Here is a 115343-nt window from a genome sequence, read left to right as displayed (position 1 = left end):
GCCATTGTCGCATTGTTTCATGATCGTTTTCCTCCTAAAATCAAATTATTAAGGGCTGTCCAAATCCATTCCTGGACTTTTTACGTTTTTACTGTATCGTTTTTTGAGGGATTTGTGCAGGCCGCTTTAGCGCCAATTTACAAAGAATCATGTGGCGCACCTGCGCCAATCTACATTTTTCGCGGCAATCTCGGGAAAATACAGCTATCTTATCAGATCCTGATATTCCGGATCCGACTCCCTGATCTCCCATACCAGTTTCCAAAGCTCATCATCACCGGAAAGAACATAGCACTCCTCATCGGCTCCTCTGAACTTTCGTTCATCAAACCCGAAATTGCAGGTATCCCCTTCCGCCGTAACAAACTCCAGGATCCGGTTGTCTGTAGAACGGACGGAAGACTTGGATACGACTGTTGCTTCCCTTAACGCCTGCAGGATCCCGGAGATAATCTCATCATTCGTCGTTCGGTAGCTTGCCGCCGTCTCCGTCCAATAATGAAAGACCAACTCTGCCGGCAGTTCTTCCTGCGTTTGATTCAGAAATTCCTTTTGGTTTTCCGTACAATAGACTCGAAGCGATCTGTCTGAGGGTGCGCATCCGGCCAGAACACACATTACAGCCAGAAGCACCGCCGCCATTCTTCTTTTCATCCGCTCATTCCTCCTGTTGTGATCTGAGTTGTTTTTCGGATAGTACTCTGGTGCTTAGTTCTTGACACAAAAAGTCAAATCTCTGTTTTTTAACGGTTCTATCGTATCGTTTTTTTAAGGATTTGTGCAGGCCGCTTTCGCGCCAATTTACAAAGAATCATGGGGCGCATCTGCGCCAATCCGTTTTTTACGCAAAAATCCAAGGGAAAGACAGTCTTGAGTGTATAAAAAGGATCGGTCGGTTATGGCAGATGGGCTGATTCCATCGTTTTGCCTGAAGTTCACAAACTTTTTTGCAGGGGAAGTACAGAACGTGGGTTTTCATCTTACCGCCCGGCAAGATTTCATGATCAGCGGGGTTTTGTTATCCGGTTTTTGCAATTCAAAGCTTGTTTTTTCCGAAATGGCACAGGTGCGCCACGGTTTTTTTCAGTTTGGCGCTGAAGCGGCCTATCAATAACACAGGCTTCCTGTTATGATAAAAAACGAAAAGTTCACAGATAGAAGGCTGGCTAGGACACAGAATGTCATAAAAAGCTCTGGCCAGCTTATCACAGACGCAGTATCAGAAAGGGGATATGGCATGTATTCAAGGTTAAGGCAGTACCACCTTATTGGTGCAATAGGAGGGTTTCTTACGGTTCTCACCGCAATCATCAGCCTGGTAGTTTCCACGTCATACTACATAAGCACGGAATCGGTCATTATGGTGAACATACTGAACATTGCCTCCAACGGCTTGCTCGCAGCCTGTTTTTTTGGAGCATTCAGCATATCACGGGACAGCCTCATTAAAATAGGCAGCCTGATTGCAGGAATAGGTCTTGGATGGAATATCCTGATCGCAATTCTCCAGATGGCGGGAGTATATGTTTTCGTTCTCGCCCTTCTGGGATCTCTCGTCATGATAGCGGGTATTGTGATCGCCTGTATCAAATACATCATGCTCTTCCAGAAAGATGCTTTTATTGTGGTGTTTTGCGTATTTATTTTCCTGGGACTTCTGCTGTATTTATTCTGGACGTGGGCATGCATGATAACCGGCGCTGGATTGGGTGGCCTGCTGATCTATTTTTACGCCCATAACATCACCTACTAAGTGATTGCTTTTCCCCAGAACATTTCCTTCTTGTATTACCGTAGTGCTTTTGGCAGCTGTGGTAAGGTACATTTAGGCACAAAAAACAAGGGGTTCTGGTCGCAGAAAATCACCCCATGAAATGTAGTATTATCCAGAAGGAATGCCCGGTTAAGGTCAAATCGAAAGGAATGTGTGTTCTGCAAAAATGTTAACCGAAAAATCTTTTACCGTCTAAAATTGTTGAAAATTCGAGCCGTTTCGTCTATAGTATAATTATCCGTAATTATACTATTGCAGAAAGGAGGTAAAATGGACATATGATAAAAGAAGTCTTTACAAAACCAAAATCCATTTACGCTATTCTGCTGCTTGGTATTTTTACCTTTTTATTCCTTGGAATCGAGTACCTGTATGTGAATAGGATCTCGCTTACGGCTGGGGAAGAAAAAACGGTGCTCGCACAAAACTACGCATTAGGAGTAAGCGCCATTGGCTTTTTACTGTATCCGTTGTTTCATCGTTTTTTGAAAAAGCGGGCACAAATCGTTGGGCTTTTTATCCTTGCATTGACGGCGGTTGTATGCATTTGGGGAGTTCAGAAGCATGTTTCGTATTTGTCCACTCTGCTCTCCGGAATGGCTTTATTCCTGTCTCTGGGGCTATTGGGGAGTGCGGCTCACTACCTGTTTTTCAAACTGGCAGAGGATCGTGACCACCTGGCATGCGTAGTTGGTATCTCCTATGCACTGGGAATATTCCTGCAATTTCTTAATAACAATCTTATCAATCTGGAAACTGCAGAAGCCATTATACTTTCGGTCTTTGCTATTGTAACGTTGGCGCTATTACTGAAAGCGGAGAAGCTTTTCGGTCCGGAGACCACAGAAGCTGAAAAGCGCCCGCTTCCTGTAAAAGAGGACGTAAGGGCAAACCGGAAAAAGATAGCCGCTGGAGGTTTTCTGGCACTGCTTGTGCTCCTGATGGCGTGTATTTTCAGCACGCTGGATAACGCGGTCACTATGCATCATGCGGCAGGTGCCGACATCGGGCAATGGCCGCGGCTTCTGCTGGCGGTAAGCGGCCTGGCTGCCGGTTTCCTTTTCGATATCCGGAAACGGAAATATATGGCGATGATGATGTACTGCGTCATGCTGATGTCTGTCATCTGTGTGGTGGTACTCAAACTGGGCGGCCCGTTTTTGATCGGGTTAGTTGTATTCTATCTCTCAGCCGGATTTTTTGCGGTATTCTTCACTACTAGCTTTCTGGATTTTGCCTGTCATATGCAGACACCGGCGCTATGGGCGGGTATGGGCCGCGCCATGAATAACGTGAGCGCCGCTTTGTTTGCCAACGTCTCTGTAGCGCTGCTTGTCTCTGACAGCAATGGTATGGCGTCTATCATTCTGGCACTGGTACTGTTTGTAGCTGTCAGCATAGTAATCTCTCTATACTCAGCCTGGCTGCCGGCAGCATCCGGCGCACCCAAGGATATCCCGGCAGATTTGGATCCCCAGGAAGCATTCCGTATTCTATCGAACCTGTTTGCCCTTACTCCCAGAGAAATCGATGTATTCGATAAGCTGGTCAATTCGGAGGAAAGCATTCAGGAGATCGCAGATGGCTTATATCTGTCCCGGCGAACCTGTCAGCGATATATCTCATCTATCTATGAGAAAGCGGGGGTAAAATCCCGCATGGGGTTGTACCAACTCTACATAGAAAAACAGCGCAGGCTGTAAAATAAAGTTCCGTAACGCTTATATACGTGAAAAGCAGAGTCAATGATAAAAAATCCGTTGCCATCCGAAAAACAAGACAGAAAAAGCCTTACATGGTCAAGAATTTATTGCAAAAAACGTTACAAGTATATACACAAAGCGAATGGAGGTCGATACCTCTGATGGTTTCGACTCCATAATTTTATGCTATACGAGCTTTCTCTTTCTTCGCCGTTGATAATTTGATAAAGGGTAATTCCGGCTTCCTTTATATCGGCAAATTGTGCAGTTATCCCGCCAGTATCAAGCGGATAAAATCGTATTGTTCGGCTCCCGCACAAGAGGCGATCACCGAGAAAACAGCGATATTGACATCGCAGTTTTCGGAATGCCAACTGAAAATCAGGTGTTGTTTTGGGATTCTGTCAGTGAACTACCTACCCTGCTTGAATTTGATATTGTATTCCTTTCTTCACAAACAAATGAAAAACTGGTTCTGTAACAAGGCATAAAAGAAAATAGCCCTCCGTAAACTAAGACAAAGGTTTACGGAGGGTTTTGTTATGAATCGGGTGATACTGCACAGTGATATGAATAACTTTTATGCTTCCGTAGAAAGCCTTTACCACCCGGAATACAGAGGAAAGCCTATGGCAGCCGCAGGCGATCCGGAGCAGCGGCATGGAATCGTCCTTGCCAAGAACTATGAAGCCAAAGCCTTCGGCGTACAGACCGGCGATCCCTTGTGGTTCGCCAAGCAGAAATACCCGGACATCATCTTTGCCCCCGCCCCACTAGGACAAGTATCTCCAGTTCTCTCAAATGGCAAAGGAGATCTATTCCGACTATACCGACCAGGTAGAACCCTTACGGGAACGGTACGGATATTTCTCTATTCAGCGGGAGATCATGCTGACAGACCGGGAATTGTTCAACCTTGATCCGAAACGAGACCATATTATTCACTCGGTGGGATTTTTTCAGAAATAAATGATTACTACTGTAACATGAAACACTTCAATTGATAAGCTATATTTGGTTGAAAATTTAGAAGATTCTATGGTTATGCAGGTCAAAGAAGTCAGAAATACAGTAGGTAGAAAAGGCTTGAATGTATCCAGAGTTGCTGAACTGCTGGGAGAACAGGCAACGGCACTTGGCTTTGTAGGGGGATATAACGGCAGCTATGTTTTGGATTTACTGGAAAAGCAGGGAATGAAACATCAATTCACCCGTATTGCCGCCGAAACTCGTTCCTGTATTAATATTCAAACGGCATACTGAATTTCTGGAGTCGGGAGCCGCCATTACGGCGGAAGAACTGTAGGGCTTTTTCAACCAATTTAGCAGTATCCTGCCGTGGACTGATGCAGTGACAATCTCAGGCAGCGTGCCGCCAGGATTATGGCTGGCTCATTAAATAGACATGGCACGCAAAAGGCACAGAAAAGAGAAAAAATAAACGGAAATGCTATTGAGACGTATATCTCAATATGTTACAATAGGTATGCTGAAACAAATATCGAAAAAGAGGAAGACGCCCAAACGGGTGTCTTCTTTTTGTTTTGGTAAAATTAAAAAGGAGGAGCATACAACAATGAAGGACAAGCTAATACCACTGTTCTGCTGATGAACTTTTTCAAAAGCAGGAGAACGGCGGATGAATCTTGGTTCATCGGTGAGACGATTTGCAATATAGAAGCCGCCGAGGATATTGTGATCGGGAATGCGGTACGGCATAGGCGTTTTCTGCTGAAATATTCAACGAAAGGCCCCATAGGCATAAAGATGGGTACACCCGTTATGATTAAAAGTTTACCAAGGTTTTAAATATCTAAGAGCTGTTATTTACATAAGAACACAGGTTAACGCAGGTTTTACCCGTTTGTGATAGAATCCTTTGAAATAGAAACGGTAAAATATTAACTGTAATAAGGAGGAGAAAAGAATGAATTTTGCACATTTATCAGACACACATGTACTTTGTAGACGATCACAGACCAACCAATTACTGGAATTGGTAGATGATGGGAAGAAATTGGCCCAGGCTATTACGGCGGCATTAAACCACCCGCAGAAACCGGAACTGATGATTATTACCGGCGACCTTGTACATGAGGGGACAGCAGAAGATTATGCGTATTTTAAGTCAATATTAGAAGATAACTGTAAGGGGATTCCGTATGTTGTTTGTCTGGGAAACCATGATAGAAGGCAGGCATTTTGGGAAGGTTTTTTGGAAAAAACCGGAGTTGCCAAACCCTATGTTGAAACAACCATGATAAACGGCCTGCGTATTATCGCTTTGGATACCAGTCCCGTCGATGGCAATGAGATAGGTGAAATGCCTCAGGAACAGTTAGACTACCTGGCCAAAGAATTAAAGACCGTCGCCCCAAAGGGGACGATCGTGATTTTACACCACCCGCCGCAGGGATTTGTGCTGAAAGGATTTGAGGGGCTGTGCCCGGTGCGTGATGCGTTTGCCAACATTGTTGAAGGTACCGATGTAAAAGCAGTCCTTTCCGGACACACGCACTACTTAAGCTGTCACAGCAAAAATGGTGTTACATATGCCACTGCAGCAAGTACGGCCTTTAGCATGGACAACGCGAAAAAAGGAGACCTTGATTTTATTGACGCCTGCTCTTATAATCTTGGAAGAATTACAGAGGACAGCGTATATGTAGGGACAGAAACGGTGAACTATCAGTATAAGACCCTGCTTACTATGAAAGCGGCTGATATGGAGAAGATGCTCAAAAACCAGAAATAGCTTTCTACGCTCGGCTGCTGAAAAATTTGATGAAAAACGACGAGGAGAAAAGAATGAAAAGATTACTGACATTACTGCTGGCTGCTGCGATAGCAGCGTCTTTTGCTGGCTGTGCAACTACTAACACCAATACCCAAGCTTCCTCCAACGGAGAAACGACTTCCGGCGAAAAGACAGAAATCACCTTTTTGACTTACAATCTGTCAATTGCCTCCCAAAAGGACGCGGTACAGGAATTGATCGACACCTTCAACGCCCAAAGCGATACTGTACAGGTTACCGGAGTACAGACAGATGTCGCCTCTCTGCAAACAAAGGTGCAGTCTGATTATGTGGCGGGTAATACCTTCGATGTGGTGCAGGTCGGGCTGAACAGCGTGGATTATTATGTGGAAAACTACGCCCTGTCTGCTTTTGAGGATATAGCAGGGCAGGAGGCTTATGACCAGCACATGGAGGGCTTTGCGGAAAAGGCGCAGACATTGGGTACTTATACCGATGGAAAGACTTATGTTTTGCCGTATACCTTCTCTACCCCTATGCTTTATTACAATAAAGACCTATTTGAAAAAGCCGGACTTGATCCTGAACAGCCGCCTAAAACCTGGGAGGAGGTAAAGACATACGGAGTAGCGCTAAAAGACAGCGGTACAGAAGGAATTCAGATTACTGCAACAGGTGACGGGACTGACTGGCTGATTCAGGCGATGATCTACTCAAACGGCGGGGAAGTGTTATCAGAGGATAAAAAGACCATTCTGTTTGGGGAACAACCGGCAGTTGACGCGATCTCTGTATGGCAGGATCTTGTTCTGAGTGGTGCGCACTCCAACTATACAGATACCGAAGCAATGGAAGCGTTCATGGCCGGAAACCAGGGGATGCTGGTCGTTTCTGCTGCGATGGAAAGTGCGCTGATCTCCTCGTCGGAAGCCGGCGGCTGGGAATTGGGTGCTGCTGGATTGCCCTCTTTTGGCGATAAAGAAGCTGTGCCGACCAATTCTGGCTCGGGCTTGTGCATCATGTCCCAGGATGAGGAAAAGGCAAAAGCCGCGTGGGAATTTATTCAGTTTGTGACCAGTGAAGAAGGGTATACCATTATCACCAGCAAAATGGGTTATCTGCCATTGCGACCTGCTATTATCGACGATGAGAAATACTTAAAATCATGGGCGGAAGAACATCCTTTTGTACGCACCAATTTGGAACAGCTGGAACGCTTACATAAGTGGGTAGGCTTTCCGGGTTTAAACAGCGGCCAAATTGCTACGACATTAAACCAGGCAGTTACAGAATGTATTTTCTCCGATAAAGATGTAGAAACTGTCATGAAGCAGGCGCAAAGCGAAGCACAGGATCTGCTGCCGAGTTAAGGAAGGGGAAACAGTATGAGCGAAATAGCACTTCCTTTAGAACAGATTTCGGTGCGCCGCCCTTCCATTGCGAAAACGATCATGAAACGCGCGACCCCTTTTCTGTTTCTGGCGCCGGCTTTGCTGCTGGTACTGTTCTGGGTTTACCGTCCGTTGGTGGAAACATTTGGGCTTTCCACCAAACAGTGGAACATGAACCCAAATGTGGAACCGATCAATGTGGGGTTGGAAAATTTCCGGTATATTTTCACTCATCCGGATTTTTTGCAGGCAGTTTTGAACACTGCGATCTATATTTTAGCGATGTTGCCGTTTTCCGTGGTTATCCCGATGATCCTGGCGATCGTCACCAACAATTTGAGTAATCGGGTCAAAAATATTTACCGTGCTTTATTTTTCCTGCCTATGATCATGCCGCCGGTCGCGATTTCTGCGGTATGGCGCTGGCTGATGCATCCGGTGAATGGGCTGATTAACAGCATATTAATAAAAATGGGGTTTATTGAAGAAGGGATACGCTTTTTGTCAGACGAAAACATGGTGCTGTTTTCTATTGTCATCATAGCAGGCTGGAAAATGATTGGATTTTCCACGCTGATGTTTTCCGCTGGATTAACCGGGATTGACAAAAGCTATTATGAAGCTGCAAGCGTAGATGGCCACAGAAGATGGAAACAGACCCTGTCTATTACAATTCCGCTGCTTTCCCCCACGATCATGTTGATGATTATGATGAGTGTGCTGATGACTGCGCAATGGACCTTTGCTTACATTGACGTGCTTACCCAGGGCGGGCCCGCGGGAGCCAGCACCAACGTGTACTACCTGCTTTGGACCTACGGCTTCAAAAACTTTAACTCTGGGCTTTCGGCTGCGGCCGCCGTGGTTTTCTTTATTGGTTTTGGCCTTTTGGCGCTGTTGTTTACCAGATTGACACGGAAAATTGCCTTTTACGATAATTAAGGAGTATCTGCCTATGGAATTACAGATGGAACCAGCTGCGCCGGCTACGAAAAAAAGGCGTATTCGATGGGGTACCGGCGGCAAACATCTGCTTTTGATCCTGTTGTGTTTGTTTGCGATTTTTCCCATCTACTGGATGGTGATCAGTTCTTTTAAGGGTGCGGGAGAAATTTTTAACAACTCCCTGCTCCCGTCCAGCTGGTCGCTTGAAAACTATACTTATGCAATGGAAGCAATCGACATGGTAGGGATGACGGCTAACACCTTGGTGATGGCGCTTTCTCAAACAATTTTGCAGCTTTGCACCGCAGTGATGGCAGCCTATGCGTTAACCCGGTGGGATTTTGCGGGGTCTAAGCTGATATATGCCCTTTTTTCACTGACTTGGCTGGTACCGTTTCAGGCGATTATGATCCCAAACTATACCACGATTGTTGGAATGGGCTTCCGGGATTCCCTGATGGGGGTTATTGTCCCCAACATGGCCTCCGCCTTTGCGATATTGTCCCTGTATCCGTCTTTTAAATCTTTTCCAAAGGCGTTGATTGAGGCTGGGGTAATGGATAAGATGTCTGCCTGCGGGGTATTGTTTAAGCTGATTCTGCCTAATATTAAATCCAGCATCGTGTCCTTGGGAATCCTGCTGTTTATCAATTCCTGGAACGATTATTTTTGGCCTGCCTTGATCATCTCACAGGGACAGACCACCCTTCAGCTTGGCTTGCGTTCTTTTATGTCCGCAGAGCTTACTTCGTGGGGACCGTTGATGGCGGCTTCTGTATTGGCAAGCCTGCCAATTCTGATCCTATATTTGCTGATTCAAAAACAGGTGATCCAATCCTTTGTGAAATGGGGGATTAAATAATGAAGATAACGACACATATCCCAATGGAGGGGCTGATAAACGCCCGGCATTTGGGAGGGTATCGCGCTGGGAATATGCTGACCAGCGACAAGGCGTATATCCGCTGTGAAAATCCGGATAAATTGACGCGGCGCGATATGGATGTTTTATACGATTTTGGCATCCGCACGGTAATTGACCTGAGGAGTCCGGAAGAGGTTGCTCAAAGCGAGAATCCGCTATCTCGTGACAGCCGATTTGATTATCACTCAATCCCGGTGTTTTCTGCCGATGCTTCTCCGGAAGCGCTGGCGCAGAAAAAAATTGATATGGGTCAACTTTATATCTACATGGCAGACCACTGCACTGATTCGTTCTTTCAGATTTTTGATACTATTTTACACAGCCATGGTGGAGTTTTGTTCCATTGTACTGCCGGAAAAGACCGTACCGGGGTTCTAGCCGCAATACTTTTACTGGCCTGCGGCGTAGCAAAAGACGATGTTGTGTGGGAATATACTTTTACGGAAGAATTGCTCCGTCCACTGGTTGAGCAGTTAGAAAATAATGTTCCGAAGGGCATGGAAAAAGAAAATGTGCAGGCGATGCTTGCGGCAAAACCAGAATATATTTCGGTTTTTGTTGATCATTTGAATTACACCTATCATGGCGCCAAGGGGTATCTTGCACATTTGGGCTTTTCCCAGGAAGAAATCACCGCGTTGTGCCAAAGATTGGTCAACGATAAAGAGGGAGTGGCATAGTGAGCAGGATTGTTTTACAAGATATTAAAAAAAGATTTAAGAAAACTGCGGTTCTCCATGGCATAAATCTAGAAATTCAAGATGGTTCTTTTACAGTTTTGCTGGGGCCGTCGGGCTGTGGGAAATCGACCCTGCTGCGTATTATAGCAGGATTAGAAAAACAGGATGCCGGCCGCCTGATTATTGGCAATGAGGATGTATCTGGATTGGAGCCGCAGGATCGTGATATTGCCATGGTATTCCAAAATTACGCGCTGTACCCGCATATGAATGTACGCAAAAACATTGAATATGGGCTGAAAGCTAAACGGGTACCAAAAGAAGAACGCCAAAAACGGATTGATAGTGTTGTGAAATTGGTACAGCTAGAAGATCAGTTGGATAAGCTTCCGGCGCAGATGTCGGGAGGACAGCGCCAGCGTGTGGCGCTTGCACGGGCGATTGTAAAGCGGCCAAAGGCTTTTTTGATGGACGAACCGCTTTCCAACCTAGATGCAAAGCTGCGCAGTCAAATGCGTGTAGAGATTGCGTCCTTGCATAAACACCTTGGCACGACCTTCCTTTATGTTACCCATGACCAGGTAGAGGCGATGTCTATGGGGACTCATATTGTCGTGCTTAACGGGGGTAACATTATGCAGCAGGGAACGCCGCGTGAGATTTATACCAATCCGCAGAACTTGTTTGTGGCACAGTTTATTGGGTCGCCTCCGGCCAATGTGCTAAAATTTGGAGATTATTATGCGGCTATCAGGCCGGAAGAGATCTATTTTCAGCCTGACGTGGGCCGCAGACTGACTTTGAAAGGAGAAGTACTGGCTCGGGAACATTTGGGTGGCGAAACATTGTATTATGTTATGACAGAGTTTGGGCGCATGATAGTAAAGGGCGATCATTTTTGGGATGACGATAGTCAGACTGTCCAAATGTATTTTTCGGAACAGTCTGTAATGTTTTTCGATCAGCAGGAAAATAGAACAGAAGTGCAGCCAGCCATCCTTTCCTTGTTTTCCCATAACGCGCAGGAAGCGGTATCTTAACGACAAAACGCATTCTTTCTGAAAAAAGCAAATAAATAGAAACACCGGGAACGAGATGAAATAGCGTTCCCGGTGTTTTTGTCAGAAAGGTTACATATTCCATATATGCATATATCAATTGCGGCTCAAATCGTTCGGCGGTTATCCGCGTTGCGGGAATCTGCCGCAATTTTCATAGAAATACAAAAAACAACAACGGACTTCGTATGAAGTCCGTTGTTGTGGTACGCCAGAAGGGATTCGAACCCCCGACCTTTTGGTTCGTAGAAAAGAACTCTTTGAACTTTTGATGAAAAAACTAACTTTTCTTGTATTAAATGACCATATCGGAACGGCGTTTCTTGTAAATAGCTGCAATAAATGTCGTTTGGTGCAATAGACGCCTATTTGCTCTCGTTGACACGCTGTTGACAGAAATGTTGACAAGGGTGTTTGGCTCCCGTTGACATTTTTAAGGAATGAAAAAGGAGCCGGTCATATGAACACATATCGATTACAAATAAAACAACTCGTGGATTATCCTCGTTGTAGGATCTACCGTGAGTTCATAAGAAAACTAATGAATGATAAGAATCTTCGAAAAACCGGAGGTTCTTATTTTTTTGCTCTTTTAGTCCTGTACAGCTTTGCCAACTTCCGATCCTCATACCGCAGAATGGACGGAATCTCCTATTTAATCGGGCCGGGAGAATGGATATTTTCTCTCAAGGAACTAACAAGCTGTTTCAGACTAAAGTACCAGCATCAAACGATAGATGTCCTGAAGTTATTACAGGATCATCACTTTATGGAATTCACATTGATGGAACACAAAAATCTGGTGAAAGTAGTTATCCCAGATTGGAAAAAGAATAATTCTGTTCTGGGGTATCATGCCCCTTGCCAAAAGGATACTGGATTTTTCTTTTTCCCGGTAGCGTCTGTCAGTGAACTGATCTCTATTGAAAAATGCAGCGAATTAGACATTGTACTGGATCTGTGGCTGAACACAGTCTATCATGACGAAAGAGTGCAGGGGTCTGCAAAGGGACCGGTTGTTTATTTTCGGAATAATACTGGTAATCCTGTCGTCAGCTATACTGATTTATCAGAACGCTGGGGAATCTCTAAGGCGGGAGTCAGCCGGCTGTTAAAGAAACTGCAAGAACTGGGATATATCACCCTATGTACTTTTTCCGGGAATCAAGGCAGTGCGATCTATCTTAACGGATATTTATCTACGATGTTTCAAATTTCCGATGTGCCGATCGATAAAGAAGAAATCGCTTTCACTTTAAAGGTGAAGCTCCGGAATGAGACAATACCTCACGTTTCAAAAGAATCTTCCCGCGTTTCAAAACTGTACATACAGATCATCATATCAAAACTAACACAAGTCCTGTCAGTAAAGGGATTTTCGTGCTTCCAGTGTCCGTATCTTTCCTATAAGTTATATTCTTATTTGACCTGCGTAGGAGAGATTTATTATATTTTAGAAGTTTATTGTAACCGGTCGGGAAAGCTATGGTTTTGGGAAATTTACTTGGAATAAATATTTTTTAGAACGGATAGAGGAAACAATCAATCCGGAGCTGTGCAAACGGTATCTTATCATCTTCAAGACTGAGTTAAAAAGCCTGCTGGCACCCCGAAAAAAGTATTTTACTCCATTTTTGGATATTCATACGGACTTACTGGACTTTTGAGATAATTTCCAAAACAGTTTTACTATGGAGGCCTAAGAGTAAAGCTGAATCAAAGAGAAAAAAGAGGAACTTCTATCTGATTTTTCAAGTAGTTGTATCCATTTTTTAATTGTATTCTATTTTTTCTAGGAAATTGGAGAGGACTATTTTTAACACATTCTCTTTGTTTCCGGGCAGCGAGAAAGTTTTTTAGTAACCTTGATTTCAACGAAGCAGCCACATTTGTAAATTTCATTCACCTATACACGACGAAAAAGCTACAGCTTGCTGTTGCAGTGGGGGAAAAATCGAATCTTCTGTGAAGAGTACAAATCTGTATAGCGAAGTTTAATAAGAGGTAATACTGATATGAGTCACTTGAAATAAAAATAGAAGTTTATATTTTGTATAGATCGAATAAATTCAAGAAAATACTTGACAAAAAATAGTCGGCGATATATAATAAATACGAAAATATGACAACGTTGTCACAAAGGTGAATATTAAATGATTACTTTAAAAGATGTGGCCAGAGAAGCGGGGGTTTCATTATCTACTGCTTCACGGGCGTTTCGAGAAAATGTATATATCTCTCCAGAAAAGAGGGAGCATATCCTTGAAATTGCAGCTCAAATAGGATATACGCCAAACTTGACTGCCAGAAGCTTACGTGAGGACAGATCCAAGACAATTGGTATGATGCTGCTTAGTGAGATGGATTTTTTAGAATGTTATGTAGAGCAGATTCTACATCAGTATGGCTATCGGTTGTTAATCGTATATACCAACGGAAAAAGGGAATATGAACGCGGATGTTTAGAATCTCTCATTTCGTCCCGTGTTGATGGAATGATCTGCTTTTTTTCAAATTATGCGAATCGGGATTTAATTCAGCAGTGTGAAAAAAATAATATTCCGATTTTGCAATTATTTGGTCAGCAGTATACCGGGTTGCACACCGCCATTATTGATGATAATAAATTAAGTTATGATATTACCAGAATGCTGATTGACCGAGGACATCGTTCCATTTTGTTTGTAGAACATTTTTTAGATTCAGAGCAGCAAGCAAACTTAGTCAATGAAGAATATTATGGTTATGCAAGAGCTATGAAGGAAATTGGGACTGAGGTAAAGCAGGAAGATTTTTTCTTATTACCACATGGAAATCGTGATGGGTATGAGACGCTCAGAGAAAGGGTGCTGAGAGAGAAGCCGACCGCTGTTATTGCCGGCGTTACTGATATTACCATCGCGTTCCTTAAAATATTCAGGGATTTAAATATGGAGGTGGGAAAGGATGTCAGCTTGATAGCCTACGATAACAATCCATGGTGTGATTATCTTGGATTAGCAGCACTTGATCACAATTTTGAAATGATCGGTGAATATTGTGCAGATGCAATTGTAAATTTAGTTTCTGGACAAACGGAAAAGGTACCGATGATGAAAAAGTTTATTTCCAAATTTATTGCAAGGCCATCCATGAATTTCTATGGGGCATTTGATGAATAAGATTCGAATCAATTTTGTATCGCTTTATGAAAAAGAGGTGCAAATTGTTTTCAATTGTGTGATAACGTTACCACACGATGCTTAATACAGATCAATTATGGTATGTATATAATAAAAGTATTGTTATAAATGGTATTATTGCCAAAATGTGGCAACGTTATCATATTTGAAAGGAGGCTGACAGTTCTGAAATAGAAATCTCATCAAAGGATAACGTCAATACTGAAAGGAGTATGTATATGAAAATGAAAAAGACAGTTAGCACAGTTTTATGCGCTGCACTCATGGCAGCCAGTCTGATTTCTTGCGGAACAGCGGATAACACGACATCTCAAAACAATACCAGAAAATCCGGGGATGTTACGCTTCAATTCATGGGATGGGAAGCAAGTGTTTATGAAACAGAAGCAAATAAAGCCTGCTTGCAATCCTTTATGGATCAGAACCCAGGAATAAAGGTGGAATACATTTCTGGCCCCTCAGAAGAGCATCATACAAAATTACTTACTATGATGGCAGGAGGAGCGGCGCCAGATACTTTTTATATGGATGTTCCGTTTTATCGTCAGTTTATTGAACAAGGGCAGCTATTAGACTTAACTGATATATACCATCAATATTATAAGGAAGAGGATTTTTTACCATGGTCTGCAACCAAAAGCAAAGTGGGTGACAAATTCTATGGTATTGATAGTTGTATTGTAGGAAATATTCTATTCTATAATCGTGATTTATTTGAAAAAGCAAATGTTGAGATGCCTCCAAGCAATCCGGACGAAGCATGGACATGGGAAGAATTCTTAGATGCTGCTCAAAAATTGACTATTAAAAATGGAGATACGGTAGAACAGTATGGTGCCTTTGGCTTTGAAGTTGACTTCATGCCATTGCAGCAATATCTGGTCAATATGGGGGTCACGATTTTTAATGAAGATTATACCTCATGCAAGATCAGCGATCCCGACAAAATGATAGATGTAATGCAGAAATTTAAAGATCTTCGTGTGAAATATGGTGTGGCTCCGGAGGCTAATGTTTCTAGCAAAAGCGGTATGTCCGCCAATCAAATGCTGCAGACCGGAAAAATTGCGATGGTAAACCAAGGGTCTTTCTCTATGCAGGAATTAGCCAATATGGACTTCGATTTCGGAGTCGCTCCATTGCCGACAATGGATGGTAAGACTATGAATGCCGTTCTCAGTTCTTATAATGTAGCAGGTTGGACGGGTACCAAACACAAGGAAGAAACACTGAAACTAATTTCCCATCTAGCTTCGACAGATTTCCAGCTTCCATTTGTACAGAGTGGATTATGGATGAGCAATCGTGTAGAAATGTATGAACCAGAAAACCAGGATCAATGGTTTAATCCAGACGTTCATCCTGCGGAATTCGTCAACATGACTTCTATATTTAAAAATGCGATTGTTGCCCCAACTCATATGGCGGGTGCTAATGTGCGCGACATTACTGATGAAGAGATTAAAAACTTCTATTATAATGATCAGGATGCACAGACTACAATCCTCAATATAGAGAAACGAGCAACCGAAGCATTGAGCAAATAATTGATATCCAGAACTGCCGCTGTCCTAATTGCTCAGACAGCGGCAGGATTATGGATTTGGAGATGGTAAGATGAAAAAAATGATGCAAAGGGATTCAACTTGGGCTGGAATTTTTTTACTCCCAAACTTAATATGTTTTCTTTTGTTTGTACTAATACCAATTGTAAGCGCTTTCGTATTGAGCTTTATGCAATGGGATATGTTGTCGACCCCAAAGTTTATTGGATTCGATAATTATATTCGACTTTTTACTCAGGATGAAATTTTTATACAGGTGCTAGTTAATACTTTGATTTTTACGGCGTGTTCTGTTCCTATGGTAATTATTGCTTCCCTGTTAATTGCTATGGCACTAAATCAACAGATATTAGGTAAAAAGTTTTATCGAGTTTTAATATTTTTGCCGGTAATATCTTCTAATGTAGTAGTTTCTGTGATGTGGAAATGGTTATTGGTACCAGACTATGGATTTGTCAATTATTTTTTGTCCTGGTTTGGAATTGCCGGACCAAACTGGCTTACAGATGCTAACTGGTCGATGTTTTCAATTATATTCGTATTTGTTTGGAAAAATATTGGATACTATATGTTGATATTTCTGGCCGGGTTACAAGGAATTCCAAACAGCTATTACGAGGCGGTTGAAATGGACGGAGGAAACGCCTGGCACAAATTCCGAAATATCACCATTCCCTTACTGTCCCCTACCACATTTTTTGTGACTGTTATGGTAGTAATCGGGTCTTTCCAGGTGTTTGACATTGTAATGCTAATGACTGAAGGTGGACCGGGAAGAAGTACTTCGGTAATGGTACATTATCTTTATCAACAAGCTTTTCGTTATTTTGATATGGGTTATGCAACTGCAATTTCCTATATTCTTTTTATAATTGTACTTATCCTGACATTTTTACAGTTTAGGTTTAACAAATCCGAGAATTGGTCATCGTAAACGGAAGGGAGTGTTAATAATGTCAAAGAAAAAACAAAGAGAAATTCTGTGGCATCTACCGTTGCATTTAATTCTGATTCCAGTTTCTCTATGCATTGTCCTTCCATTTATTCTAATGTGTGCAACATCATTTAAAGAAGCTGGTGAAATATTTACATATCCGCCCCAGATTTTTGGGAAAGTATTCACATTCGAAAATTATGATTGGCTTTTTAATAAGGTTACATTTCTACAGTATTTCATGAATAGTTTGAAAATTGCGGTAATTGTGACAATTGGGCAGCTTTTCACAAGTTCTTTGGCCGGATATGTTTTCGCAAAATTAAAGTTTAAAGGAAGAGATAAACTGTTCTTCTTATATTTGGCCACTCTTATGGTACCTGCACATGTGACGTTAATACCAAACTTTATCATTTTCAAAATGTTAGGGCTAGTCGATACTCATACGGCGTTAATTCTCCCCGGATTGGCTACGGCGTTTGGCACTTTTTTAATGAGACAATTTTTTATAACCATGCCAGATGAATTGTCGGAGGCAGCAAAAATTGACGGCTGTTCCCAATTTGGAATTTTTTCCAGAATTTTTTTGCCGTTAAGTAAACCTGCATTGGCTACATTAGGAATATTTGTTTTCAATGGTTCTTGGACAGATTATCTGAATCCATTAGTCTTTATTATTTCTCCGGAAAAGGTAACATTAACTGTTGGGGTAGCCTCACTGCAGGGCACTTATGCTACTAACTGGGGCGTATTAATGGCAGGACTGACAATTAGCGTACTTCCGGTTCTCATTTTATTCTTCGCTGCACAGGATTTCTTTGTAAAGGGAATCGTTATGACTGGCATGAAAGCATAATTACGTTCAGAAAGGGAATGGTTATGGAACTGAAAAATAAAGAATTAATTCTTGTACTGGATGCCTTTGGAAATATCTCAAGTATAGGCTCTGTTCGCAATGATCAAGTAGTTGCAATGACCCAGGACGTACTGGAGGTATCCTCAGATTTCGGAACGTTTCGCACTACCGATTGTATCCCGGATATTGATCAGACACATGCAACATCGATAACATATCAATATGATACACCGTCATGTATTTACCGGATTACGTATCGATTATCAAAATCTTCCTATATCGAACGCCTTCTGTCCGTATTTCCCAAACAATCCATGACCATATATAAGGTACGGACAATTGATTGGTTTGAACGTGCTCCATTGGAAATCATTGACTATCATACTTTTTGGAATTGCCCGACAACAGAATTTGTTCGTTTTGAGCATGATGGATTGTATATTGGATTTGCAAATCCATGTTTTTCGGCTCATTCCGAAGATAACCGCCTGGAAATTCAATTTGAACCATGCATGACAGTATCGCCGGATAAGCCATGGTCCGTAGAAGCTAATTTTTGGGGGATATATCGGTTCAGCGGAGAGATGATAGAACAGCAGATACCGAAAACAAGTATTCGGTATAATCATGTCAGTCATCCGCGCTACCGCAACCCAAGCGGCTATATAGCTTTGGACAGGAATGAAATTCGCTCATTTAAGCAGTTTGCTGATGATTATCTTGATTTGCGAGTAACCGATTTTAAAGTTGTTTTTTATAATTTCTTCAGCCCTCTCCCGCAGCAGCCGGAAACTGAGGAAGATGAGCAGATGTATTACCATTATATTGACAATTTTGTCAGAATGGGTGGAGATATTATCACCTTTAATCCACTAGTTCGAAACCGGCCGCCGCTTCCAAACCAAGGCAGCTTTTGGGAACTGGCGCCAGAAGGTTCCGTAGCGGAACGAATTTTAAATTACGCAAAAGATAAGGGGCTAAAAATAGGCTTTTATATGGGTTCTGCTCCGGACAACAGCAATTATTGTGACAGTCCGATGACAGAGTTTGCTTCTACCTTTGAAAAGCCAAATTGGAAAAAAATAGGGATTTGTGGAGAGAGATCACGCGAAAACTGCATAGCAGACGATGATTTTGCGGAATGGTTTTACCAGGTGCAGAAAAATACTATTGAAAAATATGGGATAACGTTATGGGACTGGGACCCCGGACCGGGTAACGGGTTTTTCTGTTACAGCGCAGAGCATGGTCATGTGCCGGGAAAAGGTGCATATAAGGGTTTCCGCAATGCCATGAATCTTGTAAAAAGACTGAAAGATACCTTCCCGGAGCTTTACATTCAGGGGTTTCATGGGACAAAAGAGTATGGCCTTTGGGGATTTCGTGGGTTTGACCAACATGAGGCATATTGGGAACAGTGTCCTTATGATGCGGGAACAATCTATCCTGATTTGTCAGAAGACAGACTAACGGCAAGCGGGATGAGGTTTCAAAGCTGGTGGAATCAGAATTTTCGTTTCATGCCTGCGGTTATCAACCATTCCCTTGCGCACCGGATGACACAATATTGTGCCGATCCCAGGGGATTGCTCTATTTATTTGACCATTTAGGATGGAAGTATGGAATTATATCTGCGTTGGCGGCTGGTGCAAGCATTACAGTACCGATGATTCCATATGATCCGGAGGACATTTATGGGGATTATATCTCATTTTTTAGGAAATGGGCACAATGGGGCAGGGATCATTTTCAGTATAATCAGAATGCGGTCGCATTTGGTAACCAAGTTGTTTGCGGTACTGTAGACGGCTACAGTAAGATTTTGGGTGATCATGGTTTTTTATTTCTTTGCAATGCTGCTCCGATCCGAAGTGAGATAGCGCTGAAACTAGATGATGAAATTGGTTTGGAAATGCCGGGAGAATATACGCTAAAACAAATCTATCCTATGGAAGAGGTCCAATTCTATGATGAAAGGCTTGGGAAGGGCACATTTTCCTATGGGGAAACAATTCATATTCAGGTACCGCAATATGAGGTACTGGTTTTTGAGTTAGAAAAGGCACAACCTGTTTCCGTTTCATTATATGGTATCAATGGTTCGACCCACCTGGAAGGTGAGACACTCCATATTATAGGGAGCAGCGCCCCGGAATCTAGCATCTTAAACGGATTTGTTCAAACTCCTCAGTTCGATGTGATACGTCGATTAATGATAAATGGCAAAGAAATTCCATTCTCCAGAAAACATGGCTCGCTTGTATTTTCGCTCCAATATGGGGAAGAGAGTGCAGCACGATATCTTTATGACTGGACCGATCAGAACGGTGAGAAGATTTCCTGCCCCAATTATGAATCCATGGAAACCGTAACACTGCACACTAGTTTTTTTGCTACGGATGCAATTAGGGAGTTACTGCAAAATGCCCGACCGAAAAATGCCGAGCAAATAGAGGCACTAATTCCTGTACTGCGAGATCAGCTTCATCGGGAGAATTTTGCATGGGCTTTGCCATATCGCCTGTTTCTGGTTGTTCCGTTTTCTGATGCGGCTGCCGTAGGCGCGGTCACTATATCAATAAATGGAAAGATATATCAACACACCCATGTAACGGTAAATCACTATGGAAAAGAAAGCAAATTGATTGATTATCTCGATATTACGGATCTTGTAGAATGGGATAAAGAAAATAAGATTACTCTATCAATCGAGCAGTTGCCTCAAAATCATTTTCTGGGCGCATATCTCTACTACCCACCATTTGCTGAAACAGATGTGGTTACTGTTCCTACTAATATATTACCTGAACCGGTGGCATCTTCACCGCTTTACCAATTGGTACAATCCAAACCCTGGTATGAAAATAATGGTCGGCAGGTTCGGGTGGAATCATCTTGGATTAATCGAAACCTGGTAGAAGAAATGCAGGATTATACGATATATGCCAGTGTGAACCTAGAGCCAGAAAAGCTGGAAGGGGTTTATTTTTCCACACAAGTCTGTATTGACCAGACAAATGATACTTTAAAAGCGGATGAGATGATGGAATACGATTCTGTCCGAAAAATCTGGAAACGGACATTACATATGGGCAATCGTCAGTTGCTAATCATTGATGGGGAATATATTTATGTATGGGCCGTTACAAAGGATCACTATGTTAGTCCGACCTACAAAGTAAAGGTAGAATGGAAACTCTTTTAAAAGAAAGGCTGTTTTTTATGACTTTGTGTATCAAAACGAGAAACGGAGACATGATTATGAATGTTATGAAATTATATGTCAATGGGAGACACAATGTTTTCTATCTTTACGCTCCCGAAAAGAACTCCAACTGACCTCGAGATAACAGACTGAAATCATGTCAAGAGCGGAGTTCTGAAAAGCTGGGAGGAATCTCTAGATGCCCTTAGGATTGAAAGACAACACCTTTCTGACGAGAATTCTGTTTTGTAGGAAGATCCATCATGAAAGATAGAATACGCCATTTGTTTTGTATGGGATATCATCCGAGGATACTCGAGCGGTTAGGAACACAGCGGCGTGTTATCCTCAACAATCTTCATTATTACGTGGATATATGATTTTCTATAATAAAATCCTTAGAGAATGTGTATTGATTGAGTTGAAAACAACAAAACTTATGCCAGAAGTAGTAGGACAAATCTTGCTAATAGCACAAGTAGAGGAAGTATTAGATTAATGGCACGATAAGAAAAAGTAAGCGTTATTGGCACAAAAAAGGCACAGAAAAGAGAAAAAAATAAACGGAAATGCTATTGAGACATATATCTCGATATGTTACAATAGGTATGCTGAAATAAATATAGCAAGAGGAAGATGCTCAAAATGGGTGTCTTCCTCTTGCTATATTTTTGGTTTTTTGTAACCAAAGCGGGCAAAAATTACGTTTTTATAAGTATAAAAAGAAAAACGAGGAGTGAAATCATGCGAAAAACAAAACAGGCAGAAGAAGCCTTTGAGGACAATCCACTGTACCACAATACATGGAAGCTTTTATCCAAGTATCGTGATGTCGTCTGGAGCCTGGAGCTGTCTGTCCAGCAGGTGAAAAAGAGCTTTGAAATGGAGTTTAAAAGCAGTATTGATGAATTCTTGGAATCTATCTATTCAGCTGGAGCAGAGATTCAGGGAACAATGATCGAGCATCATGCGAAATGTATTGAAAAGTCCAATAAAATGCTTAAGATGATCGACAGTGCGGTAGAACTGCTGCATACGAAGCACAGAATGGGAGAGGAATACTACTGGGTGCTTTATTATACATATCTTTCTCCGCATGAATGCAGGAATGTAGCTGAGATTATCGAATCGATCCGTCCTCATGTCCGTACAATATCATACCGCACTTATTACCGATACCGTCGGGAAACAGTTGAAGCATTAAGTGACGTTTTGTGGGGATACACCTCAAAAGAATGTATGAGTATTTTGGATGAATTTTTTCCGGAAGGAAATTAATGCGTAGCAGGGAATAACGAGTAGTAAAAAAATTATTTTTATGCTATACTAAAAAAAACACTTTAAAGGAGCCAATAATATGAATGATTTACTAAATAATAATTCTATGATAAAAGAAATTAAAGAATTGTTATTAACGGCACGCCAAAATGTAGCTGTACAAGTAAATTCAGAATTACTTACTACTTATTGGCAAATCGGAAGAATAATTGTTGAGCATGAGCAGGATAACAAGGTAAGAGCAAATTATGGGAAATTTACGCTAAAACAGTTATCCAATGAATTAACTAAAGAGTTTGGAAAGGGGTTCTCTCGTTCTAATTTACAAAATATGAGAGCTTTTTTTCTTGCATATCCAATTTGCCAGACAGTGTCTGGCAAATTGAGTTGGTCACATTATTGTGAACTGTTGACTATTTCTGACACTGATAAGCGTAGTTTTTATGAAAAGGAAGCTATCAATTCTGGGTGGTCAATCAGGGAATTAAAACGACAGATTTCTACCTCACTTTATGAGCGATTGCTGCTATCAGAAGGAAAAAGAAATAAAGAAACGGTGTTAGCCCTAGCAGAGAAAGGAATTGAAATGGCAACACCGCTCGACATGATAAAGGATCCGTATGTATTTGAATTTTTAGGTGTACCTGAAAACAAGGCAATGTTAGAAAGTGAGCTTGAAAAGGCTTTGGTTCTGCAAATTGAAAAGTTCTTGTTGGAATTGGGACGCGGCTTTATGTTTGTAGGAACACAGCAGCGAGTTACCCTCAATAATACTCACTATTATGTAGATATGGTTTTCTATAACAAAATTCTTAGAGCCTATGTATTGATTGAGTTGAAAACAACAAAACTTATGCCAGAAGCAATAGGACAAATCAATATGTATTTGAATTATTATGCTGCGGAAGTCAACGATGAGCATGATAATCCTCCCATTGGGATTATCTTATGCACAGATAAAGATAGTGTAGCCGCAGAATATGCATTAGGTGGCTTGTCAAATAATATTTTTACATCGAGATATATCTCATATATTCCAAACAAAGAACAGCTAATAGCACAAGTAGAGGAAGTATTAGATCAATGGCACGATAAGAAAATGTAAGCGTTATTGGCACGCAAAAGGCACAGAAAAGAGAAAAAAATAAACGAAAATGCTATTGAGACGTATATTTTAATATGTTACAATAGGTATGCTGAAACAAATATCGAAAAAGAGGAAGACGTCCAAACGGGTGTCTTCCTTTTTGTTTTGGTGAAATAAAAAAGGAGGAGCATACAACAATGAAGGACAAGTTAATAGCGCAAAGAAAAAGCCGGATAGGAAAAATCACCTATCTGGTTTTTTTGATCCCGACATTAGCCGCCGTGTTCTGTACCCCGGTCAGTGCGGCAACAGTCTGGGATAAGGCAAGTGAAATTATGAAAGATGTGTATTCCCAGATCGTGATCATCTCGACGGTGGCAGCCGTTGTCGCTGCTTCTGTTGCCCTGCTGCTGATGAACTTTTCCAAAAGCGGGAGAACGGTAGATGAATCCCGGTCTTGGTTAAAACGGATCGTCATTTCATGGGCTGTGATCAATGGCCTGGGCTTTATCATGGCTTACATTACCCCGTTCTTTGCAGGCGGAAAATGGAACGGATAAGGAGTAGGATATGGGGATCTTAGATGGGATCGTAGGCTGGATCGCGGAACAGGTCATGAATATCCTGGATCTGATCACAAGTTCAGTATTAGGAGCGTTGGGCTGTGATATGGACGTATTTGTACGGTATTTTCCGGCTGCGGAAACAATGTACAACGTCTTTGTCGCGCTGGCGCTGGGGTTGATCCTGCTGAATTGGGTATGGCAGCTCTTTCGGAATTTTGGCCTGCACGCAGGGCTGGACGCAGAAGATCCGGTAAAATTGAGTATCCGGTCTTTTCTCTTTATTTTCTTGGTTTGGTTTGCAGACGATATTGTGGATCTGGTTTTGAAAATCGGGGGAACGCCGTACCACTGGATCCTGACGTCAGAGCTTCCGCCTGTCAGCTTTGCTAAATTTAACTCCGCGATTACAACAATACTGGGAGTGTGCGCAACTGGATCAGGGCTGCTGATCGGTTTGATTCTGGTCATTATTTTGGCATGGAACTATCTAAAAATGTTGTTTGAAGCGGCGGAGCGATATATCCTGCTTGGCGTTTTGGTGTTTACCGCTCCGGTAGCTTTTGCAATGGGTTCCAGCCAATCGACATCTGGAATCTTTAAGAGCTGGGGACGAATGGTAGGCGGGCAGATATTCTTATTGCTGATGAACGCATGGTGCCTAAGACTGTTTACCAGTATGGTCGGTGCGTTCATTGCTAATCCGTTATCAATATAGGGGGTGAAATAGTGAGAAAACATAAAAGACTGATATTTGCAGTTCTGATTATCCTGATTTTTGCTGCTTTAAACTGTACGGCAGTTTTTGCAGAGGTAACAGAAAGCCAGGTGCAGCAGGCAGTAGACAGCTCCAGTAAGGAAGCGGTCACCGGAAATGTTTTTGTCTGGTTTCTCTGTGCGGTCGGTTTTTTAAAGGTAGCCCAGAAAATAGACAGCTTCATGAGCAGCCTTGGAATCAGCGTGGGACAAACCGGAGGATCTATGCTTTCGGAAGCAATGGTAGTCATGAAAAGCATTTCTTCGATCCAAAAAATGCGTGGAAAAGGCGGAGGCTCTGGGAATGCTGTTTCCGGGAATGGTTCAAGCGGCGGGATTTTTTCCGGGGGACTCGCTGGGATTGCCGGCAGGCATTTTACCCAGAATACGATCAGCGGGGTGACAAATCAGGGAGGAGACCCGATAAGCCGCCAGACCTTCCAATCTTCGCTTGCCAAAGGCGGGAATTTTGCCAATAACATAATTGGAAAAGTAGCGGCCGGGAATATTTCAACCATGGGAAGTATAACAGGCAAAACTGCTTCACAAGCCGCTTTGTCATATTTGGGATACACCGGAAAAGCAGACGCACCCAGATTTTCAGATGTTGAGATTGGGGGAGGCAGGATCATGGGGAAAGAAATTTCAGCGGCGAATCCTGAAGGTATCCCATTTGGAATGTACCGGGCAGACCAATATATGGAACCACACGCGGGAAAGTTTGATATTGTTGATTCCGCAGACGGAGCAAAGTGGTACCGGCAATATGCAGAAAATGCTGTAGAGAAGATCCCATATACCAATGTGGACGGAAAAGTGGAGTATTATGAAAACATTGTGCAGAAGCTTCCTGATATGCCCAAACGGAAAGACAGGGTGTGACCATGAGCCAGGAGCAGAAGCAGGGAGTTTTTCTGAAAAGCGCGCAGGCGGCAGGAATGATACACGGGGCAGTCAAAACTGGAAAAGCGGTCGCGGGGATCGCAAGAGGAACCGCAGCCGGCGGACCGTATGGAGCTGCCGCCGCTTTTTTATGGGAAAACCGGAGGCTTGTTAGTAAAATATTGGCTGCCATAGTTTTTTTTCTTTCTCTGCCGTTATTGATTATCATTCTGCTGCCGTCTTCAATTTTTGGGGATCTTGACGATCCGGAAAACGGAATACTGCTGAATGATAATCAGGCTATTCTGGAAAATCTGGAAGCAGTAGACACACAAATTCAGGAAATTGTGAAGCAGGCGCACGACCATATTCTTGTACAGGTCAAGTCGGAAATTGACCGTCTGGACGAAGAAACACAAACTGAGATCATAGATCCTTTTGCCGAATCAGTGGTGGATAGTTATACTCTGCTTGCACAGTATAACGCTTCTCAACCTGATTACAAGATGATCAGTAATGAGGAATTGATCGGTCTGGTACGTCTGCATAAGGATAAGCTGTTTTCCTATACCTCTGAAGAATCAACCGGTACAATAGAAAATGAAGACGGAGAACAAGAAAAAATACAGACGGTAACATATACGATTTCCTTTGTGGGAGAGGACTATTTCGCCGATACGGTATTTAAGCTCAATGATGAGCAAAAGGAGCTATCAGAGAATTATGCTGCAAACCTAAGCTTATTCTTAGGAAGCGGAACAGGAAGTTATCCGGGCGGAACACAAGGTTCGATTGAAGAACTGATGAAAGAATACCCTTATGAATGGGCTATTGAAGGATTCGCGGTTCCATTCCCAAATCCAAATTGGAAATCATTGGTCACGTCTGCTTTTGGATACCGTGTCGATCCGTTTACCCATGTGGGAGATGGTCACGGAGGGCTTGATATACGCAGTCCGGTCGGTACTGATATTCATGCTTCCAAGTCAGGAGTCGTGATAACCTCGCTTTATAGCAACACCAGCTATGGATATTATGTTGTGATCAATCATGGAAATGGTTTTGCCACGCTTTATGCCCATTGCAGCAAGCTGCTGGTACAGGTGGGGCAGGAAGTAAAGCAGGGAGATGTGATTGCGAAGGTAGGGAATACCGGACGGACAACAGGGCCGCATCTGCATTTTGAAGTGAGAAAAGACGGACAAAGACAGGACCCAATGAAATACATAGGCTAAAAAGATTTAACGGAAAGGCACTGATAATCATGGAACACAAAGACGAACGCAGCGACATCTATTATATTCCTCCTAATTTTATAGATTCAGGAACGCTGATGGGAGGAATGTTTAAAATTCGGAATGTGATCGAGGCCGGGGCTTTGGCCGGGATTCTGGCATTGCCGATCTTTAGGATACCAGTATCACTGACAGCGAGGATCATTATTCTTTGTATTGTGGTCATGCCGGTGGTGATTTTTGCTTTAGTAGGGATCAATGGAAAATGCCTGTCCTCTTATCTGTTTTCGTGGCTTCGTTTTTTGATGAACCGGAGAATTATCCATGAACTGCCAAAACCAGTAATCATAAGAGATGAAATAGAAAAGACGGAGGGAGCAGACAGAAAAACAAAAGAGGAGATCCGGGAACTGAAGCGGCAGCTAAGGAAAGTCAAGCGGGAGAATAAGCGAAATAGAAAAATGGATAAGGAGGAGTCGGAGAAAAGGAAACGGTCTGGAAAGGCACGTCATATCCCTAAAAAGGATATGACGATACCGAACTATCTTCCGATTGAAAAAATAGACCATGGGATCATCTATACAAGGGATCGCCGCTTTGTAAAGATCATTGAGGTCACGCCGGTCAATTTCTGGCTGAGAAATGAACGGGAACAGAGAAACATCATTTATTCCTTTATGTCTTACCTGAAGATCAGCCCGGTCAAGATCCAGTTTAAAGCAGTAACCAAACGGGCGGACGTTAATCAGTATTTGGCAGGATTGGAAACAGATATGCAGCAAGAAACGGATCCATACTGCAAACGGCTGCAAGAGGATTATGTGAAACTAATCAGACAGATTGGCTCCAGGGAAGCGATCACCCGGCGGTTCTTTATGATATTTGAATACGAACCGTTTATGCGTTCTAACCGGAACCGGGCAGATGAAGAAATCGAAGCGGTTTCGTTTCTTCGTTCTGCGGCGCAGACTGCCCGAACTTATCTGTTCCAGTGCGGGAATACTGTTTTGACTCCGGAAAATGAGAATGAGGTGACAACAGAGATCCTTTATCATCTGCTTAATCGGAAAACGGAAAAACCAATGTCAGACAAAATTATGGAGGTTTTAGGAAGATATGTAGCAGCGGATCAGGCGGATCAGTTAAATGATATTCCGATCAGTGAATTTATGACGCCGAACGAGATCGACTTTACCCACAGCAAATATGTCGTAATCGACGGATTATATTATACTTTCCTGATGATCCCTTCCGGGGGATACAACCCAAAGGTATATGCAGGTTGGATGTCCGTACTGGTAAATGCCGGAGAAGGAATAGACGTCGATATTTTTGTCCGGAGAGAAGAAAAAGACCGGATCATCTCAAAGCTTGGCCAGCAGTTAAGGATCAACCGTTCAAAAATTAAAGACGCGTCGGACACCAATACAGATTTTGATGATCTGGAGGGGGCGATACAAGCCGGATACCTTTTGAAAAGCGGGCTTGCCAACAATCAGGATTTCTACTATATCAATACCTTAATTACGATTACAGCGGAAAGCGCGGAAGAATTGGAGTGGCGGACTCATGAAATGAAGAAACTGATGATGTCGAGGGATCTGGAATGCCAAAACTGCCAATTTGAGGAGGAACAGGCTTTCCTGTCCGCACTTCCGCTGAATATGATTGATAAAAGATTATTTGAACACTCCAAAAGGAATGTGCTGACTACTGGAGCGGCGAGCTGCTATCCATTTACTTCCTACGAAATGTGCGATGACGACGGGATTTTGTATGGGGTAAATAAGCATAACAATTCTTTGGTCATTGTAGATAACTTTGATTCTAGGGTTTATAAGAATGCGAACATTGCGATCTTGGGAACCTCCGGCGCGGGCAAGAGCTATACGATGCAGCTTCTGGCGCTGCGTATGAGAAGAAAGCATATCCAGGTTTTTATCATAGCGCCACTAAAAGGTCATGAATTCCGCCGGGCCTGCAAAAATATTGGCGGGCAGTTTGTTTCTATCTCCCCGTCGTCTAAGTCCTGTATCAACATTATGGAGATCAGAAAAAGTGATACGGTCAACAATGACCTGATTGATGGAGTAGAAGAGGAACATTCCAAGCTGGCAACGAAGATCCAGGAGCTGCATATCTTCTTTAGCCTTCTGATTCCTGATATGACTTATGAAGAAAAACAGCTTTTGGACAGCGCGCTGGTCAAAACCTACGCAGCCAAAGGAATGAACTTTCACAACCGTTCCCTATGGTCTAAAGAAAAGCAGGGGAAATACAAGGAAATGCCGATCTTAGGCGATCTTTACGAAGTCCTGGTAAAGGATCCCGAAACAAAACGGCTTGCTAATTCTTTAAATTGGCTGGTTCATGGTTCAGCCGCTTCCTTCAACCAGCAGACAAACGTTGATTTGGATAATCAGTATGTGGTTCTGGATCTTTCTGAATTGACTGGAAGCCTCATGATCATTGGTATGTTTATCGCGATCCTGTTTGTATTTGGAAAAAGTAAAGAGGATAGGACAAAGAAAAAAGCAATTTTTATTGATGAGCTGTGGCGTATTATTGGTTCAGCGTCCAACCGGCAGACTGCCGAATATATTCTGGAGGTATTTAAAACGGTAAGAGGCTATGGCGGATCTGCTGTCTGTGCGACGCAGGATCTAAACGATTTCTTTGCATTGGAAGACGGAAAGTATGGCAAGGGTATTATCAATGCCTGTAAAACAAAGATCATTTTAAATCTGGAAGATGAGGAGACTCAGAGAGTACAGAAGATATTAAAGCTGTCCGATTCCGAAACAATGGCTATTACACACTTTGAACGCGGAAATGGATTGATTTCAACTAATAACAATAATGTTACGGTAGAATTCAAATCATCACAGCTTGAAAAAGAATTGATCACGACAGACCGGGCCGAACTGGAACAGTTGGCTTTGCGTAAGAAGGTGGAAATTGATTCTCAAAACAGTTCTGTACGTTTCAACGGGAAACAGGAAAATGACAACGCAGTTTGACAACAGTTCTATACGCCAAAAATTAAGGAGGGATAAAACAATATGCTGCACACAAGAGAAGAAATGCAGGAAGAATTACAGGAAACCGCGAAAGTCCTGTCGCAGTATGGCTGCCTTAAGACAAATCAGATATACAGAATGTTCCCGGGACATGATTTGATCGTAGCGACCATTTTGCGGAAATTAAAGTCATCAGGAAGGGCCGTGGGCGACTGGGACAGAAAATATATCGCTGCGGATTCGGACAAGCTGAAACAGGCCGATGAAAAGGTGATTCGGGCATTTTGGGTTCTATTAAGCTTCTGGGAAAGTATAGAATACCATATTCCCGGAGAGTATCCGGTATGCATCAGCTTTTTTATGAAGGGCCAGGTGTATGAAATCATTTATGCTGCCAGAGGAGAAGAAAAGCTGATCAGTTTTATGCTGGAGCCGGTACGGGAATATCCCCGAAGAATTATTATTGTAGAACAAAAGGAACAAATACCAAAACTGAATATTCAGGGTGTCGTGGGATATTGCGCCGTTGATGATGACGGGACAATATCCCATTTTTATGGTGAGGAGGCGAAAGAAGATCGACCAGAAAAAACGGTATGACCGGATCAGAAAAGTAGTAGACGACGGGGTAAAGCTGAATAATGGATTGTTCGCTTTAACGGTGACAGACGCTGCCAAGTATCCGGAGCAATATGATACACTGCTGTTAAATTCAACATATTTGTCGGAATCTATTGCTGTGCGTATGCGGAAATTGGCGATTGACCTGGGATCGGTTCAGAAGCATAAGCTGCTGGAAAATGCCGCAAAGATCCAAAGAATCAGGATCGTTTGGAAAGATGGGATATTGACTGTTGTGATCCCCAGCTTATTGCCAAAGCGCCAGCAAAGAACAATATCTGCATTTTTATTAGATCCGCTTTATTACACGCTGCATGAGTTTTGTGAAAAGGAAAAATTTCAAAAATTTCGTGAATGTGTAGTGTGCTTTATCCATGTTTATGACGAAAAGCTTTCAATTTCCCGGATACGGGACTACGACAACATGATGATGAAACCCGTACTGGATACGGTTGCGGCCTTTGTGATGACAGACGATACCGGTCAGCTCTGCCGGCAATATCAGACGTCGGTGTTAGGGAACAGCGATCGAACAGAAATTATGGTGATGGAACCAAAAAGATTCCTGTTATGGCTTAGAGAACAGGAAAAATAGGGATCATGAATATCCATTTTACCTGTATTTCTTCTGATTTTTTCTGGACATATCCGAAACTATGCAGATATGCGGAATAACAGGAAGCTTCACTGAATAGTACCAATAAAATTCACCGTAGTGTAATCCAATACGGTAAAGAAAGCGGGTTGACTGCATTGCAGAAGCATACACAGAGCTACCGGCTGTTGGAGTGGATCGCCGTCTGCGGAGAACTGCCTTTTCCGAATCTTGATCTGCTCCCGGTTAAGCCGGATTATTTATCAAAACTGTTGACAGTTTTAAAAAGAGAGGGGTGGATCCGATGCATCTATAAGGACAAGCTGCGAAGCTATCGGCTAACTAAAAAAGCGAAAATGTTGCTGCTGAAAAATGATTCAAAGCGGTTTGCATTTTATCTGACAGGAAATGTTGACACCAATCTATGCAGAAGGGAGATCAGCCGAAGGCTTCGCCTTCATCATACCGCACAAGCGAAGCTGATGCAGCTGAGAGCTGGGATATGTCTTTTTAGGGATCAGAAAGCTGGGATATTTGAACAGACCTATCAGGGGCGGAACAACCTATCTTTTCCGGTTTATTATGATTCCAGAGAGATCCGGGAAATGGAGATCGGACATATGATCGGCAATTCCAGAGCAACCGGAATTTTGATAACGTCAGATGCGGTTTATGTTGTATATAATACGGGAAGCGGAATTCTGAAATGGATGCCCGCTGCCGAAAAAAGGCTGAAGGCACAACTGGAATATTTGCTTCAATACAGCGGGCGCACTCATGAATTGAAAAACCACGAATTTCGGGGACTGATGTTCGGAGATACAATGAAAGAGGCTTACCGCTTGATGGAGAGTCAGGGCGGACGGAAAGATAATTGGTTTTGTCCTGATAATATTTTTACGGCTTTTCATTTTATCCCGCTGAATAGCTGCGGGGTAAAAATGCTGAAGAGATTGTGTGATCAGGTAAAAAGGCCGTTTCATGACACATGGAAACCTGGTTTTTATCATAACAGTTTGCAGCCATTAGATGCGCGTGATTTTGATATGGTAAAGATCAGACAGTACCGGGAATGGATAGAGGACTACGACGCATCTGGAAAGATTCTTTGCTATGATTTTCAAAAACCGGAACCAGGATCGAATTGGAATAGTGGTCTTAAATGGGTGAGCGAATATGAAAAGGAGTAAAATTGCGGCCCTTATAATCAGCGCTATGGCCGCGTTGTCCATAATATTTTTCGGCGGAGGGATCATCTCACAGATGCTGCATAGCTACCGGGATTGGGAAGCTGAAGGAGAGACTGGGGGAACTCCGAAGTTACTGGAAATTTCAGTGAAAGCTTGTTTAGCCGCACTGACAGATGTTCCATATAACATATATGGAATTGCCATCATGGTTGGTCTGCTAGGAATAATTGCCTTTTATCTATTATTCCGCGAACGATGCCATCAGAAACTATTCGACCCTGAGCGGAATCTTACTTATTCCGAAAAAGGGATCTATGGCACCAGTGGATTCATGACAGAGGAGGAATGTAAAGAGATCCTAGAGATCGTCCCGCAATCTCATATTGGGAAAGGAATCATTTTAGGAGAGCTGAACGGAAAACTGGTGTGTTTGCCTGAGAAAACACGGCTGAATAAGCATGTCGCTCTGTACGGTGCAAGCGGTTCCATGAAATCCCGGACGATCCGAAACATGATTTTTCAGTGTGTTCGCCGGGGCGACAGCATGGTGCTGACGGATCCAAAATCCGAGCTTTACTGCGATATGGCAGAATACCTCAGAAGAAACGGCTATATTGTTCGGGTATTCAATTTAGTAGATCCTGAATATTCAGATTCATGGGATTGTTTGGGTGAAGTTGGCGGAGATGAAATCATGGCTCAAGTTTTTGCTGATGTAGTAATGAAAAATACCGGAGATGGAAAAGGCGATCGGTTTTGGGACAATGGGGAAAGCAATCTTTTAAAGGCGTTGATTTTATATGTTACAAATTCCTACGCGCCGGAGCAGCAATCATTTGCTGAAGTATATCATCTGATCATTTCAAAGTCAGTCGACGAACTGAGCAGCCTATTTCGCAGGCTTCCATATGACCACCCGGCAAAAGCCCCCTTTTCTATTTTCAAGCAGGCGTCTGATACAGTCCAATCCGGGATTATTATAGGGCTTGGCTCGCGGCTTCAGGTATTTCAAAGTGCGTTGATCAAAGAAATCACCAGTCATTCGGAAATAGATTTGGAATTACTGGGGAAGAAAAAGTGCGCATATTTCTGTATCACTTCGGATCAGGATTCTACCTTTGAATTTTTATCCTCACTGTTTTTCAGCTTTCTGTTTATCAAACTGGTACGATATGCGGATAAGCATGGCAAGAACGGCAAGCTGCCTGTAGCGGTCAATATTATTGCTGATGAATGGGCGAACGTAGGAACAGTTCCGGATTTCTTTCGAAAAATTTCAACGATCCGCAGCCGGGACATCAATATGCTTGGATTAGCATTTCAAAATATTGCTCAGCTGCAAAACAGGTATCCCGATAATCAATGGCAGGAGATTTTGGGGAATTGCGATACCCACTTGTTTCTGGGGTGTACCGACGACGCGACAGCAGAATTAGTCAGCCGCCGTTCGGGTATCGCTTCTGTACAGGTCTCAAGCCAGTCTAAACGGCTTGGAACCATGCGCCTGACAGATTATGTGCCGGAATTCAGGGAAACCCAATCGGTTGGAAGACGGTTTTTGTTAAACCCGGACGAAGTGCTTAGACTGCCGATCGATGAAGCCTTTGTGATCATCAGAGGACAGAAAATCCTGAAGGTAAAGAAATTTGACTATACCAGACACCCGGAATACAGGAAATTAGTTCCTTGTAAAATTACGGATCATGTCCCTGAATGGCGTAAGAATAACGCAGTATCAGCTCAATATTCCATTGAAGAACCGACGGTTGCAGAAAAGAAGAGAAGAAAACAAGAAGACAGCATTTTAAAACTATAGAAAAAGGAAGGAAATCGTTATGGAAAAAGAATTAAACCGGAATACATCTCCGATTCTGACGATAGAAGTGAAAAATACAGTAGAAACACCGGAAATGCAGGAGGAAGCGCTATGGTACGCGATACAAAGCGAATACCATGCCAGAAGGATCGTGACAGGGATACTAAGCGGTGTGGAAAGGTTAGATAAACAGGTCGTGGCAGTCGTATATTATAAGTCGTACCGGGTGATCATACCCGCGTCAGAAATGATGCTGGGATTAAATAAAGACGCGCATTACGGAGATATGCTGCTGCGGCAGGAAAAAATCATCGGTAATATGTTGGGGGCAGAAATAGACTTTGTGATTCAGGGAATCGATCTGGATACTAAAAGCATAGTAGCCTCCCGCCGGGCAGCTATGCTGCGGAAAAGACAGACTTTTTATCTGGATCCCGATAAGAATGGAGAATATCTGATTTACGAAGGCAGGCTGGTCCAGGCCAGAGTCGTAGCGGCAGCGGAAAAAGTGATCAGGGTGGAGGTGTTTGGAGTAGAATGTTCTATTGTGGCACGGGATTTATCTTGGAGCTGGCTGGCCGACGCAAGAGAATTGTATCATATTGGCGATCAGGTTGTGGTCAAGGTAACGCAAGTTGATCGAGAATCTGTCGAAACAATCAGCATACGGGCTGATATAAAATCAGTAGAGGGAGACGTCAACAAGGAAAATTTAAAGCGGTGCCAGGTTCAGGGAAAATATATCGGACAAGTAATAGATATTTATAAGGGGATTGTTTTTGTACACCTGAGCATTGGCGTCAACGCTGTGGCACATTCCTGCTACGATTCCAGAACACCAGCCAAAAGAGACGACGTATATTTTGTTGTGACGAATATTGATGAAGAAAAAATACCGCGATCGGGATCATTACACGAATCATTCGCCAGAATATATAGTTTTCTCAGCAGAAAAAGAATTTTACGGGAAAACAGGTATATTTATTTTAGACAACATAAATCTTTGTGCTAAAATATGTCTGAAGGGACGGAAGACTATGAAGATACAAAAGATAATGGCGTTAGTTTTAAGTGCAGTTGTGATAACTGCTTTTTCGACCGGCTGTGCGGAAAAACGGAAATATCTGCCGGAGCTAATGGCGGAACACGTTGAAGTACGAATCGGGGAAAGCCAAAAGATCGTTTCTCAGATCAGCGCCTATTATGAAATCGAAGGCGATTGCTACACCATAGACGATGCTGATGAAAAAGGGAAAGAAGAACTAGCGGCCAAAGCCAAGGAATTTCAGGAAAAGGGAAAGCTTTCCTATGAGTCTGAAGAGATACAGATCGCCGTTGTAGATGAAACCGGAATAGTGACCGGAAATGCGGTGGGAACGACAACAATCAGTGTGACTCTGACAATTCCGTCAGAAGACGGTGAAGACGAAATACAACCGGTTGTTACGGCGGTAAAGGTAACAGTCAGCCCGATCATGCCGGAAAAAGTTACGGCGGATAAGGACAAGATTGAACTGACTGAAGGAGAAACTGCGGACATACAGGCAGTTGTTGTTCCGGAAGATACAACGGATCCGTCCGTGAACTGGACGTCAAGCGATGAAAAGATAGCGGTTGTTAAAGACGGAAAAATCACAGCAGTAAAGGCAGGGACGGCAACGATCACAGCTGCTTCTCATGCAGATGACTCGGTTAAGACAGAGATCACAGTGACAGTAAAGGAAAAACCAGTCCAGGTGTCCAGCAGCAATGCGGCATTTTCTAGTTCCGGCTCCAAGAATAGCGGTTCTGGAAAGTCCAGCTCCGGCGGGAAAAAGGCTACAGGTAAAAAATCATCTCAAAAATCCTCCGGAGGGAAAGGCTGGAAGGATAACGGAGATGGGTCATATACCTTTGAGGGGGAAGTAATAGATCATGGTTTTATTGGCGGTTCTATCAATGGAGTTTGGTATGATTCAGCGGAAGAATACAATCAGGCTCTGAAGGACTTGGAAAAAGAAGAAAAAGAAAATGGATTTTAATGAATAAGGATAAAAATGAAAAAGCAAGTAAGAAAATTTCTTACTTGCTTTTTGTTATTTTAGTGTTGCCGTGACTCAATATACCGGTCAATATCTTCTACGATATAATTTGGACCGGTTGTATGCAGCGCTTCAAAGCACGAATATACATAGTCCCATATCTGGTAACGAGTGAAAAGATCAGCAGCCTGTCTGCCGGTCATGCTTTTAGCGTCTTTATATTGCTCGATACAATAAATAAGAAAGTCGCCTTCCCTGCTCATATTCATGCCTCCTCCGGGATACAAAAATCTCCTGTGCTTTTTTCTTCTTGAAACATATGGAAAAGTGTCAACGGGCTAAAATGCCACAATTTAGTATCTTCTTGTTCTAATAGAGCGTACACCTTAGATACGTAGAACTGGCGGGAAGCAGTGATCTCGTCCAACGAATAATTTTCCGCAATCAGCTGCACAACTTGAGGAACAAGAAAAGTTCGGATTACATTAAACTTTTTATCTTCCATTAAAATTCCTCCTCTGGAACTATGCCGATAAACCGCAGGTGTGAAAGAGACTTTTCAGTTGTTAAAACCAGTTGATTATAAAGCTTTTTGATTTTTAATTGCTCTAAAGTTTGCTCTTTGGTAAAGATGCCGGCGGTATAAAGGGTGAATGTTCGATAAACATCATCGTTGGCTACAGGTCCATAAATGAAATCATAGACTGACCCCGTATAGTTGCCGGCACGATTATCTGACACAAAATCAAGCCAGCTTTCATTTGGAGAATCAAATCTTAATACAGAACATTCTGAAAAAGCGATTTTTTCGTCTAGTTCATATATGCTAACGGTTTTACTCCCATCTTTTCGACGCTTTGTTACTTTATCGGCAAAGCTGATTGCTTGTTCTTTATTGGTTGTCGTATAAAAGCCAAAACCAAAATCAAGATAACGATTTTGAGGAACTAATTTTGGGGTGGATACCGTTATATTGCTGCCATGATATAAAATCATATTTTATTCCTCCAGAGTCTTTTTATACTAGGATTATTTTTCACAATTCCTTATAACTGCGCCGCCTTTAAATCCTCGGTGGAGAAATCCTCTTTCACGGTTTGATTCTGCGCTAACTTTCGGTTTTCAGAAATGTCAGAGGCCGTGATCTCATTTGGAATATCCAGTTTCAGCGCGAAAGGAATTCCATTTTCCCGAATAGTCTGTCTGAGAAAAACATTAACGGCAGTGGTCATATTCATACCCAAATCCTCAAAAATTTTTTCTGCGGCAGCTTTCACATTTTTATCTGTACGAATATTTAGATTGGTCATATTTGAAGCAGACATAATAACACCTCCATTTCTATTATATGTAAATTATATCGTGATATAAATATAATGTCAATTAAATATCATTACATTGTGTGTATAATTGTTGTAATTGTAAAGGAGAAAATCATGAATACAAGAAAAAACATAACGCGCCGGGTGCTGAGCTTGCTCCTGGCGCTTTTCATTATCCTGCCCGTCTGTACGTTTCAAGGCGGGCTTCAGGTATCGGCCGCTTCAGTAAGCGGAACGATCGCCAAGTCGTGGATTTCCGGTTACTATTTTGACTTTACCGGGGTCGGCCTGCCTTGCGGGAGCCACCGGGGACAGGCATCCATGTTGAAAGTCAACGGAAAGCCCGCATACTGTATTGAACTGGGCGAACAGGTATATACCGGGGACTATACCTTTAAAGACGCATATAATAAGCTTTCAACAGCGGAAAAAAAGCTATTGCAGTACACGTTGATTTATGGATATACGGGCTCCGTGAAATACGGATACAGCAAGAACGTGGAATATTACGCAACACAGATACTTTGCTGGATCATCGAAAACGGGTATTACAATAACTCCAGCAAATCCACTGAGATCATCAATGCTGCCTGTAAAACCAACCCGGACAAGTCGGATATTAAAGCCTGTATTACCAAAATGCGAACACAGATCGATGATCACGCGGTAATCCCAAGCTTTGCAAAATCAAGTTCTTCTTCCGCGGCCACCCAAAGTCTTAAATATTCAGGCGGAAAATATACCCTGACTTTGACAGATAAAAACGGAGCTGCAAAGTATTACGACTGGTCTGATTTTAAGAGTAAGGGGATCGCTGTTTCGGTTTCAGGAAACAAGGTCACATTTACTGCCAGCAAAATATTTACCGGAACAAAGAATTGTAAGTTGACTCGCACAAAGAGCCAATATCTATCAAGCATATCAGAAGTGGCGCCAATGTATTTAGCAAGCTCAAGCAATCAAGACTTAGTTGTTCATTTGAATCAGTATGCGGATCCGGTGACAGCCTATCTAAAATTAAATGTCGCTGCCGGCGATCTGATCGTATCGAAAACAGCGGAGGACGGAGCCAAGTCCGGATTTAAGTTCCAAGTCACAGGAAACGGAATCGACGAGACGGTGACGACCGGGAGCAACGGGAAAGCGACGCTCAGCGACATTCCAGCCGGAAAATATACCGTCAAGGAAAGTTCGGTCAATGATAAGTATGTAACTCCCGCGCAGCAGACTGTCACCGTCCCGGCCGGTTCCTCAGTGACAGCCAGCTTTACAAACAAGCTGAAAAAATTTCAGGTATCACTGGTAAAAAAAGATTCTGAAAGCAGCTCGAATCCCCAGGGAAACGCTTCTCTTGACGGCGCGGTTTACGGACTGTATGAAAAAGACGGGACGTTGCTGGAAAAGCTGATCACTTCAAACGGCGGAAAGGCATCCAGCAGTTATTATCCTTGCCAGGACGGAGCATATATTCAGGAGATCACCCCGCCGAAAGGATATTTAAAGGATAGTACAAAATACACCCTGAAGGCTGGTTCAGCAAACTTTACAATCGAAAAAAACACCATTAGCCAGACAGTGGCAGACGATGTTATTACCGGCCGAATCGCGGTTGCTAAGAAAAAGGAGATCCCTGATCCGGAAAGCGGGACAGATGTAGACCTGTCATCAGAGGAAAATGCGGAATTTCAGATATATTTAAAGTCAGCCGGAAGCTATGATAAGGCTAAAGAAACGGAACGGGACATTTTGAAAACGGACAGCGCGGGATATGACCAGAGTAAAGAATTGCCTTACGGCACATATGTCCTGCACCAGACAAAGGGTGATGAAACCACAAAATTTGTAGATCGTGAAATCACCATCTCGGAAAACGGAAAAATATATTTCTATGATCTGTTGAATGAACTGAAAAAGGCCAGAATAAAGATTATCAAGATAGACTCTTCGACCGGAAATGCGATACCGATGTCCGGGATCAAAGTGAAAATCAAAAATCTTACGACTGGGAAATGGGTCATAGATCATGGAAAGGAAATATTTGAATCTACAGAAGACGGAACAATAGAATTGTCCGTCATGCTGTATGTCGGAAAATATGAAATATATGAGGTGGAAGCTCCGGAGTCTTTCGCGTTTTTAACTGAGCCGTTAGAATTTGAGATAAAAGCAGAAGACTGCGACAAAACGGTGACTGTAAATCTGGAAAACACCCCGCAGAAAGGCAGGATTGCTCTGTACAAAGAGGGAGAAGTCATTACCGGGGCGGACATGGTGCAGACGGAATTAGGGATCCTCACCCAGCCAATCTATGAAACACGAGTCATCGGCGGTGCGGTTTACAACATCGAAGCTGCGGAGGACATTGTGATCGGGAACGTGGTACGCCATAAAAAAGGCGATGTGATCGAAACGCTCACCACCAAAAAGGGAGAAGCTGTCTACAGCGGCTATCTGTATCCCGGAAATTATGTATTAGTGGAACAAACACCGCCGGACGATATGCTGTTAGATTCTACACCGATCCCCTTTACTATCACCGATGATGAAGCGGCAGAGGTGATCCAGCCGGATTTAGAGATCACGGCAAAGGACAACCGCCCGGCAGTAGAGATCTCTTTACAGAAATCCATGGAGCAGGACGAGCATTACCAGATCGGTATGTATGGGGAATACCAGAATATCCGGTTCGGGCTGTTCACCGGGGAAGATGTGTTAGACTATGACGGGAATCTTGCGATCCCGAAAGACACGCTTATGTTTGTATGCGGGATAGATGATGAATCAAAAGGTAAATTCAATATGCCGAATATCCCGCTTGCCAAGATGTATGTGAAAGAGATCGCAACGGACGAGCACTATATTCTTTCCGATCAGCAGTACCCGGTAGAACCGGCGAGGGACAACGCAGATCAAAACGGCATGATTTCTATTCTTGTCAACGACGGGGAAGAAATCGGAAACGAGATCATTCGGGGAAAGATCGAGGGAATGAAGATAGATCAGAACGGAGAGCCGCTCCCCCATACGGTGTTTGGATTGTTCCGTGCCGATGAACAGGACCTAGACAAAGACCACGCTTTGTATGTGACAGAATCAGAGAAGGATGGGTCTTTTGTGTTTGATGGTGTACCATTTGGCATTTACCAACTGTACGAGCTGGAACGGGTGTACGGATACGAAGCGTTGACGGAACCGATCATGGTTGAGATCACAGAGGACGGGCAGGTGATCGAACTGGAAGTGGAAAACACTTTGATCATAGGTTCAGCCATGTTAAGCAAGCTGGACAGTGAGTTCCCCGATACCCTGCTGACCGGAGCGGAATTTGAGATCATTGCAGACAGTAATCAGAATAAAAAGTACGATCCGGAGGATCAGGTGGTTGGAACTATGACGGAAACAGAAGAAGGAACATATCAGTATTCTGGCCTTTTAGAAGGAGGGTACTTCTGTCATGAGGCAGCTCCTCCGGAGCAATTCCTTGCAGATGAAAACTATTATTATTTTGAGATCAGGGAAAACGGGGAAGTCGCAGAGATTAAAAACGCTGATAAGGGTTTTACAAATAAGCCGGAAACCGGAGAACTGTGGATTACGAAAACAGACGTATCAAATGGGAAACCATTAGCAAATGTAGGCTTTCGGATTAGAAATATTGAAACCGGGGAAATCGCCGCTGAAGGATACACCGGGAAAGATGGTGTTGTGAAGTTCAAATTAAGGATAGGAAAATATACTTATCAGGAATTTGACCCGTTGGACGGTTACCGTATAGACAGCCGGCAGTTTCCTTTTGAAATTAGAGAAGACGGGCAAATTATCAAAGCAGAGATGACCAATGAAAAAACGGAGGTGCCAAAGACAGGAGACAGTCCTGTTTTGATGATAGCGGCTTCTATATTGATCCTCGGATCCGGATTGATCCTGCTGGTATTATGGAGTCGAAAACGAAAGGGACGGTAAGCAATGGGATTATTAGAGACTGAAGCTGCTCGCTGCGGCGTATTTATTTCTGATTTGAAATACAATCCATATTTAAACCGGCTTATTTTAATGGATCTTTTGGAAATGCCGGAGGAACGTTTTTCATTGGAGGAATGGACAGAGGGGATCACTTATCTGACGGGGACTGCCCATATTTTCAATAATATGAGTGAAATGAAAGCGTTTTTACAGAATTATCGAAAAGAACAGCTTGAATAAAGGCTGTTCTTTTTTGTTTTAGGGGATATGAACAATGCAAAATGATAATTATGGAAAACTGACGAGCGAGGTTGGTTTTTTAACAGATGGAAAGTGGAGAAATACCGTATATATCGTATGTAAGGTATGCCGGTACCATAAAGAAATAGACTGCGGGGATTTCCTTCTTTTCCCGGGCAGGGACGGTTCGCTGAGGCTGTATCCTGTTTCTGTAATAGAACGGATTATATGCTGCCGTCTTGACCAAAGCGAATGCCTGATGACTATGAGCAACTTGATTTTTCAGGAATGGTATGCTCCGTATCTGACTGCATTAAGAGTTCCGGAGCAGAAATGTCCGCTGATTTGTTGGTACCATTGTCAGAACAGTGGTTCATAAAAAATTTACAAAATAGCTGTGAAAACCTTCATTTGAGAAGGAGTAAGAGAGGTGACAAGAAAAAAGGAGGTTTTCTAATTATGAAACCAGTAAAAATCAAGTGTCCATATTGTGGACGTCCGGCTATTCTCAGGCCAGCGTCATATGTACACGGAGACAGAGCAAAGGAAAAGTACCTGTACGTCTGTGCCGGGTATCCAAAATGTGATGCCTATGTTAGTGTACACCGCGGGACATTGATTCCGAAAGGGATCCTAGCAAAAGGCGATTTGAGACACAGCCGGATCGAAGCGCATAAGACCATGGCCTTGCTTTGGAAACACCATATTATGACGCGTACACAAGCGTATCAATGGATACGGTATCGGTTTGGACTGCGTTCTAAACACGCTCATATTGGGCAGTTTTCGGAATATATGTGCAGCCAGCTCATTGCGGAATGCCATGACATTCTGAAAAACCATCATATTATAGCCAGTTAAGGAGGGAATCAGATGTTAAGCAAAGAACAACAGCAGCTTGTATGTGAGAATCTGTATATTGTAAAAGCTGTCATATCTAAAATGAATCTGATCCCCAACGCCGCTGTTTCGTGGGAGGATTATTATCAAAGCGGCTGTGCGGCATTATGCAGAGCCGCGGAAACCTACACTGGACAGGCAAGATTTTTTCACTATGCTTTCATAGTGATCCGAAATCATTTCTATCATATGCAGGCAAAACAGAAACTGGATCGGGAGCTTGAATTTCAAGATCTATTTCAGCCAGATGTGATAGAGGAAGTAGTGGGAAAAATCCAGACGGAGCGGTTCGAAGCGTTAAAACAAGGATTAGCCGATATTTATATTGAGGTTCTGGATCTGATGCAGCTGGAATTTTCCCCGAAGGAGATCGCAGAGATTCTGCATATTCCGGTCAAGACAGTCTATACCCGGATCCGGACAGCCCGGAGTAAATTAAACGTACTGCTTGAAAACAATAGGGAGGAAATATGATGGAGACCTTTTATACAGCAATAGGAAAATTTGAAATTTATACGGACAAGCATGGCAAGAGATTTCCGGTAGTCCGGAACGGCTGGGAAATGTATTGCATTACAATGGAAGAACTGTTGATTTGGTCTTCACTGCTTTATAACGTTTGTACGTTTGAAATTGCGGAAAAGCTGTTCCATGAAAAGGAACAGGAATACCGGGTATGGGGAACCGGACGGTTTGAAGACTATATGGAGCAGCTTGAACAGAAGGGATTGGTCCTTTCCGGGACAGGGTGGATCCCCGCAGACGCGATTTATGATCTGATAGGGAACCTACATATCTTTCCCAGAAAAATCAAATTGTCCGAGCAGCTGAAAAGATTCTGTGAATTGACAATAAAGAGAAAAATACCGGTGTACATAACAAAAAGGCTGTTCACCAGGATTCGATATACTGACGATCAGAAAAAGCTTTTGAAGCTGTTAAATCATTCTTCGCTGTCTGCCGATGAGTTGATTTACTGCATTGATCATCAGATTACGGAGATCCCGTCACCGGAAAAACTGTCCGATCGTATCTGGTCTGATTCAGAAGGTAATAATTGGTCCGGCAGCAGCTCTGAAAATCGAAACTGGGTAATTCAGGAGATCGTGAATCTATATCTGTGGAAACAGATTGATTTGCAGATCAAGTAACAAAGGAGGCTTTTTATGAAAGAGATCCCGTCGCCAATCCTGGAAAAGATGGCAGCAACCGGAGGAATAGGCTTATGCTGTTTCCTGTTCAGCTTTGCATACTATCTGATATGCCAGGACAAAATCTTGTGCATACTGGGAACAGCCGTTTTTGCGGCGAGTCTGTGCAGGGCCGGAGGATTTCTATGGCTTGGCAGGAAAGGAAAATACCGCGTTATCACCGGGGAATGTGTGGAGATACAGTATAGGGTGTTGGGAAAGATTAAGCTTTGCAGGGTGAGATCAAAAGACAGGGAATATGTTTTACAGCTGCCCAAAAAGCTGAAGGTCTATACTGGACAGAATTATTCTTTTTATTTCTCCGAGTCTAGTAATGCTCAGGAATATGGGATAGGCAGTTTTATAGGTGTGACACAGATAGCATAAATAAAAAAGAGGCGCTTTCTCCAATGTGAGAGGGCGCCTCTTTACTTTTCTGTTTTTATTAACGGGACAACTTAATTTGATTCAACTCCAGCAGCTTATTCATCTCATCGCTGGAGATTTCAGCAGTGAAAGGTGCCTTTTCGTCTTTGATCCCAAAAACGACAGTCCACGGATCATCTTCTCCCTGCATGAACTTGATGCTCTCAATTTCTCCGGATACTTCTGAATCTCGGTCAAACCCGTCAGTCATCTTAACAGTCAGGAAGAATACCGCTGTTCCATGCTCTGCCTTGTATTCAATCGCTCCTTTCAGATGTTCGTCCTCCACCTTCGCATCGCCGCTGCGGTATGTGACCGATTGGAACATGTTCGATGTAATTTCCCTATTACATTCTCCTTATGTTTTTTATTATAGTCATAGTCCGAAATATTTTTCAAAGAACGTCGTCAGCCTATCAATCACGCCTTGCTTTTTGACTTCCCGGCCTCCGCCGAAACGTGAGACAGGGGGCATGATCTTGTCAATATCTGTACCTGTTGTTTTTATTGTTCCATCGCGGAAAGAATTGTTGATAAACTTCCGTGTTTCCACTGGCTTCAGCCGTTCTTCCTCAATGATTTCAGACAAATCATGTTCCTTTTGCTCCAGAACGAATCTGCGCCAGTCTTCGTTTACTTCAGTAGAGGCATTTACAGTGCGGATAAAGCTTTCAATCAACTCTTTCTTGCTGCGGAGCTGGATACTGGAGTTCACTGCCTTATCAATCGTAACAAGGATTTCCTTATCCTTGCAGTTTCCGTCATGGTATTTCTGCACAAGCATAAGGATATAGTCGATGTTGATTTCCACTTGCCGGATCAGTTCGATCTCGAAAACAATATCGTCGTTGATGTTTTCCTTTTCCGATTTGTCTGGTTTCATCTGCTGATAAAGATCAAGATAAATACTCTGGTAATCCTGCATATCTCTTTCGGATAAAATCTCATTCCCGGTGAAAGCGTCAAAGGCGGTCAGAATATTTTTCAGCCGCAAAATCGCACCGAACAAGCTGATAAAATCCTTTTGGTTTTGCTCCCCGATAATCTCCTGTTCCAGTGGGAAACGCTGTGCAAGCTCGCGGGTCAATTCCGCATAGCCCGGATAGTGTTTTCCGTCCTCGTCGGAACCACTGTAGTAGGCATCATATCCCTTTAGCAGCACGACGCTTCCGGCTTCCTTATCTCCAAAGAGTGCAATCGCTTCATCTGTTTCTTTTTGCAAATCCCGGAAACACACGATATTGCCGTAGGTCTTGACAGAATTAAGAATACGGTTGGTGCGGGAAAACGCCTGTATCAAGCCATGCATTTTCAGGTTTTTATCCACCCATAGCGTGTTGAGCGTAGTCGCATCAAATCCGGTGAGGAACATATTGACAACGATCAGCAAATCGACCTCCCGGTTTTTCATGCGCTGGGATAAATCCTTATAGTAATTCTGGAACTTATCGGAGGACGTGTCAAATGCAGTATTGAAATAACCGTTGTAGTCAGAAATTGCACTTTCCAGAAAATCGCGGGAGGTCTTATCCAGTGCGGCGGTTTCAAAACCCTCGTCTGGCAGCACGTCCTCCGGGTCGTCCTCGTTTGCGCTGTAACTGAAAATCGTGGCGACCGTCAGCTTGCTCCCACTCTCGGCAAGCTGCTTTTGGAACTCGGTATAGTATTTCATTGCCATTGGAATGGAGCTGACCGCAAAAATGGAATTGAAGCCCGCCACTCGCTGTCCTTTCAGCGTGTAAAAGCTGTTCCGCTTGGTCTTTTGGTCGAAGTGTTCCAATATATATTTCACAATTTCACTGACACGCTCCGGCGCGGCTAATGCGCGCTCGGTATCAATAGCGGACACCTCTTTGTCGGAAGTGCCGTCTTTCTGCTTAACAGTATCCATATAGTCAATGCGGAACGGCAGTACATTTCCATCATTGATAGCGTTGACAATGGTGTAGGTGTGGAGTTTATCCCCAAAAGCCTGCGGAGTGGTTTTCAGCATCAGCTTGCCGCCGCTTGCCGCATTCGCCGCAGAAATCCGAGCGCTGCAACAAGCCAAAGCAGCTTATGCATTGAAGAAAAAGCCTGCTGAACCAATGGATTTTGAGGAAGTGATAAACAGGCTGGCAAACATCTTGAAGTCAAGGGCGGAATCATAAGAAACAGGAGCCCCGTCCATTCGGACAGGGCTCCTGTTTTCAACTTTATCATTTATATTATGTGATATCGTGCATTTCTTCATCTGTAAACAACTCTGGCATGTTGGTTGAAAATTTATCCACAGTAAAGTCAGAAAAATTATCGTTAAACGTGACCCGTATTTCAAATTTGCACTTTTGAACTACTTTTACCTCATTAACCGTAGATAAAGTTCCTTTCAATGTGACAATATGACCGTCTACTATTAAAGTCGGATCCCCTGTAGAGTCTCTCGTTTCCGATCCATATCCAGTTCCCATAGGATTGCCCCAAAGACGACGAGTATCGATATAATGTTCTACTGCCATCATCAGATCATGATACGAAATATCTTCATAAACCATCAACTGTTTGCGCGCATCCCGGTCGCTTCCATCCGGTGCATCGAATCTTACCATCCCATTTTCATCAATATAATCCTCGATCTTCGGGATATCCTCATCCTTTTTTCCGAGTTTGTTCAGATCGGGTTCCCTCCCGTCCTTTGTTACCGTCACGGTGACCGATCCGCTTTTCACCTGCCCATCGGCTGACTCCGCGTGGATTTCTGCTTTTCCGAGGTCAACCGCCTCAATCCTGCAAAACGATTTTCCCAGATACCGGTCTTGTTCCACCGAGGTCTGAATCTTGACCACCGTTTCATCCGAACTGACCCAGCGAACATCTCCGTCACTGGACGTGCCCGGCGTAATTTCACAGACCACGCTATCGTCATCCAGCACATCCCCTGTTTTCATTATCAGCTTTGTTTCCCCTGTCAACGTCAACGATTCAATCTCACCGCAGGAAATCAGCAGAAAACAACCTAATATAGCCACACACAGAATACTTATCCAGTGTTTCATCTTACTCTTCTCCAATCATAAAAACCTAATTCATTGAACCACACAGAAAGGAGTGTGATTTTTGATGTCAGAAGAAAACGCAATTGTTCTTTACGATCCGGAACAAGCCAAAAAATCGCAAAAAGAGTATGAGGCCAGGCAAGCAAAAAAGACATCTAAATCAAGCGGTTCAGGCTTTGGCGCAAAAGTAAAATCCGCCTTTTCCTCCGCGAAAGACATTATTTCCAGCCTCCCATTCGCCGCGGTTGATATACCCTGCAAGGCTTTCGGAGATATAGCGGTAGAACAGCATCCCCAGCACATACTGCTTAAAATCCCAGCCGTCCACACTGCCACGCAGGTCGTTGGCTATATTCCAGATAGTACGGTGAAGTTCCGCGCGTTCCTGTTCTTTTCTAGTATCCATTATTTTTTATCCTCCCGGCCGATTTCTGCAAGATATACTTAGATTATACGATAAAAAGCAGAAAAAAACAACGAGAAGGCGGGAACCTTCTCGCTGCAAGGAAAGATAAACAGCCGGGGAAGCCAAGGGGTTTCCAGCTTCCCCAGCCATATATATAAAAACAGGGTCTCGGAGGACACAGACTTTTTAAAAAACGGTTGACTGCCAGCTTATGGCCAGAACTGAATCCAGCCTCCGCGTGGCAAGATCAGAGCCTAATAGGAAGTAGGTTATTTCACTCCTCCGGACTTCCTGTTTTTAACGATGATAGATGTTGACTGTTGGGATATACTGCCTTTCCGCATAGTCAAGCGTGTAACGTGTTCCGCCTCTTGCAAACAGGGAACAGTACTCGATCGCCAAGCTGGAATGATCCACCAGCCACCGGTTCCGGTCATAATATACACCACTGTAATAGTTTTCTGACAAGCTCAGCCCATAGTCTGACCGGGCTGCCACGATCCTTGCCCTTCTGATCCAGCCGGGTTCCCATTCCTTTGATTTGAAAAAGCTGTGGTGATACGGAGCCACAGAAACGAGCTGAATCTCTGGATAGTTCTTCTTCACTTGCAAAACCGTCTCCGCCGCCAGAATATCAAAGCCTGCCATCATGCCGTGCAGGAAGAATCGCTTGCCTTCCCCATAGGCTTTGATGGTTTCCACCTCGATCCTCTCACAGAGCAGGGCGGTCTCCTTGAAATCGCTTTCCTCGGGAAGCTTGTCAGGCCGGTGCCCGGTAAAGCAGACGCAGGCCCCACGGTCTGACAAAGCCTTCAATATCTCATTCCTGCCGGTGATCATGTCCGCTTCTTCTCCCGGAATATTTTTGAGATGATCCCTATTGTATCCACATTAAACGGGCAGTCATAAAACAGCTTCATCTGTTCCTTGCAGTAGTCCTCAAACTGTTCGTCCAGTTTTTCGTCAAATTCTACCGCTTTCTTCCTGCCGCTCCGGAAACCCAGCAGAAGGTATCCGGTTTGGTCGATCTTCAGCCGCCTGTCTACCGCCTCGATCTTTTGGTACAGCGAGCTGAGAAGCTCAGAATCGCCGTCCTTCCTGACTGCCTCGGCCAGAGCCAGCAGCTTTTCCTGAAACTGTCTGTAGAAAGGGGTATGGGTGACAGAATAATGATCTACTTCTTTTTGCAGGTTATCCGTCTGGATCATGCCAAGCGCCAAGCCCCGCAGATAGGCGGTCTCATTGTTAAACCGAATAAAATCCAAGATCAGATCCAGGCACCGGTGATAGCTGTAATGTTCGGTTTGATGATCCTGGCTTAGTTCGTTTTCCACCCTGTATTCATAGATCGGGTGTTCCTTCGGATATACGCCAAGCTCCCGTTCCAGAAGCTCCAGCTTCTCAATATTCTGTGTATCCGGAGTAAGGGAATACAGAGGCTTTGGGGGAAGGAAGCCCGGATTGTGAATCATATGGTATAGGTTATATACCGGGATCATTTGGCTGTCCGCCTGGTTCCCAAGCTGGAAGGTGCTGTTTTTCTTTGATACAGCGATCAGGGCGCTCATCAGCTTGGCGGCAGCGTCGTAAAAGACAGAGGTTCGGTTGGCGCCGTTTATTTCCATCTGGTAGGCTTCATGAAACAGGCTGTCATATTCCTCCGGATAGGTATCTGATTCTTCACTGACCAGAATGCAGGCAAAGACCCGGATATCCGGATATTCTTCCATCATGCTCCTGATGATCCTCACTGCCTGGCAGGTCAGCTCCTCCTCCCGGATCATGTTGAGTCCCTCCAGAGGGAACAGGAAATCTGTGATCCCATTCTGAGCGCAGTCATGAACGGCAGTTTTCAGCGCGGGCGCAAGCTGTGCCATAGTCAGGTGAACCCCAACGGGGTTAAAATAGAAGACCGCGCATTTATCAGGTATGGCAAGGGCTTTACGGAGTTCAAGGGATTTGATCAGCGAAATCCCGTTGTCGCCTTCATTGAATTCCCATGAAAGCTCAAAAATACTCTTGATCGGTATATTCAGCTGGTAAGCCGCTTTATATGTCTTTCTGGAAACTGTTGTTTTGGGCTGGTCCAGGGAGAGGATCGCCGCTGTGCTGGGGATCACCTTTTTTATGATATATTGCTGAAAGTCCTTTTCATAGCCAGATTCCAGTATTTCGATCTGGTCATAGAGGCACAGCTCACCCTGTTCCTCCAGAGCCGGGCGAACAGATCTTACAGCATGGTTTGATACCAAAGCCGTTATCCTGATCTCAGGGCGGCTTTTTTTCATACCGGCCAGAAATCGGGCGAACTGGTGCTCCAAAGGTTCTGTGGTCCCTCTCGACCTCCGGCCGATGGGAATCAGGAAATCCCTGATTCCTTCCTCCAGGCATTCCCCGACCATGATCTCGGCTGCTTTGAGCATGGGCTTCAGATTATCCATGCGATTATTTCTGTAGTTTAAAAGCAGGGCAAACGGCTGGTACAGGTCCAGCTTTGTCCTGAAATCCTGTTGTGTGTTCATAGATATAATAGTCTCCCCGCTGAATAATAAAGCTGTCTCTGTTTAAAATATTATTGCCGACACATCGGCAATTCGGAACATGCTTTTTGCTAATATAATAGCAAAGGTATTTAAAGAATAGGAAGAGAAGTCATTGAAATACGATGAAATGCTTGTACATAGAATCACAGATTTATGTAATGAACGAAATTATAGCATAAATTATTTGGCAACAATTAGTGGCGTTAGTCACTCTACTCTAGACAGCATTATGCATGGTTCTTCTCAAAACCCTAAATTAAAAACGATTCATCGTATTGCATTAGCTTTTAATATGACTTTATCTGAATTTCTTGATTACGAAGAATTTAATGAATATTCATTTGAGGATGAAGAAGAAATTGATAGTTAGCAGAGCATATTTGCTCTGCTTTTATATTATATTCCTTTAAAAAGAATATGTCAATTTATATAAACTCTTTAGAGGAACAACAATCAAATGATGTCCCGCTAAAATAAAAGTAGGGTGATTTTTATGTTTGATGAATTTTTTCGGAATAGATTAGCACAATTACGAATTCAAAAAGGAATATCGGCTCGTGATATGAGCCTATCTATGGGACAAGGGCCGGCATATATTAACAATATTGAGAATGGCCGAAATAAACCTTCTATGGATGGATTTTATTATATCTGCGATTATTTTCATATTACCCCTAAAGAATTTTTTGATGAAGAAAATCATAACCCAGAACGTTTGCAGGAATTGATGAGTGAGGCAAAGGGATTAACTGGTCATCAGCTTGCTCATATTATTGCTGTTATAAAGGATATAAAACATAAAGACTAAAAACAAGCGGACGGTTTGCAGCTGTCTGCTTGTTTTATGTCATAAAATAATTGCCTTTTTGAATGGTTCAAGGTATAATAAGGCTATACTTAATACATGGAGGGATAATTGATGGATCAAATATATCGGCAAATCGTGCAGTTATCTCGCCAGTATCAAGCGGATAAAATCGTATTGTTCGGCTCCCGCGCAAGAGGCGATCACCGAGAAAACAGCGATATTGACATCGCAGTTTTCGGAATGCCGGCTGAAAATCAGGCGTTGTTTTGGGATTCTGTCAATGAACTTCCTACCCTGCTTGAATTTGATATTGTATTCCTTTCTCCAAAAACAGATGAAAAACTGGTTAGGAATATCGAAAAGGACGGAGTGATTTTAATGGATAAATTTGCAGAAAAATATGAGAAGCTCCAGTCTGCGATTGAACGTTTAAGAGAGTCCATTGATGATTACGAAAAAACCAATATGGACTCAGTGCGCGATGGGGTGATCCAGCGTTTTGAGTTTTGTACAGAATTAACCTGGAAAACCCTGCGTGAATATTTGCTGGAGCAGGGATATACTGAGATCAACAGCCCAAAATCAGTGATGCGCAAGGCTTATGCAGACGGACTAATGAAAGATGATACCATGTGGATTCAGTTATTAAACGACAGGAATCTGACCTCTCATCTTTATGACGAAACTACTGCGCAAGAAATCTATCAAAGGATCAAGGAACAGTATTATCCGATGTTCCAAAATATATTGGATATTTTCAAAAATTAAATTATAGCTTGGAGAGCACTTCCTTGATATTTGGGAAGAAAACAAGTGGACAGTTTACAGATGTCCGCTTGTTTTTTTATGATAAATGTATTATAATTATTATATAATAATAGTGCAAGAAGGGAGGAATGGCTATGCCGAAGATTATTCCAATTAGGGAATTGCAGAATACCTCGGAGATTTCTAAACTGTGCCATACAACTGACGAACCGATTTTTGTAACAAAAAATGGGTATGGTGATATGGTGATCATGAGTATCCAGGCTTATGAAGAAAAAATGATGATGACAGAACTGTTTGTTAAACTTGACGAAGCAGAGCAACAGATCAAAGAAGGTAAAACGACTGACGCCAGACAATCCTTAAAGCAGCTGAGGGAACGGTATGGAATATAAAATAGAGATTACCAAACGTGCAGAATGGGATCTTGACCAGATCGTTGCATATATTGCTGTAAACCTGGAAAATTTACCGGCGGCAACCCGTTTGATAGATTCGATCGAAAATTGTTATCGGATTTTAGAAACCCTGCCGAAATCGTACAGCTATTGCCACGCAGAAGCATTCCGCAGTATGGGTTACAGGAAAGCAGTTATCGACAACTACTTAATGATCTTCCGTATTGACGAAGAGGAAAAGACAGTATATATTCTCCGCTTCTTTTATGGAGCGCAGGATTATGAAAAACTTCTGTAACAAGGCATAAAAGAAAAGGGCCCTCCGTAAACTAAGAAAAAGGTTTACGGAGGGTTTTGTTATGGACCGGGTGATACTGCACAGCGATATGAATAACTTCTATGCTTCCGTGGAAAGCCTTTATCACCCGGAATATAGAGGAAGACCTATGGCAGTCGCGGGCGATCCGGAGCAGCGTCATGGGATCGTCCTTGCTAAGAACTATGAAACCAAAGCCTTCGGTGTGCAGACCGGCGATCCCTTATGGTTTGCCAAGCAGAAATGCCCGGACATCATCTTTGCCCCGCCCCACTATGACAAGTATCTCCGGTTCTCCCAAATGGAAAAGGAGATCTATTCCGACTATACCGACCAGGTAGAACCCTTCGGCTTAGATGAATGCTGGCTCGATGTGACGGGCAGCACAAACTTGTTCGGTTCCGGGAAAACGATCGCTGATACCTTAAGGGAACGAATCAAAAAGGAACTGGGGATCACCGCTTCAGTCGGCGTTTCTTTCAACAAGGTCTTTGCCAAGCTGGGTTCGGATCTAAAAAAGACGGACGCGACCATCATGATCCTGCCGGACCAGTTCCGGGAAACAGTCTGGCCGCTTCCGGTCAGCGAGCTGCTGTATGTCGGGAAAGCAACTCACCAAAAGCTAAGAAAATACGGCATCCGCACGATCGGGGATCTGGCTTTGACAGACGTGCGGTTTCTGGAACAGGTGTTGGGAAAAAACGGGGTCATGCTCTGGCAGTTTACTAATGGGCTGGACCAGTCGCCGGTATCAAATATCGGGGCAAAGTCGATGATCAAGTCAATCGGGAACAGTACGACCGCGCCGAGAGACCTTGTAAGCGATGATGACGTAAAGATCACTTTATTTGTCCTGTGTGAAAGCGTATCTGCCAGAATGAGGGAATATGACTTTGTGTGCAGGACGGTACAGATCGGGATACGGGATAATGTATTATGTTCCTATGAACGGCAGGGGACAATGACCTATCCGAACCGGACAGTCAAGGACTTGTTCGACCAGTCTTTTTCCCTGTTTCAGCTTCACCGTCCGAAAAAGCCGGTGAGGAGTTTAAGCGTTCGGGCCTGTCAGTTGTCAGTCATGGGAAATGAGCAGTTATCCTTGTTCCCGGAGGAATTCAAGCTGCAAAAGCTGGAGAGGATGGACAAAGCGGTAGATACATTACGGGAGCGGTACGGGTATTTCTCCGTTCAGCTTCTCTTTATTAGATGTTAGCTAATAGTCTATTAAACATAACTTCTTCTAAGGTTTAGGCAGTTTTACTTTCATTTTGAAAGGAAAGATATCTGAAACTACCATACAATACCATCTTACTTTTTGTTTGAATATAATAGGATTTCACCGTATTTACTCTGATGCCTAATTACTTCTGCAGTAAATTCGATCTCAATACAGAAATTTGGAATTATCGCGAGTTTTTCTTATTTAAAGTTTTTGACACGAGATTTTTGAAATACAGCAATAGAAAAAATTTCCATTATCTTATTACAATCTGTTTCACTTGACATAGCATCTAAAATCGTTATAATTAAAAAGAAAATATTTGTGAGGTATAACAAGAGGGGGATATAATGCGTTCAATTACATCTCGGCAGCAGATAGTGGTGCTTCTGGTTACATTTTTATGCCCATTAATCACATTGCTCATAACATATAACCTATACACTGTCAGCGTGGTAAATCAAAATACAGCTTCAACGAATCAAAATACACTTTCCTTATATCAACAATCAATTAATGAAGCTATTTCATTGATTGATTCTTCTATATCTGATTTGATCGCTAATAATTCACAGATTATTCTGCTTAGAAATAACCCTTCTCCTGTTAATGCTCATGTTTATGCAAAAACGATTGTAGATAATTATAAAAGAATGCTTATTTCAAATAAACTTCTAACAGGATGCTTTCTCTATTCATCAGAAAATAATATCTATCGTACGGCATTTAAGAGAAATATTCAAGAAGAAATACAAATTGCGGCAGATACCTTTTTAAGAAATCTAATAAAGGACGATGGAGATAACTACAAACAGGGTTGGTTTTTGAAAGAAATATCTCAAAAAAAATATATGTTTCGGATACTAAGGCTTGATAATGTTTATTGTGCCGTAATGGTAGATTTGACCACAATGATTAATTATCCAATTAGTGGAGAGGAACCACTTTTATTGTGTTCAACAGAAAAAGGTGAAATTATAACTAACATCCATTTTGCTGAGAAAAATCAAATAGAATTGACTATGAACTCAGAAAAAAATTATTTTTTTACAGGCCATCCACATAAGTTTATCGTGGTACAGGGTTCGCTTAAGTATGCTAATTTGTATCTGAATTATTTAATGCCATATGAAGGCGTTTGGGGTCTATTAGACGGTATACAATTGCTTTTTATAGTGCTTTCCTTTTTGTTTGTTTTTTTGATACCAATATGTTACTGCTTTTTTCAAAGGCTTTATTTGGCCCCATTAGATGATCTCATGAAAACGATGAATTATGTAAAAGCAGGAAATATTGATACCAAAATAGATAAGCGTTATCGAATTGTAGAATTCCAAGAGGTTAGTACCACATTTAATAAAATGTTGAATCAAATTAAGCAGTTAAAAATTGAATCTTATGAAAAGAAAATAGAAATCCAACAAGCCAAATTACAATATTTACAAATTCAAATCCGCCCTCATTTTTTCTTAAACTGCTTGAAGAACATTTATGGATTGGCTCAATCTAAGCAATTTATTAGAATTCAAGATATGATTATTGCGCTTTCCAGATATTGGCGCTCTGCTTTTGGTGATAGCTTTACGTTTATTTCTATTGAAGAAGAAGTAAATAATGTAAAAAATTATATAGAATTACAACAAATAAGCTTGTCAATGCCGCCGCAGTGTTTCATTTATTGTGATGAATCGCTGAAGTCGGTTTTAATACCTCCGCTGACAATACTTACCTTTGTGGAAAATTGTGTTAAGCACGCGACACAAGCAAACATAACTTTGAATATTTTTGTCAAGATACATTTTCTTGTTGGAGAGAGCCAAGATTATGTAAATATTATTATCTCAGACACGGGGAAGGGCTTTTCGGAAGAGATGCTGAAAAAACTAAATTGTACAAATAGTGATTTATACACAGGCGAGCATATAGGAATTTCGAATATACGTCATCGATTAATGTTGCTATATCATGAAAATGTTAGTATTTCTTTTTCAAATCAAGCCATTGGTTCACATGTCGAATTGTTCTTGCCAATAAAAAAAGCAGACAAGGAGGTGAAAAAGAATGACTGTACTGATAGTAGATGATCAAACTAGCGTAGTAGACGGTATTGCTTCTGGAGTAAACTGGAGAAAATTGGGGATCAATCGAATTTTTACGGCGTATAACGCGGTAGAAGCTCGGGAGATATTTTCGACTAGAATCATTGATATTTTACTTTGTGATATTGAAATGCCTGCAGAGAATGGTCTAAGTCTTTTATACTGGATTCGCGAGCAGTCGTTAGAGGTCGAATGCATTTTTTTGACAGCACATGCAGAATTTTCTTATGCCAAAGAGGCGTTGCGCCTAGGAAGCTTTGATTATATCATACAACCAGCACGATATTCTGATATCGAGGTTGCATTACACAGGGCGATAGAGAAAATCCAAAATTTGAGAGAGCAACAGAAATATATTGATTATGGACGACTTTGGTGGGATCGAAAAGACATTTTCTGGGGAGGAATATTGGAAGAATGGATATGCGGGGAAACAGAAAGTATAAATTCTGTACTACAGGATTTCCAGAAGTTATCGATTTCTATTACAGAGAAAAGTGAATTTTTTGTTGTAATCTTTAATGTAATGCGTTGGAATTTGCATAAAGAAGAATGGGATGAACACACTTTATATTATGCTTTCTCTAATATTTTATTAGAGCTATTAGAGATTTATGGACAAAGATTGTTATTAATACCTATTCCTAAGCAGACTTATGCTTTGCTCATTTATTCAGAAGAACAACTTATTGATCAAGAAGGACTGCAGCGACAATTAAATCGTTTTATAGTTTATTGCAAAGAATATCTCCAACTTGATATTGCTTGTTATACTGGTAATCCCGTTTTGATGCCTGATGTTTCCAATAAATCTAAAAAGTTGTTGGCATTACGAGATGATAATGTTGCCTATATATCACGTTTGTTTTGGGAATCGGATAAAAGTAAAATGGAACAGGAGCGGCTTTACCAGTTTAACAGCAATTATATTACAGATTTACTTTTATCTGGTTATTATGAGGCGGCCGAAACAGAGTTGACCAGGTATTTAGAAGAATTTCAAAAGAGAGGTGTATTAGATGCTGAGATTTTACAATTATTCTATCAAGATTTTATGCGAACGGTGTTTAGCATATTAGATCGGATGGATTTGCAGACACACGATATGTTTAAAGATAAAGTAATGAAATTTACTTTAACGGCATATCAATCGATTGATGACATGTTGAAGTTTATCCATAATACTTTAAATTATTTGCACGAATATGTAACTCCTGAGAACGATTCAAAAAGCCAAATCCAACGAATTGTTTATTATATTCAAAATCATTTAGAAAAGGACATTAGACGTTCTGATTTAGCCAAGGAAGTTTTTTTAAATGAGGACTATTTATCTAGATTATTTAAAAAAGAGATGGGGATTTCTTTGAAAAATTATATTTTAAATGAAAAAATGAAAGTTGCCCAAACTCTTCTTCAGACAACCGCTTTACCTATCAGCGATATTGCTACAAGAGTAGGATATACCAATTTTTCTCACTTTTCACAATCATATAAAAAGGTCATGGGAATTACTCCTATGGAAGAGAGACAACAGTTATAATCTTTGGTAAAAACGTTGGGATATGTCCCAACGTTTTTTTATTCAGATGATGTCAGAAAATTGATAATAAGTATAAGAAGTCTGACCACTCTTATTATAATATTCTGAATTTTTATATTTAAATGTCAAAATTATTATAGATCATGTCTGTTTTTGGGCAGATAATAAAAAGCAAATTTAATATAATAAAAACAGTTCATTACTTACCGGTTAGTATTGAAAGGTGAATATAATATGTTTTATAAGAAAGGGGTAACAGAATGAAATTTAGAAGGTTATTTGCACTCTTATCTGCAGTGATGATGAGTACTTTTGCATTATCATCATGTGGTAGTGAATCTTCAGAAACTTCTGGGAACACGGTTGAGAATAATGAAGATCCATATGAAGTTGTAATTCTTAACTTGGGCAATGGAACAGATGAAGCATTAAATCTGGTTTCAGATGAGATGAGCAAAATCACTCAGGAAAAATTGGGCAATACCACAGTAAAAGTGATGATTATAAGTCAGGGGACTTATACTGAGCAGTTGAATTTAATGCTTTCTTCTGGTGAACAGGTGGACATTTTTAATACTTATAATAATAATTTAGTTACCTTAAAAAGCGCTTCTCAAATTATTCCGATTGATGATCTGCTTCAAAAATATGGGCAGGATATATTAGCTAACATTCCAGAAAAATATATGGCAGCAGGTAAAGTGGGATCAGAGCAGTATGGGATTCCCGGAAACCGTGGAAAGGGCTCTGGTATTGGCTTTTTCATGGTCAAGGAAATAGCAGATTCTTTAAATGTGGATGTTTCTACCGTTAAGACTTACGATGATATTGAAGCTGTGCTGACAAAAGTAAAAGAAAACTATCCTGATATGTATCCATTAGCGCCGGATGTGGGTGGCTACAATCCAATGCCTAATCCCTATGATAAATGTTATGGCTATTTAGGCTGTTTGGTTAATGTTTATGATGGTAGTACTAAATTAGTTAATTTTTATGAAACAGATGAGTACAAAGAGTGGACTACCCATATGTACGACTGGATGCAAAAAGGTCTGGTAATGCCAGATGGTGCTAGCAGTACCGTTACAAATAAAAGTTTGATGGCAGCTGGAAAAGCTGCTTGTGCGATCAGAAACACGGATCCTCTGCCAGCCGCTGAATGGACCAATGCGGTTGGGAAAGAGGTAGTTGTAAGTGAATTATTAACGCCGTATGAAACTTATGCAGCCACTCAGCATGCTGGATGGCAATCTGCAATTTCGGTAACTAGTGAAAAACCGGAACGTGCGATGCAGGTGCTTAATCTGATGATGACAGACGCGGACTTTATGAATCTCCTAACATATGGTGTGGAAGGGGTACACTATCAGTACAAGGATAAAGAAAATGACATGATCACTTATCTTGACGGCCAGGATGCAACTTCTGTAGAATACAGCGCTGGTTGTATAGGCGGTTCTTATCCTGGAGGATTGATTATTCATGTACCAGATGGCCGTCCAGCAGGTTATTGGGATCAAGTAGCCGAATTTAATGCGAATTGTTATATTTCGCCAGCATATGGTTTTGCATGGGACAACACTGCTGTTCTGAACGAACAAGTTGCTTGTGATAATGTAATCAGTAAATATGATACGGCATTGCAATGTGGAATGCTTGATCCTGAAACGACAATACCAGAATTTCTTGCCGAATTAGAAGCCGCCGGCGTTGATAAGATCCTTGCAGAAAAGCAAGCTCAGTTTGATGCATGGTTAGCTGAAAAAGGCGAGTAAAATCCTCACTTGCGTAATAAAAGAGCAGATAGTTTGCAGTCGTTTCTACTGCTCTTTTATTACCACTTACCAAAACAATATAAGGAGGTAGTTAAAATGAAGAAAGGAGAGAGAGACAAAAAAAGGGTCATATCACAAAAACGATTTATAAAAACCATTCGGCGCTATTGGCCTCTCTATATGATGTTTATTCCGGGTGCATTATATTTGTTTATCAATAACTATATTCCGATGGCGGGTATCGTTGTGGCTTTTAAACGTTTTAATTTTAAAGATGGAATTTGGGGGAGTCCATTTATTGGATTAAGTAATTTCGAATTTTTGTTTAAAACGCAGGATGCTTGGAATATTACTCGAAATACTCTATGCTATAACGCTGTATTTATTGTATTGGGAACATTGGTTTCTGTATGTGTTGCTATTTTACTAGGAGAACTAAGAGCACAGCAAGCTCGCAAATTTTATCAAACAATCGTTTTAGTTCCATTTTTAATTTCTACAGTTATCATTAGTTATTTGGTTTATGGCTTTTTGGCAACAGATGTTGGCTTTGTAAATAATAGTATTTTAAAAGTATTAGGGCAAGAATCAATTTCTTGGTATGCTGAACCCCAATATTGGCCATATATTATTGTAATTGTATATATTTGGAAGCATTTCGGCTATAACTGTATTATTTACTATGCAACACTGGTAGGAATAGATCGAGGGTATTATGAGGCGGCTGTAATTGATGGAGCAGGACGTTGGCAGCAGATTGCACATATTACTTTACCGCATCTAAAACCAACAATTATTACCTTAACCTTGTTGGCGATTGGAAAAATGTTCTATTCGGATTTTGGGCTGTTTTATCAAGTTCCAATGAATAGTGGACCGTTATTTGATGTAACCAATACAATTGATACCTATGTTTATCGTGGTCTTTTACAAAATAGTAATCTTGGTATGTCCTCTGCTGCGGGTTTCTACCAATCTCTTTTAGGATTTTTATTAATTCTTATTGTTAATACAATCGTCAAAAAGGTGGAAAAAGAAAGTGCTTTGTTTTAAAAGGAGAATAGCGTATGGTTGGTAAAGATAGAATATTTCAGATAGTATTACATATAGTTTTCCTGTTTTTAGTACTTTGTTGTCTGATCCCTTTTTTCTTGTTGATTATTTCTTCCTTTACGGACGAAACTGCATTAATTCGACAAGGCTATTCTTTTTTTCCTCAAAAATGGAGTTTGGAGGCATATCGATTTACTTTAATAGATTCAGGTGCTATTTTGAGAGGCTATTCCATTTCATTTGTAGTCATGATTATCGGTACTGTTGTTAACCTTCTTCTCACAACGTTATATGCTTACCCGCTTTCGCGTCGAGATCTTCCCGGGAGAGGCTTTTTTTCCTTTTATCTCTTCTTTACGATGTTATTTAATGGTGGTTTGATACCAACGTATATGATGTGGGTGCAAACATTTCATATTAAGAATACAATTTTTGCATTAATTGTGCCTAATTTATTAATGACTGCATTCTATGTCATTATGATGCGTACATATCTTTCCACCAATATTCCAGATGCTGTCATTGAAGCGGCTAGAATAGATGGCGCAGGTGAAGTGAGAATTTTAGCACAAATTGTTTTGCCTATGTCCACCCCTATATTGGCGACGCTAGCTTTGTTAGTGGGTTTGGGATATTGGAATGATTGGGTGAATGGTCTTTATTATATAAACAATGAAAAATTGTATAGCACTCAGGTTTTGCTAAACCGAATGTTAATGGATATCCAATTTTTGATGAGTAATGCAAGTCAGCTTGCAGGAGCTGGCTCTACTGGAGTAACAACACTTCCTACGATGAGCATTAAGATGGCAATGGCAGTGATGGGGGTCCTGCCTATTCTGATCATCTATCCATTTTTCCAGAAATATTTTGTAAGGGGTATTGTCATTGGGGCGGTAAAAGAATAATAGTTTTATCATAAATCAGAATAATAGGAGGATACAATATGGAAAAATTAACTTTCCAAAGCACAAAACGTTTAAATAATAAGGTCAGAATCCCACTTATGGGGTTCGGTGTAGCTGAAATTGCAGAGGATTTGAAAACACAGGTACGCATTTTGAGAGAAGCCATTGAGGTGGGTTACCGTTTGTTTGACACAGCTCAGATCTATCGTTCTGAACGAGCTGTCGGAATTGCGATTAAGGAAAGTGGAATACCGCGTGAAGAATTTTTTATTTCCAGTAAAATTTTTGATGAACAAAAATATGACAGGACGACAGAGTCCTTTGAAGAAAGTTTACGAAAAATGGGAATTGATTACATAGATCGTTTTGTTCTTCACTGGCCTTTACCAGGGCATTATATTCAATCATGGAAAGAACTTGAAAAAATCCATCGTTCTGGTCGGGCACGTTGTATTTCTGTATCCAATTTTGAAATTTGGCATATGAGGAATTTGTTGCCAAACTGCGAGATTATTCCTGCTACCAACCAAATTGAATTTAATCCTACTTACATGGCAAATGAACAAAGAGAATTTTGTGAAAATTGGGGAGTGGCTATGGAAGCCTATACACCTATTGGACGGTATGGCCGTTTCGCTGATAATGAAATACTAAACCGCGTTGGTGAACGGCATGGGAAATCTGTTTATCAGGTTCTGTTGCGTTGGGATATCCAACATAATGTTATTCCGGTTCCTCGCAGTTCCAATCAAAAACATATGGCACAGAATGCAGATATTTTTGATTTTGAACTGACGTCAGAAGATATGGCAGAAATTGATTCGATGAATATTGATGATAGAAGAAATGCCAATCCATATAATCAACTCTAAATTTTGGAGGGGGAATCTACATGAATAATTTAAATTTTAATACAAAAATCAAATTGAATAATGGCGTTGAAATGCCTGTGTTAGGATATAGTACGGAACTGGTTGGTGCCATTGCTTTTGATCCAATTACGCAGTCGGAGATCATTTTAGATGCCATTGAAGCTGGATATAGGCGTTTTGAAACAGCTGAAATCCATCGAGTTCAACGTGGATTAGCACACGCAATTAAACTAAGCAAAATTCCAAGAGAAGAGTTTTTTATCTCATCTAAGCCGCAGATCGGAGATATTAGGGATTATCGTAATTATTATGCGGTGGAAGAAATTCTTGCTCAACTTGAAACAGACTATTTGGATCTATATTCAATTCATTGGCCACATCCAAAGGTATATCTCGAAAATCTACAAGATTGGCAAAGAAAAGCTTGGGTACGTTTACAAAATATCTATGAGGAAGGAAAAGCACGCGCAATTGGACTTTGTAACTTTCAGATTCATCATATACAAAAAATATTAGATGATCCTGAAACAAAAGTAATTCCAGCAGTAAATCAAGATCAATTTCATCCGTTATATAGTCGTCAGAAATTACAAGATTATTGTACAGAAAAGGGGATTGCATTTGGGGCTATTAATGAGGAAGATCTTACTGTAAAAGCGATTCCGCCGCATTACTATGCCTTTGAACATGCCGGCTATAAAAAACCCGGACTTTATGATCGCAGTACACTATTAGAGAATATTGGTAAACAATATGATAAGACGATTGAGCAAGTATTACTGCGTTGGACATTGCAACATGGAGTGTTGGCGAGCATTAAAACCATTGAACAAGATGAAATGGTTCAATTAAGCAATGTATTTGACTTTGAACTAACTAATGAAGAAATGAGTCGGATTGATGCGTTAAATTTGGATTATCGTTATGGATATGATCCTGATCATATTGATTTTTAACGGATTATAAAGGGGATGAATTTTTATCAAATTTGCAATTATTGGAGGTGGTTGGCGCGCAGAATTCTATCTGCGCGCCGCTCAGGAGTTACCGGATTATTTAGAAGTTTGTGCAGTAGTAGAGCCACAGGCGTTGCGACGGGAATATTTATCCCAAAAATGGAATGTATCGGTATTTGAAAACTTACAAGAAGCTTTAGATCAAATACCAGATTTTATAGTGTTGTGCCTTCCTATTCAGGCTACTATGGACATAATGCAAAAATCCTTACCTAATCAAATTCCGATATTAACAGAAACGTGCCCCGCAACTTCAGAAGAGATGATTCAAGAATTTTGGCGTATTACTGAAAGTAAATTCGTACAGATTGCTGAACAATATCAATTTCAGCCAATGCATGCGGCTCGACTGTCGATTATCGAATCTGGCTTGCTGGGAAATGTGCGACAGGTTCAAATATCAGTTGCACATGGATATCATGCAATTAGCCTGATACGACGATATTTACATTTAAATTTTGAAGATTGCGGTATTTGGGGAAAACGATTTATTTCTCCCTCTATTCGTGGACCAGGACGAAATGGTTATCCTCATCAAGAAGAATGGATACAGGAAACTCAAGATCACATAATATTGGATTTTGGCGAAAAATGGGCGGTTTTTGATTTTACTGATGAACAATATTTCTCCAAAATTCGCACATCGCATTTGCTAATTCGCGGCGAAAAAGGAGAAATTGCAGATGAACAGGTAAGTATTCTGCAAGATTACCATACGCCTTTACGGTTTCATTTACATAGGGTCTATGAAGGCTTAGATAATAGTTTGACTTGCCCGCATACCGAGGCAATAACTGGGGCAGGACAATGGTTTTATCGTAATCCCTTGGGAACGGTACGATTGAGTGATGAAGAGGTGGCGGTTGCAACGGTTTTAACCAGGATGTATGACTTTGTAAATATGGGAAAACCTTTTTATTCTGTAAATCAGTATTGTCAGGATCAATATTTAGCTTTATTAATGGAGCTTGCAGTCAAGAAGGAAAGTCAGGAGTTTACTTTAAAACAAAAATGGATGTCTTAGGAGATGGATATGATGAAAAGCAAGAAAACAAGGGTAGCAGTAATCGGTGCTGGTGGTTGGGGATATCAACATGCTAGGGCTTTTTCAAACAGGGAGGACACAGAACTTTGCTGCATTGTTGGGCGGACACTTGAACGTACCCGTGCCCGGGCAGAGCAATTTAAAGTCAATTATTATTTAGATATTGACACGATGTTAGAACAGGAAAAGCCAGATTTGGTTTCGATTTGTATGCCGGGACAAGGAACATTTGAACCAACTATGAAAGTAATTAAGGCGGGTTTTCCTCTTTTTGTTGAAAAACCTTTGGCATATTCGTTAGATGAAGCTCGTATTATGATTGAAGAAGCCAGAAAAAGAGATTTGTTTTTTGCAATAGATTTTAATCATAGTTGTAGCGAACCTGTACAAAGAGCCAAGCAAATAATTGATTCTGGACAGTTAGGATCTATTGTGTTTGCACAATGGAGGTTTGCACAGAGTAGTGATGGGATCCCTATTACTCATCCTTATATGGAACAAATTGAAGCACAGTGTCATGGCTTAGATTTAATAGAATATCTATGTGGACCAATTGAATCATTATCAGCAGACATGACTGATATTGCAGGAAAAAACAGCTATACGACATTTTCATTGTCTTTGCATTTTAAAAATCAGGGTGTTGGTACTTTCTTGGGTTCATTTGATTCTTCTGAATGCTATGAATTCGCACAGATGATTGATGTGAATGGTATGAAGGGACGTATATTAATTGAAGATAATTTAAAACGGTGTACTTACCAGAAAGCCGGATCTCAAGTAGCAGAGACGTGGAGACCATCGATGTTTGACGACGATGCCAATAGCTTTACTCATAATTTGGATCGGCATTTAGATCGGTTAATTCCTGCGTTTCGTTCAGGTGGAAGACCCCCTATCCCAGCAGAGCGCGGCTTGCGGGCCTTACAGCTAGCATACGCTGCCATAGAATCTTTTCAGACTGGAAAACGGATTACTATTGAGTAATGTTTGATACAAATTAATACAAAGACAGGATATTTTAAATAAGTAGGAAGCAGTTTGCTTTCTGCTTATTTATGTTTAGTTAATAATTTGCTGAAAACTATTGCTTGGCGACTGCACAGCCCGAAAACGCCCCGGCACTTAATTCCGGTTTACCCAACAATTCCTGCTGAGGCTCTAAACAAACTGGAAGATGAACCCAATGCACCAAATCTTTGCTCGTTGCATGGCCCCAGTATATATAACTCCATTCTTGACCAAAAGGATTATACTGATAATACAGATGATAATATCCCTGAAAATAACACAATCCATTTGGATCATTCAGCCAACCTTGATAGGGATTAAAATGATATTGTTCCCAATATGGCGTATTGTACCATTTTGATAATTGTTCTCCTGCCAAGCTAATGCCACCCATTCACTGTATTATTCAAATAACAGATACCACGATCCCAAATATCGTCACAGCCGCTCAAATATATCAAGGGGGCCTTGCAATTTTGCAATTTCAGTGTGTACTCCTGATATTTACTAAGAGATACTTTTATCTATCGATAATATTTTTCTCCTGCCAACGCTTCTATTGTATCGTTTTGTTCATCGGTCAAAATAGCCTTTCCCTGCTTTTGCAAATCAGACATTGCAAATATTTCTAAAGTACAATAACAATCGGATCGAACCCGCATCATTCTACCTCCTTTTTATTCTGCTATTTAGAATAACGCCTTTTTTTAAAACTGTCAACAAATAAACGCTTTGCTTCGCTGGTTGTTAAAAATCCTTTTTGCTGAACTAAAGTGAAATGGATCATGCAAAACAGATAAAACTATGTTCTTAGTTTACGTAGGGGTTCCTTTCTTTTATGCTTTGTTACAGAAGGTTATGATATGCAGATGCTGTACGGGAAAATATCAGTCATTTTTTTGTCTATCCCTCTGTAAGTGGAGCCTATATATTACAAATCCTGCTATTGGTTGGACGATACACATCTCTACAAAAAGGGGAATAGCAAAGTTGCGTGGCCACTTATAGAAAAATCTTTGAGTCGGCTCCCATGTAACCGAGCGCATGCCTATCCATGTACCTATAACCGTCAGCAGTATCGACATCAGGATATTAACAATAATATGTGCATTGAAGCTGTCCTCTTTTTCTATGATTTTTGCCGTCATTTTCTCGGCGGGTATGTACGCCAACAGAACAATAACAACGACACTTAACCAAAATAAAAGGCAAGACAGTAAGAACGTCCTGCCAGACATACAGATGGAAGACGGCTTCAAAGCAAGTGATCAGAGGAGCGATGATGTTGACTGAGATAATCGAAATAATCGCCATAAATAAGCCAAACTCCTTTTTGGTGCGTGGTAATTTCATATAGAATTCCATTTTTTAATCTCCTTTCGCACTCAAAAAAATCAGCGTGAAATCGTTAAGATTTCACGCTGATCAATTATACGCGCTTTTTTAATTATTCGTATTATATCACGTATAGCCTGAAAATTTCAAGTCTGATTTTTAGCTGATATTTCCCCCTATTTATAGGATGTAGTCTATAATGTCAGTTTTTACAGATAAAAATTTTATTTGAGGAAATCTGTTTACAGTTAAACTACCATCAACTGACGGTGGTTATATAGAAACACAAAAAACGTTATATATCTAAAAAGGGCTATGGAGGGTTTTGTTATGGACTGGGTGATACTGCACAGCGATATGAATAACTTCTATGCTTCTGTGGAAAGCCTTTATCACCTTAAATACCACGGAAGATTCATGGTGGTCTGATTTTGTCGAATTTTTGTTTAAATAGTCAGAAATAGAGCGAATTTATAAGTTTGTATATATTATTTTAAACTTTCAAATTTTTTCTATTATTTCATTTAAAAATGCAATTAAACATTTAAAAAAACTAACATAATTAAAAAATGTTACAATAGTTGCTAAACATTAAATAATATATAATTTATAATAAATAAAATAAGAATTTGAAAACCACAATTTTATAAGTGGTTATTGAAGCTCACAGGGCTTTAATAAAATCCTCCAAACGCCTTGAAAAGAAAGGATTTATCGCAATATGTTCGCCATATCCCTTTATATGATTTCATACTGTTTTACCCTTTCTCTGCTCCCTTATAAGGGAAAAAGCAAGGGTAAGAAAATCTGATAACAAGATATAACAAAATGTGGCAATCGGAGAACTGTGACGTATGTGAGAATATATTATACTGGAGGATTTTAAAATGGACAAGTATATTTACGATAAGAATAATGAGCTATGGTATGAATTGCAGGACGATTATTATATTCCCTGTCTTACCTTACCTGCCGAAAAAGAAAGATCTATCGGCATATGGGGGCAACGCCACCTGCGTTATATCAAATATCATAAGCGTGTCTTTTACGCCAATTTACTGACTTCTTGCAAGCTGAACAGTTATCTTGCCGATATTGACGAGCAGGCAGAAGATTTGTTTTCTCGGCTGGCAAGGCAGATGGCAGAATGCGAGGGCGTGACTGAACAACTTAAAGCGACCGACCAAATGGCGTGGATTGGGGCAATGAATAACATTCGGAGCAGGGCGATGGAAATCGTAAATGATGAAATTCTATATCCTGCATTTGATGATTGACTTCTTGACAAAAACGAAGGTTTAGTGTAAACTACATAAGTCGAACAGCTATAAGTGCGTAGAATTGCGACGATTCTACGCACTTATTTTTTTATGTTCTTCGCAGTTTTCAGGCAGCTTTCTCTCTGATAAAGACTCCAAAAAAATCAATATTCTTAAGGAGGTTTTTATGAATCAGTCAGAAAACAGTCAATTTTTAGGAACGGAAAAAATTGGGAGACTTATGCTTGGGTTTTCTATTCCCTGCGTACTTTCTCTGCTCGTCAGTGCACTCTATAATATTGTTGACCAAATTTTTATCGGCAACAGTGAATTGAGTGCCCTCGGCAATGCGGCAACAGGCGTTGTCTTTCCAATCTTTATCATTGCCCAAGCCTTTGCTTGGTGCTTCGGTGACGGTTGTGCCGATTACCTGAATATCTGTCAAGGGAAAAAGGATACACAATCTGCACATAAGGCAATTGGAACAGGAATTATCATTACGCTGTTTGCAAGCGTTGTGCTGATAGCGATATTTTTTCCGCTAAAGACACAACTTTTGACGCTTTTTGGTGCTTCAGAAAACAGTATCGGAATGGCAATTGAGTATTTCAACATTATTTTAGCTTTTTTCCCTGTATATATGCTTTCTAATATGATGAACGCAGTTATTCGTGCTGACGGAAGCCCTTCTTGGTCTATGGCTTCTATGCTGATTGGTGCAATCATCAACATCATTTTAGACCCCATATTTATTTTTGGTCTGCGTTGGGGTATGAAAGGTGCTGCTCTCGCTACAGTGATAGGACAGGCTGCTTCCTTTGTGATTAGTTTTCTTTATCTTTTTCGCACCAAGACTTTCAAACTCACAAAGAAAAGTTTTATCCCCGATTTTAAAGCGTTTGCAGGGGCACTGAAACTCGGTACATCTTCGTTTATCACACAGATGACAATTGTGATTATTTCGCTGGTCTGCAACATTATGCTTGCAAAGTACGGTGCAATGTCGCACTACGGCGTGGATATACCGATTGCTATTATTGGTATTGAAAGCAAGGTTTTTACTGTAGTCATTAACTTGGTTGTCGGAATTGTTCTCGGCCGCCAGCCGATTATTGGCTATAATATGGGTGCAAGAAATTACGGGAGAGTAAAGAAACTCTATAAATCTATTCTTTTCTGTACGGTCGTGATTGGTATTGCTTCAACATTGCTGTTTGAGTTAGCTCCACAGGCAGTTGTCGGTATTTTCGGAACGCCTACTAACATACCAAATTCTGAAGATTACTGGATTTTTGCCGAAAAAACCTTCCGTATATTCCTTTCGCTCATTACTTTCACTTGTATTATTAAAATGACCTCTATTTTCTTTCAGGCGGTCGGAAAACCTGCACAGGCAGTCATTTCTTCCATGATAAGAGATATTGTTTGCTTTATCCCGCTAATTCTGATTTTGCCAAAATCATTTGGTGTTGAGGGCATTTTGTTTGCCGCACCAATTGCGGATTTTATTGCTATGATTGTGGCGGCGGCGTTGACGGCTACATTTATGCGTTCTATGAAAATAGAACAAACAAAAATGCAGGATGAAGCAGTTTTGAAGCCTTCAAAACAGGATGTTATCATAACTATTGGCAGAGAACATGGTTCATCTGGCAAACAAATTGGCAAGCTGGTTGCGGAACAATTAGGTATTCCGTTCTACTATAAAGAGATGACAGCTCTTGCGGCGCAGGAAAGCGGTCTTGATAAAGAATTTATTTCGGACATCAACGCAAATTCTCCTGCTATGCTGCACAACCTTTATTTGAGTACCGAAGTGATACAACAGGCAATTATTGCCCAAGATAAGGTGATTCGTAAAATTGCCGATGCGGGAAGCTGTGTAATTGTAGGCAGAGCTGCCGACTATGTGTTACGAAATTACCAGAATGTCGTTAAAGTCTTTGTTTATGCCCCGGCAGAATACCGTGTGCAGCGTGTTATGCAAGTATATGGAGACAGTTTAGAAGAAGCAAGAAAGAACATTCGCCGTTCCGATGAAGCAAAAGCGGCATATTACAAGAACATTTCGGGACAATCTTGGGGAGAGCGGCACAATTATGATTTGCTAATAGATAGCTCTGTCGGAATAGAAAATTGTGCTTCAGCAATCTGTCAATATGTAATGAATGCTAAAAATAAAAAGTAACTGATTGAAAAGTGGTAGTCACTATAAAAAGTTACCGCCGCTTTTGCTCAATAGATGAGGTGTACGATGATAAAAACAGAATGGATACTATGTCTCGTTTGCGGCAACAAAACCCGTGACAGGCTGCGAGAAGATACTGAGATAAAAAACTATCCTCTCTACTGTCCGAAGTGCAAACAGGAAACACTCATCAATGCAAAGGATTTGCAGATAACCGTCATTCAAAAGCAGGGACGCTAACCAATCTATGTATGCCGCCGTGTATGGGTAAAACCATAGCGGCAGTTTTCTTGCCTATCGGCTGTCTCTGTCAAAGAATTTCTTTCTGCGTGGCTGTTGCCCACCCTGTTCCTGCAAATGCCTGAGTCTGTTTCTGACGCTCTCTTTTTCGGGCGGTTTCTGCGGTCTGCGCTTTTCCTTAACCTGTCGCTCCCACTCGGCAAGACTGCGGTTGTACTGTTCCACAACGGCCTCCACTTCTCGGTAGGTTGCCATAAACGCCTGCACATCGGGATAGCCGTCCTCTTTTAGAATATCGGGCAGCTTGTCAAGCCTTTCGGAGATTTCCTTTTCGGTCTGCTGTATCTGCTCGGTAAGTGCTTTTCGCTCCTTGCCCTTGAAAATCCCCGTTGTCTCTGAAAGCTGTGTTTTCAGTTTGGGCAAAACATTATCCTGCAAGTTTCTAATCCCTCTTGCTTCGTCCTGCACCCGTATCATCAGATTTCGCATAGTGCCAAACTCTGCCATATCAATATCCAGCGTGGGCTTCGACGGCATACCATGTTCACGGATAAGGCTTTGCAGGAAGTCTTTTGCCTTATTCACGATACTGCGGAACAGATTGGGCAGCCAGCCGCTTTTGTGGATAGTTTGACTTGCCTTTTCGTGTATCTCAGTCTGCTTGACCTCCAAAATCCTTGCTTCGGATATTCCCGATAATAACGCCATATCCGCCGTCCTGTTTCATTCCTGCCTTGCCGCATTGTCGGCTTTGATTTCTTCCTCTCTCGGATTGTGCTTGTCGATTTTCTTTGTCGGCAGATACACGCTGTTTTTATCAAATACCTTTAAATGCTGTTCGGGGTCGGAAATATGACGGTTGATAAGGTTGGTGTAAACAACCTTGACCTCCCGAAGAAAAGGCTCACTTTTGAATTTATCATCTTTCAAGGTAAAAAGGTGGCTCTCATAGATTTCACCTTTCTTGATGATAGTACAGCCTTTCCGTATCTGCCCATTCTCGTCGATAATCTCTTTCTTGGTGCGTACCCGCTTGCCCGTTTCATCAAAGAACACGCTTCGGGTGGCAATCTTGACTTCGGGTTCGGGCAAAAGCGTCCGTTCGCTGAAAATCAGATGAATGTGATAATTGGTCTTGCGTTTGTTGTGGTGCAGAGCCGACACACATTCCACACCGTACCGCCTGTGAAATTCCTCTGTAAAATCTTCAAGCACCTGCTGTGGCTCATACTGCGTGTAGACTTCGGGCAGGGCGATAATCAGTTCCCTTGCGTCGATACATCTTCCATCTGCGCCGCTTCGCCTAAACTCCTGCTGGCTTTCCCTTGCGAGGTTGCTCCAAAAGGCATTATCTGTGGTGCGGTAGGTGGCGTACAGATTTTCCTGCCTTGCGGGACTTGTGATATAGGAAATCCGTCCTTTGACATTCGGCAGCTTCGACATCTGTATGAAGCTGTGTCTTGCCATATTACCCTTTCTCCCTTAATGGGTGCGTTCTCTTTTTGCAACCGTCCTGACGGTTGCCGCTGTTTCGGCGGTCATTGTCGGCGGGACAGCGAAGAAAATTGCGGTGCAATTTTCTCTGTATCAATAAAGGGAATGTTTTGCCCGATATTGATACTTAGCTCCCCGCAGGGGCGAAATATATCCCTCGCACAAATCTCCGATTTGTACTCAGTCAAATCCAATTGGACAACTTGCTCTGTATCGAAGAAGAATATCAGGGTCTCATTCCATTACTTTTCAAACAATATTTTTCTGGAATTCGGATATTAGCGACACTATAAAGTTTATATCTTTCTAACATATTCTTTTTTACACACACCAAAATATAACGATAGCAATCCGCTATATTATCTGCAAAAGAGCTTGCATTACCTTTATTTAACTGCTGAAGCGCTAGAATGACCTGTTTGTTAAGATGAAAAATCGTGTGCCTCTTGGTTGGATAATAGGTAAAATGATGTCCCCATTCAAGCAGATGACTGATTTCAGATAAAATAATATACAAAGGTTCCAAAGTTGTATGTTTCATTATAAATTCCAAAATATTTCCTAAATAAATAGAGTGCGAAGAAGTAAATCTATCTGATAATTTATCCAGTTCTGCTCCAGTAAACTGCGGAGCCGCAACTAAAGCTGCCGGGCGAATAATTAATACCATTAACTGCAGAGCGTGGAGGTAACGTTGTGCTTTTTCTACATATCCGGAGTTAAGAGCCAGTTGATGAAGTTTCGTATCATCCGGTTCTATAACTATAGTGCCTTTACCATTTAACGTTTTTACGAAACCTCTCTGTTCGAGTTCCGACAAAGCTTTTCTGACCGTTGATATGGAGACATCATACTGGCTAGCCAGTTGCTTTTCATATGGAAGAAATATTCCCACGGGATATTCACCAAGACCGATTTTAAGATTTATGTCATCAACAATTTTTGAGTAATAATAATCCTGGCCTCGCATGGGATTCCACGAAAACTTCAAACCAGTTTGCACAGGACATTGAGGCATTGTTTTTGACAAGTAATTTAGCGTATCCTCAATGGAGGCCGTAAGGTTTTGATAAATATTTGATAACTGGTTGTACTTTGTAAGTGGATCATCGTCCTTTAATATATCCATCATAACGCTGGTTCCCGATGCAGAGTCCTGCAAAAAGTGTTCAGAGAAATAGGGACAATCTTCTGCAAAAAATGCAAGCTTATTATAAAGGCCAAATGTAGAATATAGTTCGCTGAACAGGGAATTACCGCCTATTTTTAATATCTCATATCCTAACTTAGAAAGAGAACGCCATGCACCAGCGATATGTCCCGAACGCAATGCTTTCATCGCCTGTTCATAGTGGGGCAGTACTTCCACATCACACCCCTGCAAAGCAAAAACCCAAAGTGAAGGAAGTATTAGAGCAAAAGTTTGATATACCTGTAAAATGCCTTTCTTTTGTTTTAAAACCTCGAAAACAGCGTTTAATGTATTAGAAGCCTCTTTTGTTGAAACAACAATCGGTGCAAGGCGGGGCTGAATATCAATCAATCCGTCCTCCCTTAAGGCGTCAAAAACGCGGTTAATCGTATATCTGCTAACATGGAATTGTTCGCAATACATCCTTGAAGATGGCAAGGCATTTCCAGGGGGTATTTGGCCCTCCAAAATGCACTGCTTAATTTCATTATATACAAATGTAAATTTTGTTTCCTGCGGTTTCATATCCCATCTCCTCTCTGCCTAAATTATACCATGACGAATCCATTTTGTCAGTATCAAAAAGGATCAACCTATTTGCACACCTTACCAATATGGATATTGCCTATACACAAGAGAATTTGTTATAATTAAGTTGTATAAGTATAAGAAAAAGGTTGAGTTTTATGGAAAAACAAAAAATCTTAATTATTGACGATTCAGAAATAAATCGTGCTCTTTTAATAGACATCCTTGGAGAACAATACGATGTGGTAGAGGCCGAAAATGGTGCGGAAGCAATTTCTATCCTTTCAAAGCAAAGACGTGATTTTTCCCTTCTGCTATTGGATATTATGATGCCCGAAATGGATGGCCTTGAAGTATTAACCTACATCAACAAATATCACTGGAATGACAATTTCGCTGTTATTATGATTTCTGCGGACGATTCCCCCGAAAACATAAAGCAGGCGTATGATTTGGGAGCTTTTGACTACATCAGCCGTCCTTTTGATTTGACGATAGTCCAGCGTCGAATTTCTAATACGATGTTTTTATACGCGCGGCAGCAGCGTCTTGAAAAATTATTGCAAGAACAATTTCATGAGCAGGAAAAGAATAATAAGCTGATGATCTCAATTTTGTCTCATATTGTAGAATTTCGTAATGGAGAGAGCGGCTTGCATATACTGCATGTTAATACGATTACAAGATATTTACTGAAGCAGTTGATTCAGCTTACAGATCAATATCCTTTGTCTAAAGCAGATATTTCTTTGATCAGTACTGCTTCTGCGCTTCATGATATTGGGAAAATCTCAATTTCTGATGCAATATTAAATAAACCCGGCCGACTTACGGCAGAGGAATTTGAAGTGATAAAAACGCACTCAGTGACTGGTGCTAACATGCTGTTAGACCTGCCCATTGAGCAGCAGGAGACTCCGCTTGTCAAAGTGGCTGCAGAGATTTGCCAGTGGCATCACGAAAGGTATGATGGCAATGGTTACCCGGATGGATTGAAGGGTGAGGAGATACCCATAGCTGCCCAGGTGGTTGCTCTGGCCGATGTTTACGATGCATTAACCAGTGAACGATGCTATAAGAAAGCTTATTCACATGAAGAAGCTTTGAAAATGATCTTAGATGGACAATGCGGTGCATTTAATCCTTCTCTTTTACTGTGTCTGCAAGAAATTGCAGACACACTTGAAAGTGAGCTGATTGACGCCTCCCCGGAACAAGAGACTAAAAATATTCAAGATATAAGAAATAAAATAGACTACGATAGAATGTTTTCCTGTGGAAAATACCCCAACCGCTTTCACAAACAGTATAATGAGTCTTTATTATATATAGATTCCTTAACCAATATCTACAATCGCCGTTATTACGACGAACATTTTCAAGGCGCAGATACTATTCAAGCGTTAGCCGTCATAGACGCAGATGATTTTAAGCATATCAATGATAGTTATGGCCACGATGTAGGCGATATCGTGCTGCAAAACATTGCGCAAACCGCTTTGTCCTGTGTGCGAAAAACAGATGACGTAATCCGTTATGGTGGCGATGAGTTTGTCATTGCTTTTTACAGCATACCCGCAGATGTATTTGAGAAAAAGCTGGATCAGATCCGAGACGCCATTGATAATCTGATAATCAATAACCATCCCGAACTACATATATCTGTAAGCGTAGGCGGCGCTTATGGAACGAGAACTGCAAAAGAACTCTTTAAAGCGGCAGACGATATGATGTATCAGTCAAAAAATACAAAGAATAAGGTAAGCACCTGTTTCCTTAATAAGGATAAAGGAAACACAGACATGATCTAAAGGGGGAAAATATGGATTATGAATCTAAGAGATTGTTATATAAAATTGGGCGGCGATTATGATGAGGTATTGGGTAGATTGCGGAGGGTGCAGACCGTCCAGAAATTTGTTTATAAATTTCTGGACGATAAAAGCTATCGCTTGTTTGAACTATCTATGGGTAGTAAAGACTATGCTGAGGCTCTCAGAGACGTTCATACCCTCAAGGGAATTTGTCAAAATCTTTCATTTACCAGATTGTTTGAAAGTAGTAGTTTGGTAACTAATGCATTAAAAGAAAACGATTGGAAGAAAGCCGCCGTTATGATGCCTCAATTATCCGAGGATTACGATCAAACAGTGAATGCTATTGAAGAGTACCGGAGATCCCAGGAGGAATAACCGTAATGGAAAACAGGAAAAAGAAGCATGCTGCCACAAAATTTCTAATATGCAGTTTCATTGGACTGTTGATCTTTAGTATTATCATTTTCAGTCTGCTTGGGATCTATATGAGCCAAAAAAGTAAAAACACCGTTTATGAAATCGGGAATATTTATATGTCTGGAATGAATGAACAGATGTCCAGACACTTTGAAACTGTAATAAAGTTGCGTTTTGATCAGGTCAGCGGCATTGTTTCCGTTGTCTCAACAGATAACAATGATAGGGCGAATCTATATGAGGAACTCATTTACAGGACACAGGTCAGAGATTTTGATTATTTGGCCCTTTGTTCTGCCGAGGGGAATTTTCAGACGCTTTATGGGCAAGCAATTCGACCACTTAATCCAGAGCCTTTTGTAGAAGCACTATCAAAGGGGGAACAAAGAGTCGCTGTAGGCATTGATTCTGCTGGAAATGAAGTGGTGTTGTTTGGCGTTGACGCTGCCTATCCGATGCATAACGATAAAACAAGCACTGGTCTGATCGCGGCCGTTCCTCTGGAGTATATTACCGAATTCCTTTCCTTAGAGGATGAAGATCAGTTGATGTATTATCATATTATCAGGCCGGACGGCAGTTTTGTAATACAAAATTCCAACAATGAATTACAGTATTTTTTCCAGAAACTGCAAAAGTTGCTTGATCCATCGGTAAATGAGCTGCCTGCAGAGGATTCCATCGAGGGATTGGGGACTGCGTTAAAGAACTGCCAAGAGTATGCAACAACATTTGAAGTGGACGGTGAAGAACGGCAAATTTATGGGATACCATTACCCTATTCTGAATGGTATTTGATATCGGTTATGCCCTATAGCTCATTGGATAGTACCATAAACAATCTGAGCAGTCAGCGCATATTTATGACAGTATTGTCCTGTATTTCTATATTAATCATTCTGACATTGATTTTTATTCGGTATTTCTTCATAACCCGTTCTCAGGTGTATGAATTGGAGAAGGCCCGGCAGACTGCTCTTGAAGCGAACAAAGCCAAAAGCGAATTTTTAGCAAATATGAGCCATGATATTCGTACACCCATGAATGCAATTGTCGGCATGACCGCGATTGCCACAGCCCACATAGATGACCAGAAACAGGTACAGAATTGCCTTAGAAAAATTACATTATCAAGTAAACATCTATTAGGGCTGATCAACGATGTTTTGGATATGTCTAAAATTGAAAGTGGGAAATTAACTTTAACAACAGAACAAATTTCATTAAAGGAAGTTGTTGAAGGAATTGTTAATATTATGCAGCCACAGGTTAAGACAAAAAAGCAAACCTTTGACATACATGTTGAAAATATCTTAACCGAAAATGTGTGGTGCGATGGAGTACGCTTGAATCAGGTTTTGTTAAACCTTTTATCGAACGCAACAAAGTATACACCGGAGGGAGGTTCGATACAATTATCCCTCTCTGAAGAAAAATCTCCGAAAGGAGAAAACTATGTCCGAACTCATATTAAGGTCAAGGATAACGGAATTGGTATGTCGCCAGATTTCCTGAAAAAAATATATGAATCCTATAGCCGTGCGGATGGAGCCAGAATACATAAAACTGAGGGTGCCGGTTTGGGAATGGCGATTACCAAGTACATTGTGGACGCGATGGAGGGAACCATTGACATAAAAAGTGAACTTGATAAAGGCACCGAGTTCTTTCTCAGGTTTGATTTTGAAAAAGCGGTTGCCGAGGAGATGGATATGGTTCTTCCCTCGTGGAATATGCTGGTGGTTGATGATGACGAATTGTTATGTGAGACAGCAACGGACGCACTAAAATCGATCGGAATAAAAGCAGAATGGACATTAAGTGGAGAAAAAGCGATAGATCTGGTAATTCAACACCATAAAAAGAGAGATGATTATCAAATCATTCTACTTGATTGGAAACTGCCAGGCATGAATGGGATTCAGGTTGCAAAGGAAATCCGACGTAATTTAGGAGATGAAGTGCCGATTTTGCTGATTTCTGCATACGACTGGAGTGAATTTGAATCGGAGGCTCGTGAAGCGGGTATTAATGGTTTTATATCTAAGCCGCTTTTTAAATCTACGTTGTATCATGCTTTGCGCCAGTATATGGGCACTGAAGCGGAACACGGCCAGACAATGAACCAAGCGAATGATCTATCCGGTTGCCGTATCCTGCTTGCCGAGGATAATGAACTAAACTGGGAGGTTGCGAAAGAATTGCTGTCCGATTTAGGCGTGGAACTGGCTTGGGCAGAGGATGGCCAGATATGTCTGGACAAGTTTCAAAATTCACCTGAGGGATATTACGATGCCATTCTTATGGATATCCGTATGCCGCATATGACAGGTTATGAGGCAACAGAGGCAATCCGAGGATTGAATCATCCTGATGCTCTATCTATTCCGATTATAGCTATGAGCGCAGACGCCTTTTCCGACGATATCCAGCGTTGCTTAGAATGCGGTATGAATGCCCATATAGCAAAGCCTATTGACATTCTGGAATTGACTCGATTGTTAAAGAGATATTTATAACATATATCCAGCCCTAAAAGCGTGTGTCTTCGGACACGCGCTTTTATATTTATTACCTATTACCACTTTTTCGTCTTTGGGGTAGACCACCACCATTCCAATTATTTTTAAAGAAATTGGAATGGTAGGACAAATGGATTACGAATATTAGATTAAGACTGTAAATGAAGAAGATCGTAAAGAATGCAAGCCGCAGTTTTCGTTATCATTGTTACTACTAATGAGTTTGAATGAAGCACTTATTTTCCAAAAACGATTTTTAGTCCCCACAACAACTTTATCACAGAATGATTCAACGAGGACTTTATGGATCCTGTCCAAGAGGACGATTATCTCTTGTATGAATCATCAAACATGCACCTTTATGGTAAGGTAAAACTTATCCCCTATTTCGAGTGCCTTGGTTTGTATTTTTCTTTTTTTACCAAGAACTAGTACCGCTGTCATGCCCAATCCCGAAAGTCCCAAAAGCACAGCCCAAAGCAGAAGACTACTGCTATCACCTGTTTGCGGTGTATCATCCTTAGGTTCATCCGGCGTGTTCGGGCTGTTTGGATCGCTCAGGTCGGTCGGGTCCGTTGGATCAGAAGTGTCGCCGCTGGCTTTGTAGTTGTTAAAGGCCTCGGTAACGGTAGTATTCGCAATAATCGTGCTGGTAGCCGTTGTTTTGCTTGCTCCGTTCACAGTAACCGTATAGCCCTCGTTGTCGCTTTCTTAGACCGTATAGCCCACACTGGCGGGAAGATTTGAAGTGGTTTTACGTTCGTCCGCTTTCAAGGTAAAAGCGGCAACACCGTTTTCAAAGGTCATATCCCCATAGGTTCCGCTGATTGTGGTATTATCGAGCGTTACGGTAAAGGTAAATGCCTTTGTGTTGCTTGCACCGTTGCCGGAAACCGTTTTTGATACGGTCAAGTTACCTATCGGAGCATAGGTATTCGTGATATTTATAGAAATAGTCCGGCTATCTTCATCTACAACAGCATCGGAATATGTCCGCGTAAAATGCTCCGACACTGGATTTTCCATCGCAGCGTAAGACACATTTCCACTCAATGTATCAACACCCGGAAGCTGCTCAAACGATCCTGTCCAATTATTATCTGCATTCAATTCAATCGGATCAAGAACCGTATCGCCGATTTTTAAATATACAGTTACAGGCTGCTTTAAGCTGTCATCTGTAAGTTCTTTCCAGTCTTTCGTCACATTTAAAGTCAAGTCATCTTGTTCTCCGATTATAACGCCGCCATATTCGGGTGCTATATTTTCGGTGATGAACAGTTTGACATTGTTTACTGCAAGTGGGATGGCTGCAGAGTCGATAGTAGCCGCCAATGCCAAACTTTGCTTTTCTTCCACGACATCGACTGGCTTCGCACTTGCATCACTAGTATACCTTAGAGCAGACTTGTCTGTCGAGCCGAGGATTAAGCCGGTAGAAGGTGCAAAAATTCTACCATCCCTGTAATACAGAACCGAACCGCCGCCCAAAATCCACTTGGCAAGGATTAGGCTGCTGTCCTTCTTGGATTTGGTAAAGGCTATATCATTTCCGGCACCATCAGCAGTATTGCCGTAAATGACTCCGCCATTGGTAACATAAATCTTACCATCGCCGATAGAACAAAACCACAAACCACCACCCTGATCACCACTTTTGTTTTCGGCAATGACAACATTCTTCATGTGCAGGGTACTATGTCTCGAGTCATTCCCCTCAACATACACGCCGTCGCCCATACTTGCGTGATTTTTACTGATATTACCGGCGTTTAATTACACATTATTGGAAAAAGAATAGATACCACCGTTGGTTCCGGTAGTATTCTCTGAAATCTCACCGCCGTTCATCAAAAATCGGCTTCAAAAGTAATACCTGTCTGCATGGACTGTGAGATTTTAGTAGTTTCAAAGACACAAGAAGAGATAAATGTAGATGTATGGGAGATTGATGGACAAAGGTTATTCACAAAATCTAAAGAATATCAGCAGTGACTGGAATGGTCTAAGGAAGTATAAGTCTCTCTTAGCACTGACCAAATTGACTGTAATATCAAGCTTCTGTCTGATACAACATATTGATTTAAACATGAAATATACTTGACAAAATCATATATTTTGTATATACTGAAACTGTGATTGATTTTTGTGCATAAGATTGGCTCTTATCACACGTTGTTTATGATTGTACGTTTACCGGAAACAGCTATGTTTGCATAGCCGTTTTCGGTATTTTTTTAGGCAAAGCAGAAAGGAGGAAAAAGGATTGGTCACGATAACCGCTTTGGGATATGTAACAGATGATCCGCAGCTGAAGCTCAGTCAAAAAGGGAGGACATACAGTTCTTTTGTTTTGGCAGTACAGCAGGGATACGGAGAAACTTCCCATACCATGTATCTGCAATGCTGGGCATTTGATACACAGGCAGAGCTGTTGTCGAGAATGAGAATTAGAAAGGGAAGCTGTCTTCAAATCAGCGGAGATCTGGACGATGTGGAATACCGGTCAGAGGAAGGGATCAGGCATATCCTGAAGGTAAAGCTTTATCAGTGGAAACAGGTATTGCCGACGACCCGAATGCAGAAAGGATCAATTACAGAACCGGCTGGAGAACATAATAAGATCCAGCTGGAGGAACTAGAAATAACAGATACGGACTTTCATGTGTGAAATAGATCAGGCACAGAGGGGCTGAACAGTTAAGAAAGAAATTTCAAAGCTGTCCGGTCCCTCTTTTTTATTTCAGTCAGGGAATGTCCGGAAAGAAAGGAATGGTATCAATGGACTCGAAGACTCATATAAAGAGTCTCCGCATATTACTGCTGGCTTTTGTGATCCTGCTGCTGTTTTTCCGACCATCAGAATACTATTGGCTTTATGCTTTGGTGTTCGTGGTCTGGAGCTTTGCGGCAGTGATCGCAAGACTGCCGGAAGCCCAGTCAAAATGGAGGCATTTTCGGACACAGTGGAAATACCGGCTGACATTAAGAACAGGAAAAACCGATTCGGTGCAAAAGGCAGTTCTGTCTCATTTGAACTATCGTGTGACTGAAATTCTGAGAAAAGAATATCCTGAAGCAATTTGGAATTGGGGCACAGCTCAGCCGGAACAGCTTGCAGAACAGGGAGGAAAAGGCAAAATTCTAACAAACCATACCGGAAAATATCATTCCGCGGAGGTGGTGATAGATCCTTTGTACCGTGTATTCGTTAATATGCAGGAAGGGGAAGAACCGAAAAAAGCGTCGTCAGACCAGATCCAAAAACCTGACGCCAATGAGGAACTGGTCAGCGTCTGGTTTGAAATGGCGGCGAAGGATAAGCTGCACGGCCTGGTTTCGGAGCTTAGCTCTCAGGGCTACAGCCGCATCGACATTCTGGAAAGCGGAGAAGTAGTTATTACAGAAGGGGAAAAAATGAGGTAAAAGACATTGTTCCGGATATGCCTGAACGATCCTGCTGGAAATACTTGGCCGGAAAGCTGGAGCAGATGGGACTGACCCCGCAGATCAGAAAAAACTGCGTGACGGTAGAGTGGTAAGGGGGGAGAAGATATGGGAAAGACCCCCATATATAGTAAATGGACATGGGAATGCGAGCTGCCGGAGCCGTTTGATGATGATTCGGTAAATAAAAGGCGGAAAGATGTATTTTCCCAATACAACTATACCAAAGCGCCGGTTGCCACGCTGCACGGGCCTACGCTCCGGGGGATTTTTGCATATATGGACATAGAGACAGGCCGAAAAAAAGGAGGGATCGGAACGCTGGGCAATCGGACGGTTGTGGAATACCATGCGAACAGCGGCGAGATCCAGATCGCTTTGTATGATCCGGACAGCGGCGGGATCAGAATAACCTGCTTTAAACCGCCGTACAATGCGGCTTCGGCCTATACCCTGTCTTCCGGATCGCGAACAGGGACTGCGGTTTTTCTGGCGATTATGGAAACCGCGCTGAAGGAATCAGAATTTCAGAAGCAATATCAGGAATTGAAGGAATGGAGAAGACAGGGAGAGTCGCTCTCCTACAGCAAAATAGAAAGCGCGTGGATCCTCTGCGATAACTTTTACCGGAGGATCATGGAGGAAAAAATTTTGTTTGACGCTCCTTATCCTGGTATTTTTGATATGATCGCTCAGTCTGAAATCAGTGATGGAACAATTATTCCGGACCAGATTTTGCATGGACGGTTTGAGATGTTGAAGCCGGTGTTCCGTCCAGTAAAGCATTCGGATTTTGTGGATCGATATTCCTTTTCCCAGCGTACTTTTTCAGGACAGGAGAAGGATTTGATTCCAAGACTGCCGGACTGGTATGTAATACCGGAACAGGCAGTAGAGATCTGCCTCCATATCAAGGAAACGACGGGGACACAGAATCCGATGAGAAATTTTCTGATGCGTGGGCCTGCCGGAACGGGAAAGACAGAAGGCGCGAAAGCGATCGCGGCAGGATTAGGGCTGCCGTATCTTTCACTGACCTGTTCTGCAAATACAGAAATATATGATCTCCTGGGACAAATCATACCTGAAGTTAATAACAATAAAGTCCCAGAGCTGCCTGATTTTCAGGATATACAGATGGATCCGGCAACAGCATATTTTAAAATGACAGGCTCCTATGACGAAAACATTACTGAGGAAGAGGTGTTCCGGGAATTAGTGAAATGTATGCAGCGAAAGAACGGGGCGCAGTCCTTCCGGTATGTTGACACGCCGTTGGTTCAGGCAATGCGGTACGGATATTTGGTGGAATTGCAGGAACCCGCGATCATATCGAATCCCGGCGTGTTAGTCGGACTGAATTCACTGCTGGACCGCTGTTCCTGTGTCACGCTTCCTACCGGGGAGGTCGTTGCGCGTCACCCGGATACCGTTGTGGTAGTAACCACTAACAGCGATTACGAGGGCTGCAAAAATCTGAACCAGTCAGTGATCAGCCGAATGGATCTGGTTTTTGATGTGGAACAGCCTAACATAGAAACCGTTGTAGAAAGGATCTGCGGGATCACCGGCTGTACGGAAAAGAAAACTGTATTCGAAATGGCGAAAACCGTGGAAATGATCCAGTCACAGTGTCATGACCTGATGATCCTGGACGGTTGCTGCGGAATGCGGGAACTGATCGCATGGGTCCAGAGCTATATGGTCGGCCATGACCTGGAGAAATCGGCAAGATTTACAGTGTTGAGCGCGGTATCATCTGATGCGGAAAACAGGAAAGCGATCTATGATACCTGTTTCGCGCCGCAGCTCGTTTCATTGTTAGCGGGGTGAGGAATCATGAGGACAACACATCTTGAGATCCGGAAGATGATCCAGGATCAGAAAAAAAGCCTGACCGACAAAGAGATTTTTTCCTCCCGTACATTTCAGGCATATCTCATGGATTTAGCTGAATCAGCAGCCAAAAGGTGCGGCGTCAGCCTGAAGATCATATGCCAGTGGCATGAACTGGAGGAAACTGCGGCGCAAACAAACGGCCAAACGATCTTTATCAATGCAGCTAATCAGATAACGGCGAGCTTCCCGACCTGGAAAACCAAATTGATAAGCATGGTCGGACTTCTTGCCCATGAGCTGGCGCATATTTTATTTACCGATTTCAGCGTTTATCATGCCTTTCTCAAAGCGTACAGCAACATGCTTTTTTATCCTTCTGAACCGAAAGACCTGTCTGTAACGATGGAACAGAATTTAAAGGAGATCAAGGAGTTTCGATCGAAAGGCAGCTTGGCGGCCTCAGCGATCCTGCTTGAAACAGCAAAGGATCTCCTGAATATTTTGGAAGACGGATTTGTTAATATGAGAATGTGCAGCGAGTACCAAGGACTTTACCGGACAGGGATCCTGCAAAATAACCTGTGGTCGATCGAGAGATTCAAAAACGATCCGGGATCCAATGCGCTGACCTGCCTGAGAAATTTCGTGCTGATATATACCATGACGATGGACAGCAGGCAGACGGCTTTCTGTCCCGAATCCCTCAGAGATACCGCGAACCAGCTGATCCCTGTCATAAAACAAGGGATAAGGACTTTTCAGCCCAGAGAGCGCTGCGGCTGCGTCAACCTTCTGCTCCTCCAGCTCTGGCCATATGTCCGGCCTATGATCGAACAGGCGGAACAGAAAATGAAGGAACAGGGTCAAAAGCCGGAAGAAATTTTAGAAAAGATCGGTCAAGGCTGTTTGCCTGTAAGCGTTGTACCAGAAGGAGTCCATGATATAGGAAAGGCAAAAGTTTGCGGGATTTCTGAGATCTCGGAAGAAACCATCGGGCAGATACAGAAGGAAAACATGGAGATCCAGAACGTAGTTGAATACGAGAAGGGCAGGATAGAGCTGGAAGAAACTGAGGACAGCTGGGAATGCGGCGGTAGGATATTGAGCTATGACAGGGATTACGGTGGTTCCGGATATGGAAAAGCAGTTTCGGATCTTCAGCGTATGCTGGAGAATATCGCGGTAAATACGGTAAACCAGAAACTGGAATCAGATTACCGTGATAAGTTAAAAGCCCAAGCGTCTGCGATTGATTACGGGAATGCCCATCAGGGAATCTCTATCACGGTCCACCGTATCCTACAGGCAGATGAGCGGCTGGTCGACAGCTACCATCAGCATATGAAGCTGCTGCGCCCTGTGTCCAAGCGTCTTCAGCAAATGATAAAGCATTTTGTAAAGGAACAGCAGGCAGGAAGCAAGCATACTGGCCTGTATTTTGGAAAAAGGCTGGAAACCAGAAACGTGGTGCATGGCGACGGAAAATATTTCTACCGGAATAATCTGCCGAAGGAAAGCCTGGATTTGGCAGCCGCGCTGCTGATAGACCAATCCGGGTCGATGAGCAGCAGGGACCGCCTGACGAACGCCAGAGCGTGCGCGGCGGTGATCTATGATTTTTGCCAGGCTATGAATATCCCTGTAATGGTGTACGGGCATAATTCGGACAGCAGTGATGTGGATCTGTATTCCTATGCGGAGTTTGATTCTATCGACGGCCAGGACAAGTACCGGATCATGGATATGGCTTCCGCGGGGTGCAACCGCGACGGCGCCGCCCTTCGGTTTGTGGCAGAACGCCTTTTAAAGCGTCCGGAACGGACCCGGCTATTGATCCTGATTTCAGATGGACAGCCCGCTGCCTTCGGATATTCAGGAACTGCCGCAGAGGCAGACTTGAGGGGGATCAAGAGAGAGTACGCCAACAAAGGGATCACATTGTTTGCAGCTGCGATTGGGGAGGATAAGGAGAATATCAGGAGGATCTACGGGGACGGTTATCTCGACATTACCGATCTTCATAAGCTCCCTGTCCGTCTGACGCAGTTGATCATACGATATATTCAAAAAAAGATGTAAGAAAAGAAAGGAAGAACAAACATGATCGCAAGCGGAACAAAAAAATTTCCATTAGTAGAAGAAGGGATCCACACTGCTGTCTGCAACTGGATCATTGGCCTGGGCATGCAGCACAATGACAAGTTTAACACCAGCCAGCTAAAGGTGCTGATCGGCTGGCAGCTTTTAGATGAGGAAGTTGAGGTGAACGGAGAAATGCTGCCTCGGCAGATAAGCCGGACATTTTCTTTATCTTTATCGGAAAAAAGCCTTCTCCGTCCGTTTTTGAAAGGCTGGAGGGGAAAGGATTTTACTCCGGAGGAGATCAATGCTTTCCCGGTAGAATCGCTGCTCGGAAAAGGCGCGCAGATCCAGGTGATTCATAATACGGGGACTAACGGGACCTATGCGTCGGTTGAAAACGTTTTACCGCTTCCAAAGGGTGTGAAGATCCCCAAAGTAGAAACCAAGTATTTTGATTTTGACGAACCGGCGACCTATGCGGTGTTTGACAGCCTGCCGAAATATCTGAGAAATCAGATCTATGAAGCGGAAAATTTCTGTGATCTTGGGATCGACTATGATCCGGATCAGGACGACCAGGAAGGAACCGCGCCGTCTGTGAATACGCCGAAACAAAACTTTAATATGGCGGATTACGAGGAAGTGTGTTAAGAGGACTGGAAGAATCAGTATAAAGACGGCAGAGGGATTTTTCCCTCTGCTTCTTTAACTTAGTATTGGAGGGAAGAAAAATGAAAAGAATGTCAGAACAGGAACAGGAATTTGCCGCCGAACATCATACGCTTGTCTATCGTTTTCTGCATTACTATCACTTGCCCGTCGAGGAATATTATGATGTGGTAATTATGCGGTACTTGAATGCAGTGCAAAGATACCTGAACAGATTGGGATTGCGGCAGTATTCTTTTACAATGAGATCCGGCGAAAAGCCAACTCTGAATTTGACGCTCTGCTGGACGAACAGGAAATAGACGGGATATTAAGACATTTGGATACCGGCTTTCCTGATAAGCTGACTGAAATGGCAGAAGGCTTTGTGAACGATCTGATCTCCAAGCTTCGCGAGCGCGGAATCGACTTGCGGTACTGCCGGAGTATTTGGACTGGCGGAGGCTCGATCCTGCTGCGGGAATATATCCGGCGCAGCGAAAAGGTTGGAAACACGGTGTTTCTGGACAACTTAAATGCAAATGCCGCAGGCTATGAACTGGCATACCGTGAGGCGCGGGAATCCAAATGAAAAAAGACGAGGGACGTTTTACACTGCAATTCAACATGCAGGATCCGAAAGAGGCTTCGGCAGCAAAGGAGTTAAATCGGTACAGACATAAGGCTCCGTTTGTTGCTCAAGCGGTATGGCATTATATGAACCGCAGCTGCCGGGAAGAAACCGGGATCAGCCGGGAAGAACTCAGGCAGACTGTTATTGATATTGTTAAGGAATATTTAAAAGAGAATACTTTGGCTGTGATACCAGAAAATATGGAACCGAAGAAGGAACTCCAAAAGCTGGACCGGGAAACTGCGACCAGTCTGAAAAGCTCCCTGTCAGCGTTCCGAAGAAAATAAAGAAAGCAGCCCGAAAAATCTTTTGGGCTGCTTTGTTCCTTTTCTTAGCAAAAGTAACAGTTTCATATTTAGGGAGATGATGATCTCCATTGGGATCTTGACAACTGAATCCTACTGTGTTTGGGAATACAGGTGCTTCAGATAGTATGCTTTTTTGCGTGCCTGAAGAAAAATGGCGCACAGCGCCGCCTGAAAACACGCCCTAATATCCGGAAAGGCAGGAAAGCTCAGGCAGACAGTAGAGAGAATAGGAATAAAAAACAAGCGGCCGGGAACTTTCCTTCCTCCCTTGAAATATGATATACTGGGGGTGGCTCTTTTATTTGAAGGGAGGGAAGAGATGATCATTCCGGGCTGCAGCGAATAGGGGGAACTATATTATGAATGAAAACCAGAACAGGCAGCCTGAAATTACGCAGGATCAGGAATCATATACCATACAGGAGATCGCGAGGATCTTACAGATGTCGGAACGCGCGGCAAACCACTTTTGCTGCCATACGGACAAGTTTATTGTCAAACGGTGCGGGCCGAAGCTTCTGCGGATCAACAAAGCGTCCTTTAATGAATGGTGGAATTCCGGGAGCAGATAGGCTGCCATAAAGTAAAGGAGCAAATGATTATGGCGTCTATACGAAAAAGGAAAACAAGATATGGAATAGTATATACAGTGCTGTATGACTATGTAGACGAAACAGGTGTCCGCAGACAGAAAAGTGCAGGAACTTTCCATGAAAAGATAAAGGCTGAACAGGAAAAAGCAACTATCGAACTAAAGATGCTGAAAAACCAGTTTGTAATACCCAATGGGAAAACAGTTAAAGAATATTTTGAGAACTGGATCCCGGTACGGGCGCGGACAAAAGGCTGGGCATACAGCCGGTTACAGTCCGCCGCGTCACTGCTAAAAGCCCACATATATCCGGAAATAGGAAATTTACCTTTGCAGAAGGTGACTCCTTTTGTGATCGAACAGCTTTTTATTAGCCTCCGGACAAAGAAAAGCGATAAGACGGGAGACTATTTATCAGGTTCTACGCTTGGGGGCATTTATGAGCTGTTAAAGCCGGGATTTCAGGACGCGGTAAGGACCCGGCAGCTCGAAGAAAATCCGGTGCAGATAGCAAAGCCCGAACGGGATACAGAGGAAACCGCTTTCTGGACGCTGGAAATGCTAACGATAGCTTTGGACAATATTCAGGACAAGCTGCTGCATCTGCTGGTACACACCGCGGCGACCAGCACCTCCAGGGAGGGGGAAACCACCGCGTTTACCTGGGATTGTATCAACTGGGAGAAAGGAACGGTCAAGGTCGACAAAACCCTCCAGAGGGTAGCGAAGGAAGCGATAGAACTGTTGAGCGACCGGGATATTATACGGGTCTTTCCAAGCAAGGTGAAGAACAGTAAATCCATATTGGTGCTGAAAAAGGTAAAAACGAAGAAAAGCAAGCGGGAGATCTACATCACGCCGAATTTGCTGAAAGAGCTTCGGTACCGCCAGCAGCAAGTGGCAAAGAACCGGGCGTATTATGGGGAAGAATATCATGACTATGATCTGGTCTTTTGTCTGGACAACGGAGATCCCATTGAACCGAAGCTGTGTGAGAAGTGGTTTGTGAAATGGCAGGCGCAGAGCGGCCTGGATCTGCCGAACATTACTTTTCACGGACTGAGGCATACCGGGACGACGATCCTTTACCGGCTGAGCAGGGGAGATGTGAAAACAGTACAGGGATTTACCGGACACGCTTCTGCTAAGGTTCTGATGGATACCTATAACCACACGCTGGCAGATTCCGAAAAGGGATTGGCGAAAAAGCTGGCGGACAGCCTGTATATGGATTCCGAACAGGAAACCAAAGAAAATCAATTTGACGATCTGGTGGAGAGCATAAAAAAAGACCCCTTGCTGAAGCAAAGGATCCTAAATGCACTAAACACACATTAAGGTCAGTTTTTCAGTCTGTTGACAAATGTTGACAAAACCATCATACAGCTCTTAATTTTTTAATACGACAAATTACATTTTAGCAAGAGACTTTAAAATTGAATTATTTTTTTGTCAACAAAACTAAATACCCGAAAAACAGTCTATGTTGACAATGTTGACAAAAATAACAGCGGGCAATGTCTCACAAAGCCCGCTGTTATGGTACGCCAGAAGGGATTCGAACCCCCGACCTTTTGGTTCGTAGCCAAACACTCTATCCAACTGAGCTACTGGCGCATACCGATTTGATATTTCCGTCAAACGAATTATCCTGTCTTTGAACGCTTAAATATAATATCATATTCTGGGAGGCTTGTCAAGTCCTTTTTCAGATGGAGTAAAGTCAAAACGATGTCTGGCCCAGAATTTATTTTACAAAGAGGTAAAACTATGCTATAATAAAAAACCGAATAGTCTATACAGTGCGCACAAAGGAGGCTGAGGCTGGATGGAGAAAATTAAAAGCTTTACTATCAATCATGATACGTTGACGGAAGGGATTTATCTTTCCAGGGTGGATGGCGATATCAATACCTATGATGTCCGGTTAGTAAAGCCCAATCAGGACGGCTTCCTCTCAACTGCCTCCATGCATACGATTGAACACCTGTTTGCCACCTATGCCCGAAACAGCGAATGGAAAGACAGCGTGATTTATGTAGGCCCTATGGGATGCCGTACCGGATTTTACCTGTTGATGCGCAATACGGCCAGCCACCAGGCGGTAATTAGACTGATACAAGAATCGTTTGCGTTTATTGCTTCCTTTAAAGGAGAAATTCCGGGAAGCAGACAGGAAGAATGCGGAAATTATCTGGATCATGATTTGGAACAGGCCAAAAAAGACGGAGCGTCTTTTTTGCAAAAGATTCAAGAATACTCGGAATCAAAGCTTGATTATCCGGATTAGCCGGCATATGTCACATATGAACTTGTTTTAATTTGTGAACATTTTCTAAAAAGTAAATTAAATAGTTACAAAACGGTTGCAAATTTGAAAAAAATGATTATAATAATATTTAGTTGTTACTGATTTGTAACAATTCAACACCTGGGAATTTTCATGACATCTGTATTCCGGCAGAGCCGGGGTACAGATGGTTTATTGTCTAGATTCATTTTGAACAAAGGAGGTCTCACGGTGGCAACAAGTAATAGTATCAGCCGTGCAGATATTGCTTATTATCCAAACCGGGCAAAAGAATATTCCGGATATCATAAAAAGGGATTCCGTAGGTCGATTCGCTCTGCTGCTGCAAGCAGAAGCGAGCTTCGAAAAGCAAAAACACAGGCTTCAGAAAATGCTGTTATTGCTTTTTTCAGCCTGATCGGCGGCGGTATTGCAGATAGCTTCTATATTATGGGCGTCATTTTAAATTATCTGCGTGTTGCGGTGTTTGTCCGCCAGGAACGTCGTCTTTACTGGCAGATGAAAAAGCTGGGAATCCGCTTGTCCTATATAATGGGACAGGTAAAAACCGGCCTGACATTGCCATTTGTTAAAACTGCGGCGGGGTTTAGGCTGATGGGACAAGCTGTCCGGGCAAAGCGGGGCCAGTCCTTTGGCGCGAAATTTATGGCGGTTGCGGACGTTTTTTATTATGGGTGCCGCAATAACATCAATATCTTTAAAACAATGGCAAATTATATTCTCCCAGTCATGGGCGTCGCATTATTCCTCTGCGTGATTACAATGGCTGGAAAGCTGTCCATGGCTGTATCTGTTACCTATAATGGGGAGCAGCTTGGTTATGTCCAGTCGGAAGCAATTGCGGAAGAGGCAAAGCAGATTGTTACTGGCAGGCTGGTATTCCTGAATGACAGCGAGCGGGATTTGGTTGAAATACAGCCATCTTATTCCCTGGATATTATTCAGAATGAAAGCATGATGAATGAATACCAATTGGCGGATAAGATTATCAGCCTTTCTGGGGACGAAATGGTAACCGCAAAGGGACTGTACGTTAACGATGTGTTCTATGGCGCCTGCGAAGGGAACGGAACTGAGCTTGAAACTGCGCTGCAGACTCTGCTTGATAGTTTTCGCAGCGGCGACAAGGATGAAACGGTTTCCTTTGTGGATGATGTCCAGGTCATTCCAGGCGTATATGTTGTGAATAATATTGTATCTGCCGACAGTCTGGTTTCCCAGATTCAGAGCAGGGATACAAGCGAGGCATACTACACAGTCTCTGCGGACGAAACAGCCGGGGAGGTTGCAGAAGTAAATAATATTTCAGTAGACGAACTGAAAGAGCTGAATCCAGATGCCGGCATTAAAACTGCCAAAACAACCCTTGAAGAAGGACAGAAGGTAGCAGTTGCCGAATATGATTCTTTCCTGCCGGTTCAGGTAATCCGTACTGAAACGTATAAAGAAGAGGTGGACTTTAAGACAACCACCACAAAATCTGCCGAATACGTGAAAGGGACTGTCAAAACATTAAAAGCCGGGAAAAAGGGCGAAAATGAAGTGACTGCAAAGGTCTCCTATGTTGACGGCGAAGAAGTTTCACGCGAGGTTGTGAGCACCAAGGTAATTACAGAGCCGGTTGACCGTGAAATTGTTCAGGGTACTGCGACACCGGTTTCCGCTTCCGGTTCTACTGGGGATGGAAAGATTAATTCCGGCTTTATCTGGCCGCTTTCTGGAAATGCTTATGTTTCTTCCGGATATGGCTCCAGGAGTATGGGGTACCATGGCGGGGTTGATATCTGCCTGCGGGGCGGAACGTACGGCGCTTCTGTCCGGGCAGTAGCTTCCGGGACCGTAATCTATTCCGGATATATGGGAAGCTATGGGAAGCTCGTCAAGATTGACCACGGCAACGGCCTGCAGACCTATTATGGCCATAACAGCCAGCTTCTGGTCTCAGTGGGAGACACTGTGGCGCAGGGTGAGACCATTGCAAAGGCTGGCGCGACCGGGCGAGTAACCGGGCCTCACGTTCATCTGGAGGTTCGTGTAAACGGTTCACGCCGCAATCCGATGAATTATCTGCCATAAAATGAATAAAAAAGAGCTGTGAGATCATTCTCACAGCTCTTTTTTACATTTTGGATAATAATGAACGAATACTACCGCGTGTAAAATATTGCGCAGCACCTTTTACAAACTCGTCAAAGGAAAAGCTGGCCTCATTATCAGCGCAGTCTGACATAACGCGGATAATGGTGAACGGAATTTGGTATTCATAACAAACCTGCGCCATCGCGGCGCCCTCCATCTCCACACACTTGATATTATCTACTTTGCTGTAAAGCCATGCGTTCTTTTGGGGATCGCAGATAAACTGGTCACCGGAAGCGATGGTGCCGGTAACCACTCGGGGCTCTTGAATCCCGAATTTTGTAAGATGCTCCTGCGGAATATCCCCATGCATTTCGTTTTGGATATATTCTCTGGCCGCCTGGTCTGCCTGCAGGGTCAGGAGAGGATCAGACTGAAAATAGCTGATATCGATTAATGGAATGCGGAAGGTATCAGTTTCATCTACTGAAAAATCATGCTGAACACTCCGGTCTGCGATGACAACGTCTCCTACCTTCAACGACGGGTCAACAGCTCCTGCCGTTCCTCCGAAAATAATCTGGTTCACGCCAAAATGTTCAATCAGCAGGGTGGTGGTTACTGCGACTGCAACCTTTCCGATCCGCGACATGACCAGAACAACCTCTTTCCCGTAAAGAATGCCCTGAATAAACCGGCGTCCGGCGATCACAGTATCCTGCTCTGAACGGATATCCTGTTCCAAGAGCGCGATCTCTTCCGGGATCGCGCAGATAATTCCAACTGCCATCTTGTTTTCTCCTTCCCTTTTCTATAATGTGGTTGGTTGTTGCTTATTATAGCATAACGGGCGAAAAAATGCTATAATAGTCGGGAAAGTTATTTCATCCGAAGGAAGGGGAAATGCCTTATGGCAAAGAAAACGGCAAAAACAAATGCAATGCGGATTTTAGACCGTGCGGGAATTTCCTACCAAACCTACACCTATGAATCGGAGGATGGTGTGATTGATGGAATCTCTGTAGCTGAGAAGCTGAACCAGCCGCTGTCTCAGGTGTTTAAAACCCTGGTTACCGTAGGGCACAGCGGGGAGTACCATGTGTTTGTAATCCCGGTCGCCGCTGAACTGGACTTGAAGGCCGCCGCCAAAGCGGTTGGGGAAAAATCGGTGGAGATGATCCCTGTGAAGGAGATTAACAGGGTGACTGGATATATCCGTGGGGGATGCTCGCCAATTGGAATGAAAAAGCAGTATGCCACCTGCGTGGACAAAAGCTGTCTGAATCAGGATACCATCATTTTCAGCGGCGGGAAGATCGGCTTTCAGATTGAGATGAAGCCGCAGGAGCTGTTGGAATTGGTTGCCGGAACAACATCGGATATTACGGTCAGATAATCGGGAAAATAAAAAGCAGCAGAGCATACGCTCTGCTGCTTTAATGATTTTAGAACTTTTCAGCGGCATATTTTGCAATATACTGCATCCGTTCCGGAATAGTAATCAGCTGAGGACAGTGCTGCGCGCATTTTCCGCAGGCAACGCAGCGGTCGGCACGTTCGCTTTCCGCAGTTTTCTCATATGCCACTTTATAGCCGTCGATATCATTGACAGCCGCGTACTGGTTGTAGAGGGAGAACATTTTCGGGATATCTACTCCTGCCGGACAGTCCATACAATACCGGCAGCCGGTACATGGAATAGTGTAGAATTCCTTGTAGGCGGAAACGGCCTCCTCAATGACCTCCCGTTCAGAATCCTCCAGAGGCTTAAACTGCTCGATAGTCGCAATATTGTCCTTAAGCTGATCCATATTGGACATACCGCTCAGAACGGTGAGGACGTTCGGCAGACTCGCCGCATAGCGCAGCGCCCAGGAAGCAACTGAGACGTTGGGATTCGCCGCCTCAAAAAGCTCATTGGAGCGCTGACATGGGCTGGCAAGCGTGCCGCCCCGAATCGGCTCCATGACGATGCAGGGCAGGCCATGCTGTTCCAAAATTTCATACTGGCGTTTTGCGTCCTGCATTTCCCAGTCAAGGTAGTTCAATTGGATCTGGGCAAAATCCCATTCGTATTCATCACAGATCTGCTCCAAAAGCTCCGGCTTATCGTGGAAAGAGAAGCCGAGGTAACGGATTTTTCCTTCCGCCTTCATCTTTTTCAGGAATTCATAGGCGCCGAAGTCCTTCATTCTCTGGTAATGCCCGGCGTTTAAGCTGTGAACGAGGTAGAAGTCAAAATAATCGGTTTGCAGGCGTTCAAGCTGGAACTGAAAAATGCGCTCTATATCTGCGGGGGTATCGGCCATCCAGACCGGCATTTTGGTTGCAAGGTAGAAGCTTTTGCGGTCAAATTTTTTCAAGGCCCTTCCTACAAACGGCTCTGAGCCGCCGTCGTGATACATATGCGCCGTATCAAAATAATTGACGCCGTGTGCATATGCATAATCGATCATGGCTTCCGCGGCCTTTTCGTCAATGTCCTCCTTGTCGGGAGATATTTTCGGCAGGCGCATCATTCCCATCCCAAGCAGGGATACAGAAATGTCTGTATTTTTATAAGTCCTTTGTTCCATACTCCATCCATCCTTTCATTTCAATATACTATCATTGTACAGGTTAAAGTGAACTCAAAGTCAATGGCCGAAATCACAAAAAAACCATTCTATTTTACTGCATATTCACAAGAAACATCCAGATTCAACCCAAAAAGTTTCACAGGTTCCTCATAGATTTTAGCGAAAAAACGTGGTAAAATAAAGAACAGAAAAATTAAGGAAGTTTAGGAGATGGAGAGTATGGCTAATATCAGAATCGGTATCGCCGGATACGGAAACCTCGGAAGGGGTGTGGAACTGGCAATCCGTCAGAATCCAGACATGGAACTGGCCGGCGTCTTTACGAGAAGGAACCCCGCCGATGTGAAGCTGGCAGTGCCGGGCGGAAAAGCCTATCATATGGACGAAGCCGTAGGCATGAGGGATCAGATTGACGTGATGATCCTGTGCGGCGGTTCCGCAACAGACCTTCCGCAGCAGGGCCCGCAGCTTGCGGAGCATTTTAACACGATCGACAGCTTTGATACCCACGCAAAAATCCCGGATTATTTCTCCGCGATGGATAAGGCTTGCCGGGAAAACAGCCACGTAGGGATTATCTCGGTCGGCTGGGACCCGGGTATGTTTTCTATTAACCGGCTGTACGCGGATTCCATCCTGGTAAACGGGAAAAGCTACACCTTCTGGGGCAAGGGAGTCAGCCAGGGGCACTCTGACGCGATCCGCCGGGTAAAGGGCGTGAAGAACGCGATCCAGTATACTGTCCCGGCGGAATCGGCGATTGAGGCGGTTCGCAATTGCGAAAATCCTGAGCTGGCCACCCGCGAAAAACATCTCCGGGAGTGCTATGTCGTGGCGGAGGAAGGCGCTGACCTCGCGCGGATTGAACAGGATATCAAAACCATGCCCAACTACTTTTCTGATTATGATACTACGGTTCATTTTATTTCAGAGGAGGAACTGAAGCGGAATCACAGCAAAATGCCGCACGGAGGCTTTGTGATCCGCAGCGGAAAAACCGGCGCGGAGGAAGAAACAAACCAGGTGATGGAATTTTCGCTCAAGCTGGAATCCAATCCGGAATATACAGCAAGCGTTTTGGTGGCGTTTGCCAGGGCTGCTTACCGGATGGCAGGGGAAGGAAGCTTTGGCGCGAAATCTGTGTTCGACGTACCGCCGGCTTATCTTTCCGCGAAATCCGGAGAAGAACTGAGAAAAGAGCTGCTGTAAAATAAAAGCCTGCTGAAATTCAGCAGGCTTTTATTTTGATAAATCATCATCGAGTTGTTGATTCTCTAATGCATATTTACAACATTGCAAGACTAAGAGATTGAAAGAAATATCGTTTTTATGAGCAGTTTCATTCAATTTTTCAAATAAACTATCAGTAAATCTTATAGTTCTCGATATATTAGCATTTTTAAACTCATTATCTATTTTAAACATCTTACCAACCCCTCTACCAACATTATATTCATATTCAAGATTATTAATATAACCATAAATGGTTGCATAAATAGTTATATTGTGATAAAATCGAATCATAGTTAAAAAGGGGTGATTATATGCAATGTGAAAATAATTATTGTATTTATTGGGAATCTGGTCATTGTATATTAGATGAATTATCTCTAGATTTTCAGGGCAGATGCCAAGAGTGTGTCTATGTGCCTATAGATGATGATATTTTGCAACATGCGAAGCAAAAAATATTAGGCGTTTATGAATCTGAATTCGAATAGAGCAATAAGGCTTTTAGCGATATCCGAATGAAAATAAGTCTTGTTTTTTCGGGGCGGATATAGTATAATATAGAAGTTACAAACGGTGATGTTAGACGGGGCGGGATGAAGGTGCGTTCTAACATACGGATATACGGGTCCTGTGCGACGGGGGCTTTGCGAACCATGTCAGGCGGGGAACCGAGCAGCATTAAGCACTGAACTCGTGCGCCGCAGTTTTGCCTGTTATCCGTATGTCAGAGCGCATCTCTACCTGCTTTTTTTGTCAGGAGGGAGTGAGCGCGGATGTATCTGGCATTATATCGGAAGTGGCGTCCAAAGACCTTTGACGATGTGGTCAGCCAGGAGCATATTACCACAACGCTGAAGCATGAAATTGTCAGCGGGACGACTGCCCACTCTTACCTGTTCACCGGTTCCCGGGGAACGGGAAAAACCACCTGCGCGAAAATTCTTGCCATGGCGGTAAACTGCCCGCATACTGCAGACGGAAACCCCTGCATGGAATGTGAAATCTGCAAGGGGATCGAGGACGGCTCGATTTTGGATGTGCTGGAGATCGACGCGGCAAGCAACAACGGCGTGGACGATGTGAGGGTTTTGCGGGAGGAGGCAAACTTCCTGCCGGCTCAGTGCAGATACCGCGTCTATATTATTGACGAGACCCATATGCTCTCCACAGCGGCGTTTAACGCCCTGCTTAAAATTATGGAGGAGCCGCCGGAGCATGTGAAATTTATCCTTGCCACCACAGAGGTGCACAAGGTGCCAGCCACAATCCTGTCCCGCTGCCAGAGGTTTGATTTCGGGCGGATTAAAACAGAGGACATTGCCAAACGGCTTTTATATATTGCGGATCACGAGACCTTTACCCTGACCGATGACGCCGCCTTTTTGATTGCAAGGATGGCGGACGGCGGGATGAGGGATGCGCTTTCCATTTTAGATCAGTGTGTCGCCTTTTCCGATGCGGTTGACAGGGAGGTTGTCTCAAAGGCAACCGGACTGGTTTCCAGGGATTACCTGTTTCGGCTGGCGGAGATTATCCAAAAGTCGGCGCCCGAGCAGGCGCTTGCGTGTGTGGATGAGCTGTACAGCAGCTCCAAGGACTTGCAAAAGCTGATTGACGAACTGATCGGGCATTACCGCAACCTGATGATTGCGCAGACCGTCAAGGACTGCGGGGAGCTGGTGAGCTGCCTGCCGGATGAGCTGGCTCAGCTTCGGGAACAGGCGCAGCAGATTCCGATGCGTTCGATTCTGCGGAACATTACGGTTTTGCAGGAATGTTTGGATAAAATTTCCCGCAGCTATGACAAGCGGCTTTGTGTGGAAACAGCGCTGCTGAAGCTGTGCCTGCCGGAGTTGGACGATTCTGCTCAGGCGCTGGAAATGCGGCTCGCCAGACTGGAAACTATGCTGAGGAATGGGATTCCGGCGTCCGTGCAGCAGCCTCGGGAAGCGGTTTCTTCGGCTGCGGCGCAGAAGCCAGAGCCGTCTGCAGTACAGCAGGACGATGAAGCGGAAAAGCCGGATGTTCTGCCAGTTCAGGAAGCCTTGTCGGAGGACAGAAAAGAAACGGCAGAAGGATCCGGTGAGGGAGAACCTGTCCCAATCGCGGCGGTTTCGCCGTCCGCAGGGGACGTACAGCCGGTATCCTCGCCGGATCAGCCGCAGCCATTCGCAATGTGGGGACAGGTATTAGCACAGGTTTCTCAGACAAATCCAGCATTGGCGGGAATCCTGACCGGCTCTGCCGCCTACGAGGCAGGCGATTTGCTGTTAATTGACAGTCCGATCACCCTGTTTGGGCAGATGATTAAACAGGAGGGCTTTGTAAAGACGCTGCTTACTGTATTAAATGAACAGACTGGAAAATCCTATAAAATCAGGATAAAGAAGGCCAAAAAAGCAGACGCGTCCCGACGCACCCCGTTGGACGACCTGGTGCAGAGGGCGGAAGGGCTTGGAATTGAAGTCCGGGAAAAATAATTGTTTTTATGGGGAAACCCTTTAAATTTAGAAAAAGATCTGGAGAGGCTGATTCGGGAAAGCATCCGGACAGTCCTGTTCTCTCAGCGCCGCGGACAGACTGCGGCCGCCAACTGGGAGCACAGCCTCCGGGAAAGGAATGGTTATAACAATGAAAGCAAGATTGCCAAAAGGGATGGGCGGCGGCCCGCAGAACATGCAGAGCATGATTAAACAGGCGCAGCAGATGCAGGAGCTGATGGAAGCGAAGCAGGAGGAACTCAAAGAAAAAGAGTTTACTGCAACAGTCGGAGGCGGTGCGGTTACTGTCGTGATCAACGGGGCCAAGGAAGTCAAATCCCTGGAACTGAAACCGGAGGTTGTCGACCCGGAGGACATCGAAATGCTGCAGGATCTGGTGATCAGCGCCATGAATGAATGCCTGCGCAGCATCGAGGAAACCACAGCCGCAGAAATGGATCAGATTACCGGCGGATTGAACGTGCCGGGCATGTTTTAATTAAGCGGGAGAATTTTCATGGGATATAGTGCAGTGCCGCTGACACGGCTGATAGAACAGTTTGCCTCTCTGCCGGGAATCGGGAGAAAAACCGCTCAGCGGCTTGCGTTTTACATTTTGACCTTAAGTGAGGACGAGGCAAAAAAATTCAGCGACGCCATTATGGAAGCACATCAGAAGATTAAAAATTGTGAAATTTGTAAAAACTTCACTGACCAGCCGGTTTGCGATATCTGTTCGGATCGGGACAGAGACCATTCTGTTGTCTGCGTCGTGGAGGATGCAAAGGATGTCGTCGCCTTTGAGCGGACGCGGGAATATCATGGGGTATATCATGTCCTGCATGGGCTGATTTCCCCGATTGATGGTATCGGCCCGGATCAGCTTTACATCAAGGAGCTGCTTTCCCGGATTGGGGAAGGCGGAATCAAAGAGGTCATTATGGCAACTAATCCCACAACAGAGGGAGAGGCGACTGCCATGTATCTTTGCAGGCTTTTAAAGCCGTTAGGCGTGAAGGTATCCAGACTGGCGTTTGGAATTCCGGTCGGCTCCAATTTGGAATACGCTGACGAATTTACATTGTTTAAAGCATTGGAGAACCGTAACGAGCTGTAACAGCACCTTTGTTTAGACAGGATTTTTGCTGTTCGCCGGGGTATGATAAAAGAAGCGGAAACGCTGGGGAAAGCAAGGTGAGACAGGTTTGGCACAGGAAAATACGAAGACGATTACAACCAACAAAAAAGCACGCCATGAGTATTTTGTGGTAGAATCCTTTGAGACCGGGATTGAGCTGTTCGGGACAGAGGTGAAATCCATCCGTAACGGCAGTGTCAACCTGAAGGACAGCTGGTGCAGCATCGATCATGGCGAGCTCTATGTGAAGGGAATGCATGTCAGTCCCTATGAAAAGGGAAATATTTTTAACCGCGACCCATTCCGGGTGAGAAAGCTGTTAATGCATAAAAAAGAGATCATGCGGCTGTTCGGTCTGGTAAAGCAGGAGAATTATACGCTGATCCCGCTCTCGCTTTATTTTAAGGGCTCTCATGTCAAAATGCAGCTGGGGCTCTGCAAGGGGAAAAAGCTGTATGATAAGCGGCAGGACATTGCCAAGCGAGATGCAAAACGGGATATGGATCGTGCTTTGAAGGAAAGGAATCGGTTCTGATGATTCATGAGATAATTGAAATTCATCTGGAGGATACAGCCCTGGGCGCTGTTCCGAACGGCTGCCAGCCGAAGCTTTATACTTATGTGCTGGATAATTATCCGGATATTGATCCGGATCGGCATCGGCCTGCCGTTGTTATCTGCCCCGGCGGCGGTTATGAAATGACTTCTGACCGGGAAGCGGAAGCAATTGCCGTCCGTTTGAATGCCTTGGGCTTCCAGGCCTTTATCCTGCGGTACAGCGTTGCGCCTTCGGTCTTTCCACGCGCATTGGCAGAGCTTGCTTATTCGGTGGCTTTGGTTCGTGAACGGGCGGAGGAGTGGCATGTTGACCCGCACAGGATTACAGTCGGCGGATTTTCAGCAGGCGGACATCTGGCATGCAGCTTGGGCGTATTCTGGAAGGAAAATTTCCTATCCTCTATTCTCAAGAGGGAGACGGCTCTTTGGCGGCCGAATTCGCTGATGCTGTGCTATCCGGTGATTACATCAGGTGAATTTGCACATCAAGGATCGTTTGTCAATCTTCTGGGAGATCGTTATGAACAGTTTTTAAACCGGGTTTCACTAGAAACCCAGATTGATGAAAACGTACCGCCGACTTTTTTATGGCATACCTATGAGGACGAAACAGTTCCAGTAGAAAATTCCCTGATGCTGGCATGGGCTTTAAAACGCCATAATATACCATTGGAGATGCATATTTACCAGCATGGCGGCCATGGCCTGAGCTTGGCGACAGAAGAAACAAAATGGGTTGGGCACAATGGGGTTCAGCCGGAATGTGCGAACTGGATTGAATTGTTTGCAACCTGGGCCAAAGGATTATAATGCCTGATAACGGCTGATAACTCAGCCGTTTCATATGGGGGCGTAAAGGTTTCGACGGGGGTCGGGAAGCAAAGTAAGCGAGCCGTGTGGGCGAAAACACGTTAATTGTCGCACCTAAATATAAACGCTAAAAATAATAATTTTAGAACTCAACTCTGCGCAGCATAATTTAACTGCTGCCCGTTTTATATAGCCTACCGTATGCCATATAAAACGTTATTTTTGCGGTGAACTTGTTTTGCGGGTGCCCTGACGTGATTCAGGTTTAATTAGGGATACTGCAGCAGGCAGCCTGTTTGCCGGCAGTCTGCTGCGGGAACGCAATAGGTAAACTACGCTCGTAGAAAGCTTTGTGGATAGACTTTCGGACAGGAGTTCGACTCTCCTCGCCTCCACCAAAAGTACCTTACTCGAACTATTATGGCTAAAAAAATTTGAGCCGTTCGAGTAAGTTGACATATTCGTGGAATTGTTTATGGTATAAAGACCACATCCAAAGATTTCCTGGATGTGGTCTTTTGCTATGCCTATATAATAGCTCAGCTTGCTTGAGCAGTCCTGCGCTAATCTGTTAATTCGTATAATATCATCTTTAACCGGTTCAAGAATCTGATCGAAAGGTGGCCTAAATTCTGCATCTACCTTAAATTCCATATCTGCATCATTGCTAATATAGAACTTCTCAAATATTGCTTGATTCATCAGCTTTTTAATTGTGTCACTGGCGTTTTTATATGCCTCACCACAATTTTCTACAATGTCTAGTGCTCTCTTAAGATTTTCGGTTATTTGCTCAAAGGTAGTATCGTGCATTTTGATTTCATGCTCAATGCTGCTCAATTCTTTTGCGATTTTCTGTTGCTCGGATTTGAGAAGGTCTAGCGGAATTGCATCGCAGTAATGAGCTTCAAGAAGTTTTTTTCGCTTGTTTTCCAGCTTGGCTTTTTCACCTTTAAGTCCATCCAGCTCGGCATCATATTTTGCTCTTTCTGTGGAGATTATTTCTTGTATGCAAGATTCCAGCAGAATTCGGACTTCCGGTGGAAGCTGGTATGCTTCATAGATTTTTTCAATCTCTTTCTCTACAACATCTATCAGAACAGCCTTTGTTGTGCAATCTTTTCTCCGTTTACTATGACGCCCACTGCATACAAAATATGGATATATAGTGCCATCCTTTTTCTTTTCATTGCTCACCATCATTCGTTCGCCACAGTATGCGCAGAAAATGCTACCTTTTAGAAAATGGGGATGTTTAAGATTGCGAGTGCCGTTAATCCTCGATGCAAGTATCGCTTGAACTTTGTCCCAAGTTTCAGTATCTACAAGCGCTTCATGACTTCCAGGATACTCAACGCCCTTATATTTTACAACACCTTTGTAATAGGGGTTTACGAGAACCTTATGGAGTGTTTTAAGCGTAACTGGCTGAGAAGAAATCTTAGGTGTTGATCGAGTATTGAGCCCGCAAGCCGCCAGGTGGTCAGCCAAATCTGCAACAGTCCAATTGCCAGTAGCATATTCTTCAAAAGCCAGTGTAATTAGTGGTGCACGTTCTGGATCTGTAATGACGGTACGTTCTTCACGTCCTTTATCATCGACGAGACGGACATTTTGGTAGCCAATCGGTGCTCGACCGACCGTGCCGCCTCCTTTGATTTTTTCTCCCATACCCTTCTTGACTTCGGTGGCAAGATTTTGCGAGTAAAACTCTGCAATTGAACTCATGATGCCATGCAGCAGCATGCCAGCGGGTGTATCGTCAATACTTTCTGATGCAGATACGAGTTGAACGCCACATTCACGCAATACGCGCATAATGTCGCTGTCATCGTCACGATTACGGGCGAGACGATCGATCTTATGTACGATTACGTAATCTACGCGATCAGCATTCTCTTTTACATATTCAAGCATAGCTTGAAGCTGTGGGCGGTCAGCGGATTTAGCAGATGCACCACGGTCAACAAATTCCTTTCCCACCATTGCGCCCATAGATAGGGCTTTTTTCTTATTGGCTTCACGTTGGGCGGGAATCGAGAAACCTTCATCATGTCCGCCGCCTCGCTCAGCCTGTCCGCGAGTAGAAACGCGAAGATATGATACGGCAAATTTTGGCGTCATTGAATCCATAAGAGCTTGCGCTGTATTTGCCATTGCGGTATTACTCATAAGCGTTACCTCCTTCTTATAGTTTGTCCCATGATACCTCTGAAGGGGCATCACATCAAGTAAAATAAAGCGATATTTTATAATTATTTTTGGAGCAGCCAGCCCATAATCGGGCTGGCTTAGGTAAGTATATATGTTCCTAGATTTTACGAATTACATCTTCGCCGTAAGCAACACCAAGGCCGGAACCACAGTCCCAGTTGACGAAAACCGTTCCGATATCGTCAACAAATTGAACAGTTCCTTGCTCGCCGGGCATCAGCTTAGTAAAAGGATCATTCATAGAAACGAGTTCCACTCGTGTTCCGATAGGATACATTTCTCGCAGTTTTTCAATCGTATTTTTACTAGGAAAGTTCTGCATAGTTTTTACCTCCTTCAGATGACTTCTCGATAGTTACTTCTGGAGCCTCGATTTCCTGTTGGATCTTACGTGCATCGTGTCGAGCTTTCGCGCCTTCGGTTCGCCAACTACTGTTTCCAGTTAGGTTGCGGAGCAGGAATTTACGAGCAAATGCATATTCTGCGCCCTTGAAGTTCAAGGATACAAGAAAGAGCCTCATCGTGAATTTATCATTATCTGACGGGCTTTCTGTAGCTGTAACCCGGGTGAGCATTTTTGCTCGTTTTGCAATGCCAGATATGAGCTGCATATAGGCTTTTGCTTCTCCATCAATCCCATGATCAGTGAACCACGGAAAACAAATTTTATCCTCTTTGCGCTCGATAGATAGATCATCGGCTTCAAGAGCTTTTTTAAGAACGGATGCTTTACTGGCAACAATCGCTCTGACTCTGCCAAGTTCGGCTTCATTGAGGTAAGAGTTCGGAAGCTCAATTACGATTTTCTTTGGTTCGGCTGTATCCGTAACAGGAGATTCCTCAGTCTGCTCATCCACAGCTTCTTCCGTAGGTCTCGCTGATTCAAAACTTCCTTCTGGTAAAGTTGACGCTTCCGGTTCCTCTGCGAGTTCTTCAGACGTTTCATTGAAAATAACGGAATCCTCGGTTGTGTCGATTTCGGTTTCGCTAGTAACGGTATCAGCCAAGACATCTTCAGAATCGTCGATGTCTGTCTCCGTAGAATCATCTACTTCAAGAATAGACTCTTCTTGGACAGGTTCTTCTGACACAGGAGTGCTGTCGATTTCTTCCGCAGGCTTATCTAGAACTCTCTCAAAACCATGCCAGGTTAGTTTTTTGACGATGGCTTCAATTTCTTCTTCAGTCATATCGTCCGGGAATTCAATATCCCCGGCACGATTGACGATGCATGAGCCGACCTCATATCCATAGCTTGGAGCTTTGAGATATTTGGATTCATATCCGAGAATCTCAGATAAGGTATTTACGAGTTTCTTTCTCTGTTCGCCATATGCGGCGTATTTTATAGTCGTCATAATAGAGACCTCCTTTAATTGTGTCGGTTTAACAAGATGCGAAGAGTCAGTTCAGCTTCCTGTGTGGTCGGGTAAATATCCCAGCCACGGTCATAATTAGCGACAATTTCGCCATCTTGTTTTAGTTCCAACTTTGAGATTCTTCCTTGATTGATACCGAATTCACTTGGTTCATCGAATACCTTTATGGTGTAATGAACCGCTATGTATTCTTTCTCAACCGTTTTCTTTACTGGAATACCGATTGTTCCTTCTTGCCACATGATTCGTTTCTCCTTTACACATTCATCACTCATCGTCGCTTTATTCGCAAGTAGAATCTTCAGGATTCTTAAGCGTGACCTGCGAGATAGCGTGAGCGCTTCTGCGATAAATATATGCGCTATCGCTGAGCTTCTCTTGCGGCAATACAACAGTCCGATTCACATCCCGTACAATTTCAATGATTTTTGAGGGTTGTACGAGAGAAAGTGGAAAGATGAGAACCTCATGAATGCTTGACGGTGCGATGCAGAGGTCATCCTCTATCTGCGCCGCAAGATCCTCAAGATATGTTTCATACATCAGAATGGAAGCTCCGAGTATGCGTTCCGGATTTGTTCCGACATACATCGGATAGGGAGCATCGCTAGGAATCTCTATTCCGATAATCTCGGATATGGCATCCTCCATAGGCATAATGCGATATCCGACTTTTTTGCAGTTCGCATTGGCGGCGTCCATGATTTCATTGAGCCTAATGTCCAACGAAACCATATCTACTGCGTCAACAATCTTGTATCTCGGCCTGTTTGGATCGGAATGATCCATTAAGACGAATACGACTGCCATATCTAAGAATTTAGCGAAGAACGCATCATCTTGCAGTGATTTAGGATCAAACAATGCGTATCTGACATTTTTGAGAACTACATCTTTGGTGTAGGTTCTATCATCGTTAAAGTCTAACGTCATAGAAATATCCCCCTTTCTACGCTTTTCGGCTACATTTCGCCGTCATCATTTTCAAGCCCCGGTGCGGTGCCTGTCATGATGAAGTTACTGTACTCTTTACGGTTATCTATCAGGTAAACAACCAGTTCATAGTATCCTTCGCGGTTTGCGATATACTGAACTGCGTTTACGTCAAACATATTGGTTTCTCCGGTATCCCGGACAGCCAGAATTTGTTCCTTAATGGTTTGCGTCATCATTGTAATGTCCTCCTATCTCAAAGATTTGGATTTGTGCAGTTACTCCTGCAGGTTACGGTGTTTTCTCAGAACTGTCTGAGACTACGATGTTAAGGTGCGTCCGAAGTAATTCCGGATTTTAGAGAATGATATATCCACGAATCTTAACCTCCTTTCGGTGTGGCTATATACCTTTAATGTGCTGTCGTTTATTCTTTGGAAAGCGGCAAGAATAGATAACCAAACGACCTGAGCTATCTTCTCTTAATGCCGTAATTGCTACGACATACCGTTTTCCTCAAAGTTAAAATGTAATGCGTGGTTCATAAGCTTCCTTTACTGATATGTTGTTATTTTCGAAGACCTGAAGTATGCAAGCCGGAGACAAACGTCTCAATTCGCGAAAACCTTATTTTACTTTCAACTCTTTCTCTTTACTATCTTGAAATTCAATAATGCTTTTATAGCAACATTCCAGTTTATCTATAAATTCCCGGAGCTGCCCCGCTGTGCCGATTAGCGAGATGTTGTAGCTATGCATGTCAATAACTGCTTGGTTAAATCGTTCGCAAGCGTGCTCCAGCTCGCTGACGGCATCGCTATGCGCGTCATATAGACTGACGAGTGTGTGGTAATCCATACTGATCCTTTCGTTAAAGTTAATAGTCTAAAATAGATAGGTTTTCGTTTGCTGATTATGTTTGCCCGACTTGCACGCTTCAGGCCTCCGGCGACTTTAAGAATGTTCTACTATGAGCTAGTCTGTTTTTGGGGGTGTATAAGGTACTTAGCCGGAAACGCCGGCTAATCCGTTCTTGATCAAGCGTAATTGCATTTTTGCCAAAGGCCTGGGGTATGCAAGCCGAGAGTATCTTTTGCATAGACTACAAAAGGCTCTAATGTTTTGTTTTTGCTGTGTTTGTTTTAAAAGGTGCTTGCTACATACAAAGCTGCGTAAATTCTTGAATGAAACAGACTAAGTCTTCTTTGATGGGCTTCGTATCCATATTGAGCACTTCTGCATCTTCCAGTATTCTCTTGGATTGGATGTAGCAGATAGCAAGGCATTCTGAAATAGCGTTGTATTTGCTCTTAATTTCTTCTTCGGTGAGAGTTTTTCGCGTCATTCTCCATCCTCCCGGGACTCATCGTCATACAAGTCTTTCTCATCGAGAATCAAGACATAGATGAGATCTACGACGTATGGGCGAATGGTTCTTTTGATTTCAGCAATATCTTCCTTGGAATCAGCTAAGAGCGTTCTAAGTGAACAGATTGCCTTATAATCGAACTCCAAACAATTCGTGATGTTTCGGAGAATTCTTTTGTAGTCGCCCTTAAATTCTGCTAAGCCTTTTTCAATCTCTTCCTGGCTTGGTCTTTGTATCATGTAATTCCTTTCGTTAAAATTAGTAAAAACAGTCATTTGCCTTTTTCGTCTCAGCGAGATGCCTCGACTTGCATGCCGCAGGCTTTTGACGTCTCTGCCAGAGGATAACCACTAGCATAGATCTTTTGCGTCAAAGCCTTGCCGGATCAGGCGTTCAAATTCATCTGCCGTAATGACAATGAACAATTTGCCACCCTTCGGATACGCCTCTTGGATGGCGGAACGGAGTCGTTCCTTGCGTCCTGCATCCAGCACTAACCATACAACTACCGGAAACACACCGAATTGCTTCTGCTCTAATCCAGAACGATAGTAGTCGCGATAGCGATCACATTTGCCGATAACAGTAGATGGCGATTCCGTGCTTAAATCAATCTCAATAAACCACCTGTCCTCGTAGCCATCGCTTTTCGTGGCTACGAACAGATCTGGCTTTAATGAGACGATTTTGCCGTGCTGGGTATATGGTCGCCAGCAATCCGGTTCCCAGTCAGCGGTAAGTAATGTCAGCCCCGGAGTCCTGCGACAAATCTCTACAAGCTGAACATAACATTCTGATACAGCCAGAGAGTGCCGTAGAAACATGCGTGAGGGTTCTAAATAGCGTCTTCGCGAATATTGCTCAGAACTTCCTATTGCCAGGAAACGCTCTCCAGCTTCTGTGAGATGCCAGATCAGAGAACCTGATCCGGCACGAGTGCCACCAATCCTTCGCTCGAGCGTGTTTACAAGACCATAATCTTTCAGCTTACGAAGCTCTCTGGCGGCGGCTCGCCTAGCAGCCTTCTGCGTAGATGCATTGATTATATGTAGACGCTGGATCTGCCCGGTAAGCAGAAACTTGCACTTTTTTAGAGATGCAAGAATCTCTCGGTCGCGTGTTGATAGCTCCTCGTTGTATTTTTCCAGTTGGTTTCTTCCGACTCTGACTCCTATGGGGATCACCTCCTCGCCGGGGGAATAGGCTACCGCTACATGGCGGTAGGGGTCGCTTCCCTTAAACGGTTTTTGTGCCGATATGTCGGGAGAATCATCGGCATATTCATCGCTGCGAAAGGTCGGGCGGTTCGTCTTCATATTTTCCTCCGACCGATGACAGAATCATCAAGATCTGGACCGATCAGGCTCGGGGCTTCCTCAAATAGTTTGAGATATTCTGCCTCAACCTCACCGCTGGAGCGGCCATAGCGAGTCTGACTTCGTGCCTTAATTTCTGCCGCAGTATGGAGTGCCGGTGGAGCGGGGATTGTCTTTCCCTGTATCCAGCCAGTCTGTCTACCACCCGACATAAAATTTGTATAGATTTGATATCTTGGCAAGAGCATAAAATCCAATGCTTCCAAGCCGGGAGCCATTGTTGCAATTTCTCTGGCATCGCTGGCATTCAGTCCAAATATGATTTTGTTCCTTGCATTGGCATCAATACCGGCACGAATCTCATAGGGGAGTTGTGCGCGATACTGGTGCGCCATGGTAATGCCAACTCCTAAACCTCTGGCCTGTGCCAAAGCATCGGATAAATCCGTAGGCAAGGTCAGGTAATCTTGCAGCTCGTCGATATACAAGGAGACCAAATGGCGGCGTTCCGGCGCGACGTTCGCCCGAGAAAGGGCTAACGTCCAGGTAAGGCCTACCACTAGGCTACCCAGCAGTCTGGCGCTTTCTGCGCCTACTGTGCCGCGATTCAAGGGGACGAGGACAATCTTACGTTGAGAGAACAAATCCGTTAGCTGGAACTTGGGATGGCTCTGCCCCAAGACGCCCCGCAGTCCCGGTCGAAACAGGAACTGGCGCATTTTATTGAGCACAGGTGCAACCCATTGTTCGCGCTCGGCGGGGCGGAGGTTATCAAAGGTTTCCCAGAATGGTTTGAGTGTTATTTTGTCCTTGACATCTTTTGTGATCTTATGGCGGAAGTTCTCGTCTGTCAGAAGTGGCGGCAGCCACAACAGTGATGCTCCGTCTGTCTCCACCAAAGTCAATAACGCCGCGCTCAGCACATCCTGACTTCGAACACCCCAGTTATCTGAGAAGATCTCTTTAAAGACCGCTAAGATAGCATCTGCCATAAGTGTGGGGTTGCCCGGCAAAGCCAAGGGATTGAAACCTACAGGGTTATCGTCGGAAGGGTCAATCACAACGACATCATCTGCACGGGAGGCTGGAATGCGTTCAAGGATACTTGTAACCAAGTCTGCCTTTGGGTCAATCACTAATACACTGCGCCCAGCGTAAATGTCAGATAATACCAGATTCAAAATCACTGTTGTCTTGCCTACACCACTTGGGCCTACAAGCCATGTGTGCATGAGGCTATCGTCAGGAGAAATACTAAGTTTCTGACCGTTTGCTGGATTTAGAGTTACTCCAAAAGAACGGCTATTAAACCTGTTTGTCGGTTCCCTATACCACGTCGGTGGGTACATTGCTCGAGGATGGACGCCAGACATTCCTGGTAGTTCCTCATCGCCAGATGGTAGCATTAGAAATCCCGCAAGTTCTTTAACGGATAACCTCAGCGGAAAATGCCATGGCACATGGGCAGTATTCAGCTTCGCGGGTTTATCAAATTCATCATAGATTCTGACGCCAGCCGCTTCCAGAGTGCGTAATGCGCTCAGGACGCAGTTAATACGATATTTTGCACTTGCACCAGAAACGCCGATGCGAACAATAGCTTGAAAGGTATGTTGCTCTGCTTTCTCTTTGATGGATTTTCGAGTTTCGGTGGAGGCCTGAGATACATTTCCAAGCACTGCCTGTAGCCATCCGGCATTTGGATCGGGAAGATTCTTCGGAATTGTGCTGGGCGGATAGGCTGCACCGAGAATGGTCTGTAAAACCGCTTCCTCGCCACGGGCTGTGGCAGCCATAGCCGCCAGCCCTGCTCGAATTGTAGATTCGGCGATATCTGTACGAAGCGATAAGCTCGGATGAGATACTTTTATTTGCCTTACCGTATCAACTGCCTTACGGTTATGTTCGTCAACCGGATAGAATTCAATCTCTCCATGTACTTGGAGTGCTTCGGTGATTTTGTGGATACTTGCTGGGTCTGCGCCCAGCAAGTGCCTGATAAAGCCATCCCTCGCACGGATTTCCCAAATGACAGCTCCACGGGAGGATACGGTAGCCAGGTGTGCCAGCATCTCATGGACCTGTTCCAGTTTGAATGAGCGCCGCCAGACGAACTCCTTCCAGCATATGGTTTCTATTTGATGCCTGGTCATAGCTCGCCCTCCTTTCTTACCATTGTCCTCCATGACGGTTCTTCCAGACACGAAAAGCAACATAAATTCCAATGCCAATGGCGGCGAGGAGTACGAGTACCCACCAGATTTCCATGATGATACATACAGTCCAGCGGAGCACAATCGCAGCAATGAAGAGGGCAAAAGCCCATTTGAGAATTCTGGCAATAAGGCTTTCTGGTGAATTCATACATGATCAGACCTCCTCACGTTCTTTTGCTTTATCGCTGTATTCCGGTACGGGGTAGCCGGGAATCATAACATCGGATGCAATTTCGTTGCCCCATGCATCCCAGTTTGGCTGTGGTCTTCTGGCAAACAGTTCCAAATACGGGCCGGGAGATACGCGCTCAATAATGGGGTACATTTCCTCCGGCTTATGGGAATGATCCTGAAGTGGCGCAAAGAGCCAGTTTGGCTGAGCTTTAAACTTCACAGGAGCTTTTCCACGTGTTCCAAACAGAACCGTTTCGCTTGCATTTCTCAGGTAGTTTCCTAACCCGAGACGGGGTTTAATCCAGTAAAAGGGGTCGCGATATTTAAATCCCCAGGCTTTCATGACGTCTAATCCCTCTTGGAGCAACCCATTTGGAATCCACAGCCATAGATGTGCATTTTCTTCCGCTAGATCGGCGACGGGCATATTTTTAATATCTTCTAAAGACATGAGTTGATAATGCATGACAGCTCCTCGCTTCCCTTTTTGATTAATACTCCAAGGCGGATCAGCAAGGATGGTGGAATATTTCTTTGCGGGCATGATAGTTTGTTCTCCTTTCCGGGCGGTCACAGCGACCGCCCAATCGATTTGTTAATGTGCCAGGCTTTGTCGGCCTTTGCAGTGAGTAAACCACAAAAGTAGGTTGACAAAAAGTCAATTTTGCTTTCACTTTTATAGCGATGCGACACCCGCTAACAGAGGTAAAAGTTCATTTTGCGGCATACAAAAAACGATGTTGTAATATTTGCACAGGTGTTTGAAATATGTTGTTCTACGGTATTATCTCGCGCGATTTTCGGCAATCATCCGTGGCTCGTCCAGCGTACCTTCCAGTCGATATGTTCGGTTTTCTATGATTTTCGTGCTTGCAAATACAGGAGCTAAGTAGCCTTCAATCACTGACTTGAATGAGCGCACCGTCAGGCTGTCGCCGAACATAGCTGCATCAATAAGGCCTTGCATGATACCAGGCGAAACGTAGGAGATGGCGTGAGAATACTCGAAGCCCATCTCAATGATCTGTTTTGCCAGAATACGCGTTTTTGCCTTGGCGGAAAGGGGCTTAAAATTAACAAAGCACTGAAATCTGGAGGCAATCTCTCTAAGTACCCCTACGCCAACAAATGCTTTTCGTGCCGCCTCATTCTCCCGATAGATACGCATAGGCAAGGATTCGTCTGATATAGAAGATGCCTGTTCATCCCGGTAGCTAACACTTACTTCATTTTCCTCCAGATGAATATCCCCAACGTCATCCGATACAGTAAAGCCTATCCTACGTTTAGCGGGCTGACTGGAGCTGAGATCATAATTGGAAGTAAAGAAGAAAATGCAATGTTTAAAGTCGAACTCCCTTGAACCATCGCTGAGTGCTTTTCGGGATGCGCAACGGCCTTCGTCCAAAATGGCCATAAAGGTTTTCAAAACCTCTGGATGCGCCTTATCCAGCTCATCAAAGATAAATATCGTGTAGGGATTTCTTTCGACCACTTCAAAGACAGCTTCATCCTCATAGCCGATATATCCGGCAGGAGCGCCGATCAGGCGATAAACTGAGAAAGCTTCTGTAAAGTTATTGAGGTCTGTCCATGATACGGCATATTCCTGCCCACAGTCCTGGGAAAGAATTTTTGCTAGTGCCTTTGCAGTTTCGGATTTACCGACACCAGGTGACCCGGATGCCAGAATGGAAACAGGCTTTGTAGGATTCTTCTTGGCAAGGTGCTGTGCGACTACATAGGCGATGGCTTCGGTGGAATCGTCCTGGCCTATAACCATCTTTTGCAGACGTTCTTTTAGGTGCTCAAAACTCGGTGTTTGTGACTCGGATTGCTCCGGCACAGATATCTCATCCCAGTTGGTCAGAGTATCGGGAGTGGCATTGCTGGTTGTAGTCCCTGCTACATTCTCAGTGAGAGTGCGGAGGGCTTGTTCGGCTTCCTGCCAGGAAGAAAAAGAGACTGTACCTTGGTCGGCGAGAAGCACCATGATAGCATTGCTGCCATCATACCTAAAGTGAGGATTTACCCGAAAGGTGTATCCATCAGCCGTCTTGACGAAGCTCAGGCAGACCTCCCGTGGATTGCAGGTTTCAGGAAACAGACACTCATAATCGTAAGACTGATGCTGAGGGTCTAAGCCGGTCATATCTACATAGCTTTTGAGCTGGAGCATCCCTTCATGGGATACTCCACTAAGTACAGATAAGTTTATTCTTTCCATTCCATACACCTCCGCGTATCCGGGATTTCTCCCATAAGAGTAGTCAGATTGCCACTGCCGTGACAGAGCGGACAATTCTCGCTGAAACCATTCTCTTTACTGACAGGGTCTTGCGGAATCCATACCACCTCGCCAAAGAAGGAGTAGGCGTCATCTACCGCATCACGGAACAGGTCGATACCGAGAACCTCCTCAGCGTCCGGCGACATCTTGATCAGCGCTAGATTTCGGTCAGCAACTTTGTCCAGCATCGTCGCGTATCTGTTATCTCCCTCATGGTAAAGCAGAAGCATTAGTGCGATCTGACCCTCCAGCGCATTGGCATGCGTAATGGCGGAAATAGGAGTGCATTTTGAGGTAACAGTATTTTTGTAGCCATTTTTGTAAGCATCGTAGCGAGATTTCAGCACACAGCGAGGACAGCTTGGCGTTACTCCGGGATAGCTGAATACAACTTCTGCGCCAACACCTCCGGCATAGATTTGCGGAGCCATAAAAGGTGTTCCATATTTCATGGCCAGTGCAGCCAATCTCGCCTGAGCTTCAAAGCGATCCGTGCATGCGCAGACGAGGATATCTTTTGAGTTTTTATGAAGTTGATCGCCAATCAGTTCTTCAAAATCCTCATCGGTTACAGTATCATCGAGAAAATCACAAATAGCTGTAACTTCTGCATCCATGTTGATGTTCAAAATCTGCTCCCTAAGCACTTCGACCTTGCTTTTGCCAATGTCGCTGTAGGTCACTCGCTGATTACTCATGTTATGAGGCTCGAACTTATCCCCATCTACGAGAATAAAGTTCGTAACGCCGGAACGTGCCATATCCAGAACAAATCCGATAGAGCCGCCTGTGCCGAAGACGACAAGCGTCTTGCGTGCAAGCACATTTGCTGGGAAGAGTTCCTTGTTTCGTTCGTTGAGTTCATCCTTAGAGAACGGGTACTTCTTCGCCAGCGTCTCCTGATAAGAACAATTCCGGTCTGCATCAAGATCGATAGCTGGAAATTCAAAACCGGAATTTGCTTCGTCTACACGTCCGAACTCAAAATAACGGCAAGGGTCTGCAAGATAGTAACCATAGGCAAAGAGTTTTGCCTTTTCGCCTTTAAGAGACCTGTGCACTTGCACGATTAGCGATACGAAATACTCCATATCCAGAGCCTTCATGATCTTTTTAGTATAGAGATTGTCCGGATTGGATGGCTTAATGGCTCCGCGAGGATGGGAATGGATGAATCCCACAAACTCGATACCCTCCTCATGCCATTTCCGGATAACGGGATTAAGTTCATTGCAGTCAGGTTCATAAGTTGCTCCGGTCACATTTGCCGTTTTGTCAAAATAAAAGTAGTCGATGTGTTTTCCGTCGGAGCTGCCGAGGATGCCTCCCGTTTCTGGAATCCGAGATCCGATGGTCTTGCGAACTTGAGAGAACACTTCTTCGGTAATAAAGTAGGGTTTAGATTCTTTTTTCGTTGTCATTTTTCTTTACCTCCGTAAATCTGTGTAATAATAGTCATCTTCCCAGCCAAATTGGTCTTTCAACTGGTCGGCAATATCATCAAAACTCTGGCGACTACGAATATATCTAGCAGTACATTCCGCCCAGAGTGATGCGACGCTTTTGGCTTGTTCCAGCGTTTCAATGTTGCCCGCCCAGCAGATGTAAGGATAGCTGTCACCGTTATCGTGGAGCCAATGCGCCGCATGGGACGAACAATTCCGGCCTTGGTAATCGATTTGTGAAATAATATAAATTCGCCATCCGCGAGCTCCACGATCCCAAAATACAAAGTCAACAACCAGGGAGCGGTCTGACGTCCAGTAGTCTAGGCGGATATAGTCTCGCTCCATTTCACATCACCTCCGTCTCATTAGAATGAAGATAGGCAGGAGCCTCATTGGCTGAGGCTCCGCCTGCACTTGGTTCATCCGAGATCAGCAGAATACACCGCTCGGAAGTTCCTGACCCTCGCGGCCACCATTAAAGATGCCCACGGGAAGAAAACTCAGCTTCCTCATGTTAATTCACCTCCTTCAAAATAGTATTTAAGATAAGTCCTTATCGGACGGATCTTAGCAAGATTCATTAGTTTCTTTCTCCCGTCTTGCGGGATGTTGAAGAATGCCACGATATTTGGTAAAATAGAATTAGTTGATTAGCTACTACCTAGTGGCTTTTGCATTTCTTGTTGATTTCATTATAGGGATAAGAACCTGTTTTCGTAATTGAGAGAAAGTTGCGAAATTGTTGCGATAAAAATACACCCACTCGCAGGGATTGCGAATAGGTGTACGAAATAGGAATGGGAGTTCTATGGATAAAATACCTTTTTGTTTTCCAGTTTTTTATCATGGTTTGATTGCTAGGCGTACGGTGTATTCTCAGCCAGAGGTTGTTAATTTATTGCTTAGCGGAAATATGAGAGCAGAGCCAGTGAAATGGCCAGACGTAGATCGCATGACTGCCAATAAATATATTAATGGACTAGAGTGCTTTTCTTCGTATCGCCGTAAAGAAATATTTGAATTACCGGACAAGGATCTCCTTGCTCGTATCCAGAAACTGAAAATACAAAACATTAAAACCACTGTATCTGCTTTTCATGAGTTTCTAAAAAATAGAACTCAAGCCAGCGAAGAAACAATCTATTCCTTGGAGAGTAGTGTGCGAGAATCAGAAGATCCATGCCAGTATTATGTAGTTGCCCTGCGAGAGGCATTATCTTTTACGAGGGTTTCAAAAGAATATATTACTACGCAGCTTAAGAACGAATTACATAACCTGCATAAAAATAGTGACGTACCGGATTTATTCCAGTTACAGAAAGAAGCTCATAAACAAGGCATAACATCAATTTCTATGACGCCCGACAAGACCTT

At 43.2% G+C, this 115343-nt stretch carries 118 protein-coding genes, 1 tRNA gene, 2 other RNA genes and 3 pseudogenes (2 of these 124 cut by a window edge); 83 read left to right on the top strand and 41 right to left on the bottom strand.

From position 1 onward, the window contains the following. Together CZ360_RS02175 and CZ360_RS02170 are read right to left on the bottom strand one after the other, a co-directional pair. Positions 1 to 21: the 5' portion of an FHA domain-containing protein gene (locus tag CZ360_RS02175; RefSeq protein ID WP_077532548.1), read on the bottom strand. Its footprint begins 519 nt before the window's first position; only the first 21 of its 540 coding nucleotides appear in the window; its start codon is at positions 19 to 21; its stop codon lies off the left edge, out of view. 183 nt (positions 22 to 204) lie between these two features. Then, on the bottom strand, positions 205 to 654 hold the full coding sequence (locus CZ360_RS02170) for a hypothetical protein (protein WP_077532547.1): 450 nt from the start codon (positions 652 to 654) through the stop codon (positions 205 to 207). Positions 655 to 898: 244 nt separating this feature from the next. On the opposite strand from CZ360_RS02170, the gene CZ360_RS02165 reads away from it, so the two are divergent. The 6 genes from CZ360_RS02165 to CZ360_RS02140 all read left to right on the top strand — a co-directional run bounded on the left by CZ360_RS02165 (position 899) and on the right by CZ360_RS02140 (position 4740). Then, positions 899 to 1114, top strand: a complete 216-nt coding sequence (locus CZ360_RS02165; protein WP_077532546.1) for a hypothetical protein — start codon at positions 899 to 901, stop codon at positions 1112 to 1114. A gap of 15 nt (positions 1115 to 1129) precedes the next feature. Then, positions 1130 to 1753, top strand: a complete 624-nt coding sequence (locus CZ360_RS02160) for a hypothetical protein (RefSeq protein WP_077532545.1) — start codon at positions 1130 to 1132, stop codon at positions 1751 to 1753. Positions 1754 to 2052: 299 nt separating this feature from the next. Then, entirely contained in the window at positions 2053 to 3477 is a 1425-nt protein-coding gene (locus tag CZ360_RS02155; protein ID WP_077532544.1) for a response regulator transcription factor, read from the top strand. A 262-nt stretch (positions 3478 to 3739) separates the two neighbouring features. Continuing rightward, positions 3740 to 3958 (top strand): nucleotidyltransferase domain-containing protein, encoded by a 219-nt coding sequence (locus CZ360_RS02150; protein WP_229407966.1) that lies wholly within the window; start codon positions 3740 to 3742, stop codon positions 3956 to 3958. Between the two features lie 61 nt (positions 3959 to 4019). Further along, positions 4020 to 4397: a Y-family DNA polymerase gene (locus CZ360_RS02145; protein ID WP_407656915.1), complete on the top strand. Its 378-nt coding sequence runs from the start codon at positions 4020 to 4022 to the stop codon at positions 4395 to 4397. Between the two features lie 94 nt (positions 4398 to 4491). Further along, a complete protein-coding gene (locus CZ360_RS02140) occupies positions 4492 to 4740 on the top strand; it encodes a PfkB family carbohydrate kinase (protein WP_143530117.1) in 249 nt (82 codons plus the stop codon). Between the two features lie 204 nt (positions 4741 to 4944). On the opposite strand, the gene CZ360_RS13875 is transcribed toward CZ360_RS02140, so the two are convergent. Next, the gene (locus tag CZ360_RS13875) at positions 4945 to 5196 is read right to left on the bottom strand and encodes a hypothetical protein (RefSeq protein ID WP_143530116.1); all 252 of its coding nucleotides are present in this window, start codon (positions 5194 to 5196) and stop codon (positions 4945 to 4947) included. A 208-nt stretch (positions 5197 to 5404) separates the two neighbouring features. Between CZ360_RS13875 and CZ360_RS02130 the strand changes: the two genes are divergently transcribed. The 25 genes from CZ360_RS02130 (at position 5405) to CZ360_RS02010 (ending at position 36041) form a co-directional block, all read left to right on the top strand. Next, positions 5405 to 6232: a metallophosphoesterase family protein gene (locus CZ360_RS02130; RefSeq protein WP_077532540.1), complete on the top strand. Its 828-nt coding sequence runs from the start codon at positions 5405 to 5407 to the stop codon at positions 6230 to 6232. Between the two features lie 53 nt (positions 6233 to 6285). Then, entirely contained in the window at positions 6286 to 7605 is a 1320-nt protein-coding gene (locus CZ360_RS02125) for an ABC transporter substrate-binding protein (RefSeq protein ID WP_159438078.1), read from the top strand. Between the two features lie 15 nt (positions 7606 to 7620). Further along, a complete protein-coding gene (locus CZ360_RS02120) occupies positions 7621 to 8568 on the top strand; it encodes a carbohydrate ABC transporter permease (RefSeq protein WP_077532538.1) in 948 nt (315 codons plus the stop codon). 13 nt (positions 8569 to 8581) lie between these two features. Next, on the top strand, positions 8582 to 9433 hold the full coding sequence (locus CZ360_RS02115; RefSeq protein ID WP_229407965.1) for a carbohydrate ABC transporter permease: 852 nt from the start codon (positions 8582 to 8584) through the stop codon (positions 9431 to 9433). Further along, entirely contained in the window at positions 9433 to 10176 is a 744-nt protein-coding gene (locus CZ360_RS02110) for a tyrosine-protein phosphatase (protein ID WP_077532537.1), read from the top strand. Before CZ360_RS02115 ends, CZ360_RS02110 begins: the two co-directional genes overlap by 1 nt. Continuing rightward, positions 10176 to 11216: an ABC transporter ATP-binding protein gene (locus tag CZ360_RS02105; protein WP_077532536.1), complete on the top strand. Its 1041-nt coding sequence runs from the start codon at positions 10176 to 10178 to the stop codon at positions 11214 to 11216. Before CZ360_RS02110 ends, CZ360_RS02105 begins: the two co-directional genes overlap by 1 nt. Positions 11217 to 12003: 787 nt before the next feature. Then, on the top strand, positions 12004 to 12747 hold the full coding sequence (locus tag CZ360_RS02100; RefSeq protein ID WP_229407964.1) for a MarR family transcriptional regulator: 744 nt from the start codon (positions 12004 to 12006) through the stop codon (positions 12745 to 12747). Between the two features lie 640 nt (positions 12748 to 13387). Continuing rightward, positions 13388 to 14395: a LacI family DNA-binding transcriptional regulator gene (locus tag CZ360_RS02095; protein ID WP_077532534.1), complete on the top strand. Its 1008-nt coding sequence runs from the start codon at positions 13388 to 13390 to the stop codon at positions 14393 to 14395. 239 nt (positions 14396 to 14634) lie between these two features. Beyond that, positions 14635 to 15963 carry an ABC transporter substrate-binding protein gene (locus tag CZ360_RS02090; RefSeq protein WP_159438077.1) on the top strand — a complete coding sequence of 443 codons (1329 nt, stop codon included), beginning with the start codon at positions 14635 to 14637 and terminating at the stop codon, positions 15961 to 15963. 70 nt (positions 15964 to 16033) lie between these two features. Next, on the top strand, positions 16034 to 16915 hold the full coding sequence (locus CZ360_RS02085; RefSeq protein ID WP_077532532.1) for a carbohydrate ABC transporter permease: 882 nt from the start codon (positions 16034 to 16036) through the stop codon (positions 16913 to 16915). Between the two features lie 19 nt (positions 16916 to 16934). Further along, the gene (locus CZ360_RS02080; protein WP_077532531.1) at positions 16935 to 17771 is read left to right on the top strand and encodes a carbohydrate ABC transporter permease; all 837 of its coding nucleotides are present in this window, start codon (positions 16935 to 16937) and stop codon (positions 17769 to 17771) included. Positions 17772 to 17794: 23 nt separating this feature from the next. Continuing rightward, on the top strand, positions 17795 to 20977 hold the full coding sequence (locus CZ360_RS02075) for a hypothetical protein (protein ID WP_077532530.1): 3183 nt from the start codon (positions 17795 to 17797) through the stop codon (positions 20975 to 20977). 744 nt (positions 20978 to 21721) lie between these two features. Next, complete coding sequence (locus CZ360_RS02070; RefSeq protein WP_077532897.1) at positions 21722 to 22255, top strand: hypothetical protein; 534 nt, start codon at positions 21722 to 21724, stop codon at positions 22253 to 22255. Positions 22256 to 22334: 79 nt separating this feature from the next. Next, positions 22335 to 23360: a PDDEXK nuclease domain-containing protein gene (locus tag CZ360_RS02065; RefSeq protein ID WP_077532529.1), complete on the top strand. Its 1026-nt coding sequence runs from the start codon at positions 22335 to 22337 to the stop codon at positions 23358 to 23360. A 179-nt stretch (positions 23361 to 23539) separates the two neighbouring features. Further along, complete coding sequence (locus CZ360_RS02060; protein WP_077532528.1) at positions 23540 to 23902, top strand: fimbrial protein; 363 nt, start codon at positions 23540 to 23542, stop codon at positions 23900 to 23902. A 10-nt stretch (positions 23903 to 23912) separates the two neighbouring features. After that, positions 23913 to 24623, top strand: a complete 711-nt coding sequence (locus CZ360_RS02055; RefSeq protein WP_077532527.1) for a hypothetical protein — start codon at positions 23913 to 23915, stop codon at positions 24621 to 24623. An 11-nt stretch (positions 24624 to 24634) separates the two neighbouring features. Further along, positions 24635 to 25543 (top strand): hypothetical protein, encoded by a 909-nt coding sequence (locus tag CZ360_RS02050; RefSeq protein ID WP_077532526.1) that lies wholly within the window; start codon positions 24635 to 24637, stop codon positions 25541 to 25543. A 2-nt stretch (positions 25544 to 25545) separates the two neighbouring features. Beyond that, positions 25546 to 26778: a M23 family metallopeptidase gene (locus CZ360_RS02045; RefSeq protein WP_077532525.1), complete on the top strand. Its 1233-nt coding sequence runs from the start codon at positions 25546 to 25548 to the stop codon at positions 26776 to 26778. Positions 26779 to 26807: 29 nt separating this feature from the next. Continuing rightward, a complete protein-coding gene (locus tag CZ360_RS02040) occupies positions 26808 to 29798 on the top strand; it encodes a TraG/VirB4 family ATPase (RefSeq protein WP_077532524.1) in 2991 nt (996 codons plus the stop codon). A gap of 42 nt (positions 29799 to 29840) precedes the next feature. Further along, entirely contained in the window at positions 29841 to 30398 is a 558-nt protein-coding gene (locus CZ360_RS02035) for a DUF5697 family protein (protein WP_077532523.1), read from the top strand. After that, positions 30355 to 31014 carry a DUF6100 family protein gene (locus CZ360_RS02030; protein ID WP_077532522.1) on the top strand — a complete coding sequence of 220 codons (660 nt, stop codon included), beginning with the start codon at positions 30355 to 30357 and terminating at the stop codon, positions 31012 to 31014. The genes CZ360_RS02035 and CZ360_RS02030 overlap by 44 nt, the downstream gene beginning before the upstream one ends. Positions 31015 to 31172: 158 nt before the next feature. Continuing rightward, positions 31173 to 32204 carry a hypothetical protein gene (locus tag CZ360_RS02025; RefSeq protein WP_077532521.1) on the top strand — a complete coding sequence of 344 codons (1032 nt, stop codon included), beginning with the start codon at positions 31173 to 31175 and terminating at the stop codon, positions 32202 to 32204. Next, positions 32191 to 34020, top strand: a complete 1830-nt coding sequence (locus tag CZ360_RS02020) for a VirD4-like conjugal transfer protein, CD1115 family (protein ID WP_077532520.1) — start codon at positions 32191 to 32193, stop codon at positions 34018 to 34020. Before CZ360_RS02025 ends, CZ360_RS02020 begins: the two co-directional genes overlap by 14 nt. 19 nt (positions 34021 to 34039) lie before the next feature. After that, positions 34040 to 35032, top strand: a complete 993-nt coding sequence (locus tag CZ360_RS02015) for a S1 RNA-binding domain-containing protein (RefSeq protein ID WP_229407963.1) — start codon at positions 34040 to 34042, stop codon at positions 35030 to 35032. Between the two features lie 25 nt (positions 35033 to 35057). Further along, complete coding sequence (locus CZ360_RS02010) at positions 35058 to 36041, top strand: Ig-like domain-containing protein (RefSeq protein ID WP_077532519.1); 984 nt, start codon at positions 35058 to 35060, stop codon at positions 36039 to 36041. A 59-nt stretch (positions 36042 to 36100) separates the two neighbouring features. Here CZ360_RS02010 and CZ360_RS02005 read toward each other — a convergent pair whose 3' ends face one another. Genes CZ360_RS02005 through CZ360_RS01990 form a run of 4 tightly spaced genes read right to left on the bottom strand, consistent with a single transcriptional unit; the run spans position 36101 to position 37366 of the window. Further along, positions 36101 to 36304 (bottom strand): DUF3791 domain-containing protein, encoded by a 204-nt coding sequence (locus CZ360_RS02005; protein ID WP_205411093.1) that lies wholly within the window; start codon positions 36302 to 36304, stop codon positions 36101 to 36103. Positions 36305 to 36306: 2 nt separating this feature from the next. Further along, a complete protein-coding gene (locus tag CZ360_RS02000; RefSeq protein ID WP_077532517.1) occupies positions 36307 to 36546 on the bottom strand; it encodes a hypothetical protein in 240 nt (79 codons plus the stop codon). After that, positions 36546 to 37037: a DUF3990 domain-containing protein gene (locus CZ360_RS01995; RefSeq protein WP_077532516.1), complete on the bottom strand. Its 492-nt coding sequence runs from the start codon at positions 37035 to 37037 to the stop codon at positions 36546 to 36548. The genes CZ360_RS02000 and CZ360_RS01995 overlap by 1 nt, the downstream gene beginning before the upstream one ends. 50 nt (positions 37038 to 37087) lie before the next feature. Then, a complete protein-coding gene (locus CZ360_RS01990) occupies positions 37088 to 37366 on the bottom strand; it encodes a type II toxin-antitoxin system RelB/DinJ family antitoxin (protein WP_077532515.1) in 279 nt (92 codons plus the stop codon). Between the two features lie 111 nt (positions 37367 to 37477). Between CZ360_RS01990 and CZ360_RS01985 the strand changes: the two genes are divergently transcribed. From CZ360_RS01985 to CZ360_RS01955, 7 genes are all read left to right on the top strand, one after another. Continuing rightward, positions 37478 to 41326 carry a SpaA isopeptide-forming pilin-related protein gene (locus tag CZ360_RS01985; RefSeq protein ID WP_083712053.1) on the top strand — a complete coding sequence of 1283 codons (3849 nt, stop codon included), beginning with the start codon at positions 37478 to 37480 and terminating at the stop codon, positions 41324 to 41326. Between the two features lie 3 nt (positions 41327 to 41329). Continuing rightward, positions 41330 to 41566 (top strand): hypothetical protein, encoded by a 237-nt coding sequence (locus CZ360_RS01980; RefSeq protein ID WP_077532513.1) that lies wholly within the window; start codon positions 41330 to 41332, stop codon positions 41564 to 41566. A gap of 34 nt (positions 41567 to 41600) precedes the next feature. Further along, entirely contained in the window at positions 41601 to 41945 is a 345-nt protein-coding gene (locus CZ360_RS01975) for a hypothetical protein (protein ID WP_077532512.1), read from the top strand. Between the two features lie 80 nt (positions 41946 to 42025). After that, complete coding sequence (locus CZ360_RS01970; protein WP_077532511.1) at positions 42026 to 42427, top strand: zinc-finger-containing protein; 402 nt, start codon at positions 42026 to 42028, stop codon at positions 42425 to 42427. Positions 42428 to 42439: 12 nt separating this feature from the next. Next, on the top strand, positions 42440 to 42940 hold the full coding sequence (locus CZ360_RS01965; protein ID WP_077532510.1) for a sigma-70 family RNA polymerase sigma factor: 501 nt from the start codon (positions 42440 to 42442) through the stop codon (positions 42938 to 42940). Then, positions 42940 to 43617, top strand: coding sequence for a hypothetical protein (locus tag CZ360_RS01960; RefSeq protein WP_077532509.1), 678 nt, complete (start codon positions 42940 to 42942; stop codon positions 43615 to 43617). The genes CZ360_RS01965 and CZ360_RS01960 overlap by 1 nt, the downstream gene beginning before the upstream one ends. A 15-nt stretch (positions 43618 to 43632) precedes the next feature. Further along, positions 43633 to 44043: a hypothetical protein gene (locus CZ360_RS01955; RefSeq protein ID WP_077532508.1), complete on the top strand. Its 411-nt coding sequence runs from the start codon at positions 43633 to 43635 to the stop codon at positions 44041 to 44043. Positions 44044 to 44101: 58 nt separating this feature from the next. Here the strand turns inward: CZ360_RS01955 and CZ360_RS01950 are convergent, their stop codons facing one another. Continuing rightward, on the bottom strand, positions 44102 to 44410 hold the full coding sequence (locus CZ360_RS01950; RefSeq protein ID WP_077532507.1) for a hypothetical protein: 309 nt from the start codon (positions 44408 to 44410) through the stop codon (positions 44102 to 44104). A 48-nt stretch (positions 44411 to 44458) separates the two neighbouring features. After that, positions 44459 to 46111, bottom strand: a pseudogene (locus tag CZ360_RS01945) (type I restriction endonuclease subunit R, EcoR124 family); the annotation flags it as partial. Here CZ360_RS01945 and CZ360_RS13965 point away from each other — a divergent pair. Next, the gene (locus tag CZ360_RS13965) at positions 46062 to 46232 is read left to right on the top strand and encodes a hypothetical protein (RefSeq protein ID WP_159438076.1); all 171 of its coding nucleotides are present in this window, start codon (positions 46062 to 46064) and stop codon (positions 46230 to 46232) included. The pseudogene CZ360_RS01945 and the gene CZ360_RS13965 overlap by 50 nt on opposite strands. A 57-nt stretch (positions 46233 to 46289) precedes the next feature. Here CZ360_RS13965 and CZ360_RS01940 read toward each other — a convergent pair whose 3' ends face one another. The 4 genes and pseudogenes from CZ360_RS01940 to CZ360_RS01925 form a co-directional block, all read right to left on the bottom strand. After that, positions 46290 to 47117, bottom strand: coding sequence for an Ig-like domain-containing protein (locus tag CZ360_RS01940; RefSeq protein WP_077532506.1), 828 nt, complete (start codon positions 47115 to 47117; stop codon positions 46290 to 46292). A 211-nt stretch (positions 47118 to 47328) separates the two neighbouring features. After that, a pseudogene (locus tag CZ360_RS01935) lies at positions 47329 to 47526 on the bottom strand (type I restriction-modification system subunit M N-terminal domain-containing protein); the annotation flags it as partial. Positions 47527 to 47820: 294 nt separating this feature from the next. After that, the gene (locus tag CZ360_RS01930; RefSeq protein ID WP_077532505.1) at positions 47821 to 48363 is read right to left on the bottom strand and encodes an SLOG family protein; all 543 of its coding nucleotides are present in this window, start codon (positions 48361 to 48363) and stop codon (positions 47821 to 47823) included. Next, positions 48360 to 50045, bottom strand: a complete 1686-nt coding sequence (locus tag CZ360_RS01925) for a hypothetical protein (RefSeq protein ID WP_077532504.1) — start codon at positions 50043 to 50045, stop codon at positions 48360 to 48362. Before CZ360_RS01925 ends, CZ360_RS01930 begins: the two co-directional genes overlap by 4 nt. 133 nt (positions 50046 to 50178) lie before the next feature. Between CZ360_RS01925 and CZ360_RS01920 the strand changes: the two genes are divergently transcribed. The 15 genes from CZ360_RS01920 to CZ360_RS01850 all read left to right on the top strand — a co-directional run bounded on the left by CZ360_RS01920 (position 50179) and on the right by CZ360_RS01850 (position 64876). Then, a complete protein-coding gene (locus tag CZ360_RS01920) occupies positions 50179 to 50436 on the top strand; it encodes a helix-turn-helix domain-containing protein (RefSeq protein WP_077532503.1) in 258 nt (85 codons plus the stop codon). A gap of 123 nt (positions 50437 to 50559) precedes the next feature. Continuing rightward, on the top strand, positions 50560 to 50874 hold the full coding sequence (locus CZ360_RS01915; RefSeq protein ID WP_077532502.1) for a helix-turn-helix domain-containing protein: 315 nt from the start codon (positions 50560 to 50562) through the stop codon (positions 50872 to 50874). A 111-nt stretch (positions 50875 to 50985) separates the two neighbouring features. After that, a complete protein-coding gene (locus tag CZ360_RS01910) occupies positions 50986 to 51642 on the top strand; it encodes an HI0074 family nucleotidyltransferase substrate-binding subunit (protein WP_077532501.1) in 657 nt (218 codons plus the stop codon). A gap of 134 nt (positions 51643 to 51776) precedes the next feature. Next, positions 51777 to 52037, top strand: coding sequence for a type II toxin-antitoxin system Phd/YefM family antitoxin (locus tag CZ360_RS01905; RefSeq protein WP_077532500.1), 261 nt, complete (start codon positions 51777 to 51779; stop codon positions 52035 to 52037). Then, positions 52027 to 52338 (top strand): type II toxin-antitoxin system RelE/ParE family toxin, encoded by a 312-nt coding sequence (locus CZ360_RS01900; protein ID WP_077532499.1) that lies wholly within the window; start codon positions 52027 to 52029, stop codon positions 52336 to 52338. The genes CZ360_RS01905 and CZ360_RS01900 overlap by 11 nt, the downstream gene beginning before the upstream one ends. A 61-nt stretch (positions 52339 to 52399) precedes the next feature. After that, positions 52400 to 53572 carry a DNA polymerase IV gene (gene dinB, locus CZ360_RS01895; protein WP_077532498.1) on the top strand — a complete coding sequence of 391 codons (1173 nt, stop codon included), beginning with the start codon at positions 52400 to 52402 and terminating at the stop codon, positions 53570 to 53572. A 356-nt stretch (positions 53573 to 53928) separates the two neighbouring features. Further along, complete coding sequence (locus tag CZ360_RS01890; protein WP_077532497.1) at positions 53929 to 55662, top strand: sensor histidine kinase; 1734 nt, start codon at positions 53929 to 53931, stop codon at positions 55660 to 55662. After that, a complete protein-coding gene (locus CZ360_RS01885; RefSeq protein ID WP_077532496.1) occupies positions 55640 to 57220 on the top strand; it encodes a response regulator transcription factor in 1581 nt (526 codons plus the stop codon). Before CZ360_RS01890 ends, CZ360_RS01885 begins: the two co-directional genes overlap by 23 nt. 260 nt (positions 57221 to 57480) lie before the next feature. Next, a complete protein-coding gene (locus tag CZ360_RS01880; RefSeq protein ID WP_077532495.1) occupies positions 57481 to 58995 on the top strand; it encodes an ABC transporter substrate-binding protein in 1515 nt (504 codons plus the stop codon). Between the two features lie 96 nt (positions 58996 to 59091). After that, the gene (locus CZ360_RS01875; RefSeq protein ID WP_077532494.1) at positions 59092 to 60048 is read left to right on the top strand and encodes an ABC transporter permease; all 957 of its coding nucleotides are present in this window, start codon (positions 59092 to 59094) and stop codon (positions 60046 to 60048) included. Positions 60049 to 60062: 14 nt separating this feature from the next. Next, positions 60063 to 60956, top strand: a complete 894-nt coding sequence (locus CZ360_RS01870) for a carbohydrate ABC transporter permease (protein WP_077532493.1) — start codon at positions 60063 to 60065, stop codon at positions 60954 to 60956. A gap of 38 nt (positions 60957 to 60994) precedes the next feature. Next, positions 60995 to 61828 (top strand): aldo/keto reductase, encoded by an 834-nt coding sequence (locus CZ360_RS01865; RefSeq protein ID WP_077532492.1) that lies wholly within the window; start codon positions 60995 to 60997, stop codon positions 61826 to 61828. A 20-nt stretch (positions 61829 to 61848) separates the two neighbouring features. Further along, positions 61849 to 62784, top strand: a complete 936-nt coding sequence (locus tag CZ360_RS01860) for an aldo/keto reductase (protein WP_077532491.1) — start codon at positions 61849 to 61851, stop codon at positions 62782 to 62784. A 19-nt stretch (positions 62785 to 62803) separates the two neighbouring features. Next, entirely contained in the window at positions 62804 to 63868 is a 1065-nt protein-coding gene (locus CZ360_RS01855) for a Gfo/Idh/MocA family protein (RefSeq protein ID WP_077532490.1), read from the top strand. A gap of 3 nt (positions 63869 to 63871) precedes the next feature. Beyond that, positions 63872 to 64876, top strand: coding sequence for a Gfo/Idh/MocA family protein (locus CZ360_RS01850; RefSeq protein WP_229407962.1), 1005 nt, complete (start codon positions 63872 to 63874; stop codon positions 64874 to 64876). Between the two features lie 97 nt (positions 64877 to 64973). Here the strand turns inward: CZ360_RS01850 and CZ360_RS01845 are convergent, their stop codons facing one another. The 3 genes from CZ360_RS01845 to CZ360_RS14220 form a co-directional block, all read right to left on the bottom strand. Next, positions 64974 to 65279 (bottom strand): glycoside hydrolase family protein, encoded by a 306-nt coding sequence (locus CZ360_RS01845; RefSeq protein WP_229407961.1) that lies wholly within the window; start codon positions 65277 to 65279, stop codon positions 64974 to 64976. A gap of 145 nt (positions 65280 to 65424) precedes the next feature. Further along, on the bottom strand, positions 65425 to 65565 hold the full coding sequence (locus CZ360_RS13960; protein ID WP_159438075.1) for a hypothetical protein: 141 nt from the start codon (positions 65563 to 65565) through the stop codon (positions 65425 to 65427). Between the two features lie 427 nt (positions 65566 to 65992). Then, positions 65993 to 66265: a hypothetical protein gene (locus tag CZ360_RS14220; RefSeq protein WP_229407960.1), complete on the bottom strand. Its 273-nt coding sequence runs from the start codon at positions 66263 to 66265 to the stop codon at positions 65993 to 65995. 857 nt (positions 66266 to 67122) lie between these two features. Here CZ360_RS14220 and CZ360_RS01835 point away from each other — a divergent pair. The 3 genes from CZ360_RS01835 to CZ360_RS01825 all read left to right on the top strand — a co-directional run bounded on the left by CZ360_RS01835 (position 67123) and on the right by CZ360_RS01825 (position 69922). Further along, positions 67123 to 67512: a TnpV protein gene (locus CZ360_RS01835; protein ID WP_077532488.1), complete on the top strand. Its 390-nt coding sequence runs from the start codon at positions 67123 to 67125 to the stop codon at positions 67510 to 67512. A gap of 169 nt (positions 67513 to 67681) precedes the next feature. Then, positions 67682 to 69682: a cytidylate kinase family protein gene (locus CZ360_RS01830; protein ID WP_077532487.1), complete on the top strand. Its 2001-nt coding sequence runs from the start codon at positions 67682 to 67684 to the stop codon at positions 69680 to 69682. A 66-nt stretch (positions 69683 to 69748) separates the two neighbouring features. After that, positions 69749 to 69922, top strand: a complete 174-nt coding sequence (locus CZ360_RS01825) for a cysteine-rich KTR domain-containing protein (RefSeq protein ID WP_077532486.1) — start codon at positions 69749 to 69751, stop codon at positions 69920 to 69922. A 54-nt stretch (positions 69923 to 69976) separates the two neighbouring features. On the opposite strand, the gene CZ360_RS14425 is transcribed toward CZ360_RS01825, so the two are convergent. The 3 genes from CZ360_RS14425 to CZ360_RS01815 form a co-directional block, all read right to left on the bottom strand. Then, complete coding sequence (locus CZ360_RS14425; protein WP_456085447.1) at positions 69977 to 70630, bottom strand: hypothetical protein; 654 nt, start codon at positions 70628 to 70630, stop codon at positions 69977 to 69979. A 15-nt stretch (positions 70631 to 70645) separates the two neighbouring features. Beyond that, entirely contained in the window at positions 70646 to 71389 is a 744-nt protein-coding gene (locus tag CZ360_RS14420; protein ID WP_456085446.1) for a MobA/MobL family protein, read from the bottom strand. Positions 71390 to 71642: 253 nt separating this feature from the next. Then, positions 71643 to 73133 carry a GntR family transcriptional regulator gene (locus CZ360_RS01815; RefSeq protein WP_077532485.1) on the bottom strand — a complete coding sequence of 497 codons (1491 nt, stop codon included), beginning with the start codon at positions 73131 to 73133 and terminating at the stop codon, positions 71643 to 71645. A gap of 161 nt (positions 73134 to 73294) precedes the next feature. On the opposite strand from CZ360_RS01815, the gene CZ360_RS01810 reads away from it, so the two are divergent. The 3 genes from CZ360_RS01810 to CZ360_RS01800 are packed head-to-tail and all read left to right on the top strand — an operon-like array spanning position 73295 to position 77889. Continuing rightward, positions 73295 to 74947: a diguanylate cyclase domain-containing protein gene (locus CZ360_RS01810; protein ID WP_077532484.1), complete on the top strand. Its 1653-nt coding sequence runs from the start codon at positions 73295 to 73297 to the stop codon at positions 74945 to 74947. An 18-nt stretch (positions 74948 to 74965) separates the two neighbouring features. Continuing rightward, positions 74966 to 75328 carry an Hpt domain-containing protein gene (locus CZ360_RS01805; protein ID WP_077532483.1) on the top strand — a complete coding sequence of 121 codons (363 nt, stop codon included), beginning with the start codon at positions 74966 to 74968 and terminating at the stop codon, positions 75326 to 75328. A 5-nt stretch (positions 75329 to 75333) separates the two neighbouring features. Beyond that, positions 75334 to 77889 carry a hybrid sensor histidine kinase/response regulator gene (locus tag CZ360_RS01800; RefSeq protein ID WP_077532482.1) on the top strand — a complete coding sequence of 852 codons (2556 nt, stop codon included), beginning with the start codon at positions 75334 to 75336 and terminating at the stop codon, positions 77887 to 77889. Between the two features lie 348 nt (positions 77890 to 78237). On the opposite strand, the gene CZ360_RS01795 is transcribed toward CZ360_RS01800, so the two are convergent. Beyond that, positions 78238 to 78573: a sortase B protein-sorting domain-containing protein gene (locus CZ360_RS01795; RefSeq protein ID WP_077532481.1), complete on the bottom strand. Its 336-nt coding sequence runs from the start codon at positions 78571 to 78573 to the stop codon at positions 78238 to 78240. Between the two features lie 30 nt (positions 78574 to 78603). Beyond that, on the bottom strand, positions 78604 to 79578 hold the full coding sequence (locus CZ360_RS01790) for a DUF7601 domain-containing protein (RefSeq protein ID WP_159438074.1): 975 nt from the start codon (positions 79576 to 79578) through the stop codon (positions 78604 to 78606). Between the two features lie 580 nt (positions 79579 to 80158). On the opposite strand from CZ360_RS01790, the gene CZ360_RS01785 reads away from it, so the two are divergent. The 10 genes from CZ360_RS01785 (at position 80159) to CZ360_RS01740 (ending at position 88780) form a co-directional block, all read left to right on the top strand. Next, a complete protein-coding gene (locus tag CZ360_RS01785; protein ID WP_159438073.1) occupies positions 80159 to 80563 on the top strand; it encodes a single-stranded DNA-binding protein in 405 nt (134 codons plus the stop codon). 110 nt (positions 80564 to 80673) lie between these two features. Beyond that, on the top strand, positions 80674 to 81318 hold the full coding sequence (locus tag CZ360_RS01780) for a hypothetical protein (protein ID WP_077532478.1): 645 nt from the start codon (positions 80674 to 80676) through the stop codon (positions 81316 to 81318). Positions 81319 to 81447: 129 nt separating this feature from the next. After that, positions 81448 to 83172 carry an AAA family ATPase gene (locus CZ360_RS01775; protein ID WP_077532477.1) on the top strand — a complete coding sequence of 575 codons (1725 nt, stop codon included), beginning with the start codon at positions 81448 to 81450 and terminating at the stop codon, positions 83170 to 83172. A 6-nt stretch (positions 83173 to 83178) separates the two neighbouring features. Then, entirely contained in the window at positions 83179 to 85257 is a 2079-nt protein-coding gene (locus CZ360_RS01770; RefSeq protein WP_077532476.1) for a vWA domain-containing protein, read from the top strand. A 21-nt stretch (positions 85258 to 85278) separates the two neighbouring features. Beyond that, a complete protein-coding gene (locus CZ360_RS01765) occupies positions 85279 to 85911 on the top strand; it encodes a phage replication initiation protein, NGO0469 family (RefSeq protein WP_077532475.1) in 633 nt (210 codons plus the stop codon). Positions 85912 to 85991: 80 nt separating this feature from the next. Next, positions 85992 to 86231, top strand: a complete 240-nt coding sequence (locus CZ360_RS01760; protein ID WP_077532474.1) for a hypothetical protein — start codon at positions 85992 to 85994, stop codon at positions 86229 to 86231. Between the two features lie 17 nt (positions 86232 to 86248). After that, complete coding sequence (locus tag CZ360_RS01755) at positions 86249 to 86500, top strand: hypothetical protein (RefSeq protein ID WP_077532473.1); 252 nt, start codon at positions 86249 to 86251, stop codon at positions 86498 to 86500. Further along, positions 86497 to 86829: a hypothetical protein gene (locus tag CZ360_RS01750; RefSeq protein WP_077532472.1), complete on the top strand. Its 333-nt coding sequence runs from the start codon at positions 86497 to 86499 to the stop codon at positions 86827 to 86829. The genes CZ360_RS01755 and CZ360_RS01750 overlap by 4 nt, the downstream gene beginning before the upstream one ends. A 380-nt stretch (positions 86830 to 87209) precedes the next feature. Continuing rightward, a complete protein-coding gene (locus CZ360_RS01745; protein ID WP_077532471.1) occupies positions 87210 to 87422 on the top strand; it encodes a hypothetical protein in 213 nt (70 codons plus the stop codon). A gap of 29 nt (positions 87423 to 87451) precedes the next feature. After that, positions 87452 to 88780: a site-specific integrase gene (locus tag CZ360_RS01740; RefSeq protein WP_159438072.1), complete on the top strand. Its 1329-nt coding sequence runs from the start codon at positions 87452 to 87454 to the stop codon at positions 88778 to 88780. Between the two features lie 202 nt (positions 88781 to 88982). Here CZ360_RS01740 and CZ360_RS01735 read toward each other — a convergent pair. Beyond that, a tRNA-Arg gene (locus CZ360_RS01735) sits at positions 88983 to 89059 on the bottom strand. 211 nt (positions 89060 to 89270) lie between these two features. Here CZ360_RS01735 and CZ360_RS01730 point away from each other — a divergent pair. Both CZ360_RS01730 and CZ360_RS01725 read left to right on the top strand, forming a co-directional pair. Beyond that, the gene (locus CZ360_RS01730) at positions 89271 to 89732 is read left to right on the top strand and encodes an S-ribosylhomocysteine lyase (RefSeq protein WP_077532469.1); all 462 of its coding nucleotides are present in this window, start codon (positions 89271 to 89273) and stop codon (positions 89730 to 89732) included. 231 nt (positions 89733 to 89963) lie between these two features. Continuing rightward, positions 89964 to 91829, top strand: coding sequence for a M23 family metallopeptidase (locus CZ360_RS01725; RefSeq protein WP_159438071.1), 1866 nt, complete (start codon positions 89964 to 89966; stop codon positions 91827 to 91829). Between the two features lie 43 nt (positions 91830 to 91872). Here the strand turns inward: CZ360_RS01725 and CZ360_RS01720 are convergent, their stop codons facing one another. After that, entirely contained in the window at positions 91873 to 92622 is a 750-nt protein-coding gene (locus CZ360_RS01720) for a 5'-methylthioadenosine/adenosylhomocysteine nucleosidase (RefSeq protein WP_077532467.1), read from the bottom strand. Between the two features lie 120 nt (positions 92623 to 92742). On the opposite strand from CZ360_RS01720, the gene ybaK reads away from it, so the two are divergent. Continuing rightward, complete coding sequence (gene ybaK / locus CZ360_RS01715) at positions 92743 to 93228, top strand: Cys-tRNA(Pro) deacylase (protein WP_077532466.1); 486 nt, start codon at positions 92743 to 92745, stop codon at positions 93226 to 93228. A gap of 49 nt (positions 93229 to 93277) precedes the next feature. On the opposite strand, the gene CZ360_RS01710 is transcribed toward ybaK, so the two are convergent. Next, on the bottom strand, positions 93278 to 94408 hold the full coding sequence (locus tag CZ360_RS01710; protein WP_077532465.1) for an aldo/keto reductase: 1131 nt from the start codon (positions 94406 to 94408) through the stop codon (positions 93278 to 93280). A gap of 222 nt (positions 94409 to 94630) precedes the next feature. Between CZ360_RS01710 and CZ360_RS01705 the strand changes: the two genes are divergently transcribed. Further along, entirely contained in the window at positions 94631 to 95620 is a 990-nt protein-coding gene (locus CZ360_RS01705) for a diaminopimelate dehydrogenase (RefSeq protein WP_077532464.1), read from the top strand. A 30-nt stretch (positions 95621 to 95650) separates the two neighbouring features. On the opposite strand, the gene CZ360_RS01700 is transcribed toward CZ360_RS01705, so the two are convergent. Continuing rightward, on the bottom strand, positions 95651 to 95836 hold the full coding sequence (locus CZ360_RS01700; RefSeq protein WP_077532463.1) for a hypothetical protein: 186 nt from the start codon (positions 95834 to 95836) through the stop codon (positions 95651 to 95653). A gap of 119 nt (positions 95837 to 95955) precedes the next feature. Here CZ360_RS01700 and CZ360_RS13955 point away from each other — a divergent pair, with 119 nt between their 5' ends. The 8 genes from CZ360_RS13955 to ssrA all read left to right on the top strand — a co-directional run bounded on the left by CZ360_RS13955 (position 95956) and on the right by ssrA (position 101028). Further along, entirely contained in the window at positions 95956 to 96132 is a 177-nt protein-coding gene (locus tag CZ360_RS13955) for a hypothetical protein (protein WP_159438070.1), read from the top strand. A gap of 131 nt (positions 96133 to 96263) precedes the next feature. Beyond that, an RNA gene (gene ffs / locus CZ360_RS01695) (signal recognition particle sRNA small type) lies at positions 96264 to 96363 on the top strand. Between the two features lie 54 nt (positions 96364 to 96417). After that, positions 96418 to 98124 (top strand): DNA polymerase III subunit gamma/tau, encoded by a 1707-nt coding sequence (gene dnaX, locus CZ360_RS01690; RefSeq protein WP_077532462.1) that lies wholly within the window; start codon positions 96418 to 96420, stop codon positions 98122 to 98124. Positions 98125 to 98275: 151 nt separating this feature from the next. Then, positions 98276 to 98623, top strand: coding sequence for a YbaB/EbfC family nucleoid-associated protein (locus CZ360_RS01685; RefSeq protein ID WP_077532461.1), 348 nt, complete (start codon positions 98276 to 98278; stop codon positions 98621 to 98623). A gap of 18 nt (positions 98624 to 98641) precedes the next feature. Further along, on the top strand, positions 98642 to 99241 hold the full coding sequence (gene recR / locus CZ360_RS01680) for a recombination mediator RecR (RefSeq protein WP_077532460.1): 600 nt from the start codon (positions 98642 to 98644) through the stop codon (positions 99239 to 99241). Between the two features lie 88 nt (positions 99242 to 99329). Further along, positions 99330 to 99797 carry an SsrA-binding protein SmpB gene (smpB, locus tag CZ360_RS01675; RefSeq protein WP_077532459.1) on the top strand — a complete coding sequence of 156 codons (468 nt, stop codon included), beginning with the start codon at positions 99330 to 99332 and terminating at the stop codon, positions 99795 to 99797. Then, positions 99797 to 100630 carry an alpha/beta hydrolase gene (locus tag CZ360_RS01670; RefSeq protein ID WP_077532458.1) on the top strand — a complete coding sequence of 278 codons (834 nt, stop codon included), beginning with the start codon at positions 99797 to 99799 and terminating at the stop codon, positions 100628 to 100630. The genes smpB and CZ360_RS01670 overlap by 1 nt, the downstream gene beginning before the upstream one ends. A 36-nt stretch (positions 100631 to 100666) precedes the next feature. Then, positions 100667 to 101028, top strand: a transfer-messenger RNA (tmRNA) gene (gene ssrA, locus CZ360_RS01665). Between the two features lie 682 nt (positions 101029 to 101710). Here ssrA and CZ360_RS14320 read toward each other — a convergent pair. From CZ360_RS14320 to CZ360_RS01580, 16 genes and pseudogenes are all read right to left on the bottom strand, one after another. Continuing rightward, positions 101711 to 102754: pseudogene (locus CZ360_RS14320) on the bottom strand (recombinase family protein); the annotation flags it as partial. A 187-nt stretch (positions 102755 to 102941) separates the two neighbouring features. Further along, on the bottom strand, positions 102942 to 103166 hold the full coding sequence (locus CZ360_RS01650; RefSeq protein WP_077532457.1) for a DUF4314 domain-containing protein: 225 nt from the start codon (positions 103164 to 103166) through the stop codon (positions 102942 to 102944). Then, a complete protein-coding gene (locus CZ360_RS01645; RefSeq protein WP_077532456.1) occupies positions 103150 to 104202 on the bottom strand; it encodes a hypothetical protein in 1053 nt (350 codons plus the stop codon). Before CZ360_RS01645 ends, CZ360_RS01650 begins: the two co-directional genes overlap by 17 nt. A gap of 14 nt (positions 104203 to 104216) precedes the next feature. After that, positions 104217 to 104465: a DUF7678 domain-containing protein gene (locus CZ360_RS01640; RefSeq protein WP_077532455.1), complete on the bottom strand. Its 249-nt coding sequence runs from the start codon at positions 104463 to 104465 to the stop codon at positions 104217 to 104219. Between the two features lie 40 nt (positions 104466 to 104505). Beyond that, entirely contained in the window at positions 104506 to 105156 is a 651-nt protein-coding gene (locus tag CZ360_RS01635) for a DUF5688 family protein (protein WP_077532454.1), read from the bottom strand. Between the two features lie 29 nt (positions 105157 to 105185). Next, the gene (locus CZ360_RS01630) at positions 105186 to 105395 is read right to left on the bottom strand and encodes a DUF5049 domain-containing protein (RefSeq protein ID WP_456085445.1); all 210 of its coding nucleotides are present in this window, start codon (positions 105393 to 105395) and stop codon (positions 105186 to 105188) included. Positions 105396 to 105783: 388 nt separating this feature from the next. Continuing rightward, on the bottom strand, positions 105784 to 106014 hold the full coding sequence (locus CZ360_RS01625) for a hypothetical protein (RefSeq protein WP_077532453.1): 231 nt from the start codon (positions 106012 to 106014) through the stop codon (positions 105784 to 105786). Between the two features lie 298 nt (positions 106015 to 106312). Continuing rightward, positions 106313 to 106501, bottom strand: coding sequence for a hypothetical protein (locus CZ360_RS01620; RefSeq protein WP_077532452.1), 189 nt, complete (start codon positions 106499 to 106501; stop codon positions 106313 to 106315). Then, the gene (locus CZ360_RS01615; RefSeq protein ID WP_077532451.1) at positions 106498 to 106764 is read right to left on the bottom strand and encodes a hypothetical protein; all 267 of its coding nucleotides are present in this window, start codon (positions 106762 to 106764) and stop codon (positions 106498 to 106500) included. Before CZ360_RS01615 ends, CZ360_RS01620 begins: the two co-directional genes overlap by 4 nt. A gap of 111 nt (positions 106765 to 106875) precedes the next feature. Further along, positions 106876 to 107841: a replication-relaxation family protein gene (locus CZ360_RS01610; protein WP_077532450.1), complete on the bottom strand. Its 966-nt coding sequence runs from the start codon at positions 107839 to 107841 to the stop codon at positions 106876 to 106878. Continuing rightward, complete coding sequence (locus tag CZ360_RS01605) at positions 107838 to 109994, bottom strand: type IV secretion system DNA-binding domain-containing protein (protein WP_077532449.1); 2157 nt, start codon at positions 109992 to 109994, stop codon at positions 107838 to 107840. The genes CZ360_RS01610 and CZ360_RS01605 overlap by 4 nt, the downstream gene beginning before the upstream one ends. Positions 109995 to 110010: 16 nt before the next feature. Then, on the bottom strand, positions 110011 to 110205 hold the full coding sequence (locus CZ360_RS01600; protein WP_077532448.1) for a hypothetical protein: 195 nt from the start codon (positions 110203 to 110205) through the stop codon (positions 110011 to 110013). Positions 110206 to 110211: 6 nt separating this feature from the next. Beyond that, positions 110212 to 110775 carry an MT-A70 family methyltransferase gene (locus CZ360_RS01595; RefSeq protein ID WP_077532447.1) on the bottom strand — a complete coding sequence of 188 codons (564 nt, stop codon included), beginning with the start codon at positions 110773 to 110775 and terminating at the stop codon, positions 110212 to 110214. A gap of 240 nt (positions 110776 to 111015) precedes the next feature. Beyond that, entirely contained in the window at positions 111016 to 112458 is a 1443-nt protein-coding gene (locus tag CZ360_RS01590; RefSeq protein ID WP_077532446.1) for an AAA family ATPase, read from the bottom strand. Beyond that, on the bottom strand, positions 112446 to 113942 hold the full coding sequence (locus CZ360_RS01585; protein WP_077532445.1) for a ThiF family adenylyltransferase: 1497 nt from the start codon (positions 113940 to 113942) through the stop codon (positions 112446 to 112448). The genes CZ360_RS01590 and CZ360_RS01585 overlap by 13 nt, the downstream gene beginning before the upstream one ends. Before the next feature lie 6 nt (positions 113943 to 113948). After that, on the bottom strand, positions 113949 to 114314 hold the full coding sequence (locus CZ360_RS01580; protein ID WP_077532444.1) for a hypothetical protein: 366 nt from the start codon (positions 114312 to 114314) through the stop codon (positions 113949 to 113951). Positions 114315 to 114777: 463 nt separating this feature from the next. On the opposite strand from CZ360_RS01580, the gene CZ360_RS01575 reads away from it, so the two are divergent. Next, positions 114778 to 115343 carry the 5' end (the start) of a DUF11 domain-containing protein gene (locus CZ360_RS01575; RefSeq protein WP_077532443.1) on the top strand. 1528 nt of this gene lie beyond the right edge of the window, so the window shows 566 of its 2094 coding nt (coding positions 1-566); its start codon is at positions 114778 to 114780; its stop codon lies beyond the right edge, outside the window.

Origin of the sequence: Massiliimalia massiliensis, assembly GCF_900155615.1 — a bacterium.
Classification (GTDB): domain Bacteria; phylum Bacillota; class Clostridia; order Oscillospirales; family Ruminococcaceae; genus Massiliimalia; species Massiliimalia massiliensis.
This window is presented reverse-complemented; position numbering and strand designations above follow the sequence as displayed.

Coding starts and splice junctions, on each gene's coding strand:
- CZ360_RS02110 (WP_077532537.1), top strand. CDS start 9,433: ATGAAGATAACGACACATATCCCAATGGAGGGGCTGATAAACGCCCGG.
- CZ360_RS01990 (WP_077532515.1), bottom strand. CDS start 37,366: ATGTCTGCTTCAAATATGACCAATCTAAATATTCGTACAGATAAAAAT.
- CZ360_RS02060 (WP_077532528.1), top strand. CDS start 23,540: ATGAAGGACAAGTTAATAGCGCAAAGAAAAAGCCGGATAGGAAAAATC.
- CZ360_RS01965 (WP_077532510.1), top strand. CDS start 42,440: ATGTTAAGCAAAGAACAACAGCAGCTTGTATGTGAGAATCTGTATATT.
- CZ360_RS02055 (WP_077532527.1), top strand. CDS start 23,913: ATGGGGATCTTAGATGGGATCGTAGGCTGGATCGCGGAACAGGTCATG.
- CZ360_RS13955 (WP_159438070.1), top strand. CDS start 95,956: ATGCAATGTGAAAATAATTATTGTATTTATTGGGAATCTGGTCATTGT.
- CZ360_RS01955 (WP_077532508.1), top strand. CDS start 43,633: ATGAAAGAGATCCCGTCGCCAATCCTGGAAAAGATGGCAGCAACCGGA.
- CZ360_RS01585 (WP_077532445.1), bottom strand. CDS start 113,942: ATGACAACGAAAAAAGAATCTAAACCCTACTTTATTACCGAAGAAGTG.
- CZ360_RS01590 (WP_077532446.1), bottom strand. CDS start 112,458: ATGGAAAGAATAAACTTATCTGTACTTAGTGGAGTATCCCATGAAGGG.
- CZ360_RS01650 (WP_077532457.1), bottom strand. CDS start 103,166: ATGCAGAACTTTCCTAGTAAAAATACGATTGAAAAACTGCGAGAAATG.
- CZ360_RS02160 (WP_077532545.1), top strand. CDS start 1,130: ATGATAAAAAACGAAAAGTTCACAGATAGAAGGCTGGCTAGGACACAG.
- CZ360_RS01815 (WP_077532485.1), bottom strand. CDS start 73,133: ATGAAACCGCAGGAAACAAAATTTACATTTGTATATAATGAAATTAAG.
- CZ360_RS01775 (WP_077532477.1), top strand. CDS start 81,448: ATGGGAAAGACCCCCATATATAGTAAATGGACATGGGAATGCGAGCTG.
- CZ360_RS14220 (WP_229407960.1), bottom strand. CDS start 66,265: ATGGAATTCTATATGAAATTACCACGCACCAAAAAGGAGTTTGGCTTA.
- CZ360_RS01780 (WP_077532478.1), top strand. CDS start 80,674: ATGGACTCGAAGACTCATATAAAGAGTCTCCGCATATTACTGCTGGCT.
- CZ360_RS01740 (WP_159438072.1), top strand. CDS start 87,452: ATGGCGTCTATACGAAAAAGGAAAACAAGATATGGAATAGTATATACA.
- CZ360_RS02040 (WP_077532524.1), top strand. CDS start 26,808: ATGGAACACAAAGACGAACGCAGCGACATCTATTATATTCCTCCTAAT.
- CZ360_RS02155 (WP_077532544.1), top strand. CDS start 2,053: ATGATAAAAGAAGTCTTTACAAAACCAAAATCCATTTACGCTATTCTG.
- CZ360_RS02130 (WP_077532540.1), top strand. CDS start 5,405: ATGAATTTTGCACATTTATCAGACACACATGTACTTTGTAGACGATCA.
- CZ360_RS01600 (WP_077532448.1), bottom strand. CDS start 110,205: ATGAATTCACCAGAAAGCCTTATTGCCAGAATTCTCAAATGGGCTTTT.
- CZ360_RS02005 (WP_205411093.1), bottom strand. CDS start 36,304: ATGAGCAGGGAAGGCGACTTTCTTATTTATTGTATCGAGCAATATAAA.
- CZ360_RS01995 (WP_077532516.1), bottom strand. CDS start 37,037: ATGATTTTATATCATGGCAGCAATATAACGGTATCCACCCCAAAATTA.
- CZ360_RS01915 (WP_077532502.1), top strand. CDS start 50,560: ATGTTTGATGAATTTTTTCGGAATAGATTAGCACAATTACGAATTCAA.
- CZ360_RS02075 (WP_077532530.1), top strand. CDS start 17,795: ATGGAACTGAAAAATAAAGAATTAATTCTTGTACTGGATGCCTTTGGA.
- CZ360_RS01905 (WP_077532500.1), top strand. CDS start 51,777: ATGCCGAAGATTATTCCAATTAGGGAATTGCAGAATACCTCGGAGATT.
- CZ360_RS01875 (WP_077532494.1), top strand. CDS start 59,092: ATGAAGAAAGGAGAGAGAGACAAAAAAAGGGTCATATCACAAAAACGA.
- CZ360_RS01805 (WP_077532483.1), top strand. CDS start 74,966: ATGAATCTAAGAGATTGTTATATAAAATTGGGCGGCGATTATGATGAG.
- ybaK (WP_077532466.1), top strand. CDS start 92,743: ATGGCAAAGAAAACGGCAAAAACAAATGCAATGCGGATTTTAGACCGT.
- CZ360_RS01825 (WP_077532486.1), top strand. CDS start 69,749: ATGATAAAAACAGAATGGATACTATGTCTCGTTTGCGGCAACAAAACC.
- CZ360_RS01630 (WP_456085445.1), bottom strand. CDS start 105,395: ATGATGACGCAAACCATTAAGGAACAAATTCTGGCTGTCCGGGATACC.
- CZ360_RS01960 (WP_077532509.1), top strand. CDS start 42,940: ATGGAGACCTTTTATACAGCAATAGGAAAATTTGAAATTTATACGGAC.
- CZ360_RS01750 (WP_077532472.1), top strand. CDS start 86,497: ATGAAAAAAGACGAGGGACGTTTTACACTGCAATTCAACATGCAGGAT.
- CZ360_RS02000 (WP_077532517.1), bottom strand. CDS start 36,546: ATGGAAGATAAAAAGTTTAATGTAATCCGAACTTTTCTTGTTCCTCAA.
- CZ360_RS02035 (WP_077532523.1), top strand. CDS start 29,841: ATGCTGCACACAAGAGAAGAAATGCAGGAAGAATTACAGGAAACCGCG.
- dinB (WP_077532498.1), top strand. CDS start 52,400: ATGGACCGGGTGATACTGCACAGCGATATGAATAACTTCTATGCTTCC.
- CZ360_RS01900 (WP_077532499.1), top strand. CDS start 52,027: ATGGAATATAAAATAGAGATTACCAAACGTGCAGAATGGGATCTTGAC.
- CZ360_RS01835 (WP_077532488.1), top strand. CDS start 67,123: ATGGACAAGTATATTTACGATAAGAATAATGAGCTATGGTATGAATTG.
- CZ360_RS01870 (WP_077532493.1), top strand. CDS start 60,063: ATGGTTGGTAAAGATAGAATATTTCAGATAGTATTACATATAGTTTTC.
- CZ360_RS13960 (WP_159438075.1), bottom strand. CDS start 65,565: ATGATGCGGGTTCGATCCGATTGTTATTGTACTTTAGAAATATTTGCA.
- CZ360_RS01610 (WP_077532450.1), bottom strand. CDS start 107,841: ATGAAGACGAACCGCCCGACCTTTCGCAGCGATGAATATGCCGATGAT.
- CZ360_RS01860 (WP_077532491.1), top strand. CDS start 61,849: ATGAATAATTTAAATTTTAATACAAAAATCAAATTGAATAATGGCGTT.
- CZ360_RS14425 (WP_456085447.1), bottom strand. CDS start 70,630: ATGGCGTTATTATCGGGAATATCCGAAGCAAGGATTTTGGAGGTCAAG.
- CZ360_RS02015 (WP_229407963.1), top strand. CDS start 34,040: ATGGAAAAAGAATTAAACCGGAATACATCTCCGATTCTGACGATAGAA.
- CZ360_RS01880 (WP_077532495.1), top strand. CDS start 57,481: ATGAAATTTAGAAGGTTATTTGCACTCTTATCTGCAGTGATGATGAGT.
- CZ360_RS01770 (WP_077532476.1), top strand. CDS start 83,179: ATGAGGACAACACATCTTGAGATCCGGAAGATGATCCAGGATCAGAAA.
- CZ360_RS02065 (WP_077532529.1), top strand. CDS start 22,335: ATGAATGATTTACTAAATAATAATTCTATGATAAAAGAAATTAAAGAA.
- CZ360_RS01700 (WP_077532463.1), bottom strand. CDS start 95,836: ATGTTTAAAATAGATAATGAGTTTAAAAATGCTAATATATCGAGAACT.
- CZ360_RS01910 (WP_077532501.1), top strand. CDS start 50,986: ATGGATCAAATATATCGGCAAATCGTGCAGTTATCTCGCCAGTATCAA.
- CZ360_RS02115 (WP_229407965.1), top strand. CDS start 8,582: ATGGAATTACAGATGGAACCAGCTGCGCCGGCTACGAAAAAAAGGCGT.
- CZ360_RS02070 (WP_077532897.1), top strand. CDS start 21,722: ATGCGAAAAACAAAACAGGCAGAAGAAGCCTTTGAGGACAATCCACTG.
- CZ360_RS01940 (WP_077532506.1), bottom strand. CDS start 47,117: ATGAAACACTGGATAAGTATTCTGTGTGTGGCTATATTAGGTTGTTTT.
- CZ360_RS01970 (WP_077532511.1), top strand. CDS start 42,026: ATGAAACCAGTAAAAATCAAGTGTCCATATTGTGGACGTCCGGCTATT.
- dnaX (WP_077532462.1), top strand. CDS start 96,418: ATGTATCTGGCATTATATCGGAAGTGGCGTCCAAAGACCTTTGACGAT.
- recR (WP_077532460.1), top strand. CDS start 98,642: ATGGGATATAGTGCAGTGCCGCTGACACGGCTGATAGAACAGTTTGCC.
- CZ360_RS01885 (WP_077532496.1), top strand. CDS start 55,640: ATGACTGTACTGATAGTAGATGATCAAACTAGCGTAGTAGACGGTATT.
- CZ360_RS02165 (WP_077532546.1), top strand. CDS start 899: ATGGCAGATGGGCTGATTCCATCGTTTTGCCTGAAGTTCACAAACTTT.
- CZ360_RS02125 (WP_159438078.1), top strand. CDS start 6,286: ATGAAAAGATTACTGACATTACTGCTGGCTGCTGCGATAGCAGCGTCT.
- CZ360_RS02145 (WP_407656915.1), top strand. CDS start 4,020: ATGAATCGGGTGATACTGCACAGTGATATGAATAACTTTTATGCTTCC.
- CZ360_RS01985 (WP_083712053.1), top strand. CDS start 37,478: ATGAATACAAGAAAAAACATAACGCGCCGGGTGCTGAGCTTGCTCCTG.
- CZ360_RS01925 (WP_077532504.1), bottom strand. CDS start 50,045: ATGAACACACAACAGGATTTCAGGACAAAGCTGGACCTGTACCAGCCG.
- CZ360_RS01710 (WP_077532465.1), bottom strand. CDS start 94,408: ATGGAACAAAGGACTTATAAAAATACAGACATTTCTGTATCCCTGCTT.
- CZ360_RS14420 (WP_456085446.1), bottom strand. CDS start 71,389: ATGGCAAGACACAGCTTCATACAGATGTCGAAGCTGCCGAATGTCAAA.
- CZ360_RS01620 (WP_077532452.1), bottom strand. CDS start 106,501: ATGACGCGAAAAACTCTCACCGAAGAAGAAATTAAGAGCAAATACAAC.
- CZ360_RS01720 (WP_077532467.1), bottom strand. CDS start 92,622: ATGGCAGTTGGAATTATCTGCGCGATCCCGGAAGAGATCGCGCTCTTG.
- CZ360_RS01950 (WP_077532507.1), bottom strand. CDS start 44,410: ATGTTCCAATCGGTCACATACCGCAGCGGCGATGCGAAGGTGGAGGAC.
- CZ360_RS01685 (WP_077532461.1), top strand. CDS start 98,276: ATGAAAGCAAGATTGCCAAAAGGGATGGGCGGCGGCCCGCAGAACATG.
- CZ360_RS01790 (WP_159438074.1), bottom strand. CDS start 79,578: ATGAAGAATGTTGTCATTGCCGAAAACAAAAGTGGTGATCAGGGTGGT.
- CZ360_RS01745 (WP_077532471.1), top strand. CDS start 87,210: ATGAATGAAAACCAGAACAGGCAGCCTGAAATTACGCAGGATCAGGAA.
- CZ360_RS02170 (WP_077532547.1), bottom strand. CDS start 654: ATGAAAAGAAGAATGGCGGCGGTGCTTCTGGCTGTAATGTGTGTTCTG.
- CZ360_RS02095 (WP_077532534.1), top strand. CDS start 13,388: ATGATTACTTTAAAAGATGTGGCCAGAGAAGCGGGGGTTTCATTATCT.
- CZ360_RS01865 (WP_077532492.1), top strand. CDS start 60,995: ATGGAAAAATTAACTTTCCAAAGCACAAAACGTTTAAATAATAAGGTC.
- CZ360_RS01670 (WP_077532458.1), top strand. CDS start 99,797: ATGATTCATGAGATAATTGAAATTCATCTGGAGGATACAGCCCTGGGC.
- CZ360_RS02090 (WP_159438077.1), top strand. CDS start 14,635: ATGAAAATGAAAAAGACAGTTAGCACAGTTTTATGCGCTGCACTCATG.
- CZ360_RS02100 (WP_229407964.1), top strand. CDS start 12,004: ATGGAATTCACATTGATGGAACACAAAAATCTGGTGAAAGTAGTTATC.
- CZ360_RS01850 (WP_229407962.1), top strand. CDS start 63,872: ATGGATATGATGAAAAGCAAGAAAACAAGGGTAGCAGTAATCGGTGCT.
- CZ360_RS01615 (WP_077532451.1), bottom strand. CDS start 106,764: ATGATACAAAGACCAAGCCAGGAAGAGATTGAAAAAGGCTTAGCAGAA.
- CZ360_RS02030 (WP_077532522.1), top strand. CDS start 30,355: ATGGTGAGGAGGCGAAAGAAGATCGACCAGAAAAAACGGTATGACCGG.
- CZ360_RS02020 (WP_077532520.1), top strand. CDS start 32,191: ATGAAAAGGAGTAAAATTGCGGCCCTTATAATCAGCGCTATGGCCGCG.
- CZ360_RS01890 (WP_077532497.1), top strand. CDS start 53,929: ATGCGTTCAATTACATCTCGGCAGCAGATAGTGGTGCTTCTGGTTACA.
- CZ360_RS02120 (WP_077532538.1), top strand. CDS start 7,621: ATGAGCGAAATAGCACTTCCTTTAGAACAGATTTCGGTGCGCCGCCCT.
- CZ360_RS01800 (WP_077532482.1), top strand. CDS start 75,334: ATGGAAAACAGGAAAAAGAAGCATGCTGCCACAAAATTTCTAATATGC.
- CZ360_RS01595 (WP_077532447.1), bottom strand. CDS start 110,775: ATGCCCGCAAAGAAATATTCCACCATCCTTGCTGATCCGCCTTGGAGT.
- CZ360_RS01605 (WP_077532449.1), bottom strand. CDS start 109,994: ATGACCAGGCATCAAATAGAAACCATATGCTGGAAGGAGTTCGTCTGG.
- CZ360_RS01810 (WP_077532484.1), top strand. CDS start 73,295: ATGGAAAAACAAAAAATCTTAATTATTGACGATTCAGAAATAAATCGT.
- CZ360_RS02085 (WP_077532532.1), top strand. CDS start 16,034: ATGAAAAAAATGATGCAAAGGGATTCAACTTGGGCTGGAATTTTTTTA.
- CZ360_RS01760 (WP_077532474.1), top strand. CDS start 85,992: ATGAAAAGAATGTCAGAACAGGAACAGGAATTTGCCGCCGAACATCAT.
- CZ360_RS02045 (WP_077532525.1), top strand. CDS start 25,546: ATGAGCCAGGAGCAGAAGCAGGGAGTTTTTCTGAAAAGCGCGCAGGCG.
- CZ360_RS01635 (WP_077532454.1), bottom strand. CDS start 105,156: ATGACGTTAGACTTTAACGATGATAGAACCTACACCAAAGATGTAGTT.
- CZ360_RS01730 (WP_077532469.1), top strand. CDS start 89,271: ATGGAGAAAATTAAAAGCTTTACTATCAATCATGATACGTTGACGGAA.
- CZ360_RS01830 (WP_077532487.1), top strand. CDS start 67,682: ATGAATCAGTCAGAAAACAGTCAATTTTTAGGAACGGAAAAAATTGGG.
- CZ360_RS02080 (WP_077532531.1), top strand. CDS start 16,935: ATGTCAAAGAAAAAACAAAGAGAAATTCTGTGGCATCTACCGTTGCAT.
- CZ360_RS01930 (WP_077532505.1), bottom strand. CDS start 48,363: ATGATCACCGGCAGGAATGAGATATTGAAGGCTTTGTCAGACCGTGGG.
- CZ360_RS01645 (WP_077532456.1), bottom strand. CDS start 104,202: ATGACGACTATAAAATACGCCGCATATGGCGAACAGAGAAAGAAACTC.
- CZ360_RS01765 (WP_077532475.1), top strand. CDS start 85,279: ATGATCGCAAGCGGAACAAAAAAATTTCCATTAGTAGAAGAAGGGATC.
- CZ360_RS02010 (WP_077532519.1), top strand. CDS start 35,058: ATGAAGATACAAAAGATAATGGCGTTAGTTTTAAGTGCAGTTGTGATA.
- CZ360_RS01625 (WP_077532453.1), bottom strand. CDS start 106,014: ATGGATTACCACACACTCGTCAGTCTATATGACGCGCATAGCGATGCC.
- CZ360_RS01980 (WP_077532513.1), top strand. CDS start 41,330: ATGGGATTATTAGAGACTGAAGCTGCTCGCTGCGGCGTATTTATTTCT.
- CZ360_RS01975 (WP_077532512.1), top strand. CDS start 41,601: ATGCAAAATGATAATTATGGAAAACTGACGAGCGAGGTTGGTTTTTTA.
- CZ360_RS01580 (WP_077532444.1), bottom strand. CDS start 114,314: ATGGAGCGAGACTATATCCGCCTAGACTACTGGACGTCAGACCGCTCC.
- CZ360_RS01705 (WP_077532464.1), top strand. CDS start 94,631: ATGGCTAATATCAGAATCGGTATCGCCGGATACGGAAACCTCGGAAGG.
- CZ360_RS13875 (WP_143530116.1), bottom strand. CDS start 5,196: ATGCCGTACCGCATTCCCGATCACAATATCCTCGGCGGCTTCTATATT.
- CZ360_RS01640 (WP_077532455.1), bottom strand. CDS start 104,465: ATGTGGCAAGAAGGAACAATCGGTATTCCAGTAAAGAAAACGGTTGAG.